The following is a 115,343-nucleotide window of genomic DNA, read 5'->3' as shown; positions in this document are numbered from 1 at the left end:
TGCGATCAGACTTTGCGATCGGGACAGGCCCGAAACCGTCCAGCCACCTTCGGCCAGGAGATTTTCGGCGAGGTTGCTGCCGGTGATCCCGGTTGCGCCGACGATAAGTGCGTGTTTGGTCATGACTTACCCATTCAGCAGCGTGATCTTGATGCTTTTCGTCGGATCCTGGCCAAACGAGAAGGCGTTGACGGCGTCGGTCAGAGCGAAATCATGCGTCTGGATTGGCGAAAGATCGATGCCCGTCCGCTCCAGGAAACGAATGGCGGCCGGCCAGACGCCGGGAGATCCGATACAGCCACGCACGGTCAGGTTCTTCATCTGTATCTGGCCGATGACGACAGGCACCTTGCGCCCGATGTTGATGCCCACCATCGACATTCGGCCCTCTTCGCGGGCATAGTCGAATGCCGCCGCCAAGGATGCGTCATGGCCGGAGGCCTCGATCACAAGATCGGCACCATGTCCCCCGGTCAGTTCGCGAATCTTCTCGGCAGCACCTCCGTCCGCTGGGTCAATGGCGACATCCGCTCCGAGCCGCTTCGCCACCTCGCGGCGAGATGCAAGCGGATCGACGACAATGACGCGAGCGCCCATTCCGATCGCTGCCGCAGCCGATACCAGCCCGATCGTACCGCCTCCCGAGACCACGACGGTTTCGCTGGCATTCGTACCGCCTGAGCGCAGCACCGCGTAGAATCCGCAGGTGAAGGGCTCGATCAGCGCAGCCTTCTTGTCGTCGACGGCATCGGGCAGCTTGTGAAGCCATTCCGGATTGACAGAGAAGAATTCGCGATCCGCACCGCTCATGGAGAAACCGAAGTGGTGCAGTCGCTCCGGGGTGCGCACCACGCATTCCCCGACGACGCGGTCGCCCTTCTTGAAGCCGGTGACATTGCGGCCAACCTCGACGATTTCACCGCTCCATTCGTGGCCGGGCGTCACCGGATAGGAGATCGGGATAATGTAGCGTCCGGCCAACAGCTCGTAGTCGGAATGGCAGATGCCTACAGCCTTGGTGTGAACCAGAACCTCGTTGGGCGACAGATCGGGCATGCCTACATCGACGATTGCGGGCTTTTCCGGGGCTTCGAAAACCAGAGCTTTCACGTCTTCCTCCTCAAACCTGTACCAGCGCGCCGCTCTGTGCAGACCGCACGATGGCTTCCAGCAGCGCAATATTGCTGATCATATCCTCGCCGGTAATGGGGTAGTCGGCCTCGCCGCGAATGGCGCGGGCAAAGGCTCTCAGATTGTCGCGAACCGGTTCGGCGGGCGCTACCTCTCGAACGGTTATCGGCTGGTTCTTCCAGCCCTCGGTCACGACCCAGCCGTCGGGCGCTTCGACATGCGCCTTGTCGCGCACTTCGATCCATCCATCCGTGCCGTAGACGGCGAAGCGGGAGACGAAGGGCGTGGCAAGGGTTGCCGAGACATAGGCCGTGCCTCCGCCGGCAAAGCGGATATGCGCACTCATCGTGTCGCCCTGCGGAATGCTGGAGGCAAGGTTCTCGCACACGACGCGGACATCCGTGGCGCGGCCCATGAGCTTCACAGCAAGGTCCGTCAGATGAATTCCGGTCGCCGTCATGCCCCCTGCCGGTGCCTGGTCGGCCTTCAGCCGCCAATTCGACGGGTCGAGGCTGAGAAATTTGTCATGACTGAAATTCGCTTCGATCTGCAGCAGCCGGCCCAGCTTCCCCGACTTGGCCGCTTCCAGGATTTCGGCGATCGGAGGCTCGAACCGACGCTCATGGCCCATTCCGAGCACAAGACCAGCCTCTCGGCATAGAGCGACGGACTCTTCCGCTCCGGCTCTGCTGAGGTCGAGCGGCTTTTCGCAGAAAACATGTTTCCCGGCCGCGACCACGCGCGCGATCTGGTCCCGGTGCAGCGTATGCGGCGTGGCAAGCACGACCGCTTCGATCGTCGGGTCGCTCAGGGCTTCCGCCATATCCGGCGAATATTGCAGACCCATCTGTCCGGCGAACACGGCCGCTTCAGGGCTCGGATCGACGCCACGCACGAAATGCATCTGTGCATCGCCGGCATTGACGAGGCTTGCCATCTTGCGGCCCCACCAGCCGAGACCGACCAGGGCGGCGATGACCGGCTTTTCCTCGATCATGGTCATCGATTGTCTACCCGTTTGTTGAAGGGGTGGATGTTGACGGTTTTCCAAACACCGGCCTTAGTGAAAGGATCGGCCTTGTTGAAGGCGACGATCTCTTCCTTGGTGTCGGCCTCGAAAACAAAGAGGGAGCCGATCATCGTTTCGTTGTCGTCCGCAAGAAGCGGGCCGGAGATCACGGTCTTGGTCTTGCCTGTCGAAAGATAGGCCTTGTGGGCGTCGTAATTGGCGAGCCGCTTTTCGACGGCACCCTCGTGGTCAACGCAGTGAACAGCGTAAAACATGGATAATTCCTTTCGAATTCAGGCGATGGAGTAGCCGCCATCGACCATCAGCAGTTGGCCGGTGATACCGCTCGCCGCGTCGGAGAGTAGAAATGCGACCGCGGAGGCGATCTCGTCGGGTTTGATCAAGCGGTTGATCGGAGTGTCATCCAGCCATTTCTGCATGACGGCGGGTTGAGCACGGCCGACTTCCGCCAGCATGACGGTGTCGGTGTAGCCAGGTCCGACGGCGTTGACGCGCACGCCGAATCTTGCCCACTCGGCCGCCAGGACCCGGCACATGTGAGCGACACCAGCTTTAGACACGTCGTAGCCGACATGGAGCTCCGGCCGAACCGCTTTGACCCCGGCAATCGACGCCGTCATCACGACGGCCCCTCGCCCGGCCTCGATCATGGGTCTTCCAAATGCCTGGACAGTCCAGAAGACGCCGTCGAGATTGACGGACATGACGGTGCGCCAGTCCGCTTCACTATGATCCAGCGCCGTGCGCTCGTACGACATGCCGGCATTGGCGAAGATGCCGTCTAAAGCACCGAAGCGCTCGGCCACCTTTGCCGCCGCTGCCTCGACTGAACTCTTGTCGGTGACATTAAAGGTAACGGCTTCCGCCGTGCCTCCCGCCGCACGAATGTCGTCGCAGGTCTTCTCCACCGAGACATCGCGATCTGCTGCAACGATCGTTGCTCCGAGCGAGGCCAGGTAACGGCAGGTGGCGCTGCCGTTACCACCGGCCGCGCCGGTGATCAGAAATTTTCGCCCGCTGAGATCCATCGGGTTGTTCATGATCAGGCTTTCATGTTCACGAGGATCTTCATGTGAGTGGCCTTGGGATCGAGCAGTGCTTCGAAGCCTTTTTCGACCACGTCTTCCGGCGCGATCTGCGCCGTGACGACCTTTTCGACCGGGAAGATGCCGGTGCCGATCATCGAGGCGATGCGGGGCCAGATCTGCACGGGATAGCACCACGTCGCCTCAACGGTGATATCCTTCAGCGCCCAAAGCATCGCGTCGACAGAAGCCGGCTTCACATGCAGGCCGACCTGCACAACGGTGCCGCGACGACGCACGGCCTTGGCGCAAAGGTTGAGCGACGCCTCGGCACCAACACATTCGAGTGCCACGTCGACGCCCACGCCCTCCTCTGTCTGATCGCGGAACAACTTGTCCGTATCCGTTTCGCGCGGATCGAAGACGACCGCTTCCGGGACCAACTGTTGCGCCAAAGCGCGACGGTTCGGATTGAGCTCGGACACGAAGATCTTTGTCGCACCGGCCGCCTTGGCCGCCAGCAGGACCAGCGCGCCGATCGGGCCGACGCCGGAAACGAGAACACTGCTGCCGCTGGTCACTCTGCCGCGGTCGACACCGTAGAGCGCGACGGCGGCCGGCTCGATCATGGCCGCCTGAACGTCCGAGACCGTGTCCGGCACCGGAATGGCGTTGTAGCCATTGATGACCGCTCGTTCGCCCATGCCCCCCCAATCCCAGGACAACCCCACTACCGCCATCTTTTCGCTGAGGTGGAACAGGCCGCGCCGGCCGTAATAATCGTCGCGCGGCGAGACGAGCGGCTGGATGGACACACGCGAACCTGGGGAAACGTGCGTCACATTCTTGCCCACCTCCAAGACCCTGGCAGAAAATTCATGGCCGAGGATCTGCGGCAGGGTGGCGCCAGAATAGACATTGGGCGTGGCGGGCGTCACGATCGGTCCCGCGATGTACTCATGCAAGTCGGTTCCGCAAATGCCGCAGACCAACGGCTCGATCAGCACCATATCGTCGCCGAGCGGGCCACTTGGCGCTGGCACATCTTCGACCCGGATGTCTTTCTTGGAGTAATATCGTACAGCCTTCATTGCCATGCCTTTCATAATTGCTGTGCTGCGTAGCCGCCGTCGCAGATCAAGTTGTCGCCCGTCACGAGACCGGCTTCGTCGGGGGCGAGGAAAAGAACGGGAGAGCAGGCGGGACCCTGTTGCTCAGCCCTGTCATGATGTCCTCCTCAGATCAGCACCATGCCGCCATCGACCATGACGGTCTGGCCGGTGACATAGTCCGATGCGTCGGATGCCAGGAACGTGGTGACGCCCGCGATGTCCTTCGGCAGTGAAACACGACCGAGCAGGATCGATTGCGAAAATTCGTTTATCGCCTGCTCCGGTTTTTCCGTCAGCCCATGTTCCATGAATTCGCGGTCGAGCTGTTCCCACAGCTCCGTCTTGACGACGCCCGGCCCGAAGCAGTTGACAGTGATCTTGTGCTCGGCGAGCGCACGGGCTGCGGCCTGAGTGATCGCGACAACGGCGAACTTGGAGGCGCAATAATGCGCAAACAGCGGATAGCCCTGTTTGCCGGCGACCGAAGCGGTATTGATGATCTTACCGCCCTGGCCTTGCGCGATCATCTGCTTTGCGGCTTCCTGCGTCCCGATCAGGACGCCGAGACCATTGATTTTCATGATCCGGTCAAAATCTTCTTCCGTGACCTCAAGAAACGGGCAAGTCTGGCTGATGCCGGCATTGTTGAACATGACGTCCAGCCGGCCGAAGTGCGAGACGGTCTCGTCGATCAGGGCCTTGACGCCTTTGCGGCTGGAAACGTCTACGGCGACCGCAATCGCGCTGCCGCCGCTACCAGAGATTTTCGAAGCCGTTTGTCGCGCCGCGTCGGCATTCAGGTCGGCGATGACGACATGCGCGCCTTTCTCGGCGAGATCCGCGGCAATGCCAGCGCCTATTCCGCGCGCTGCTCCAGTGACGATGACGACCTTATTGTTGACCAACCCACTCATAGCTGTACAACGCAGGGTGATAGATGCCCCAAAGATGCGATGACGCTTTTCGCCTTACTTCTCACCTCAAGCCCTCCTCCGATAGACTGATAAGAGCGCTGACAACAAAATACAGTTTGCGGAAACACATCGTTTCCGCAGCTTTTATATTTTGTTGACGGCTTTATTCCTCCCACAGGAACCGCCATGCGATCCGTAAGCAAAGCTAAAGGATGAACCTGTGCTTCGGCAAACCTTTAATTATCCAAAATGGATATTTTCAATGCAGCAATCTGACTGCTTCCGACGCTAAGATTTCTGACAGGAGGAAGCGGCGCTTGCGCCGAACGAATGAACCTTTTTTAGCTCATGCGCTCCTCCGTGAAATCGCGGCATAGGATATTTCTGGCCGGCGACTGCCGCCAGGGAAGGAAGGTTGTGCATGATTGAGACGTTGAGAGTGGGATGGGCCGGCATCGGAAAGATGGGCGCGCCGATGAGCAGGCGCGTCCTTGAAAACGGATATCCGCTGACCGTCTATGAGCCGCTTCCCGAGAACCGTGCCTCCGTCGTCGCCCAGGGCGCGAACGTGGCGCATGCACTTGAGGATCTCGTCGAGGCGTCTGACGTGGTGATGCTCACCATCCCGAACGATGCCGTTCTCCGCCAGCTGACATTGGCGCCATCCGCTCTCGTCGAGCTGCTGAAGCCGGGCCAAATTCTCGTGGAGATGAGCACCGTTTCTCCGGAGCTCTCCGCCGAGGTCGCCGAAGCTCTCGGCCGCAAGGGTGTGGCTTATTTGCGCGCGCCCGTTTCCGGAAGCACCATCACCGCATCGTCCGGCATGCTGTCTGTCATGGTTTCGGGGCCGGAGGATGCCTATCGCAAGATCGAGCCCATCCTGGCAAGTTTCTCGTCCAAGCGTTTCTATCTCGGAGAGGGCGAGGAGGCGCGGTACCTCAAGCTGGTGCTGAATGCCCTGGTGGGGGCAACGGCCGCTTTGCTTGGAGAAGCGCTGACGCTCGGGCTGAAGGGAAATCTGTCGGTTGAGACTATGCTCAACGTCATCTGCGAAAGCGCGGTCGCCTCGCCGCTCATTGCCTACAAACGCGATCTGTTGGTCAACCGTAATTTCGATCCAGCATTCTCTGTCTCGCAAATGATGAAAGATTTCGATCTCATCCTGGGGGCGGCAAAATCGGACCATGTCCCGATGTATCTTGCCTCGATGATCCGGCAGCAGTACGAGGCCGCATTCGCCGACGGGCTTGCGGAAAAGGACTTCTTCGTTCTCTTCGAACAATATGAACGGCTTGCGGGTATGGCGCGGGAAAAGACTGCCGCGCCTCAGACCTTAAAAGCAATTTAGGCGAGCTAGCGAAAGAAAAATTTGCCGGCTAGTGTGATTGGCCACAGCGCGACGGTTGGGAGGCCGACGTGAACGAATACGAAATGCTGCGCGTCATCGATTTCATCGAGAAAACGCGCCGCCCATTCAGGGAGGTTGTCGAGGCGGCCGATGACGATGCGATCTGGTTGATCGTCACCTTCCTGATCAAATCGCACATACAGAGCCAGACCGTCTCGATCTCGACGCTCGGACAGGAATCCGGCCTTCCCTACGCGACCTCGATGAGACTGATCAACCGTCTGATCGACAGCGGCTATATTCTCAAAGTCGCCAAGAGTTCGACAGGCAAGAGCTTCGCGCTGCAGCCGAGCGAGCAACTGCTTCGGTCGTTCGAGATCTATGCCCGCAAGACGAAATCGCTCCTCGCGCAGACATTGGGGCTGCGTGCCGGTGAGGAGGAAGACGAGTATTACTTCGGGGGCACGCCCCTCGGCTCGCAGATCATTCCACCGATGAGGCTTGTCCAGAAGCGTGCCGAATCGCAGATCGAGCTTCGCTTTCTGCTGAACGACGACAATTACTTCTCTGCGATGCGGAACATGTGGGCCGACTTTCGCAACAACCTCGCGTCTCGAAAGAATTTCGACCTTCTGCCGCTTCCCGATCTTTATCTGCGCGCGCGCGAAAACGGTGCCAAACCGCTTTCCGACTACGACGTCATTGCCATCAACATGCCCTGGCTCGGAGAATTTGCTGAAAGCGGTGTTATCAGGCCGATCGATCAATATATCCAAAAGACCGGTATCAATCCGCTGGATTTCCATCCGTCCATCTGGTCGTCTGCGACCTGGGAGGGACGGGACTATGGCGTTCCGGGCTACTGCACCGTAGAACTTCTGGCCGCGAGGAAGGATCTGTTTTCCGACACCGGCCTATCCTTTCCCAAGACCTTCGACGACGTCATCAATGCCGGCCGCAAGTTTCATGCGCCGGACGAAGGCATGTTCGGAGCGGTGTGGGACGGCGCGCGGGGCATGCCGATCGCGTCGAGCTTCCTGTTTTTCATGGGCGCCTGCGGGCAGCCGGCGATCTCTCTGCGCAAGACCCGCTCCGGCTTCACGCTCGACGGCGCCAATCTGGAAGAGCTGAGCTGCACGATCTTGTCCGACGCCGGGTTCTCGGCCCTCGACTATATGCGCAGACTGATGGAAATCTCGCCGCCGAAAATCCTGGAGTTGGCTTGGGATCAGACCCTCGCAATCTTTTTGAAGGGCAAAGCGAGCCTCGGCTATTTCTGGACCATGCGCGCGGCCCGCTTCGAATATGACGTCCAGTCCGTCGTGAAGCGTCGGGTTGAATATCTGCCACAGCCCTACGGTCCTGGCGGCACGCGTGCCTCGCCAATCGGCGGCTTTCTCTTCTGCATTCCGACCAATCTACCGGAAGAAAGGGTGGAACTTGCCGCGGACGCAATAGCGTGGATGGCTTCCCGGGAAGCGATGAAGGCGCATGTGAAGAACGGATTTCCCGTCGCACCGCGCTTTTCGGTCAGCGCTGACCCGGAAGCTGCCGCAAGCTCCCCGATCGTCCGCTTCGTGGACCAGCTGGCAAAAAAGAACCTGCTGCATACCTGGCAGCGCCCCAAGATCCCACAATACACGACGATCGAGAAGGTTCTTGGCGAAGAAATCCACGATGCACTGCTTGGCAACAAATCGCCCAGGCTTGCTCTTGAACATGCCGCCGCGCAGATCGAAGCCAGCCTCAAATCCGTTCAGAGGACTTGGCCCAGGCAGAACGTCATTTAGCATAGATAGCAAGAACGGCAGCTCGTTCGAACCGCCGCTTGCAAGCGTTTGGGCTCGGCTGCGCTGACCGATCACGCAGCCGAACAAACTTACTTGATGATGCCGAGCTTGCTCCGGTCCGTGGTTAGCGCGACCGCCACCAACGCCGTCAGGCCGAAGACGATGTTTTGCGCCGTCGGCTGGACACCGATGATAACGGTCACAATGCGCAGCCACGACGTAATCAGCCCTCCCACGACGGCCGGGAAGAGGCCGCCCACGCCACCGGAGATCGCCGTGCCGCCAAGGACCACGCCGACGATCGACAGCAGGAGCAAATTGCCGGCGAGTGTCGGCGAGCTGAACGCCGTGATCGAGATCAGGAAGAGGCCTGCGACCGCTGCGCAACCTGCCGAAATTGCAAAGACGATGGTCCGCACGGCGACGACGTTGACGGCGGACATGATGGCGGCTCTCTCACCCGTCCCAAGCGCATAGATATCGCGTCCAAGCCGAAGATAGCGAAGCAGGCTTGCCAGCACCGCGATAATGACAATGAGCGCTATGACGGTATTGGGGATATCGGCGGTGCTGTCGGAAAGATAGGTCACGAAGAGGTCGTTGTCGGGAATGGGCTCCGCCGTGGCGTTCGATAGCAGGAGCGCAAGGCCCGAAAGCATGCTGAGCGTGCCGAGCGTGACGATGAAGGACGGCAGTTGCAGCCATGAATGCAAAAAGCCCTGTGTCGCGCCGAACGTCATGGCGATGAGGATGACGACAATTGACGTCCACGGGCCGAAGATCGGATTGAGGACGACGACGAGAACTCCCGTCAGCGACGCGACGCCCGCGACAGAGAGGTCGATGCTACCGGCCAGAATGGGGAGCGTTCCGCCGATGACCAGCGCTATGATCGGCGCCGCATCCGACAGAAAGCTGACGAGCGAGTCCGCCTCGATCACCCCGGGAGCTATGATGGCGCTGATCGCCACGAGCGCGATTAGCACGAGCAAGGGACCAAGCCCTCGCAACATGGTCGATCGAGAGCCCCGAAAGGCGGCGATCAATGTGCTGTCCAGTGCGTTGCCCATGGTCGTTTCATCCCTTGTTCCAAATTCAGTTTGCAAGATGGAAGGCCGCTCGCGTCAGACCATGGCTGCGACGACTTCCTCTTCCTTGGGTATCGCGCCGCCCGTCAGGTCGAAATGCGCCGTGATCTCGCCGTCGCGCATCACGACGATCCGGTCGGAAAGCTCCAGCAACTCTGAGATCGTGTCGCCGACGAAGACGATCGACAGGCCCTTGTCGGCCTGTTCCCGGATCACGGCGAAGAGATCGTCTCGCGCGCCGGGATCGAGCCCGCGGCTTGGATGGTCAAGCAGCAGCAACTTGAGCTTCTTGGCCATGAGCCATTTCGCGAGCACGGTCTTCTGCTGATTGCCGCCGCTGAGGCTCGATATCGGCGCATAAGGCGTATGCATCTTCACCTTGAGCCGCTTCATCCATTCCAGCGCCACCGGGCGCTCCTTGCTGCGTTTCACGACGAAAGAGCGCCAGCCATAGTCAAGGCCGAATGTCAGGACAGCGTTCTCGAACAGAGACCGGCTCGGAAGCATTCCCTCGGAGCGGCGATCGGCCGGCAGATATCCGATGCCTTCGCGAACGGCCGTTCTTGGGCTGCTGGGCGCAACCGCCCTGCCCTCGATCGCAATCTTTCCCGTGTCGACGCGTTCGGCGCCAAAGACCGCCCGGCAGACCTCCTCGGCGCCGGAGCCGAGCACGCCGGCTATACCCAGGATTTCGCCGCGCCGAAGTTCGAAGTCGACATTGCGAAAATGCTGGCCGCTGCTCAGCCTCTCGATCTTGAGAACCGGCGCCGAAGCCTGCACCGCGGTCTTCCGGTCCGATCTGGCTCCCGCGACCCGCTGGTGGCCCACCATCAATTCGTAAAGTTCGTTGCGATCGACGGAACCACTGTCTCTTTCGGCCACCTTGCGGCCGTCGGTCATGACGACGATGCGGTCGCTGATTTCCAGGACCTCTTCCAGACGGTGCGATACGAAGACGATCGTCGCATTTCCGCGCAATCTGTTGATCTGCTTGAAAAGAAGCTTGATCTCGTCCGGCGTCAAAACCGATGTGGGCTCATCGAACAAGATGATCGGCGGCCTGTCGACAAGTTCTTCGATCGCGAGCACCTTGGCGAGTTCCACCTGCTGCCGCTCTGCAAAGCGCAGGTCCTCGACGAGCGCGCGGGTCGGCAGATCGACCGAGATCTTATGAAGTTGCTCCTGCGCGGCCTTGTTCAAGGCCCCCCACCGGTAGAGCCCGTTCTTCTTGGCCGGATGCGGCTTGTCGAGGAAGATGTTTTCCGCGACGGTCAGGTTGGGGATCAGCGACTGTTCCTGATGCACCATGCCGATGCCGTAACGACCGGCTGCCGCGGCGGAATCCAGCACGATCGGCTGACCATCGAGGACAATCTGGCCCTCATCCGGTGTTGCCAATCCCGCCAATATCTTCAGCAAAGTGGACTTGCCGGAACCGTTTTGACCGATCAGTCCGAGCACCTGGCCCGCGGGAATTTCGAGATCGATACCCTCGAGCGCGACGACGCTTCCGTAAGTCTTGCGGACACCTTTGAGAACGAGCGAGCCTGTCATTTTACGACCCTCAGTTTGCTGCGGCGATGCCAGCCGCCAACGGCGACCGCGATGACGATGACCGCGCCGCTGATGATATGGCGGGTGTAGGGACCGGCTCCGATCTGGATCAGGCCATTGTTCAGCACTTCGAGAAGCAAAGCACCAAGGGCAGATTGAACCGCGCCGCCGCGTCCGCCGGTAAGGACAGTGCCTCCAAGAACCGCGGCGCTGATCGCTGGAAACAGAAGCCCATTGCCGATATTCGCATTTCCGGTACTGAGCTGCGCTGACAGCAAGACGCCGCACATGCCCGCGAGCAGACCGCAAATGGAAAAGGCCGATATCTTGACCCATCGGATGCGCAGGCCGGAGGCGACGAGCAGGCCTTCATCGCCTCCGATCGCGTAGATCATGCGGCCCAGTCTCGTGAAATTCAGGACCAGTTGGCTGATGATGATCACGGCGAGCGCGATGTAGACGACCAGGCTCAGATCAAAGATGCGAACACGGGCCAGGTTGAGGATGAGCGGATCGTTGATCTGCGGGACGCGCTGGGGAAAGAGAACGGCCGCTATGCCCAGCCCGACGAACCAGGTTCCGAGTGTCACTATCAGGGAGGGCATTTGCAGCACCGCATTGAGGACGGCGTTGAAGAGACCGAAGGCGAGGCCGGTGGCCAGCGCGGCCAGTAACCCCACCATGCCGTAGTCGTTGCCGTTGACGCTGTTTGCGACCAGGAGGGCAACGATCATGCTCGTCGTCGCCATCGTGCCTTCCACCGAGAGGTCGATGGAACCCATGATGACGACAAAGCTTATGGCAGCGGCGAGAATTGCAGGAACCGCCGCTGCCTCGATCACGGATTTGAGGTTGTCGATCGTAAAGAAGCTACCGCTAACCAGCTGGAAACCTACGGACAGCACGACGAGCGCCACAATAGGTCCCGCAAACTGAGTCCATGACGACTTGCTTCGGATCTCGCCAATCAGCGTCAGCGAGCGAGCGCCGGTTTTGGAGTTCATACTGGTAGCGGCGTCCATCGACCCCTCCTTCCGATTACTTGTTCTCGTTTGCGCCTTCCGGAATCTGACCCGCCGAGTCCTTCCAGAAGTCTTTCTTGATTTCGTCGTAGGCGTATTTCGGCGCGTTCTTCTTGAGGTCGAGATACTTGTCGACGTTGTCCTTCGTCACGACATCCTGCTTGAGGTAGAAGTCGCGCTGCGCATGCGTCAGCTTTTCCGGATCGATATCGCCGACAGCCGCCGCATAGGCGAGCGACATGGAAACCGCGCCCTGCAGGACCGGATCATTCCAGACGGTCGCCAGCATGTCGCCGTTCTTGACCATTTCCAGGCCGATATTCGAACCATCAGAGCCGGTAACTAGAACCTTACCGTTCAGTCCCTTTTCCTTCAGGGCGGCGACGGCGCCGCGGCCCATCGCATCGTTGGAAGCGAAGATGCTCTGCAGTTGATCCCCGTAGCGCGCAAGCCAGGTGCGGGTAATATTCTGCGCCTTTGTTTCCTGCCAGTCACCGACCTGCGTGTCGACGAGTTCGAGACCGGGGCATTCCTTCAGGCCCTTCTTCAGGCCGGCGATACGCTGATAGGCCGGCGGGGTGGACGGGACGCCTTCGATTGCTGCGATCTTGCCCTTGCCGTTCAACGCCTTGCAAAGCGCCATGACCTGATAATAGCCCGACATCACGCCATCAAAGGACGTGTGGGCGACCCAATATTTAGAATCAGTGTCCCAGGGATGGATGTCCTCGGGGCGGTTCCAGATCGTGACGACATGGACCTTCGACTTGGCCGACCTGTTGACTACGGCTTTTACGAAGGCGTTCGATGACGGGTCGGTGGCAAGGGCGCACTGGTTGCAGCCGGCCGAATAGGTAGCGCCGAGCTGGGCCAGAAGCTGGTCACCCTGATAATTGCTGGTCAGCACGGCGGGATCCTTGCCGAGCGACTCGCCGATATCCTTCACGCCCTGCAGATATTCCGACCAGTATTCGGAAGCTGTCTCGTCGATGCCGACAATCAGCTTGCCGCCCTTCGCCTCGCCGGCGTTCGCATGCGCGGCCGGTAGCGCGATGCTCGCGCAGACAGCTGCGGACGTCACGAGCCGTCGTGCCATGGTGCCGAATTTCAGATGCGATTTCATGCCATTCTCCTCCTCAGGTTAAAATGATGTTTCGCCTGCCGCCCAGCCGCCGGGACTTATCGACGGTCGGCCACGGCTTGGTATGTCTCGATCAACAGGGTCGAATTTTCCGGCCGCGCTTCGATCCGGCCAGCCTCGATATCGTAAGCAACGTCCATAACGCGCTGGTTCACCGGCGCTTTCTGACCATGAGCGGCGAGGATGTCGACGACCCATCCGTTGACTTCCTGCACCTCAGCGCGGCGCCCCTTGCGCCAGTCCTGCAAGGACGTCGTCAATGTGTCGGCCTGCGAGAAGGTCTTCAGCACCTCCTCGAAGATCTGGTCGACGTAGCGCTCCGGATGGTTGGTCGTGACCGGCGGCATGCCGATGATCGGAACGATCTTGGCGCCATCCGCCAGAGCGGCCTGCATTGCCTCGTATCCCGCTGCTCGCATGACTTCGAGCATGCCGGGTGCACGCGCAGCGTCTGCCAGCGGCAAGTTGATAATCGCCGACGGAATGAGTTCGGCGGCATTGACGACGAGCTTCATCCATTTCGCGGAACGAATATCCTCCATGACTTCGACGGTGCCGGAATTCCGGAGCAGATCGGCGACGTCTTCAACTCGCTCCTGCGTCTTGGGATCCAACGCGCCGAGAGCGAACCACGAGGTGTCATGATCGTTTTGCCGGTTCGTGATGCCGGGAACGAACATGTTGGAGGCAATTTCGATAACGGCACCGATGGTCCGTTCGCGGCCGACGACGTCAGCGATGTCCTCATGCGTCATGCCGTTCTGAAGCCCCACGATCAGGCCGTCTGGAGCCAGGCAGGGCTCGATGAGCTGGCATGCCCATTTGGTGTCGTAGGCCTTGACCACGAGAAAGACGATATCGAAAGGCTCCTTGATTTCCGCGACTTGGCAGAGATGCAGAGCGGGGACCTTCGCATTGATGGTGCGGGTCGGCAGATTCACGGTGATCCCGTTTTCGCGGATGGCCATGACGTGGTCCGGCCACTGCTCGATGAAGGTGACGTCGAGCCCGGCCAATGCGAAATCGGCTCCAATGGACGCGCCCTGAGCGCCTGTTCCCAAAAATGCGATTCTCGGGCCGCGCGCCTTATCCCAACTCATTCAACTCTCCTTCTCCAGTGGCGTGCGGCTCGTGCACGCGTTGTTTCAGCAAATCATTCCGGTCGCCCAGGACCGTCTAACCCCGCCTGCAGGCGAGATTTATGATGCGAAAAGCGAGCTGTTCGACGCCTGTGCCGCCAGACTTCCTCGCTCGATCGAGCGGGCGATCTCGACGATCCGTTCGTTGATCGGAGCTGCCTGCTCCGCTCTTTTCAGCGTCTCGACGACGTATCCGTTGATATCCAGGACCTCCGCGCGCCGTCTCTTCCGCCAATCCTGGAGGACGGTCGTCAGCGTATCCGGCATCATGAATGTCTTGAGGACTTCGTCGAAAATCTCGTCTACATAGCGTTCCGGATCGTTGGTCGTCGTCGGGGCCATGCCGAGGATTGGAACAATGCTTGCGCCATCGGCCTGCGCCGCGCGCATCGCCTCATAACCTGCGGTTCGCATCACCGTCGCCATGCCGGGCATCTTGATCGCCTCCGCGAATGGGAGGTTCAGGATGGCCGACGGAACCAATTGCGCGGCATTGACAACCAGCTTCATCCACTTGGCGGAACCGATATCGTCCGAAACCTCGACGCGGCCACTCAGCCGCAGCAGCTCCGCGATTCTTTCCACCCGCGCCCGATTTGCCGGATCGAGAGCACCGAGCGCAAACCAGGACGTGTCGTGATCGTTCTGTCGGTTTGTCACGCCAGGCACGAACATATTCGACGCCATGTCGAAGACGGCGCCGACAGTGCGCTCGACGCCAACGACTGAAGCGATCGCATGCTGCGTCATTCCATTCTGCACACCGACGACGAGGCCGTCGGATGCCAGAACCGGCTCGACGAGCTGGCATGTCCAGCGGGTATCGTAAGCCTTGACCACCAGGAAGATGATATCGAAGCGCTCCCGCAGTTCTGCCACTTGGCAAAGGTGTTTTGCGCGAACGTTTGCATTAATTGAGCGCATGGGCAGGTGCACTGTGATACCGCGCTCATTCATCGCATCGACATGCTCCGGCCACTGCTCGATGAAGGTTACATCAAGGCCCGCCAGCGCAAAATCGGCACCAATCGACGCGCCCTGCGCGCCGGTACCGACAAATGCGATCTTTGGACTGCGCTCGAAATCCCAGGACATCGTGCGTTCTCTCCATTCCCCGGCACGCACTGTGCCGCTCCGTTGGTGGGCATGATTAGAAGCCACAAACGGATGAGTCAAGTGCAAACGTTTGCTCTCTTTTGCAGATTCCTTGGGCATGGAAAGATCAGGAATACCGATTTATATAGCTTTTATAGTGGTTTGTTATGAGCCTCTCTAAGACAACCGTTTGTCTAATATCTGCGAAAGTATCCTAGGCACACGAAAATTTAGAACGAGTGGCCTTGTCGGGACGCTGTTTCAGGCGGTCGCTTTTACTCACTATCAGCTAGCAAAGGGCGAAATTTCGAAGCACTTTAAGCCAAGGGTTGTCTCTTTAAAGGGGATTCTCCCAGTGAGATGATAATCGTCGAACCGCAATCGCTTTATCACCCATCTTGTGTGCAAAGGTTTGATCGCATATTTTCCCAATCAACCGAATCCGAAAGTTGATGTGGCCGGCCCCCGAATGATCGATATCCCGCAGCGTCATCAAGGCAAGCGCCCGCGCGTCACCATCGTTGACGTTGCGAACGGCGCCGGCGTGCATGTCTCGACGGCGTCGCGTGCGCTGAACCCGGGCACGAGCCATCGGATATCGAGCAAGGTCGTCCGAAAGATCGAGAAGGTGGCCGAGCAGCTCGGCTACAAGCGAAACACTCTCGCCTCTAGCCTTCGAACGCAGAAGACGGGAACCATCGGTCTCATCGTCCCTAATCTCAGCGACCCCTTGTTTTCTCCAATCATCGCTTCCGTGGAAGAACGCGTGGCGGAAGATGGCTACGTGACCTTCGTCGCTAACTCGGATTACAGTCCCGTTAAACTCCGATCGATCATCGAGCGGATGAGCAGTCAGTTCGTCGCCGGCCTGGTCGTTGCCAGCTTCGAGCTCAATGACCCCTCAGTCGAACTCTGCTTGGAACTGGGCATACCGACCGTTGCCGTTCTTCGGGATCCCAGGCACCCTCGGATGTCGTCGATTTCGATGGACGATGTTTCAGGCGTTCAAGCGCTGGTTGAGCACATTCTCGATCTGGGCCATAGGGATATCAGCTACGTCACCCCGCCGTTGGCGGCCTCTACCGCTCAGAACCGGCTGGCGGGTTTCAATGCGGCGACACGCCTTGCAAAGGCTGCCGGTTGCCGGTTCGATGTTGTCGAAGCGCGAGCCTATGATGTTGCTGAGGGCGAGCGGATCATGGCGCATATGTTGGCGTCAGGATTGACCAGCACCGCCGTCCTCGCCTTCAACGACCTGCTCGCCGTTGGATGCCTTGTTGCGCTGAAATCGGCTGGCATCTCTTGTCCGGAACAGATTTCGCTGACCGGCGTCAACGATCTGCCGTTCATGAATATGCTGTCGCCGCCGCTGACAACATTACACACTGCGGGTCGTGACCTCGGATTGGAGGGCGCCGACCTACTCATGAGCCTGATCAAGAATCTTTCGCAACCGATAAAGCGCGTCCTTCTCACGCCTCATCTGGTGCTGCGAGGCAGCACAGGCCCGGTGCGTAAGCGCGGATCGGATGCCGATCCTTCGCCTGTCGCTGTCCAATCGGGCGCGATTACCGGTTGAGCCGGACGGACATCATCGCGGCGAAATCATCGTCAGCAGGCGAATGTCCGGGTCAACTTTGAAAAACTCGTCCTTTCGCGCGATCAACTCCTGCAGATACGGCGTCTCCATATGCTCGTCCAGGGCCGCGCGGTTGGTCCAGTTTTCATAGAAGGCGAAGTTGGCCGGGTCCTCCTGGCTCTGGTGCAGATGATAGTCGACGCAGCCTTCCTCAGCGCGCGTCCGCTCGATGAGCGACATCAGAAATGCCTTTGTGTCCTCGATCTTGTCCGGACGCGCCACGAGATGAGCGATGACCGTAAGCTGATCCAACATTCTTTCCCTCCCCTACAGCGCCATGCGTTTATTTGAACGCACAAAGGCCGCTCTCGTCTTTTGAATCTGGAGCATCTTATCCGCTTGCAGGTGGCTCCACCTGAAAGCGGGATGCTCTGACCTTCCAATTTTCTGCGCCGATCGCCGTCTCGTTAGGTGAATCGGCAGCCACCATTGACGTCCAGCGTCGCGCCGATGAAATAGCTAGCATCGTCGGTAGACAGAAAATGAATTGCGGATGCTATCTCTGCTGTTTCAGCAGGACGGCCCATCGGGATCTTGGCCCACTCGATCTCACGCATTTCATCGGCGGAAATTCCGCGTTTTTCAGCCTCGACCGCCAGCGCATTGAAATGCATCGGCGTGTTGATATTGCCTGGCGCGACGCAATTCACCCGGATATCTGGCGCGAGCTCCGCGGCGACGCTTTGCGTCAGCGAAATCAGTGCGGCCTTCGATGTGCAATAGGGGCTGAAATAGGCATGACCTTCCCTGCCCCAGTAGCTGGCGACATTCACGATGGAAGCATTACCAGCCTTGCGCAGCTGCGGCACGCACGCGCTAATGAACTTCACGTTCGCCCGCAGATTGATGTTGTGCACCCGGTCCCATAGGGCCATGTCGATATTCTCGATGCTGACGGCCGGATGGTTGATCGCGGCCACCAGTCCCAGGAAGCGCAATGGAATGCCGGTTTCATTCGCTGTCTTTGCAACCCGATCGACCTCCTGATCGTTCGCCAGATCCATCTGGATGCCCAGGCAGGTGCGACCGAACTCGGCAGAAAAATCGTTCGCCAGAGCTGAAATGTCAGCCATCCTGTCGCACAGGATCATCGACCAGCCGCTCTCTGCGAAACGCCGCGCCGTTGCCCGGCCAACTTCCCCGGCAGCCCCTGTCAAAATGCAAAGCTTCGTATCCGTCATTATCTCGTCGCTCCTCCCAAACCTGTCGGAAAAAGGGTATGAATAATTTTCAGGATGAGAACCGCGCAATTATCCATTTTGGATTTTGTTCTTCAGAATCGGACGAACTGAGCGATGCAGATTGATCCGACATATGCCGGCAAATCGGAGAGGCGCCAGCTATTTCATGGGTCACTACTCGATGCAGTGGCCACAAAGGCAGCGTCGATCACTGCCAGGGACCAACCTTCATTTGCAATGATGGATCAGCGAGCGCCAGTAAGAAATCATGCGAAGCCTATATGGGCGGCGCTTCTCTACAAGGATCGGACCGAGATGGGACCAACCGCAGCGCATTCGGTTTAGGTACTCAACGATCCGTCTGCAGTGTTTAAGAACTGCTGGTCTGCATTGGTGGCTAGCGGAATCGCGTTCAAGCAAGGTGGAACAGCCAAAAAGTAGGACAATGGCCTACTCCAAATTTGTTCCTTGCACAAACTCTCAGCAGTGACATACTCACCTCATGAGCCACTTCCGATGACTGACCGCGGATGTACCGGCAGTATCGAAATGGAGCAAGGGAGGCCGGCGAGAACATCGTTCGGCCTTTCTTTGTTGAACTCGTGACTGGTTTGCCGTCCTCTTCGTCATTTCGAGGAACCGCAAGCGGTTCTGCCACCGACGTCATAGTCAGCTATGAGCAACATAGGCCGCAATGATCGCCGCGGCTTGCGCCGAGTCCAATGCCTCTGCCTGGGTTGTGGTGATAGCGTGCAATTGGTCACTGGACAGCACCGAAATATCGTAGGTTGACAGTCCCCGCAGGCCTCGGATGCTGATGGCCTCGATTTGGCTGCTCGACAGTGTCGCGATATCCTGCGACGACAGGGCGCCGATCTCGGCGGACGTCAGTGCCGCGATCTGCGTCGTCGTCAATGAACCGATCTGCGCCGTCGACAGCGCCGCAACCTGACTGGTGGTCAGAGCCGCCATCGAGGCAGACTTCAGTGAGGCGATCTGCTCGGTCGATAGTGCGGCCACGGCGACGGTGCTCAGAGCCGCAATCTGCTTCGCGCTCAAAGCGCCGATCTGTGTGGAACTCAAAACATGGATCTGACCGGTCGTGAGCGCACCGATCTGGCTGGGCGTCAGCGCCGCGATCTGCACCGTCTTCAAGGAAGCGATCGTGCCGGTGGAGAGCAATGCGACATTAGCAGTCGAGAGCTTCGACAGGGCGAGCGCGCTAATGGCACCGATTTGATCGCTCGACAACGTCGCGATATCCTGCGACGACAGGACGCCGACCTCTGCGGCCGTCAGAGCGGCGATCTGCGCAGTCGACAATACATCGATCTGCGCAGTCGACAGCGCTGCGATCTGCCCGGTGGTCAGTGCCGCGATCGAGACAGACTTCAGTGAGGCGATTTGCTCGGTCGAGAGTGAAGCCACAGCGACGGTGCTCAGAGCCCCAATCTGCTTCGCACTCAACGCGCCCATCTGCGCGGAACTCAAAGCGCCGATCTGACCGGTCGTGAGTGCAGCGATCTGGCTGGAGGTCAGCACCGCGATCTGCGCCGTCTTCAAAGCGGCGATCGTGCCGGTGGAGAGCAAGGCGACATTAGCAGTCGAAAGCTTCGACAGGGCGAGCGCGCTGATGGCTCCGATTTGGTCGCTCGACAGCGCCGCAATATCCTGCGACGACAGGGCGCCAACCTCTGCCGCCGTCAGAGCGGCGATCTGCGTCGTCGTCAATGAACCGATCTGCGCCGTCGATAGCGCCGCGATCTCACTGGTGGTCAGCCCAGCGATCGAGGCGGACTTCAGTGAGGCGATTTGCGCGGTCGTGAGCGCGGCCACGGCGGCGGTGCTCAGAGCCGCAACCTGCTTCGCGCTCAAAGCGCCGATCTGCGTCGAACTTAAGACGCCGATCTGGTTGGTCGTGAGTGCGGCGATCTGGCTGGACGTCAGTGCCGCGATCTGCGCGGTCTTCAAGGCGGCGATCGTGCCGGTGGAGAGCAATGCGACGTTATCCGTGGAGAGCTTCGATAAGGCCAGCGCGCTGATGGCTCCGATTTGGTCGCTCGACAGCGTCGCAATATCCTGCGACGACAGGGCACCAACCTCTGCGGCCGTCAGCGCCGCGATCTGCGCGCTCGACAATGAACCGATCTGCGCCGTCGTCAGCGCCGCAATCTGACCGGTGGTCAGCGCCGCGGTCGAGGCAGGCTTCAGCGCGGCGATTTGTTCACTCGAGAGCGCAGCCACGGCGACGGTGCTCAGAGCCGCAACCTGCTTCGCGCTCAAAGCGCCGATCTGTATGGAACTCAAAACGCCGATCTGGTTGGTCGTGAGTGCAGCGATCTGGTTGGACGTCAGTGCCGCGATCTGCGCGGTCTTCAAAGCGGCGATCGTGCCGGTGGAGAGCAAGGCGACATTAGCGGTTGAAAGCTTCGACAGGGCGACCGAGCTGATGGCTCCGATTTGGTCGCTCGACAGCGCCGCAATATCCTGCGACGACAGGGCGCCGACCTCTGCGGCAGAGAGAGCAGCGATCTGCGTCGTCGTCAACGCGCCGATCTGCGCTGTCGACAGCGCCGCAATCTGATTGGTGGTCAGCGCTTTCACTTCAACCGTAGAGAGCCCCCCAATCTGGACCGATGATAGAACGGCCAGTTGGTCTAGCCCCAAGCCCACGATCGCGCCCGCTGATATGGCGTTCATCTGCGTCGAGGTGAGAACAGCAACATCCTGCGTATCCAACGCGGCGATCTGGGCTGAGGTAAGCGCCTTGATTTGGCTTGTGCCCAGCGCCGCTACCTCGTCCGTGGTCAAAGAAGCGATCGTGGCGGTGGGAAGAGACCGGATCACATTTGCGGATAGAGAAGAAATGATTGAAGTCATAGACGAGCGTTCCAAATATTAGCTTGATCACGTCTTGCTTGTCCCGCCGGACTAGGTAGCCGCAAAGGCTTCCGATTATCCGGCTAACGACAGCGGCTGAGGCGCAGGAATAAATGCGATTGCGAACTAACTGACTGCTTTAGGTTTCATAGTCCCCGCGCTACTCGCGGGATATTTCCTATTGCAGCCGTAACAGAGGCACCTGATCCGAGGCTTGCGCGAGCTGACCCAAAAGTTTCGTCGCAAATTCGAGGCAGCCGCGAGCTCGGTCGATTGCCATGGCCCGGATTATCTCCCTGCGACGCGGATCGGTTCGACCCGCCCGGTCAACGACTTTGAATTCCGCACGCAGTTCAGTGCAGAAGGCTGGCGCGCCTCTGATTCCTTGCCTGGTCGCTGAATCGAATATGCCGAGCCGGAATTGAAGTGCTGTACGCCAATGCCCTCACCCTGGGAAGGCGACGACGCCCAAGAGCTCGACGCGTCAGGGATTTAAGAACTCGCGCCGCCATGTTGCAAAGCTTCGCTCATACACGATGACGATTCTCACGATGGGGTCGAAAAAATTTTCGATGACGTGCGCTTGCAGCCTGTGGAACGCCCAATCCGATGCAAAGGCCGCTCTTGCAGACGTGTTTCCGCAAGCTAACGCATGTTCCCGGTATGGCCTTCCGAATACCTACCGGGTTGTGGCCAAACCGTGAGCCCGTGCGGCTCGACGCCCACTCGAACCTTTGTCACGGCGCCGGTGGTAGTGTCGAACATGTAGACCTCGCCGTCGAAGCGACCGGATAGCCACAATTGTTTGCCGTCCGCGCTGACATTTCCCATATCAGGACTGCCACCGCCAGGTACTGGCCATTGTGCAACGACCGAACGGGTTGCGAAATCGATCACCGTTACGCTGCCTGGACCATGCGGACCTGCTCGCTTCATATTGTGCGAGCCGCGATTTGCGACAAAGAGCTGAGTTCCGTCGCGGCTGACGCTAAGTCCATGACTTCCCACGCCAGTTGGAATGAAACCGATCTCGGTAAAGCTGTTGCCGTCAATCATGAAGACGCCGTCATTCATCATGTCGGCCACGTAGAAAACCTTACCGTCCGGTGAAAGCCTAATGTCCTGCGGCATCCCTTTCTTGGACAAGGTGAGGTTGCCGACGACTTTTTTGGTCGACAAGTCCACTTTCACAAGGCCGCCTCCGGCAAACTCGCAAGTGAAGATCGCATAGGAATTGTCGGCGGCAAAATCCGCATGGTTGATGCCATGACAGGTAGGCGTTGAAATAACCGATTTGATCGCCATCGTCTGCGGGTCGCGCAGCTCGAGCCGTCTGTATGCCTCGTTGACAATGATCGCTGAACTGCCATCCGGCATGAAATACATGTTGTAGGGATCGTCTACCGGAATTGTCTTGCCGGGCTTTCCCGTCTTTGGGTCAATGGGTGTCAGGCTGCCCTTGTTTGAGAGACCGGCGTCGTTGGCAACCCAAAGCGTCTTCAGATCCCAAGAAGGCACGATGTGCTGAGGATGCCGTCCGACTGGGAATCTGTCGACTTCCTTCAGCGTTTGGCTGTCGATGACCGATACGCTGTTGGACGCATGGTTGGGCACATAGACTCGTGGCAGCGCATCCGTTGTCGCTGGCGACATGTGGTCTGACGTTGTTTCGCTGTAGATGTTGACGGCGCCCTGCGGCGTCGACTGCTCACTGCACGCCTCCGCGCATGGGTCGGCTGAAGCTGAGGCCGCTTGCAGCGCGACAATACACCAGACTAGAGCGGGAATTGCCTTGAAGCGTCCTCTCGTCATTGCGGCCGCCGCCGATTTGCGATGAACTCGCGGATTGCGTCAGTCGTCCCATTGACGATCAGATCCACACCCATTTGGCCAAACTCGGCGGATGATCGCGTTGGATCGCCACCGTAGACGCCATCAGCCGCACCAAGCTTCGGAGCAGCCAGGATGCGATCCATGCGTACCATTGACGGATCGATGGCGAGCATAAGCGATGTATCGGCCAACCCGGCGTGCGTCCCGATTTCATTACTCTTTGCACCAGAAGACAAAAGCTTCTCGACATAGGCGCCGTTGGTGATCTCGTAATATTCGAGCGCGGCGAACACTCTGGCTGGCGTATTGCCCCATTCTCGGTTCAGGCGATCGGCTACCAGACGCTCATCGGCTTGGTAGCCCCCGTGATCGCCGATCAAGACAATGGTCGTGAAGCCGTGCAGTTTGAAGCTGCGGGCCGCGGATTCGAGCAACTGTTCAAAAATTTTGTCGCTGATCGAGATCGTGCCCGGAAATTTCATATGCCCGGTCGGCGGATCGATCGAACCCTCGGGAACATACGATATCACCGGCGCAACCAGCGCATTGCCGAGCCGCTCGGCTATCTTCCCGGCGAGATACTTCACTCGCACATTGTGCTTGCCCAGCGCCATAGCCGGGCCGCTTTGTTCGACGCCCCCGATTGGCACAATGATCGTCGTTGTTCCAGATTTAATAAGATCACGCAGTTCCGTCCAGGTTTGGTCCTCAAGCAAGACCGACGCGGCCGAAGGATATGTCGAAAGAAACACAAACATAGACAAAACTGCGAGATAGATACCAACGAAGGTGAACTTGCGCCGACAGATCATCGTGCCTCACAAATCGTGCGTCGCGTTCAGCAGTCAATCTGAAGCTGCCCGTTATCACTTTATAGAAGTGTAAAGTAACGATTGCCTAAATATTCAGGCTTTGTATTCGGGATAGAGGACCGCACGAAGAGCCGAGTTGGCACAGGGTGTCGTCCCCAGCAAGAAAACAGGGCGATGAGGATTGCACCAACTGGTTGCGGGTGGTTCTGGACTTCCTCCGCGAGGGTTTGGCCTATTCCGTTAATGCCATCGAGCCGTCTCATGAACGCGCCCGACGAGATTCGCAGGTACGGAATTTGTCCGTCAACCTGGCAGGCTAAACTCCCTAAGCGAACGCAGTATCAGCATAAAGCCTTGCCGCATGGGCTGCCCGATCCAGCTCCTCACGAAAATCCGGGTGGGCCAACGCAATCAGTGCCCTTGCTCGCTCGGCCACGGATTTGCCCTTGAGGTTCGTCCATCCATATTCGGTGACGACGATATGCGTGTCGTTGCGTGATGTCGTCACTGGCCCAGTCAGCGCTGGAACGATGCGCGAGAGCGTGCCTTTCGCCGCCGTGGAATGACAGGCGATGATCGACCGCCCTCCCCGCGAAGCATAGGCGCCACGCACGAAATCGACCTGGCCGCCGGACGCGCTAAACTGCCTGCCGTTCATGAATTCCGAATTGCATGCCCCGTTCAGATCGATCTGCAGCGTTGCGTTGACCGACACGGCCCGGTCGTTCCGAGAAATGACGAAAGGATTGTTCACATAGTCGACCGGATAGGCTTCAATGTCCGGATTGTTGTGCAGGAAGTCGTAAAGCGATTGATCACCCAGTGCGAAGGTGAAGATCGATCGCCCGACGTGTGTTTGCTTGCGGCTATTGTCAACCACGCCTGCCTTGACAAGATTGGCAAGGCCCACCGTCATCATTTCCGTATGAATACCGAGGTGGCGGTGTTGCGAAAGCCGCGAGCACACTGCATCCGGCAAGGCGCCGATCCCCATTTGCAGGCAATCACCGTCTTCCACCAGGCCTGCGACGATCGCACCGATGGCATCGTCCACTTCATTGCTGGGAGCCGCCGGCAGCATCGGCAGGTCAACATCGTTTTCCACCAGCGCCGTCACGCTCGATACGGGGATCATGCAATCGCCCCGCACATAAGGCATCTTCGCATTGACTTCGAGGATCAGCCGAATTCCCGGCTTCCGCGATACCGTGAGCGCGTAGTCGGTACTGGCGCCGAGGCTGAAATTGCCATCCGCATCCATCGGCGCGACCGTTGCAATCAGCGTATCTACCCCGACGTGCTCGACCAGCGAGCGCGGCACTTGGCTGAAATGGCAGGGCACCAGGTCGACGGCAGGCAATGCCTCGGCCGATCGCCTCTTGTCGAGCGCACGCTCCACGCCTCCGTGAAAGTAACTTATCGGAATGATCCGATGGCAGAGGTCGAAATCGAAGACGCTGGTTCCCGCAACACCAGTACAAAGAAGATAGTGGAGCCGCACATTTTCGACGGCTCCCGCCCGGGCCCGCTCGGCCAATGCTGCAAGGATCGCGGGCGGCTGACCGGCAGCTATCGGCATCGCGACCTTCGCGCCCGAGGGGATCAGAGCGACGGCCTCCTTTGCGGATAGCAGCCGTTCGCGAAACAGCGTCTGATGGATGGTAGTCATTGGGCCCTCCTCCCAGTGCTATCTTCAGAATAAATCAGCATCCATTTCTGTGTTCACGTCCTCATCGGCATTTACGGCTGCTGCGGGCTTCCGTCTGCCACGGAACACACTCTATCAAAACCGCGCAATGCGTGTTTTTGCAAGGCTGGACGCGCAGGGATCCGGCCTTCGAATGAGAACTCGCGAGACCGTGCGGTCTCATGGTCGACTGAATGACCGAGGAGGCGAAAGAAAAGCTGGTCGCACCCACGTGGGCCTTCACTGCCAACTCACCCGCTCACGAACGCGATAACCGGCGGAAATCGGAGGGGACGCCGAAGGTATTATGCACATAACCGGTTGCGGTCTATACCTCCTGGCGAACTCATTCTGGGCGCCGACCATGCTCCAGCCATTCTTTATTCCGGCACCCAAACATCGCCCGTATCCGATCGCTTCGAACCATGTCTTCCGTAGCTTTTTTCACACTCTCCCGCAAAACCTCTTCTCTTTCTCGAACAGCGCAAGCGCGCGTCAAGCTCTTTCGAAAGAAGGCTTTCGCGAGAGGAAGCGAAATCGGATTGATAATCTGCGCGGCGCTGGTCGGGATCGCCTCGGGCTGCGTGGTGAGCGCAATGAGCTGGATATCGAAGGCGCTGCATAGCCTTCTTTTCGGTATATCGCATGACGAATGGCTGAGCGCCTCACCGATCGACAACGAGCTGCTGGTTCTAATGGCGCCGGTAGCCGGTGGCGCGATCATGGGCATCGTCTTCCTGATTCTCAGGAAGAGACGAAACCGGCCAATCGTAGATCCGATCGAAGCCAATGCATTGTATGGCGGCCGCATATCCCTGACCGACAGTATTATCGTTGCGGCCCAAAACCTGATCTCCAACGGCTTCGGGGCATCGGTCGGTTTGGAGGCCGGCTATACCCAGCTCTCCTCCGGCATCGCATCGAAGCTCGGCACGAAACTCACCTTCAGAAGAGAGGATCAGCGCATCCTGATCGGTTGTAGGGCCGCCGGCGCCATCGCAGCCGCGTTCAATGCCCCGTTGACAGGCTCCTTCTACGCCTTCGAGCTGATCATCGGCACCTACAGCACCGTTGCCCTTGCGCCGGCCGCAGTCGCCGCCATCCTGGCAACCCTTGTCGCCCGGGCGCTCTCCGGCAACACATTCCTGATCGAAGTTGGCAATATCGGAGCGATTGCACCCCGCGATTTTTTGCCGGCTGTCCTGCTTGGCGCCCTCTGCGCAATGCTGGGGATTGTCATCATGAAAGCTGTCACCTTTACCAAACAGGTTGCCCGGAAAAGCTCAATCCATCAGGCGTTGCGCCCAGCGCTGGGCGGCGGGATCGTCGGATTGCTGGCCATGGTCACACCGCAAGTGCTTTCGGCCGGCCACGGTGCCTTGCATCTGAATTTCGAAACGCAAAACACGCTGACGACACTCGCCATCATCTTTCTCCTGAAAGCGATTGCCTCAGCTGCGCCATCCAGGATACGTCCGATGTCGTGCAACAACACTAGGGTCGCTTCCTGCCTCAGGACAAGGCGGCTTGGCGGCAAAGATCCTGAACCAGGTTTGGGAGGCCGCATAGGTCAGCCCGATCGAGATCCTAGCGCCAACAGCTAAGCATAAGCGGAAATCATTCCCGCGTATGCTCAGCCTCAAACGGCGCTAGGCCGGAGAACCGCAATTACCTAACGCGGCTAACTTCCGTTAGCGTCTTACTTCGGGCGATGAATTCGCGGAGCAGGGGAAGGAAGAACGCTTTGCTGAAGCGGCCAACCGGTGGCTCAGGCTCTATATAAAAGGAGCGGCCAATAACGTCACTGTTGAATTCGTCCAAAATAATCCAGAGACGTCGATCGACATCGAGACCGGCGCGGCGCTTCTCAATAACCGGGATCTCTGCAGCAAAGCGTCCACTTTCCGGCTGTTTGGTTGTTATTGGAAAGAAGAGCACAAGATCACCGTCTGTCCTAGCGATCCGAACGCCGACGGCAACGGGCCGTTCCTTCCGACCTTCCGTTTCGCCGTTGTCTGCTTCCCGGCTCCAAAGATAACGGTAGCGCACGACCACCGCAGTCTGTATCTCTTCATAACCGCTCATCGATTGGCGTCGTCACTATCGGCATAGGCATCGACAGCCGCCTCGAATTGGGCGAAGAGTTGATCAGACATGGTATCAATCGTTTCAACGGTCCGCACATTGGACTGTCTCATAAGCCGCTCGTAATCTTCGATATTGAGCAGCACCAACCGGGGCTTATTCCGCTGGGTAATCGTCACGGGATGGCGCAAAGCTTCAGCAATTATGTCGCCAGACTTTCGCGAGAGATCGCTTGTTGTAAAAGAGCTGCCATGGTCTGCCATTTTCGGCCTTCCTCAAACCAGAATTTGACCTTCATATAGCATGCTAAAGCACCGCAATCCAGAAAATACAGCATTGCTGCAAATGCTGCATAAGAGCGTAACAAATGCTCTTGACGGGAACTGAGCCATCAGCCGAGCTCATGCTCGACATAAACCTTTGGGTAAACTCGCACGGCCAAACATCAGGACTCCGTTGGAGTCGTCCCGTCAGTCTATTCAGCCAGTGGAATGCTGGACTGGCTTCCCGACCGCGAATAAGCAATACCTGCCGCAACAGATGCCCGCTGCATCGCGAGCCGCAGTGAAAGGCCGCGATCCAGAGCCGACGCGAGAACGCCGAGGAAGCAATCGCCTGCAGCGGTCGTGTCTTTCACATCGACCGGCATCGCCGGGACGCGAATGTCCTCTCCATCGAGATGCGCCTCGGCACCATCACCGCCAAGCGTTCGCACAATCCCTGTCGAGAGCGTCTCGGACAGTTCCCTGGCGCTAGAGCCGCAGCCCAGCCAGCCGCCCAGCGCTTCTGCCTCGTCCTCATTGACCACGATTAGACCGCAGAGCGATAGAACCTCGGCGCGAAGCGGAAATGCGGGAGCCAGGTTTAGGATCGAGGTTTTCCCGAGCTCATGTGCGCGGCGGATGAGTTTTTCCACTTCTGCTGTATCGTTTTCCATCTGCATGACGACGATGGCGGCCAGGCTCAGCAGATCTTCATCGACGGCATCGGAGGAAGCAGAGAGATTCGCGCCGGCAGCCACTGCAATCATGTTGTGACCGGCAACGTCGATATAGATCGAAGCACAACCGGTCGGCTCCGAGAGACGCTCAACACGAGAAATATCGGCCGCGGTCGCGAGATTTTGCATGCCGATTTCGGCCAGCGCATCAGAGCCGACGGCACCGACCATTACGACTTCGGCGCCATCGCGGGCTGCGGCCAGCGCCTGGTTGGCGCCTTTACCGCCGGCTTCAATCCTGAAACCGTTCGCTAGCAGGGTCTGTCCCGGCTGCGGCATCTCCGCCATCTCGAAGACGAAATCGACATTGATCGAACCGAACGTGACGATCACGATATGCGCTCCTGTTAGGCGACCTGGAAGAAATGGCCTTCGCCGGCTTGGCCGTAGGACCGCTTCGGTGGCACGTAATCTGCCGCACGAAACGGGCTCTTGATCTCGTCGTTGGAGATCCGGCGTGCCTGGCGATGCGAGGGATCGGCGATCGGAACCGCTGCCATCAGCCGCTTCGTGTAATCGTGCTGTGGGTTTTCGAAGACGGCCTGCCGCGGACCGATCTCGACGATCTCGCCGAGATACATCACGGCTACACGGTGGCTGATCCGCTCCACCACCGCCATATCATGGCTGATGAAGAGATAACCAAGCCCGTATTTTTCCTGCAGGTCGAGCATCAGGTTGATGACCTGCGCCTTGACCGACACATCGAGCGCCGAGACGGATTCGTCGGCGATGATCAACTTCGGCTCCAGGGCGAGAGCGCGGGCAATGCAGACGCGCTGCCGCTGGCCGCCCGAGAATTCGTGCGGGAAGCGATCCGCCATCGAGGCGGACAATCCGACGCGCTCCAGCAGATCGCCAACACGCTCTTTCGCCTCGGCCACCGTTCCGCGACCATGGGTGACGATGGGCTCGGCGATCGCCGCACCGACGCGGATGCGCGGATTGAGGCTTTCGAACGGATCCTGGAAGATCATTTGCGCCTCGCGGCGGATTTCGGCGAGCGCCGACTTGCTGGCGTCCAGCACGTTCTTGCCGTCGATCGCGATCTCGCCGGACCGCGCATCCGTCAAGCGGATGATCGAACGGCCGGTCGTCGATTTGCCGCAGCCGGATTCGCCAACCAGCGATAACGTCTCGCCTTGCCTCAGTTCGAGCGAGACGTTCTCCACCGCATGAATGCGGCCGATCGTCTTGCGCAGGAAGCCCTTCTTGATGTCGAAGCGGGTGACGAGGCCATCGACCTTGAGAATGGGCGGCGCGTTGCGCTTGACTGTGTCTTCGGTCGGCTTGACCGGTTGGACCTCACCGGTCGCCATGTCGACCTGCGGGAAACGCAGCGGCCGGTCGAGACCGGTCATCGAACCGAGCCGCGGCACGGCGGATAGAAGCGCCCGCGTATACGGGTGCTTGGCGCCGGCGAAGATCTCACGTGTCGTGTCGGTTTCCACCTGTTCGCCGCGATACATGACGACGGTGCGATCGGAGATTTCCGCCACGACGCCCATGTCGTGGGTGATGAAGAGGACGGACGTCCCCTCTTCTTCCTGCAGGGTCTTGATGAGTTCCAGAATCTGCGCCTGGATCGTCACGTCGAGTGCCGTCGTCGGTTCGTCGGCGATCAGCAGCTTCGGATCACAGGCGAGGGCGATGGCGATGATGACGCGCTGGCGCATGCCGCCGGAAAAGTTCATCGGATATTCCGAAAGCCGCGATTTGGCAGAGGGAATGCGAACCTTTTCCAGAAGCCGGACCGCCTCGGCTTCCGCCTGGCTATGCGACATGCCGCGATGTTGAACAAGAACTTCCGTGATCTGATGACCAATTTTCAGCACCGGATTGAGGCTCGTCATCGGCTCCTGAAAGATCATGCCGATATGGTTGCCGCGGATGGACTGCATGGCGTCGAGCGGCAAGTCGAGAAGGTTCTTGCCCTCGAAGTCGATGCGACCGGTGACCCGTGAATTGGCGGGCGAAAGCAGGCGCATGATCGACATGGCCGCGACGCTCTTGCCCGAACCGCTTTCGCCGACGACGGCGACGGTTTCCTTCGGCCCGATGTCGAAAGAGACGTTACGCACGACGTTGCGCCACTCGCCGCCGACGCGGAACGAGGTGTTGAGGTTAGAGATCGATAGAATTGGGGAGGTCATGGCTTAACCTTCGCGGCGCGGATTGAGGATGTCGCGCAGCGCGTCTCCGATCAGGTTGATCGCGACGATGAGCAGCAACAGGACGAGGCCCGGGAAGAAGCTGATCCAGTAGTCGCCGGACAGCAGGTATTCGAAGCCGTTGGAGATCAGCAGTCCGAGCGACGGCTGGGTGACCGGTAGTCCGATGCCCAGGAAGGACAGCGTCGCTTCCAGCATGATCGCATAGGCTACGCGCATGGTGGCGACGACGATCAGCGGCGGCAGGCAGTTCGGCAGGATGTGGCGGAACAGGATGCTGTGGTCCGGCAGCGCCATCGAACGGGCAGCATCTACATAAGCGCGCTTGCGCTCCACCAGGGCGGAGCCACGGATGGTGCGGGCATAATAGGCCCACTGGGTGACGATCAGCGCAAGGATGATCTTGTCGATCCCCTGCCCAAGAATGGCGAGAAAGATCAGAGCGATCAGGATGGCCGGGAAGCTCAACTGGATGTCGACGATGCGCATCAGGAAGGAATCGAGCCGGGCGCCGGCATAGGCGCTGAGGAGACCGATCGATGCGCCGATGAGAAGCGCGATCGCCGCGCTCGACACGCCGACCAGAAGGCTGGTGCGCAAGCCGTAGAGCATGGCGCTCAAGAGATCACGACCTTGGTCGTCGGTGCCGAGCAGATAGACCATACCGTTCGCGCTCATGGATCCCGGGGCAAGGCGCCCGTCGAGAATGTCGAGCTGCGAAAGGTCATATGGGTTCTGAGGCGCCATCAGCGGCGCAAAGAGCGCCGCCAGCACGAAGAGCGTGACGAGGACGATCCCGATCAGCGCCAGCTTGTCGTGCAGGAGCGCCGAAACGGTTTGCCAGAGCGGCGAGCGGGAGGCGCGAGCCGGAGTGCCGGCCTGCGCGGCATGGACGGATGTCGCGGAGGTGGGTTGCTGGCTCATCAGGAATTCCCTTCCAGGCGAACGCGCGGGTCGACGATCGAGTAGAGAATGTCGACCAGGAGATTGATGACGCTGAACATCACCACGGTGATCATCAGGTAGGCGAGGATGACGGGGCGATCGAGAACGCCGATGGCGTCGATGATAAGCTTGCCCATGCCCGGCCAGGCGAAGATCGTCTCGGTTACGACTGCAAAGGCGATCAGCGAACCGAGTTCGAGGCCAATAACGGTGATCAGCGGGATCAGCGTGTTCTTCAGTACATGGACGACGACGATCCGCCGTTCTGGCAGGCCCTTGGCGCGCGCGAAACGGACGAAATCGAGCTGCATAGTTTCGAGAACGCCGGCCCGGGTCAGCCGGATGATAAGCGAGATCTTGAAAAGCGCCAGGTTGAAGGCCGGCAACAGCAGGTGCGATAGGCCGTCGAGCGTGAAGAGCGAGAGCGGCAGGCCGAAGACCGGCACTGTTTCGCCGCGGCCGGACGCTGGCAGCCAGCCAAGCTTGACGCTGAACAGCATGACCATGACGAGGCCGATCCAGAAAGTCGGCAAGCTGAAGCCGAGGATCGAAAACGTTATGACCGATTTGGAAACCAGGCTTTTCGGCTTGAGCCCTGCATAGACGCCGAGCGGAATGCCGATGACGAGGCCGAGCACCAGTGCAACGAAGGCGAGTTCCAGCGTCGCCGGCATGCGGTTGAGGATGAGCCTCAGGGCAGGCTGGTTGAAGACGAAGGAGTTGCCGAGGTCGCCCGACAAGGCGCGGGTCAGGAAGAGCCAGTATTGTTCCCAGACTGGTTTGTCGAGGCCGAAGGACTGGATGACCTGCAGCCGTTCGGCCGGCGTCGCCGTCGGGCTGAGGAGAACGTCGACCGGATTGCCGACGAGATAAAGGCCGGCGAAGACCAGCACCGACATGACGAGAAGCGTCAGGACGGTCTGGAGCAGCCGGCTGAAAAGATAACCGCTCATGCGTTTTGCCCTCCCCGGGTCCTGGGATCGACACCGGTATCGCCGTGGCGGGCGATGCGTTCGATCAGCAAATCGATGAACCCCTGCTCGTCGACGCCGGTCATGACCTTGGCGTTTTGAGCGCGGTCCATCTTTTGGTAGAAATCGGCATAGGTATAGCCCATCGTGAGCCCCGTGAGCTGCGTGCCAACCGTGGCCTTCCGGCCGGTGAAAAGTTCGGGACGGACCAGAAAGGCGACGGTGGTCGCATCATGGATCGGGCCACCCGGCCGGCCGAAACGGTTGACGTCGCTCCGGTCGAAGGTGGTAAACAGGTTGAACAGCGCCCGACCCGGCTTGCCGCCCTGATCGCGGAAGCGCGCGAAATGATCGGCGGTGAATAGCGCCTGGAAGGTCATATCGAGTGGCATGATTGTGAGCGGAACGCCGGACCGGAAGACGATTTCGGCAGCATGCGGGTCCGCGTAGACGTTGAATTCGGCCCAAGGCGTGCGGTGGCCGAGCGCGGTGAAGGCGCCGCTCATGGAGACGATCTCGCGAATGCCGCGCGCGACATCCGGATGCTGGATCAGCGCCAAAGCGATATTGGTCATCGGCCCTATGGCGCAGATGGTGATCGGCTCGGCGGCGGCCGCCGCCGCGCGTGCCGTGCGGACGAGAAAATGCACGGCATGTTCGCCAGCGGGAGAAAAGTCACTGCGGGCCACGAGGTCCTCGGCGAAGGCACCGATCCTGGCATATTTGCCGTAGACCTGATCGCGCACCAACGGCCCGGCGACGCCCCCATGCACAGGAACGTCGGTGCGTCCCGTCAGGCCGACGATCCTGCAAGCATTGGCGAGCGTATCGGCCAGTGGCACGTTGCCGGCGACGATCGTGAGCCCGAGAAGGTCGATTTCCGGCGAGGCTAGCGCCATGAGGATCGCCGCGGCATCGTCGACGCCGGGATCCGTATCAATGATGACACGGTGGCGGCTCATGCGATGGCCTTCTCGGCGTAGCGTGACAGCCGTTCGAGAAAGAAGTCGATGACGCCATCGGCATCGACCTTGGTCACGATTTCAGCGTTCGGTTCCTGCCCGCTCTTGCCGTACCAGTCGGCAACCGTCTGGCCCATGCAGAGCTCGCTCTCGTATTCGATGAAGATACGGGCGCGCTCGGTCCTAAACAAATGCGGAGCGAGGACGTAGGCCATCACCAGCGGATCATGCAGCGGGCCGCCGCGCGAACCGTAGCGACGCACGTCGTTGCGGTCCCAGAAGGCCATCAGCTCGGCCAGCGTTTCGGAAATGCGGCCGCTGATGGCGGCGAAACGAGCAACGTGCTCCGGCTTCAGGATGACCTGATGCGTCGCGTCGAGCGCCAGGGCGACGATCGGAATGCCGCTGGAGAAGACGACATGCGCCGCATGCGGATCGGCCAGCATGTTGAATTCGGCCGTCATGGTGCGATTGCCCGGTTCGCGATAGGCGCCGCCCATCATGACGATCCGCTCGATGCCTCCGGCGACCTCGGGTTTCATCCTGAGCGCAACGGCGAGATTGGTCATCGGGCCGAGACAGCAGAGCGTGACGTGCTTTCCGGTTTCGGCAGCCTTGATCAGCGTTTCGACCAGGAAGTCGACGGCGGAGGTCGGTTCTGCAGCCTTCACCGGATCCGGCAGCGTCGTGTTGCCGAGCCCGGTTTTGCCGTGGAACTGTCCGTAGATCGGCTCGCGCAGCATGGGACGGAAGCAGCCGGCGAAGACCGGGATGTCGACGCGCTGGCCGAGTTCGCACACCTGCAGCGCGTTGTGCACGGTGCGTTCGAGCGGCTGGTTGCCGCACACCGGTGTGATGCCGAGAATTTCGAGTTCTGGCGAGACGAAAGCCGTCAAAAGCGCGATCGTGTCATCGATCCCAGGATCGCAATCGACGATTACAGGAATAGTGGTCATGTCAAAAATGCCTTCGGGTTTTGATGCGCCTACAGGGCGCCTACGTCTCTGAGAACGGCCGCGATTTCCTCGCGTGCCGCTTCATCGAGCGGCATCTGCGGAGCGATTGGTGGGCCAACCGGGAAACCCTTTAGATCGAGCGCCGTCTTGATACAGGCGGCGATCGAATATCTCGCGAAGATCTCGTTCACCCGCCAAAGCGGACGCTGCAGTTCCATCGCCTTCGCCCAGTCGCCCGCCTTGGCCGCCTCGTAGAGCGCGATGCTTTGGTGCGGCGCAATGCAGGCGGGACCGGCCATCCAGCCGACCCCGCCGATCATCATCACGCAGACCGGAATATGCGCGGACGCCGCAAACACCTCCATCCGGTCGCGGGTCCGCTCGATGATGGAAAGAAGACGCCCCGTATTGGTCGAGGCATCCTTGATGTAACGGATGTTCTCGACCTGGCTTAGTCGTTCGATCACCGGAAGAGTGAGATCGGAACGCTGGAACTGCGGGTTGGTGTAGAGCACTACCGGCCGGCCCTTGGCCGCTTTGGCGATGGCGGTGAAATAGGCCTCGATGCCCGTGTCACTCACCGGAAAATAGGCTTCGAGAATGGCCAGAATGCCGTCAGCACCGGCCTCTACCATGTACTCCGTCTGGGCAACGGCGTCGCTTATCGCTGTCGACGCCACGCCGGCGACAACCGGAACCCGGCCACGATTGGCCAAGATGACGGTGTCGACGACGCGGCGTCTCTGCTCTTGGGAGAGATAAGCAAATTCGCCGGTGCTGCCGAGCGGTGCAAGACCATGCACGCCGGCATCGATGAGGTGGTCCACCAGGTCGGTCAGGACGCCTTCCATGACCGCGCCCGAAGGATCGATCGGAGAAACCAAATAGGGAAAGACGCCGCTATATGACATGACGAACCACCGCTTCTTCAATCAGTTGGACTTCACGTAGTAGGGAAGCGTATAGGCGTCCGAACGACCTTCATAGGACAGACCGTTCTTCACCGCCCAGGTATTGGCGAGATAGAAGACCGGAATGACACCGAGATCATTCATGGCGATTTCCGTCGCCTTCCTTAGCAGCTCTTCGCGCTTGGCATCGTCTAGCGTGGCGCGGGCTTCAGTCACCGCCTTGTCGAATTCCGGGTTGGAATAGCGCCCCCGATTGCCCTGCCCCGCCTTTTCACCAAAGGTTTCGAGGATCGGGCCGAGCACGCCGGACGCTTCGCCGGTTTCGACGGCCGCACCACCCATTATGAAGCTGAATTCGAGGTTGGAAGCACGGGTGAAGTAGACGCTGCCCGGCAGCGTCACGACGTCTGTCTTGATGCCGACGCGGCTGAAGAACTGGCCGATCGCCTGGGCGATCTTGGAATCGTTCGGATAACGGTCGTTCGATGCGTGGAAAGTCAGCGAGAAGCCGTCAGGATAACCGGCCTGCTTTAGCAATTCCTTGGCCTTGTTAGGACCATAGGGATCGACCTTGATCGCCGGATCGTAGCCGAAATAGCCTTCCGGCACGACCTGACCGGCCGGAACGCCCTGGCCGTCCATGATGCGGTCGACAAGTGCCTCGCGATTGATCGACAGCGATAGTGCGCGGCGTACATCGGCCTTGAGGAGCGGGTTCTTACCGTCCGGGCCTTTCGCGAAGGGCGAGTCCTCGCGGGCCTGGTCCATATGCAGGTACATGATACGGTTGCCTGCGACATTGACGACCTTGAGCTTGTCGGAAGACTGCAGCTTGCGGGTGTCGGCTGTCGGGATGTTCTCGATCATGTCGACATCGCCAGACAGCATGGCGGCGACGCGGGCACTGGCATTCTTGTAGACCTTGAAAGTCACCTTGTCCCAGGCGGCCTTGTTGCCCCAGTACGCGTCGTTGCGGGCGACGACGACGTTGTCGTCCGGCGTCCAGGAGACGAACTTGAACGGACCGGTGCCGATGACGCCCTTGCCGGAGTTCATCTCTTCGGTGGTCGTCTTTTCCATCTCGGCCGGCAGGATGGCGATACGGCTCAGGTTGTTGAGCAGCAGCGGCGTCGGCGCGTCGGTCTTGATCCGCACGGTCATGGGGTCGACCGCGGTAACCTCGGTGATTGCCTTCACATAGGCGGCAAACGAGCTCGGGCTGTTCTTCGAGGCAAGCGGCACACGCTTGATGCTGGCGACCACGTCTTCCGCGGTGAAGTCGCTGCCGTCATGGAACTTGACGTTCGGCCGCAACTTGAATTCCCAGGTCGTGTCGTCGATCGTCTTCCACGAAAGCGCCAGCGCCGGCTCGATCCGCTGCTTTTCGTCTTGGTTGACAAGGCCGTCGAAGATGTTGCGCGCCATGGCACTATTCGGGCCGACGACATAGAATTGCGGGTCCATGGACGTGGTCGAGGCGGACAGGCCGACCGTCAGGTCCTTGGCTATGGCTGCATGGGACATGCTGAAGACGGACGCCGCCAGAAGGGCTGCGAGTGTCGCGAATTTCATTAGGAATTCCTCCGGCGTTTCCGATATCCGCACTCTCCCTGCGAATTGGAAACGCAATTAACGCTTCCGCTAAGAAAAGAAAAATTGCATTTGGTGTTCAGTCCATGTGCAAATGTTATGGGATTGACGGCAATGCACCTCAAACCGCGACAGGTCGAGGCGTTCAGGAGCGTGATGATGACGGGTGGCATCACAGCCGCCGCGGACGCGATGAACATCACTCAACCGGCAGTCAGCCGGCTCATCCGAGACCTGGAGGAAATTACCAGGATCACGCTGTTCGAGCGGATTGGTGTCAGGCTGGTCCCGACGACCGAGGCGACGCAGCTTTTTCGTGAGGTGGAACGCCTCTATCTCGGTCTCGACCAAATCGCCCAAGCTGCCGACGACATCCGCCAGCACAAGAATATCGTATTGCGGCTCGCCAGCGTCACATCGCTGATGCGGCCCTATCTGCAGCAGGCGGTCATCGACGTCGTGGGGCAAAGGCTGGACATTCCGCTTGTAATCGATGTGGAGAACAGCCGGCATATCTGGGACATGGTGGACAAGAACCAATACGACCTCGGCTTCGTCTTCAGTTCTCCCCGCATGGCTGACAAGAACGCCGTGCTCCTGCACAGCTCGAAAGCAGTAGCGGCTATGCCAGCCGGCCATCGCCTGGCATCACGCAAGGTGGTCACACCGGCCGACCTGATCGATGAACGCGTGCTGCTGCCGGGACGCAATTCGCCGCTACGCCTAGCGCTCGACCGCGCCTTTTCGAGTGTTGATCACCCGCCGGCCAGCACGATGGAAACCTCTATGCTCAACTGCTGCCATTTCGCGGCAATAGGAATGGGCGTCGGGATTGTGGATCGTACGAGTCTGCGCTCGGCGACGGCTGACGTGGTCGCCATTCCCTTCGAGCCCGAAATTAAAGTCTCCTATTTCGCGATACGTCCCGCCGGCGCGCAGAAGATCCTGGTGCTCGACGACATCGTGGAGCGAATGAGAGATTTAATGCGTTAAGGTTCGTGCTCTTGATGGGATCAGAACCTAGGACCCCCGTCATTCGTCGTCTGACGCGGTTGAAAGGATCTGAGCTGGTGCCTGTCACGCCCTTCTAACGTAGACGCTCGTCGTCGCGTGGGTGCCGGAAATTTCCATCGACGCCCTCGCGGCTCGAGAAATCTAAAGAAGGCCAGGATCATCACGCCCGGCCTCGCCGGCAGGAAACCGCCCGTCATTGAAATTTCCCTCGTCCTTTGTCCTCGGACGGAGGACACCCCATCATATGGACTATTGGTCTGTCAACGTCGCACCGTAGCAACAGGCAAATCCCTTCGAAAAATTTGCACGCCGTCCTCTGTCCGAGGACCGAGGACTGGGTTGCCAAGTGCAGGAAAACACCAAGATCATCCATAAACGGCGGATATTGCCCCAGCAGTTGAAGCGTATCGAACCATCGACCGAGCTAAACCCAACGCTTGGGAGGAAACGAACTTGGGAGGCGGTCGCTTAGTGATCGCTCCGACGAAAACGGGCTGACTAACGAGTCATCCGCTCACGGCATGACATAACTCGCTTTTCTTTTTGGCCACTATCTTGTTGTTTTCACTCATATCAGATGGAGTAGGAAGGCCGGATTCTGACAAAACCAGGATAAAACGAACGGCCGGATTTGCATCATAAAAGCGATCGCCGTTTCGGGCCAAAGGGCATAAAGAGAATGTTCTGAGAGGACCGGTCGGGGGAAGGCAAATTCTGTCTATCTCTACTGCGCTCACCTCTGCGACCGCGCGGAAGAGCGCAGTACGATGCTGATCGAAGCCGCGTGCGTGCAAGCACCAGCCGACATTGATGCAATCACCTGCGAGTACTGCGGTAACCGTGTCGCAGCTCCCCTGTCCCTGGTGTAGAATTTCTACGCATTTTTAAGGCTCTTGGCGTCGATCTTGCTGATTGCGAGAGGTGTGGCCGATACCACACCTCCTCCGATGGTGATCAGTTTAGCTGATATTGAGCGAGCCAGTCGCCGGCGACCACGTCGAAGCTCTCGTGATTGGCCAGCCGACCATTCATCAGAACAAGGTCATGCGTCGTCAGGGCGGCAGAAACCGCATTGAGGGTCTTCGCAACGACGTCGCTCAGCTTCTGGGTGGCGATAACCGGAACGATATTCTGCGCGGGGAAGAGATTCTTGGTGTCTTCTAGCGCTATGAGGTCATTGGCGGCCATCGCCGGATCGGTCGAGAACAGGTTGGCGGCCTGGATCTGCCCGTTCACAAGTGCCGACAATGTTAGTGGCCCACCGACATCGAGTGCCTTGAACGACCGGAATTCGAGACCATAGATTTCCTTCAGGCCGATGACGCCTTCCTTGCGTGCTTTCCATTCCGGCGAACCACCGAGAACGAACTCGGATGCGACCGGCGCCAAATCGGCAATCGTCTTCAGCTTGTACTTTTCGGCGGTCGCACGCGTCACGGCGACACTGTCGGAATCTTGCGCCGTAGATGGTGTCAGTATGGAGATGCCCGTTGGCAGGGCAGCCTTCAGGGCCTTTGCGACGTCTTCAGGCGAGTGCGCAGCGGCGTTCTTGTCGAGGTAGCTCAGCGCTGCTCCGGCGTATTCCGGCAGAAGGTCGATCGACCCGTCGAGCAGGGCGGGGATGTAAACCTCACGGCTGCCGATGTTCAGCTTGGTATCGACGGCGATCCCCTTGGCGGCGAGCGCCTTGGCATAGATCGTTGCCAGAAGCTGGCTTTCGGGAAAATTAGCCGAGCCGACGATAATAGTGGTCGTATCGGTCCGGGCGGCAGGCACCGCCGCCAAAGGATCGCCCGCGGAAAAGGCCGAAATGGCCGAGAGGGTCATGAGCGCAAATGCGCCTACTGCAGTAGTTATTCTGAATGCCATGCCGGCTGTTCCTTTTTTCTGGTTGATTGACTTGTTTGAGTGGAAGACATCGCCGCCTCATCCGTGGGAGCGCGGCGGGCGGCGTGTTAGTCCGGGTGAGACCGTAATTCTGGAGATGACGCCGATCATCAGGTCCACCGTGAGCGCCAGAACACCGACGAGGATGGCGCCTGCCGCCATCTGGTAGTAGTCGTTCTGGGCCTGGCCATCGATGATCAGCCGTCCGAGACCGCCAAGCGACACATAGGCGGCGATGGTCGCTGTGGAGATGATTTGGAGCGTGGCGCTGCGAAGACCTGAGAAGATCAGGGGAAGCGCGCAGGGTAGCTCTACATCGAACAGGATCTGCAGCGGACGCTTGCCCATGCCGCGAGCCGCATCCACCACCGCGGGATCGACGGCAGCTATGCCTGCGTAACTGCCGGTCATGATTGGCGGTACAGCCAGAAGCACGAGCACGATGAGGCTCGGCACGATGAAGGCCATGTCGGACGCAAAGACTGGTCCGAACAGGATAACCAGGAGAACGATCAGGCCGAGGCTCGGAAGCGAACGCAAAGCATTGGCAACGCCGGCGATGAGGACAACGCCCCGGCCGGTATGCCCGACATAAAGCCCGACCGGCAAGCCGATCAGGCAGGCGAGCAGCAGAGCGATAGAACTATAGGCTAGATGCTGGAGAACGAGAACAGGGATACTGTCGGACCCGGTCCAGTGCGCGGGTTCTGTGAACCAGTTCATCATTTGCCCACCCTCCCCGGCTGCCAGGGTGTAAGGCAGTGCGCTATGAACAGCACCAGCCCATCCAGAAAGGCTGCGAGCGCCACGCAAAGCACGATACCCGCGACGATCGGCGTCAGGAATTGGAGCTGCAGTCCTTGGGTGAAGAGCAGACCCAGCTGTGGCGTGCCGACCAATGCCGCCACCGAGACGATGCTGACATTAGAGACGACCGCTACCCGCAAGCCGGCGGCGATGACCGGAACTGCCAGGGGCAACTCCACCTGCAGGAGGCGCGCAGGGCGTCTATAGCCCATGGCGCTCGCCGCCTGAAGAACGTCTGGAGAGACCGAGTCGAGCCCGTCGCTGACCGTCCGCACGAGAAGCGCCAGGGCATAGACCGTCAATGCGACGACGACGTTCAATGGATCGAGGATCCGGGTTCCGAGAACGAGCGGCAGAAGCACGAAGAGCGCCAGCGACGGAATGGTATAGAGAAGTCCGGCGGCGCCCAGGAGTGTGGAGCGGAAGAAACCGGCGCGCTGAGCGATCCAGCCGAGCGGCAGGGCGAGAGCAAGGCCGATCAGAACGGGAATGACGGAAAGGCCTAGATGCCAGACGAAAAGCTCGGCGATGCGTCCGGATTCATGATAAAGCCAATCAAACCTCATGGCTGCACTCCGACCTTGCCCACGCGCGCCCTTTCGATGGCGGCGACGACGTTCGAGAGCGTGGCGGTGCCGACGAATTCGCCGGAGCGGGCAACGACAACACCACGACCGGACGGTGAACTGAGCGCCGCATCAAGCACATGGCGCAGGCTGCTGCCTTCCGATGCCAGCGTGCCGCTGAGATTGAGATCCCCTTCGCGCAGCGGCTGCTTCAGACCATGCGCATCGGCCCAACCGAGAGGCCGCCGTTCGGCATCGAGCACCAGTATCCAGCGGCCCGTGGCGATCTGCCGGAGGGATTCCGGGGCTTTGCCAAGTACGACTGTCGGCTCTGTACTCAGCGGCACCGTCCCGTCGAATTCGGCAAAGCTGAGGAAACGATATCCGCGATCCCGGCCGATGAAATCAGCCACGAAGGCATCTGCGGGCCGCGCTAGGAGCTCCTGTGGCGTGGCAATCTGCGCGAGCGTGCCGCCCGTGCGCAATACGGCCACCTGGTCGCCAAGCTTTAGAGCCTCGTCGATATCGTGCGTTACCATGATGATCGTCTTGCCGATCTCGCGCTGGAGACGCAGGAATTCGTCCTGCAATTGGCCGCGCACCACCGGGTCGACGGCGCTGAAGGGTTCGTCCATCAGCATGAATTTGGGGTCGGACGCGAGTGCTCGGGCAACGCCGACACGCTGCTGCTGGCCGCCCGAAAGTTGCCAGGGATAGCGGTCTGCAAAAGCGCTGGTCAGCCCGACGCGCTCGAGGAGGTCATGCGCCGTGCGCAGCGCCTTTTGTTTCGGTGCGCCGTTGAGGTGCGCGGTTGTCGCAATGTTCTGTACGACGGTGCGGTGGGGAAAGAGGCCCGCATGCTGGATGACATAGCCTATCCGGCGTCGCAGCAAGGCGACGTCCATGCGATCGGTCGGCTCCCCATCGAGAAGAATGGTGCCGGACGATGGTGTGACGAGCCGATTGATCATTCGCAACGAGGTCGTCTTGCCGCAGCCGGAGGGACCGACGAAGACCGTAAGCTTTCCGGTCGGGGCCTCGAGCGACAAACTATCCACCGCCTTCGTCGCGCCGGCATAGTGTTTGCTCACCTTGTCAAAAACGATCATGTGTACGCACTTCCCCTTCTTATAGTCCCGATCCATTTAGAACCGGGTTGAGCCGCGTTTCAGCGAACGCTTGACCGCAGATTCTTCATGTTGAGGTCAGATATTTCTTTCGAAAACTCTGACTGACCCCGAGGCTGTTTCTCCCGGTGATTGCAAGGCGAGAAAACGAAGGATTAAGCCCTGAATGCCTTCTCGGTGAACAATGTCGTCAGGTGCAGCAATTCCGGACCGAGAACGCGATCGTCATCGACAGGGGGCACTATCGCGCGCACTTCCGCGACAAAATCAGCCAACGCGATCGGCGCTCGCCGGTCGGTCACGTGGAGTGCTTGTGACGCCACGACGGCGAGGCTCGCCAGGCAGGCATCGAGGCACCGTCCTGCCCGCTGTTCCTTGGCCCACGCCAAAAAGGCAGTCGCGGCGACATCGTCCTGACCAGCGCCGGCGGATTCCGTTCCAGGTATGAAGGTGCGTTGCGCTGCAAGTTTCGCCTGTTCGAGATATCCCGTCGTCGCCATCGGAACGTAGCCGAGGCTGCCATGGCCATCGCTGTCGCTCGGATGACGTCCGACCATCAGCATGTTGGGAAGGTGGGATACCGCGCCGCTCAAGAGCTTTGAGCCGTGGCGATCGCACAGTAAGCAGATGTCGGCCCAGATGGCAGCGAGATCATCCAGAGCAGGGGCCGCCATCGCGTTGTGATAGCCACCGGTGCTGATGCAACGCCCGAACGGATGATCTTCGTCGGGCGGAATGTAGACCGGATTGTCCGAAGCTGAGCCGAGCGAAACATTTGCTGCGCGCTCGGCGGCGGAAACGGCGCGATGCGCATGGCCCAGCACTCTGGGAACGATACGGTAACTCACCGGAGCCTGATAGTTGCGGCGACCGGTCCCGGCTCCCTTGAGCAGATCGCGCAGTGCGCGGAGTGCCGCCGCTTCATGTTCGTCACCCCAAAGCCCATCCAACGCTGCATCATAGTGCTCGATCGGGGCACGAAACGCTTCTATCGACAGCGCGAAAACCTGCTCCACCAGACGAAGACGTCGACGGGCAGCCAGTGCAGCATCCGCCAGCAGCGCCGCCGCACAGGGCGATCCGTTGATGAGCGACCCTCTTTCCTTGACTTCGAGGTCAAAGCGCGCCGTCAGTTCCGCGAACAGTGGATAGAGCGCCAGAATCTCCCCGGCGCCGCCTTGTCCCGATGATGCTACTGTTGGCAACGTGGGCCCATTGAGCATGTCGGCGACGGCAAGCGCTATTCGTGGCGTTGTCGCTGCATTGCCTTCGAGAAAATTGGCAAGACGAGCCAGCACCATGGCTCTGACGACACGTTCGGGATAGGGGTCGCCAAACGATGTCGCCGCCGCAAACGCTTTGATCCGGGCATGACGTTCTCGCTCTTCCTTCGAAAGGCGCGTGCTTGCCAGCTCTCCCATGGCCGTCGTCACGCCGTAGATCATCACCGTCGGATCTTCGTCGATCAGGTGCAGAAACGATGCCCGGCAACGAGCAATTTCAGCGATGGCTTCCTCGCTGATCTGCACGCTCTCTCCCTGCCAGGCGACACGCAGAATCGATGCAAGGTTGATGTCTGCCCTCTTTGTCAAAGTGACTGTCATGATTTTTCCTTAGGGAGATGCGGACGATTTAGCGTCGGTGAAGTGTTCAACGCGCTCACCGAGGGCGTCAAGCGTGGATAGCGGTCTTCGCCAATCGTTATGGCTCTGTTCGACGGTCACGATCTCAGTCGTTGCGGCTCCCTGCTTCCCCCGGGTGCCCGCAGCCCACGGACCGCTTCGCTATCCGCTATGGCAAACTTCGCCGAAAGTAATTTTGCGATTCTCGCCGAAGGGCCGATGCTTCCGGAAAAGGGAGTAGCGATGAGCGACTTTGATCTGGTTTTGACGGGCCGTGTTGTCGGCACCGACCGAGTTCGTGAGAATGGTTACGTCGCTGTCCGTGGCGGACTGATCGAACGCGTGGGTGAAGGATCGCCCCCTTCGGCGGTGCGGCGGGAAGACTTTGGAAGTGCCTTGATCTTGCCCGGTGCGATCGACGCCCAGGTGCATTCGCGCTCCCAGGCAGGTCAGGAGGATTTTATCTGGTCGACCCGCGCAGCGGCGGCCGGCGGCGTGACCACCATTGTCGACATGCCCTATGACGACGGTATGCTCATCTGTGATGCAGATCGTCTGCGACGCAAGGCCCGGGAAGCAGGTGAACAGGTGCGAGTCGATTTCGCTCTATATGGCACCGTACACCCTGAGCATGGCGCAACACATATCCCGGAGATGGTTGCGGCCGGTGCGTGCGGTTTCAAGTTCTCAACATTCGGCACGCATCCTGAGCGTTTTCCTCGAATTCCGCCCCAGACGCTTCATGCCTGCTTTGCTGAAATCGCACGCCATGGTTTGATTGCTGGTATCCACAATGAAGACGACGAGATGGTACGCGCCGCAATCGCTGAGGTTGCCCGCTTAGGAATTACAGACTATCGCGCCCAAGGGATGTCCAGGCCACCGGCCGCTGAGGCTTTCGCGACGGCGGGTGCCTACGAAATAGGAGCAGCGGCCGGGTGCGCGACGCATATCGTGCATTGCTCCATCGGACGCGGTTATGATCTCTGCCATGCCTATCGGGCACAGGGCTTTGATACGACCATCGAGGCCTGCATTCACTATCTTTTCCTTGATGAAGAGCATGATGTGCCGCGCCTTGGAGGTCGGGCGAAAGTGAATCCACCGATTCGTTCTCGTAAGGAGGTGGGGGCGCTTTGGCGACATCTCGCATGCGGAAACGTCACCGTCGTTTCTACCGATCATGTGAGCTGGTCGTCTGGCAGAAAAGACGATCCCATAATGCTGAACAACGCCTCGGGCGTTCCTAGCCTTGAGGTCCTCTACGCGCTTCTCCTCAAAGGTCTGTTCGAACGGGGCCTGAGCTTTTCATGGGCATCCCGCCTTCTGGCTGCCAATCCGGCGCGACTGTTTCGGATAGGACATCGAAAGGGTGCGCTCGAGGTTGGTCGTGATGCCGACATCGTGGTCATGGCCCATGATCCGCAGCGCTACGATCCGACCGCAAGCGGGAACAATGCCGTAACGTGGAGCCCCTACGCCGGCCTCGAATTGCCATTTCGGCCGATCGCCACATTCCAGCGCGGCAATGTCATCTTCGATGGCACCCAGGTGCTCGCGGAACCCGGTAAGGGTCGATTTGTTACGCCGGGGCTTGCTGCATGAGTGTTGCGCGCAAACCAACGATCGCAAGCGACCGTCTTTGGGCAGATCTGATGGCGCTCGGAGAAATCACAGAGCCGGGCGCTCCCTATACGCGCCGATCGTTCTCTCCGATGTTCGTCACGGGACGCGAATGGCTGCGGCAACGCTTCCATGAGGCGGGATTGGATACCCGGCTTGATGCCGGCGGCAATCTCATCGGGCGATTGACCGGTTCTGATCCTAAGTCCGGCACGATCATGATCGGTTCTCACAGCGACAGCGTGCCGTCCGGCGGACGGTTCGACGGCATCGCCGGCGTGATCGTGGGAATCGAATTGGTCCGTGCTCTCCGCGACGCCGGTTGCATTCTGAAGCACGCGATCGAGGTCGTCGATTTTCTTGCGGAAGAGCCGAGCGAATACGGCCTTTCCTGCGTGGGCAGCCGTGCCATGGCGGGGCGTCTTTCGGAGGAAATGCTTTGCTATCGCAACGCCCAGGGCGAATTGCTCGCCGCCGCGATAGACAGGATGGGTGGCGACGTTGCCAATCTCATGACCACCAAACGCAACGATGTCGTTTCATTCCTGGAGCTTCATATCGAGCAGGGCCGCGTCCTCGAGGAGGCGCGCGTCGACCTCGGAATCGTCTCGGCGATCGCAAGCGTTACGCGCGCTGAAATCCACTTCGAAGGTCGCGCCGATCACGCGGGCACGACGCCGATGCATCTCCGCAGCGATGCTGGCCTGGCCGCCGCCGCCACGCTCGCTTTTGTTGCCGCGGAAGCCGCGCGCTATGCGTTGATGGGCCACGGACACTTCGTCGCGACGACGGGCGTCTTGAACCTTTCGCCGAATGCGGCCAACGTGGTTCCGAGCAAGGCACACCTCATCATCGATATCCGCGCCGAAGACGCTATGCTCACGGACAGTTTTCTTTCGGTCCTTGAGAAGCAGACCGAGATGATCGCGCAAACCTCGCATGTCAAAAGAGCGGGCTGGAAGATCCTGTCCACGACAAAACCGGCGCAGTGCGATCCGGACTTGCGCCGGACCCTTAGGGATAGTGCGAAAAGTCTGGGCTATTCAACCCTGGACATGGCATCCGGCGCCGGCCATGACGCAGCCTTCATCGCAACGTTTGCGCCCAGCGCCATGATCTTCGTGCCATGCCGCGATGGACGAAGCCACACACCGGATGAGTGGGCGGAGCCTACGGCAATCGCTGCCGGAGCGTCCACGCTGCTGGAGACGATCATGCGGCTCGATGAAACGCTCAACATCCATTCGTCAACCGAGATCTCGATTTAAGGAACGCAAGAGTGACCGACCAAAGCATGCGCGGCTTTATCGCCGCACTGGAGAACAAAGGCGAGTTGCACCGCGTCGAACGAAGTGTCGATACTCGCTTCGAGATTGCCTCGGTCCTTTCTTTGCGGGAGCGCGGCCCTGCACAGTTATTTACCCGCGTGAATGACGCCACCATGTCCGTTGTCGGCAATCTTTACAACGACAGGGGCCGGTTTGCTTCTGCTCTTGGCGTGCCGAGGGGGAAACTGGATGCTCTATGCCTGTCCGCCCTGGAACGGCCCATTGTGCCGAAAATTGTCGAGGATGCACCGGTTCAGCAAATCGTGCATCGCCAACCGATGGACATCGGCGCCCTTCTCCCCGTACCGCACTGGTTCGAGCACGAAGCGGCACCTTACATTACGGCAGGCGTCATCGTCGCCAAGGATCCGGAAACCGGTCGACGCAATGTCTCCATCGCGCGGCTAAGGCTTGAAGGCGGCGGTCGACTGATGGCCGGTATTGCAAAGAACCATCATTTGGCGCGGATCGCCGATAAGGCGCATCAAAGGGGACATGACCTGGAAATCGCGGTTGCGATCGGCAATCACGCCGCGGTGCTGCTTGGCTCGCAGATGTACGTCGGCCTTGGCGATGACGAATTTGACATCGTCGGAGGATTGCTTGGCGAACCTGTAGAACTGGTGAAATGCAAGACGGTCGATCTCGAGGTTCCCGCGCATGCCGAGATCGTTCTTGAGGGACGGTTGCGGCCGGCCGAACTTATCGAAGAGGGAGCCGTGTCCGAATTTCCCGGCTTCTATGTTTATTACGGCCCCGGTATCGGTGTCGAGATCGACTGCGTCACGCACCGCACAGACGCCATCTATCAGGCGATCCTGCCTGGCTATGCAGCGGAACATTGCCTGCTGGGCGCCGTCGCCATCGGCGCAACGCTGACGCGTGACCTGCAGCGATCGATTCCCGCCGTGCGCCGTGTTCTGGTGACCGATGGCGGCATGGGACGGTTGCATGCGATCATTACCATGCATCGGCCGCGCCTCGGTGAAGGCAAGCGCGCAGTCATTCTGGCAATGGGCCTTGTCAATCTCCTGAAACTTGTGATCGTCGTCGACGACGACATTGATCCCGAAAATCCGCGTCAAGTGGAATGGTCGCTCGCAGCCCGCTTCCGCGGTCATGAGGATTTGCTTGTCCTGCCCGGCGTTCGGGCTGATCGTTGCGACCCCGTGCACGAGGACCTTGTCGTCACAAAAATCGGTATGATCGCCACGACACGGCCCGGCGACGGCGAGCCCGGAGGGCGTTCCGAATTCGTGATGCCGCCCAGTGATGTCTTCGAGCGCGTTCGGCAGAACCTGCATCTTTACTAATTTATCAAAGCGACCCGGGAATTCCCTTTGTCCAAAGAACGATTCATCGTCGCCATCACCGGAGCAACGGGTCATGCCTATGGTATTCGTTTGCTTCAGATGCTGCGCGAACTGGGTTTGGAAACTCATCTCGTCATGTCGCGGTCCGCGATCGTCGCTCTTGCCTATGAAAGCGATCTCAAGCTGAAGGATGTGCATGCCCTGGCCGATTACGTTCACGGCAATGACGATGTGGCCGCACCGATTTCCAGCGGATCGTTCCGCACGCGTGGAATGATCATTGCGCCTTGCACAACCAAAACCCTGGGCGAGATCGCTTCGGGGGCATGCGGTACGCTCGTTTCTCGCGCAGCCGACGTAATCCTCAAGGAAAGACGGCGTCTGGTTCTGATGCTACGCGAGACACCGCTGCACCTCGGTCACTTGAGGAACATGGTGACCGTTACGGAGATCGGAGCGATCGTCATGCCCCCCGTTCCCGCGTTCTATTGCAAACCGAAGACCATCGACGAGATGATCGACCACACCGTCGGCCGTGCGCTCGACCTGTTCGATATCGATACCGGCCGAGTCAAACGCTGGAAAGAGCCGCCTGTGGACATTGGTGGATAGCTACGGGTTTGCCTTATTGCTCGGGCCAATAGAGCGGTCGAGCAGAAGAAATTTCCTTGCCCATCCCCATCGCGGACAACTGACGCTTCAAGGCGTTGATCAAGGCGCGCTCCACATCGGTCAGGATTCGCTCCGGCGAGAACAGGATCGACAGACGGGACCGCACAACGGGGCCGGAAATGGGATTGAACTGGAGTATACCTGCTTCCAGGAAGGTTCGGACCGCCGATTGTGGCAAAATCGTCGCGATGCGCATTCGTTTCACCAGCGCCAGCAACGCCGTCAGCGAATTCACTTCCATCTGTGGCGCAAAATGCCCTCCCGCTTCCGATGCCGCCTTGTCCAGGATCTGTCGAAGACCGGAGGCATCGCCCGGGAGTGCGAGAGGAAGCTTCATGACGCTGCGTAGTCTGATCTCGCCCGGAGGAAGAATAGATTTTGCCGGGTTTGACACGACCCCAAAATAGTCCTCGATTCCCAGATCGACCTGCCAGGAGCGGGAAATCTGTGTCTCGACGAGCGCAAAACCAATCTCGCCGGCATCGACCCAGCGCCGCAGTACCTCTGTCGAACCTTCCATGATCTTCAGCTTCACGGTGGGATGGACGGTTGACCATTCGTCCAATGCACCGGCGAGAGCGCGGGCGAGAGGTCCTTCGTGATGGATCAGCGGTACGACGCCGATCGCCAATCGCTCCCGACGCGTCGTCGCATAGTGTGCGGCACTGGCAGCGATCCCGTCGCACGCCTTCGCGGCCGGTCCAACCAAGGCAACCAGCATATCGGTGCTGTCGTTCCGCTCAAGACCGGTTCGATGGCGAACAAACAGGTCACTCCCTGTTATCGCCTCCAGCTTGCGAAGCTGATTGGAGAGGGCAGGTTGCGCAACACTGAGGTATTTGGCTGCGGCAGTGACGCTTAGCCGTTCGGAAATTGCCAGAAAATAACGGATCTGCTTCATGGTGATCCGAGGCTCATACTGAACAACACTGCTGGGGAGCTGAAGAGCCTTCTGAAGCTCTCTGACATAGTCCAGCGCGACTGGCTCGCCAGCAGGAATTCTCGCAACAACCGGACTGACCAGCTCCACCGGAAGCTTTGCGTGGGAGAGATTGAGGCGGCCAATGCTTGCCATGACGAGGCTTTGTGGTGCAAGCAGATGAAACGGGGCTAATTCTCGAGACAATCGCGCGAATGTCCCGACATCTTCCTCGATGACGACCGGTTCCGGAAGGTCATGCATCGCGCAATAGGCACGCGCGTGCCGGAGCTGGGTCTCGCCCAAAGGCGGGAGAAGCAGCGGTGTTTTCCGCAGCTCTGCAAAACTGACCGAACCAGTCATGTCCGCATGACGGTTGCCGCCGCCACTGATCGAGATCCACTCGTCCCGGAAGAGCGGCACGCTGTCTGGCTCCTCGTTGTCTTGGGCGTAGTCCAGAACGATGCGGACAGCTTGTGCTACCTCCTCATCCGTGCCGTTACCGGACTGCTCGTTCGTGCTCCATTCGAGCGCATGGACATAGGGCGCCCGACCGAGCGTGAAGCGCGTGGTCGCGATGATGTTGGGAGAAACCTCTCGAACTGCGCGGGATGCGAGGCTTGCCGCGCGTGACAATCGACCAGCCATGAATTGCAGCGGTGAGTTGATCTCAAGCCGTTTGATGGGCCGGCGAGGCTCGGCCTGGAAAATCGTCTCGGCAGCCTCCACCACCTGTAGCAACGGCTCAACCGATTGATAGAGCCAGCGGGCTGCCTCGGTCGGGTAGTGCCCATGGGGACCCCGTTCGAACAATATCATCCCCAGTTCGCGTTCCAGTGCATCTATGTTTTCACTGATTGTGGACGCGGATATCCTTGAATGGGCTGCGGCTTCCGCATGATTTTTGAACTGGCAAGCGAGGATGAAATAGGAGAGCTGTGCTGTTTCCATTGCTACCGCCGTTGTCCACCCATCGTTGGTCAATGAGCGATTGCAAATCGAACGCGCTACCTGCTGCCATCCATTCCCAATGCGGATAACACTATCTAATCGCTGATACAGGGTGCCCAGTCACTTGCCAAGAACAAAGCACGGCGATGCCACGTTGCTTCACAGCTCCCGCGCTAACATGGTCGCAGAATCTGCCTTGGGCGGGATCGGCATGACGATCTCGACAAAAAGTGCGACTGTGGTCGCCTTGAAACGGATTTGAATTCCGGACCCGTCATTCTGTGGAACCGACGAGATTTTCGGCAAAGGCCAACTATGTCCGCCTTGATGGAAAAGTGACCGACGACCCCCGCTATTTACAATCGGTTTGCAGTTGAGGGGATACGAACCGGCGACCTGGTTTCAGTGTATCGAGGTTCAATGGCTTGGCGGCAACACGGGCTACAGGAGTCCCTTGATCTTGAGGTCGGCGGCGAAGGTGGCAAGTGGCATAACGAGAGTGAGCGGTTTCCCTTGCAGCGGTTCGGCGCCGTAGCTGGCGTACCAACGCGCGACGCGTTCGTTCTTGGCATCGATGATGAGCAGGATCCCGCCGCCCTCGCTGGCAAGACGCAGGCAACGAAGCGCTGCCGCAGCAAGGAGCTGGCCCCCTAAACTGCAAATTCCGAGGCAATCCGCCCCCTGATTCCGAAATGATGTCGCCCCCCAATTCCGAGAATTAGTCGCCCCCTTGTTCCGAGATGATGCCGCCCCCTACGGAGGGATGTGGCAAGGGTGTTCTGCCGGTGTGAAGTTCCTTCCGTCAATGATGACAAGGAAGGAACGGGATGCCTGCGGAGAGACTGGAGATGCGGCGTGTCCGCGAGATACTGAGATATCGGTCCGAGCAAGGGCTGGGCCACAAATCGATTGCGGTTCGGGTCGGAGCAGCAGCCTCGACGGTGCGCGAGACGCTGCGACGGGCGGCGGCTGCGGGGCTTTCGTGGCCGTTGGATGATGACGTGAGTGATGCCGTCCTGGAGGCGGCGCTCTACCGTGCGGCTGGGACGAAGACGGGTCATCGTCGCGCACCGGAGCCTGACTGGGTGCAAGTCCATCGCGAGCTCAAGCGCAAGCACGTGACGCTGCAAATTCTCTGGGACGAATACATAAGCCGTTATCCCGATGGTTACCGCTACAGCCGATATTGTGACCTCTATCGCGGCTGGGCGTTGAAGCTGCCGGTGACGATGCGGCAGGATCATATGGCGGGCGACAAATTGTTCGTCGACTACGCCGGCGACACGGTCACTGTTGTCGTTGATCGGCTGTCGGGCAAAACACGGCAGGCCCATTTATTTGTCGCTGTCCTGGGGGCATCCAGTCTTTCGTTCGCGCAGGCGCGCTGGACCGAGACGCTTCCGGACTGGGTCGAATGCCATGTTCAGGCGCTGGAGTTCTTCGGCGGTGCGCCGGCGTTGCTGGTTCCCGACAATGCCAAGGTGGCGATCATCAAGGCGTGCCACTTCGATCCCCAGGTCAACCGGACGTATTGCGCGATGGCAGCGCATTATGGCAGCGCCGTCCTGCCGACGAGGCCGAGACGCCCCCGCGACAAGGCGAAAGTCGAGGCTGCGGTTCGTATCGTCGAGCGTTGGCTGCTGGGCCGCCTCCGCCATCGCACCTTCTACAGTCTGGCCGAAGTCAATGCGGCGATTGCCGACTTGCTATATGATTTGAACGACAGGCGTGTCCTTCGCCGGGTTGGCGTCACGCGCCGCCAATTGTTCGAAGAGCTCGACCGGCCCGCTTTAAGGCCATTGCCCGTTGAACGCTATGTCTTTGCGGAATGGCGTATCCGGCGTGCTGGATTGGATTACCACGTCGAGATCGAGCGGCATTATTACTCCGTTCCCTATCGCTTTGCTCGCGAGCAAGTCGAGGCGCGCATCACCGCCAATACGATCGAGATATTCCACAAAGGCGAGCGAATAGCCGCTCATCGCCGCTCCAGCGGTAACGGCAAGCACACCACAATCCCCGATCACATGCCCTCGGCCCACCGCCGCTTTGCCGACTGGACGATCGAACGCATTCAACGCGAGGCCTCTTCCATCGGGCCGGAGGTTGCATTGCTGTGTGAGAAGATCCTCGCCGACAGGCCGCACCCGGAGCAGGGCTTTCGAGCCTGCATGGGAATTATCCGCCTGAACAAAAGCTTTGGCCGCGACAGAGTGAACGCTGCTTGCAGCCGTGCGCTTGAGATCGGGGCCCGGACCTACGGTTCGGTGCGCTCCATCCTCGACAATCATCTCGATCGAGCCGCCTCCACCAATGGACCACCTTCGCATGAGCCTATCCAACACGAAAACATCCGTGGACCTCGCTATTACCACTAAGGAGAACAAAGAATGCTTGCCCATCCAACACTCGACAAACTCAATTCCATGGGCCTGGCCGGCATGGCAAAGGCCTTCGGGGAGCTCGTCACCAACGGCGAAGCCGAACATCTCTCGCATGCCGAGTGGCTAGGACTGCTGCTCGAACGGGAGTGGAGTTCCCGCTACGATCGTAAGCTTGCCGCACGCCTCAGGTTTGCCAAGCTTCGCCACCAGGCCACCCCGGAAGATGTCGACTACCGCAGCGAGCGCGGCCTTGATCGCGCGCTCTTCATGAAGCTGCTCGGCGGCGACTGGATCAACGCTCATGACAATCTGGCCATTTGCGGACCCTCGGGTGTCGGAAAAAGCTGGTTAGCCTGCGCTCTCGGCCACAAGGCTTGCCGTGACGATCGTTCCGTTCTCTATCAGCGTGTCCCACGACTGTTTGCTCAGCTCGCACTTGCTCGCGGCGACGGCAGGTATGCTCGGCTGCAACGTACCCTGGGCCATGTTCAAGTCCTGATCCTCGACGACTGGGGTCTCGAACCGCTCAACGAACAGGCCCGGCACGACCTCCTCGAAATCCTGGAAGATCGCTACGGCCGCAGATCAACCATCATTACCAGCCAACTTCCGGTGTCGGCATGGCACGACGTCATAGGAAACCCGACTTATGCTGATGCCATCCTGGATCGCCTCGTTCACAACGCCCATCGCATCGAATTGAGCGGCGATAGCCTACGCCGAAACCTGCCCCGAAAAGCTTGACACCCCGCCTAAATGGACTGACAACAATCATCGCCTGCAGACCCCACTAAACAGGGGGCGAGATCATCCCGGAATCAAGGGGCGCAATCATCTCGGAACAAAGGGGCGGCTTCATCGGAATCGGCACCTAAACCTTTTCCCGCCACTGTTAAGTCGGATGCCAATCGCGCGAGCTTGAAGCCTGCGACTTCATGACGTGCAAGACCTCTCGTCCTCTTTGGAGGCACAGCCTCGTGCGAAACGGCCGAGGGTGCGACTGTGTAGAATCCGAGGATGCGATGGGGTTGGGCTTTGTCGATAGCACAGAAAGTCTTCGCTGCATTCTGCTCATGGCTCTGCCGAGCGAAGCGCCGAATGAACTCGTTCATTGCCGCATCGCCACAATCGAATGAGGCCCGATCGTGCGACTTAGCGATCGGCTCTTCATGCCAGATGGGGAGGGTCACAAAGTATCCGGCAGAGCAGAGATCGCGGCGCGTAGTTTTGCGTTCGGCTTGGGCGGGTGTTCAAGCAGATCAAGGATGCGGATGAAATCACGGTTCGACACGGTCTCGACTTCCGCGGCCTGGATGACGGCTTCGGCTTCAGGTACTATTTTATTGAGAATGAAATCGGCCATGTCCATGTTGGAAAGGGCGGCCGCGCGCGCGATCATAGCCTTCTGCGTTGGCGGTATGCGCAGTTGGTAGCGTTCGGTTTTATTGTCGGCGGTTCTCGGCATAATTATCTCCTTAACCCAAGTATAGCGTACACATAATATGTGTACAGGGAGTTTTGTAGGGTGATCGCCGCATCAATTACCCGAAAATTTGAAGCCCTTCCGCCTTTCCGTGCAACATCCGGCTTCCGGCAAACGGGTAATCGAGATGCAGTTCGTCGATCCGCCACATCAAGGCCAGATCGCCAGTCGACACTGGGCGCGACGAATAATAGACGCTGCCACGGCTGAAGCCGAGAAGCTTCGCCTGGCGCGTGCGACCGACAGTTTGTGCTTGCGGTGGATCATTTCTTTCCGCTCAGCAATCCGGCACAGTTTTTCGAGCCAGCTCTAAGCCGCCTGAGCTTTTCCTCATAATCGGACCAAAGGGACATGGCGACTGCCGGTATCGCTAAGTCCTAGTGCCGTCAGCGAAATCTCTGCCAATTGATGGTGGCATAGCCGGGTGGCGCTCCAGGTCGACAACGATGGTTCCCTAACTCGTCGCCCGCCGCCAACTCCAGTCATCGATACCAACCACTCGTATGTCGGGATTGAGCTGAGCACCCGTAGCATCCCGCTTCAACTGCCGCAGGATGGTGTCGTCGCTGACCGGCATGCCAAGTCGCTGCATCAGGCGCTCGCCAGGACGGCCGCCAGTGCTGTTGCCGAGCAAGCCGGCAATCTCTCCCCCCTTCTCGTCCGGCGCGCATAGGGAGCAGCGATCATCGGCAGCCGGCCAGTGAAAGTCCGTCGTGCGCATTCCTGATTTGCACATCGCCAGCGGCTCAGTTGGAGCTTAACTGTCACGGGCTTGTCCTGGGCTGGCAGATCCTGAAGGCTGCGGTTGGACCAGCCATGGCTATTTCGGCTTCGACGTCCACAATCGGGGCAATTACCGATCGTGGACCCGGCTGCGGAAACAACCCAACCGTCATCAGCAGTGAGCGCGACACCCAGTATCTTGACCCCTGGGTCGGGCGAACATTTCGAATTCGTTCGCATACGCATACCCGCCCATAGCGACACCGTCGCTAATAACGGATGAACCACACAAAACGAGGAAGAGCCGCTAAACATAAGAAAGAAGGTGCGTTCTGTAGGTAATTGACGTCAGTTACCTACAACTGCGCCAGTCGTTCCAGTTCATGGACTATATCGGCTTGACGATCAGGCACATCGGTCACGATGACGGCCGACCTGCCTGAGCTCTATAAAGGATGATCCGCGCCGACGGCACGATCTGGGTTAGCAAATCGAAATCACGGATATTGCCGGTAAGCACACTGGCGCCCAACTGACGCGCCTGCAGGAAAATGAGAGCATCGCTTGTGAACCGACGTTCGTGCCCCCTCCCCTTCGGCAAGTTGCTTAGTCGAAACATCAGGCCCGCAAGGACACCGGCCTCCCCCCATATGCCTGCGTCGGGTGCATGAAGTCGATGATCTGGAATGTCCTCTATTGTCTCAGCAATCGTTTCGAGAACGGCTTTCGTGGAGTCGTGCTTTGGGTCAAGCCGACCGAATGCGTGGGTCAGCTCCGACAAGCAAACAGCCGAATGGTGGCACAAGCGATAGGTAAGCAGCGTGTCGACTTCAGCCGGTGATCGCCCCTGCAAAACATCCAGGTACACGCTGGTATCCAGAAAAAGCGGCCCCCCGATCGCCGGCTCGCCAACGACCCATGGGAGATCGTCGTCGGCCCTGCGCTCCAGGGTTCCGGTATGCTTTTGCGGCTTCAGCGATCGCAGTGTTTCGGCAAGATCAAAGCCCAAGATCAATATCCGCTGGGATGCTGCCCTTGCGACTAACCAGACGAGCTCCAAAATCATCTTCGAGGGCTAGGCGCGATAGCGCCAGCTCCAATAGTTCCGTGTCCGAAGTGACATGGGCGCGCTTCTTTGCTGCCTCGATCAACTCTGAAGGAACTCGCCCAGAGAGACGAGTATTCTTTGCGGTGCCGAGGAGGCCGACGGCTTTTGCCTGATCGAGCACGAGCTTGTTACGGTTCAAAGCGACCTTTGCTTCGCTGTCCGCGCTAGTACGTGTTTGGGCACCCATCGAAATCTCCTGCGTTCAACAGAACATAGTTTGCGTTGAACGTAAGCGCAAGACCTAATGCGCGCAGGTCGCTCCATCCCATCAAATTAGCTGCGACGATCGCATTCTCACGTTACTGGATGAACCTGCCGCTGTTACAACATTCTATGCGGCCACTCTTAGCCTCTCTCCGGAACTCGAGCCTTCTCGTCACGCACGATCATCAAAGTCGCCAAAGAGCGAGCCTAAGAGTCAGAGGGCCTCTCGACCTGCCCCGCCATCAACCTCCAGTCACTTTTTGCAGGCCTCTACCAATCGCGGGGTTGAAGCCGGGTCCTTGCGTGCGAAAAAAATCTTACTCCTGGTCCTCGTAGCTATAGGTGGCACAGCTCTCGTCGTCGCTTCGCGGCGGCCTCGAACCGGTGAACACCGCGATCGCCGTGGAGCCGTCGCCGTCGCTCCACGTGGCGAGATAGGTGACCTTGCCTGCGCCGCAGAGACGGTTGCCGTTCTTCAATTCCGGATCAAGCGGCCGCGCGACGCGGTAAACCGATCCCGGCACGCGCTTGCCATCGACTACCAAATTGTCGGCGATCAAATCCGAAAAGGTAAGCTCCTTGCCGTTCTCGAAGGTGATCCCGTCATCATCCATATCGACGTCGCCGGTAATGCTCATGGCAGTGTTGCTGCTTGCTGAGTAATGGTCTGCCGCCATTGCGGATGAAAAGCAGGCAGCACCGGAGATTGCTGCGAGAAACACGGTGATAAGGGTCGTGCGCATCTTGCCCTTTCGAGGTCGGGGAAACGGTTCGATTGTACTCGGGGCGCCTGCTGAGGCCGGCGCCCCGATCCGTGATCAGTCGTTGATCGGCTTCAGGGACGAGATAATCCCACTGACCGCGTCATCATGCTTGGCCTCGTCTTCCGTCGAGCCCCAATAGGTGATGACTAGCATCTTGTGTTCGGACGGCTGCGCAAATGCGAGTTGCACATGCACCGGGCCGTCCTTATCGGTGCCGTCCCACTCGAGATGGCCGAGCTTCATGCCGTTTAGGGTCGTGTCAGGAAACTCATGCTTGCTCTTCGCATCGATATTCACGCCATTCTTGACGAGGAAATCGACAGCGTCGTCGACCGTCTTGTCCATGGTTGCATCGTTTGCGATATCGATCGAAAAATAGATGGCGGAATCTGGCGAGGTTGCATCAATTCCGGTTTCGGTTTCCTTCGGTCCCCAGCTGTGCGGGATAGACACCTCAGCTATCGGCTCTTCACTTGGAAACTGCAGCGTCTCGGCATGAGCAAACATCGGAAAGGAGATCGCGAGAGCCGCGACCAAAAGCGTATGTTTCATGACAGGTCCTGATTAGAAGATTAGTGACGTCGGCGTTGCGGGGCGCAACCGCCGAACGATGATGCCCCCATTATGCTGAAATATTCCTAATCCCTGTGCAGTCGATCGGACCATTTCTGGTGCTGCTCGCAGTAATATCGTCGGCGGTCGACATACTTCTGTGACAAGGAACGCCGGCTCCGCTCATTGCCGAGTAATTCCCCAGGGATGGATGAGAACGAAATCGCCGATCGTGGTAGAGATCAAAGTTGGGTTCGCTCGCATTGGATTCTAACCTCATTCCCATCGTCGGCGTGCCGGTGCGGCGTGTTCGGCGATGACGGCAGCACACGCATATCCTGTCCTTTCACGTCGCTGAGCATTGGAGCGACAAAGCTTGCCGCGCCCGGTTGGTCTTTTCGGACCTTGCCTTCATCTCTTTCATTTCCGCCGCTCTTTCTCGGCTTCCGAAAGCGTCATGGTTGAAAGAAAGATACCATCGGCTTCACCCTGGACATGGAACCAATTGCGAACCGCGTCAGAGGGCGGAGTCCGATCTGGGGCAAATTTGCTGATGATATTGGTATCAAGCAGATATGCAGTCAAAGATCTATGTCCCTCATTTTGGAAGGGTTTCGCTCCAGATCGACACCGCCTGGGAACGTCAGCAGAAAGTCCCCAAAATTGGCCCGTGGCTTCTTCAGTGCCTTCTTTGCTGCTTCAGCCGCCTCGACGCTGACAATCACTGCAGCAGGCTTTCCGTGCCGGGTAATCGTTACGAACTCTCCACTGGCGGCTTCATCTACCAGACCTGCAAATCCGGCCTTGGCCTCCGCTACGCTTATAGTCGACATGTGGCCTCCTAATCTGAAATGACCATATGTAGTCATAGCGGCAATTATGGCTGGGGAAATCAAGAGAAATCGTTTTCCTGGCGCTTGCCGAAGGCAAATGCCCTGGAGATCTGGTGCGTCGTCAGGTCAAATACCTGAACAATGTCGTCGAGGCCGATCACTGCAAACTTAAACAACTGATCCGACCGGTGAGAGGATTCAAAACGCTGAAAACGGCCTATGCGACAATCAATGGCTTCGAGGTCATGCGCGCCTTACGCAAGGGTCAGGCAGCCATTTTCAATCTCACCGGCGACATCCGTGGAGAAGCGCGCATCGTTGAACGCGCTTTCGGTATCGGGCCGAGCGCCTTGACAGAAGCCGTAGCACTGCTCGCTTCGAACCTCGAAAGTCAGGCCGCGTGACAGCAGAGGATACAGGACCTATCCAACCAGCCGAAATTTTTGCAACAGAGCCGGGATGTCCACATCCTGACCCCCGACCTGCCGGATGACGCCATCATCCGCGAGCTTTATCGACTGAAGAGTGCCTCTTTGCTGCGCGGTTTCCGCGGCTCGCCACCGCGTGACATGAGCGCCGCCGCCCGGATCATCGCCACGCTCGGCCGACTGCTACTTGCCGAACCGACGATCCGGGAAATCGACCTCAAGCCGGTCGTGATCTATCCCGACGGCGAAGGCGCGGTGGCATTGGATGCCCCGATGCTAGCCGCCCCGTACCCGCGGACGCTTGAGCTGCGAAACCCACATTATCGAGAGATGATCACGGCCAGTCGGCATAGCCCGACGACAGGACATGGCTTTCCGCGACTTCACTCCTGCGGGCGAAGTCGCGATAGGTTGCCGGTGAGAAGCCAGTCTTCTTCTTGAAGAAGTGACTGAAATAGGTGGGGTCGCGAAAACCGAGCCCATCGGAAATCTCCTGGACCGTTCGAGCCGAGCGCTCGAGCCGCAATTTCGCTTCCTGCACGAGCCGTTCATGCAGCAGCTGCACCGGCGAACGGCCGAGCGCACTGCGGCAGATCGAGTGCAGGCGATCGGTGGTCACGCCGAGTTCGCGGGCATAATCCGTCATCGGCCGGTGTTGCCGGAACCAGGTCTCCACCAATTGCCGGTATCTCTGCAGCACCGATGCGCTTCCGCCGCGGCCGCGCTGTTCGGCGGTCTCCACGCCACCAGCCCGCCAAAGCGCCATCAGGATCAGGCGCATATAGGCTGCAATCGCCATCCATGATGCCCGCGCGGGATCGCCGAGTTCGCGAACGAAGCCAGCCAAGAGCGGTTGTGCCTCACTAACAGCGACGGCGTCCGGCTCGGCCATGAACCAGGGTTGCTCGCTGAAAATTCTGAGCGCGTAGGATTCCGCCCGGTCACCGATCGCGTCGACCACGATCTGCGGCGAGACGCCGATGATGAAACCCGCGGCACCGGCCGCCATGTGCAGCTCGCAGCGCGACTGCGGCGGCAGATAAGCGATGGTCGGCCCAAGCAAAGCCCTTTGGTCTTCGCCCTCGAGAATGAGCGTCGCCGTGCCCACCTGCAGCAGGAACAGGTGATGGAACTGGGCATACAGGCCCTTTTGAAAGCGGATCGTGCGAGGCGTCAACGAGGGTTCGCGCCACTCTCCGCGCGCATGAAAATGGATGCCGCTATCGGAAACCAACGCATCCTCCTTCGCATGGCATGACGAGAACCTGACATGATTTGCCAAATAATTACAATATTAACCCAGAAAATCACATTCAATGCGTGCGGCAACAGCGTAATCTTCTCCCATGAGCCTTTGGGAGGAGGTCTCCGCACAAAAGATATGGTCATGCAAGGCTGCATCCCGGCCCCGTTTAACTGTGCGCGCTTTCTCTCATTCAGATCACTGCAGGCAGAGCCTGCCAACAGCGGACGAGCGCCATGTTCGTGGCAAAACTGCTAATCGATGATGAAGCGCTGGATGCGTCCGACGCCGCCACCTTCGAATCCCTCGATCCAGCAACCGGCGATGTCGCAACCATCGCGCCGGCCGCTTCGGTAGCGGACGCCTCCCGCGCGGCCTGCAGCGCGGCAGCAGCCTTTCCCTTGTGGTCGCAGACTGGACCCGGTGAACGACGGGCGCTCCTAAACAAGGCTGCCGATATTCTCGCCCGCCGTACAGCCGATTTTGTCGAGGCGATGGTCGGCGAAACCGGTGCGACCGCGCTCTGGGCCGGGATCAATTGCAATCTCGGCGTTGATATCTTGCGCGAGGCAGCCGCCATGACGACGCAGGTCGCCGGCGAGATCATTCCATCAGGCGAGCCGGGCAGCCTTGCCATGGCGGTGCGCCAGCCGGCCGGGGTATGCCTCGGGATCGCCCCATGGAATGCGCCGATCATCCTCGGCGTGCGCGCCATCGCCTTGCCGCTCGCCTGCGGCAACACCGTGATCCTGAAGGCCTCCGAACTCTGTCCCAGGACGCATTGCCTGATCGGTGAGATCATGCGTGAGGCAGGCTTTCCGCCCGGTGTCGTCAACGTCATCACCAATGCGCCCAAGGATGCGGCTGTGATCGTTGAAGCATTGATTGCGCATCCGGCCGTGCGCCGCATCAATTTCACCGGCTCGACCCGCGTCGGGCGCCTGATTGCGGAAGCGTCGGCGCGGCACCTCAAACGCTGCCTGCTGGAGCTTGGCGGCAAGGCGCCGTTCATCGTGCTTGCTGACGCCGACATCGATGAAGCCGTGCGCGCCGCAGCTTTCGGCGCCTTCATGAACCAGGGCCAGATCTGCATGTCGACCGAGCGCATCATCCTCATGGAGGAGATTGCCGACGAGTTCGTTGAGAAGTTCATGGCAAAGGCCCTGACGCTTCTTGCCGGCAATCCGCGTGATGGCAATACGCCGCTCGGAACGATGATCACCGCCGAGGCCGCCAGGCGCGTTCGTGCACTGGTGGAGGATGCGACTCAGAAGGGTGCGGTCGTGGTCTGCGGAGGGCAGGCGCGGGGCACGCTGATCGACGCGACTGTCATCGACCAGGTAACGCCGGCGATGCGGATTTACCGCGAGGAGAGCTTTGGGCCGCTCGCCGCGATAATCCGGGTCGACAGCATCGACGAGGCCGTGACGGTCGCTAACGACAATGAATATGGACTGTCATCGGCGGTGTTTAGCCGCGACATCAACCAGGCGCTTTCGGTTGCAAGGCGCATCGAGACCGGCATCTGCCACATCAACGAAGCCACAGTTGCCGACGAGCCGCAAATGCCGTTCGGCGGCGTCAAGTCGAGCGGCTACGGCCGCTTCGGCGGCAAGGCGGCCATCGATGAATTCACTGAACTGCGCTGGATCACGCTGGCGTCCGGCAAACGAGAATATCCGATCTGAGCCTTCCGAGGCGCCTGATCGGCAAAAGACTGGGACATGCGGAGTAAGAGGGCTCCGACAACAAGGGAGGATTATTTCATGACTGGTAGTTTCAACAGGCCGATATTGAACGCTGGATTGACACGGCGCGGGTTCATGGCCGGAGCGGCTGTCGGCACCGCCGCCATGGCGCTGGGCGGACGGGCGGCATTTGCCGCCGACGATACGCTGAAGGTCGGCTTCATCAGCCCGCGCACGGGGCCGCTTGGCGGCTTCGGCGAGACGGATGGTTACGTCCTTGAGCTTGCGCGCAAGACGCTGGCGGGCGGCCTGCAGGCCGGCGGCAAGACATGGAAGGTGGAGATCCTCGACCGCGACACGCAGTCCGATCCGTCGCGCGCCGGGCAATTGGCGAAGGACCTGATCAACAATCAGGCCGTCGACCTGATGCTCGTGGTCTCAACGCCCGAGACGATCAATCCGGTCGCCGATGCCTGCGAGGCGGCGGGCGTGCCTTGCCTGTCGACGGTCATGCCGTGGGAAGCCTGGTATTTCGGCCGTGGGGCCAAGCCCGGCGCGCCATCGCCGTTCAAGTGGACCTATCATTTCGGCTTCGGTGTCGGCGAATTCCTTAAGACCTATATTTCGCAGTGGAACCTGATCGAGACCAACAAGAAGGTCGGCGTCATGTATCCGAATGATGCCGATGGTAACGCAATCCGCTCCAATCTGGCGCCGGCGCTTGCCAAGGCCGGCTTCACCATCGTCGATCCCGGTGCCTACGAGACCGGCACGACCGATTTCTCCTCGCAGATCGCGCTTTTCCGGCAGGAGGGCGTGGAGATCTTCAACAGCTTCCCGATCCCGCCGGATTTCGCGGCCTTCTGGCGGCAGGCGGCGCAGCAGGGCCTCACCCAACAGATCAAGATCTGCCAGGTCGCCAAAACCGGCCTCTTCCCGTCCGATATCGAGGCGCTGGGCGACCTCGGAATGAACATCGCCAGCGCCGCCTATTGGCACAAGGCCTTCCCTTACAAATCGACGCTGACGGGTGTTTCCGGCAATGAACTGGCCGATGGTTATGAGGCCGCAAGCGGCAGGCAATGGACCCAGCAGCTCGGCGCGAGCCTGTCGCTTCTCGATGCCGGCTTCGACGCACTGAAGGCGGCCTCCGACGTCAAGAGCAAGGAGGCCGTCGCCAAGGCGATGAGCACGCTGAAGACCACAACGATCGCCGGCAAGGTGGATTTCACCAGTGGCCCCGTCGCCAACGTTTCTCCGGGGCCGATCATCGGCACCCAATGGGTCAAGGCACCGGCTGGTTCGAAATTCGCGCTCGACTATGTCGTGACCGAGCACGCCACCGATCCGAATGTGCCGGTCGGCACCAAACTCATCGCTTACAACGGGTAGCGGCATCGTGCAGGTTAGAGAACAACAGCGGCCGGGACAGGATTTCCTGTCGGCCAAGGGTATCCACAAGCGCTTCGGGGCGCTTGTGGTTCTGGAAAATCTCGACTTCTCGATGGGCGATGGCGATGCCGTCGGCATCGTCGGTCCGAACGGCGCCGGCAAGACGACCTTCCTGAGCGCTCTGGCCGGTGCATTTCCGCTGAACGCGGGAACCATCACCTTTGGCGGACAGAACGTCACGGCGCTGACGGCGGCCGACCGCTGCCGCTCCGGCCTCGTGAGAACGCACCAGATCCCCAAGCCCTTCAGCGGCATGACAACCTTCGAGAACGTCTTCGTCGCCGCCTCGCATGGCAAAACATCAAGCCGCGACGAGGCCTATGAGCGCGTCGCCGATTCCCTGCGGCTCTGCGGCATGCTCGGCGTTGCCAATCGCCGCGCCGATACGCTTGGCCTGCTCGACCGCAAACGTCTGGAGCTTGCCCGGGCCCTTGCAACCGGCCCCCGGCTGCTGCTGCTCGACGAAATCGGTGGCGGGTTGACCGATGGCGAGGCCAGCGAGCTGGTGGAGACCATTCTCGAATTGCGCCGCCGAGGCATCGCCATCGTCTGGATCGAACACATGGTCCATATCCTGCTGCAGGTCGTCGAACGGCTGATCTGCATGGATGCCGGTAAGATCATTGCCGACGGCAATCCGAAGGCTGTCATGAGCGATGCCGAGGTGGTGCGCGCCTATCTTGGAGGAGCGCCCGCATGAGCATTCTTTCCATTCGCAATCTGGATGTCCGTCACGGTCTGTTGCAGGCGGTACGTGATGTCAGTTTCGACCTTGCCAGGGGTGAGGTGCTGGCGCTCGTGGGAGCCAACGGCGCAGGCAAGACGACATTGCTGCGCTCCATTGCCGGCGCCCATTTTCCGGCCAGCGGCCAGATCCTACTCGACGGCGAGGATGTTACCGCCGTTTCCTCGCACAAACGCATCGCCCGGGGCATTGCCCTGGTGCCGGAGGGGCGGCGATTGTTTTCGCAGATGACAGTCGAGGAAAATCTGCTACTCGGCAAAAGCGCTGGCCGCAAGGGCGAATGGACGGTCGAGCGGGTCTTCGACGCCTTTCCGAACCTGAAGCCGCGCCGCCATGCCAAGACCGGCCATCTCTCCGGCGGCGAACAGCAGGCAACGGCGATCGGCCGGGCATTGATGAGCAACCCCGATATTCTGCTACTCGACGAAGTGTCGCTTGGCCTGTCACCACTGGTGGTCGACCGCGTGTATCAGCAGCTGCAAAGCCTGTTGTCGTCGGGCACGACGATCATCCTTGTCGAGCAGGATCTCGCACGCGCCATGGGCGTCGCGAGCCGCGTCATCTGCATGCTCGAGGGGCGCATCGTGCTCGATAGGCCGGCAAATGGCGTAACGCGCGAGGAGGTCACGCAGGCCTATTTTGGGCTCCACCGGCAAGCCGCTGAAAGGAGCGCGTCATGATCAACACCCTGATTCAGGGCATTTTGCTCGGCGGCTATTATGCCGTCATCGCCTGCGGACTGTCTTTCATGTTTTCGGTCATGCGCATAATCAATCTCGCGCATGGCAGCCTTGCCGTCGTTGCTGCCTATGGCCTTTGGCTGCTGGCCGCGAAACTCGGCATCCCGCCCTTCGCCGGCCTGTTGATCGTACTGCCCGTCATGGCCGTGTTCGGCTGGCTATTGCAGAGGTTGGTGCTGGAGCGCAGTGCGCGCGGCGGCACGCTGCTGCCGATCCTGACGACCTTCGGCCTGTCGATCGTCATCGACAATCTGCTGTTCGAGCAATTCGGTGCCGACACGCGCTCGCTTGCGCCGTTCATCGGCAACCTGTCCTATGCCTCCTGGCAATTGCCCGGCCATTTCTTCGTCGGCAAACTCGCCGCGCTGACGATGGTGACCGCGATCGTCATCCTCGGCGGCCTTCAGCTCTTTCTCAGCCGTTTCGCGCTCGGCCGTTCCATCCGCGCCACGGCGGAGGACCCGGATACGGCGGGGCTGGTCGGTATCGATGCCCGGAGGATCAACGCGGTTGCGACCGCGATCACCATGGTCACAGTCGGGATTGCCGGCGCGTTCCTGGCGATGCGGGCGACCTTCAATCCCTATTCGGGCGGCCCGCAATTGCTGTTTGCCTTCGAGGCGGCCGTGATTGGCGGCACGGGCTCGCTGTGGGGAACCCTGCTTGGCGGCATCGTTCTCGGTCTGGCGCAGTCGATCGGCGCCCAGATCCATCCGCAAGGCTTCCTGATCGGCGGCCATGTCGCCTTTTTGCTCGTCCTCTTCGTTCGGCTCCACCAGTTCGGCATACCCCGGCTCGGCAGGATCCGCGCTCTTCTTCGGAGCCCGACATGACCGTGATCGCACCCGGAATATCCGTCGAACGCTGGACGGCATCGTCCCGCTTGACATTGGCTGTCATGACAGTCGCAGCAATGTTGCTGGCTGCATCGCCCGCCTTTTTGGGAGCCGGCGCCATCGACCGGATGACGGCGCTCTTCATCTATGTGATCCTGGCCGCCATGTGGAATGCTCTGGCGGGCTTCGGCGGCCTTGTTTCCGTCGGCCAGCAGGTGTTCTTTGGTCTTGGCGCCTATTTCACCATTCGCCTGGCGGATGCGGGGCTCGATCCTTTCGTCTCCCTCTTCGTTGCTGCGATCATCACGGGCATTCTCTCCGTTCCGCTCTCATGGTTCATGCTGCGGCTGAAGGGCGGGGAGTTTGCGATCGGCATGTGGGTGATCGCCGAGCTTGCGCATCTGCTCGTCAATCTCGACCGGCTCATCCAGGGGGAAACGGGCACCTCGCTCATCGCGCTGAACGCCTATGAGAGCAGCACCCGACGGTTGGCGATCTATTGGCTGGCGCTTGCCGCCATGATTGCCTTGCTTGGCGCCCTCTTTGCGCTCATGCGCAGCCGCGCAGGCGCTGCGATGCAGGCGATCCGCGACAACGAGGATGCGGCAACCTCCGTCGGTGTGCGGGTCGCCGCGACCAAGCGACTGCTCTTCGTGCTTGCCGCCTTCGGCATCGCCGTTGCCGGCGGGCTCTGGCTGGCAACCGCAGTCACCTTCCAGCCGAAGACCTATTTCAGCGCGCAGTGGACCGCCTACATGATCTTCATGGTGCTTGTCGGCGGTATCGGCAAGTTCGAAGGAGCTATCCTTGGCGCCGTGCTATTCTTCGTCGTCGAGACCGTCTTCGGCGGAACGGGGGTCTGGTATCTGGTCGGCCTCGGTGCCGCAGCGCTGCTGTTTTCACTCTGTCTGCCGCAGGGACTTTGGGGGGGCGATCGATCGGCGGTTCGATCTGCAACTGTTGCCCGTCGGCTACCGGCTGACGTTTTCGGATCTCTTCAAGAACAAACAGTAGCGGCGGCGCCTATCGTCGCATTTCATGAGAAAGGTGAAATCATGCTTTTCGGCAAGACCATCCTCGTCACCGGGGTCGCTTCGGGCATCGGTGCGCGCACTGCGGAACTTGCGGGACAAATGGGCGCCGATGTCATCGGGGTCGACATTCGCGAGCCGCCGTCGGGCATCAGCTCTTTCATCAAGGGCGATATCTCAACTGCCGCTGGCGTCACAGACATCGTTCGCCAATTGCCCAACCGCATCGATGCTCTGGCCAATGTCGCAGGGCTTTCCGGAAGCACCGGCGTAGTGGCAACGCTTGCAGTCAATTTCTACGGTCTGCGCGCGCTTTCCGAGGCGGTCGCACCTCATCTGCGCGAGGGCGGGTCGATCGTCAATGTCGCGTCGATCGCCGGCTATGGCTGGCGTGCCAATCTGGAGCGGGCAAAGGCGCTGACTGCAGTCAGGGGTTTTCCCAATGTCGCCGGTCTCGTCAGCGAGCATGGGCTGAAGGACGAGGAGGGTTATCCGCTCTCGAAGGAACTTCTTTTGCTCTGGACTATGCGGGCCGCGCACCAACCCCTCTTCAGGGATCGAGGAGTACGCGTCAATGCCGTCAGCCCTGGTCCTGTGGAAACACCGATTCTCAAGCAGTTCCGCGCCGTGCTCGGCGATGAGCGTGTCGACAGCGACATCACTCGCGTCGGGCGGGCAGGAACATCAGCCGATATCGCGCCTGCAATCCTGTTCTTGTGCTCGGACGGGGCACGCTGGATCAGCGGCGCCAATCTTCCCGTCGATGGCGGCCTTGAAGCCTCCATCAATGCCGACGTGCTCGGCTTCTAGACATCATTCGCATCAGGAGACAAGAGATGAACATTTCCCTTCTCATCAATGGCGCCGACAGGCCGGCAGCCAGCGGCCGAACCTTTGACCGGCTGGACCCCTTCACCGAAAAACTGGCAAGCCGGGCGCCGGCCGCTGGCCTCGAGGATGTGGCGACGGCGATCAAAGCCGCATCCGACGCCTTTCCGGCCTGGTCAAGCACCGGTCCCGGCCAGCGCCGGGCGATCCTGGCAAAGGCGGCCGACATCATGGATGCCAAGGTCGGCGAGTTCACGACGCTGATGATGGAGGAGACGGGGGCGACCGCGCCCTGGGCCGGCTTCAACGTCATGCTTGCCGCCAATATCCTGCGCGAAGCCGCCGCCATGACGACACAAATCGGCGGCGAGATCATTCCGTCGGACAAGCCCGGTACGCTCGCGATGGGTATCCGCCAGGCGGCTGGCGTCTGCCTGGCGATCGCGCCGTGGAATGCGCCTGTCATCCTGGCGACACGCGCCATCGCAATGCCGATTGCCTGCGGCAATACCGTGATCCTGAAGGCCTCCGAGCAATGCCCCGGCACGCAGCGGCTGATCGCGACGGCCCTGACGGAAGCAGGCCTACCGGCCGGTGTCATCAATGTCATCACCAATGCGCCCGAGGACGCGCCTCAAATCGTCGAGGCATTGATCGCGCATCCGGCGGTGCGCCGCGTCAATTTCACCGGCTCGACCAAGGTCGGGAAGATCATCGCCGAGCTCAGCGGCAAGCATCTGAAACCGGCTCTGCTGGAGCTCGGCGGCAAGGCGCCGCTGGTGGTACTGGAAGATGCCGATGTCGATGGCGCCGTCAACGCGGCGATCTTCGGCGCCTTCATGAACCAGGGCCAGATCTGCATGTCGACCGAACGTATTATCGTCCACCAGGCGATCGCCGATGAGTTCGTCGCCAAGCTCGCAGCGCGTGCTGTAAAGCTTCCGGCGGGTGATCCCCGTGACCAAGTCGTGCTGGGCTCCCTCATCAGCCTCGACGCCGCCAAGAAGATGGAAGTATTGATCGCCGACGCTGTTACTAAGGGCGCGAAGCTGGTCGCCGGCGGCAAGCGGACGGGCACGGTCATCGAGGCGACCCTTCTCGATTACGTCACGCCCGAAATGCACGTCTATGCGGTGGAGTCCTTCGGACCCGTGAAACCGATCATCCGTGTTGCGGACGAGGACGAGGCTGTGCGTATCGCCAATGATACCGAATACGGGCTATCGTCAGCGGTCTTCAGCCGCGATGTTCAGCGGGCGCTCGCTGTCGCGGCCCGCATCGAGTCGGGGATTTGCCACATCAACGGTCCGACCCTGAACGACGAAGCGCAGATGCCATTCGGCGGCGTGAAGGGTAGCGGCTACGGCCGCTTCGGCGGCAAGGCAGCCATCGCCGAATTCACCGACCTGCGCTGGATCACAATCGAGGATTCGGCTCAGCACTATCCGTTCTAAGAAAACGGGTGGCAGGCGTCCGGACGGCGACCGGCATCAGTTGATGGAGTTGCCGGCCGCCTGTTTCGGCGCAGCAAGCCAATCAGAGTGGTAAAAATCGCGACAGATATTGCTGCACAAAGGCTGCACAAGGAATCTGTCCCTGAAGATCGGGTAAGCCTTATTCAGCCGGCACTATACCGGTGCCGCCTTTGCCTTGCGGATGATCGTGACGCCGCTTCACGCGAAAACCAGGGCATGGGGACGTTTAGTCGAGCGGAAGGAGGGGTCACAGGCGGTCCTCGGCCTAGCAGAATAGCTGCTGCTCCCGTGAGGCAGATGACTGCGCCCGTTTCGTCTCAGCAATCGGGATGATTTCCCCGACCACCCGGAGCCAACCTATGGATGCGACAAAGCAGACACCTCAGTAGGCCGCGTAGGCACGTCGTTGCGAATTGCCACTTAACGAAATTCTGCGACAACAACCACTTCCGGCTCAAAAGCATGCGAATTGGCAGAAGCGAGGACAGACACGCCACGGCGCCATCTACATTTGCAGTTGAGGGGATACGAACCGACGCCCGCGTTATTTACTTCGTCAGCGCAATCGATTTGTCATCGCTCCATAGCCCGATGGTGGTGACCAAACCGCTCATTTGCCCAGCCTCGCAGCCGCAACAGCGTGCGGCATCAGGAACGTTGCAATCTCCGCGACAACGTCCGTCAGATCGCCGGGTTCGTGTGCAACGCTTTCAACGAATGCGTGCCATTGCCGTTGCTTTTCCTCGTCCTTGGCAAAGGCGTCCGTTAGGGCGTCTGGTGCCTCAGTGGGGATCGGAGTTTCGCGCCGCTCGAAAGTCGCTGTGATTGCACGTGCCAATCTGTCATCATTGAAATCGAATGACCTGCTGAGAATCCAGATATCGTAGAAGTCCTTCATCCGGCTGTTTGCACGCCCCAGCATGACCATCGCCTGGAACTTCTCGGCAATGACCGTCTCCCGCGCATAGGCTCGGAGCCGGGGCATCGGAAAACCGAGCATAGAAGGATAATCTAGCACCTCCGCCCCAGGCTCGAGCGCATCGCCAAACCCGATGTCGATCGTCAGGGCGATCCGGGCGCCGCTGATCGAGGCGACCACCCGCAGCCTGAGCCCACCATATTCTAGTGCCTCGCGAATGCGATCCACGCGTAAAGTTTCTGCGTCGAACGTGACGCCATCATCAGCCTGTTGCGCCAGAATCTCCCGAAAGGTCTTCAGCATCGGGTCCGGCTCTGGACTGCCAAAGCCCAAAAGGTCGAGATCACGCGTGCCGCGGTGCGGATCGTCAAACCAACTCATCATCAGCATCGCACCCTTCAGCACAAAACGGCCCGCATGGGGTGACTGGCTGAGCCGGAATAGTAACCGCTCAAGCGCAAAACGCGTCAGAACCAAATCGAAGCTTTGCCCGCTTGCCTTGGCGAGTTGCAACAGGCGCGCGCGCACCGAGGCGCCGAGATTTTTGGTTTCTTTAGCCATTGGCGGTCAGTGCCTCGAGATACGGCCGGATCACCGTGCCAACACCACCGCGCTCGGCCTGATCAGCGATTTCGCCAGGAGTAGCCCTTCGTTGCCGCAGCGTCTCCTGCAGCCCCTCAATCGCTATGGATAGGCCAATCTTGTTGCGATAACGAAAGCAATCGGCAATCGTCTTGGCGATTCCAAAAATCTTCACCGGAACGCCTTCAACGACATGGATCTCGACGCTTTCGTTGAGAAGGCTTTCTGTGAAACGTACGATGCGCATAGCAGGGCCGTTCGGTTGTGGGGCCCAGTCGTTGCGGCCTATGGCAAGCCAGATTTGCCTCGGGAGTTGATCCGTCAAGCCGTGGAAAGCGAGGGCCGAAACAAGACAGACAACGGCTTTCGGGACGCGTTTGGCGATCTCTGCCAGACTGTGGTTGGCGTCGAGCTCCGCATCGGGGAGTTGATAAAGACCGCGGGCAAGCCGCACGACCTCGCCATCCCGTTCCATTCGGCTCATGGTGGCCGCCGTCACGCCTGCATTCCGCAGTTCCGCCAGACGTGCTATCCCGCGTTCAGCGAGCACAGTTCGGGCGATTTGGCGTTGAGTGATGGAAGCCGGCATTGATACAAAAACTCGGAGCATAGGATCTATTATCCGAGGATTTGTATCACAATCCTTAGCCTTGAGAAAGGCGTCGATTGGCAAAGCCGTGAGCAACAACGAACCGTTGCTCTTGAAAGGGATAGAACCTGCGGTCGCGTTACTGTCCTCACCTGAAATCCCGCGTCTTCACCCTGATCTCATCGAGATGCAGATAGGGATCGACGCGATATCGCGCGGCCGCGACCCCTTCGGCATCTCGCGCGGATCTGGCGTCGGAGATCATGATAAAACTCGTCCTCACGTCCATGCAACAGCGGGAAGACATGGTCCCGGTCCCCCACGCTCCCTAATTCTCCTAAAAGGTCGGTGAGACGATGAGCGACATCCCCTTCCCGCTGGATGCGACGGCATCTAAGTCATGTGGCGGGTCAATGATGCACGCACTTTGTCGGAACGCACGCCGCCAGGGCTCTATTGAACCTCATGCACATAGCGGTGGCTTCTAGTCGTCGCGCGATGCTTCGCGACGAGAACCGGAACGGCAGACTGATCGTAGGCAACTTCGTCAATCGTCAGTACGGCGCTGGGCAGGCTCAACTGCAGCAACCGGCTATCCTCCTCCGTTGCCATATCGGCCGCAATCTGCTCACGGACAGCAGAAATGCGAATGCCATAACGATCAAGAAGAAAAAGATAAAGAAGCGGAGGCACATCCTCTTTCTTATCAGGGAACTCCGGCAGCATCTGCGCTGGAAGCGCCATCACTTCATGCATAACCGGTTTACCCCCGACGCTGCGTAGCCGGTGGATCGAAATCACTTCTGCTGCTCCTTCTATCCGCAGCCCTGCGCGCTCGTCCTGGCTCGCGTTACGACGCTCCAACGAAAGAACGTCAGACGTCGAGTTTTGCAACGAGCCATCAAGCCCATGCAGACGAAAATACTGGAAAAAGAACCTCAGGCTGTGTTGGGGTGTGCGGCCGGTGACCACCGTGCCTGTCTTGCGTCGACGACTGAGCAAGCCTTCATTGGTCAGATCCTGCAGGGCTCGCCTGATTGTGCCCACTGCCACGCCAAACATTTGCGACAACGCGATCTCGCTCGGCAGCACAGTTCCAGCAGGCCATTTTCCCATCATGATCGCTTCAGTGATCTGACGTTTCACGACTTCGTAGAGGGGAACTGAGAGTTCGGAAGCACGTGGCACATCTGCTGAAAATTTAGGCATTTCGCGCAATTATTTGCCTCTTATTTGGAGTTGACTCGAAGCCTGAGCGGCAGCATCATTACTATATAGTTTATATAAATACGAGTGCAGATCCTCCATGTGTTTCTGCGCGATTTCCGGAATTCGAGCATAAGCGATCAAGTCTTGTCATCTTTCGAACAGCCATTTGCAAGCGCCTTGAAGACCATCGAAGAGAACGTCGACAACACGGTCGGCGATCTTGCGAGAATGATCGCTATCGACACGTCTTTTCCGCCTGGAAATGGCTACCCGGCTTTTGCGGAGCTGATGTCGAGCCTACTCGAACCCATGGGCTTCAATTGCCGGCAGGTGATCCTGCCGGAAGAGCTGTGGCGGGTTAAGAATGGTCCAGCCCAGGGGCCTCGAGTCAACCTCATCGCCGAGCGATCCGGTAGCAAGCCGGTTTGCGGGCTTTACTACCATGTCGACACAGTTCCCGCCGCCCCTGCTTGGCAACAGGATCCGTTGCGTCTCCGGCGCGATGGCGATCGCCTCTTCGGGCTTGGAGCCGCGGACATGAAAGGGACCATAGCGGCAACACTGCTTGCGCTGCGTGCCGCCGACGCCTGCTGTGTCGATCTGGCCTACGATCCGATGCTGCTCCTTTGCACCGATGAGGAAGGCGGCCTTTATCCTGGAATCCGCTACCTCGCCGAACAGGGTATGCTCAAGGGACATATCGTCAATTTCAATGGCTCGGCGGCGCCACGCATCTGGGCGGGCTGCTTCGGCGTCTTCAATCTTCAGATCACGGTTCGGGGTCACGCCGTTCACGCAGGCGAAGGCAACCGCACCGGCTCGGGCATCAATGCCATCGACGGGGCCCTTCCCCTCCTGAACGCCCTACACGCTTTGAAGCCGCAGGTGGCGGCCTTCACATCCGCCCTGCCGGCACCGCCACATGCGAGCGGACCGTTGCGGCCGCAGCTTTCCATTGCGGCCGTCAATGGCGGCATGTCCGGGGGACAGGTTCCCGCGGAGCTGAAAATCCTCGTCAGCCGGCGCTATGCGCCCGAGGAGAATTACGACGCGGCAAGGGCTGAGATCGAAGAGCTTGTCCGCACCGTCATGGCGAAATCGCCGGAGCTGCACGTCGAGATCGATCTCGTCGGTCACCTCATCCCGACCTCCGACCCGGATGGCCCGCATTGGCCTCGTTGGCAGAAGGCTCTCAGCCTCGGCTTCGGCTATCAGGATTCCGACTTCAGCAAATGGGGTGCCGCAAGCTGCTCGGACTTCGGCTACGTACAGCAGACGGGCGTCATGCAGGAAGTTCTGCTCGGCGGGCTTGGACGTCCGGAGAGCTGCATCCACAGTCCCGAGGAACATACGACGACCACGGATATCGTCGCGCTGGCGCAAAGCATCCTTGCCTATCTCGCCCGCGACTTTGCGACCGACCTCATTCCAGAACACGCACCATCAAAATAAGGGAACATTGCAATGCTGAAGCTCAATCGACGTCATTTCCTGGCGAGTACCGCCGCCATTCTGGCAACGCCTGCCATCGGCTTTGCCCAAGCCGCTACTCCCGGCAAGGGCGGCACCTTGCGCATTTCCGTCGATCAGGCCGCAAGCGTCATCCATCCGCTGCTGACGCGCGTCAACCCGGAATACATGGTCACCGAGCTGCTCTACAGCAATCTGACCCGACTGAAGGTCGATATGTCGGTCGAACCCGATCTGGCCGAAAGCTGGAGCGCCAACGATGCACTGACGGAATGGACCTTCAAGCTTCGCAGCGGTGTAAAGTTCCATGATGGATCGCCGTTGACCGCCAATGATGTCGCCCAAACCTTCAAGGCGATCCTCAATCCGACGAACGCCTCGCCGGCACTCAACAATGTCGGCCCGATCGCCGATGTGACTGCGGCCGATCCGCTGACCGCCGTCTTCAAGCTTTCGACCCCTTATGCCGACTTCCCCGTGGCGATGGCCTATACGGTCGCGCGCATCGTCCCGGCCTCCATCGCCACCGGCGACTTCAAGAAGCTGTCGACGACGGCCGTCGGCACCGGTCCGTTCAAGCTCGTCTCCTACGAACCGGACCGGCTGATCGTCGTCGAGCGCAACCCCGATTATTACGATCCGAAGCGCCCCTATCTCGACCGAGTCGAAATCCAGGTTTTCCCAGATACCTCGGCACAAACCTCGGCCCTGCTTGCCGGCGATATCGACGTCATTTCGACCGTACAGCCGACCGAATATCTGCGGATGAAGGATGCACAAGGGGTCAATCCGCTGCGTGTGCCTTCAGGCCAGTTCTGCAACATCAATTTCGGCTGCGACACCAAGCCCTTCAACGATGCGCGTGTCCGCCGCGCGCTGGCGCTCACCGTCGACCGGCAGGCGATGGTCGATTTCGTCACCGAGGGTTTCGGCACGCCGGGCAACGATACCGCCCTTAATTCCTCCTATCACTTCTATGCCGACCTGCCGCTGCGCCAGGCCAATATCGAGGAAGCCAGGAAGCTGCTTGCCGAGGCAGGCTACCCGAGTGGCTTCGAAGCGACGCTGATTGCATCGGACAAACCGAGCCAGCGCACCCAGCTCGCTGTCGCCTTGCGCGAGATGGCAAAGGAAGCCGGCATCAACATCAACGTCCAGACGATGCCGCATGCGACCTATCTGGAACAGGTGTGGAAGAAGGGCAGCTTCTATGTCGGCTTCTACAACATGCAGCCGACTGCCGACGCGATCTTCAAGCTGCTCTACACCTCCGATGCAGCCTGGAACGAAACGCGCTGGAACAACGCCGCCTTCGACAAGGTCGTCAACGAAGCCCGCGGCATCACCGACGAGGCCAAGCGCAAGGAGCTTTATGCCGAGGCGCAAAAGCTGATGAACGAGGAAGTCCCCTCCATCATCCCGGTGTTCTTCGATGTTCTCGCCGCCAAGCGGGATTGGGTAGCCGGCTTCGAGGTCCACCCTCGCGCTTCCGTCTTCCGTCTCGATTACGTCTCCTTGAGCGACAAGGCGCCGAAGCGGAGCTGATGGCGCCGATCGAGCTGAACGAGCGGCACGGCGCGATCTCGCGCCGACGACGCATCCCGTAGCAAGAAGGCCGGCGCGCGCGTCCGCGCGACCGGTCGCTCCAAAGCCAGGGAACGGCCCTTGTCACCGAATTATCTTCTGAAGCGGCTTTTGATGATCGTCTACACGCTCTTCATCGTGTCGCTCGTCGTCTTCGCGATCACCCAGGTCCTGCCGGCGGATGCCGCCGTCATGATGCTCGGGGAGAACGCCACCGATCAGGCGCTCGAGGCGCTGCGCCAGCAGATGGGGCTCAACGATCCCGTCTGGCTGCAATATCTGCACTGGCTGGGCGGTATCCTGCATGGCGATTTCGGCCAGTCGCTGCGCACCGGCCAACCTGTCGGCCCGGCCATGCTCCAGGCGCTCGGCCGTTCGCTTCTGCTCGCCGTCCTGTCCATCGCCTTGATGCTCGTGCTCGCCATTCCGCTCGGTGTGCTTGCAGCGATCCGCCGCGGCAAGCTCGCCGACATGATCGTCAGCCTTATCTCCTATGCTGGCGTATCGCTGCCGGAATTCGTGACGGCGACGCTTGCGGTGCTCTTTGTCGCCGATTGGGCGAAGTTGCTGCCGCCGACGGGCTATGTGCCGCTGACCGAGAATTTTCTCGACGGCCTTGCCCATCTGGCACTGCCGGTCTGCGTGGTGTCGATCATCCTCATCGCGCATGTCTCCCGCATGGTGCGTTCCGAACTCGTGGACGTGCTGCATACCGACTACATTCGCGCGGCGCGGCTCAAGGGTCTTTCCACGTCGAGAGTGCTGTTCGGTCACGCGCTGCGCAACGCCCTACTACCGACCATCACCGTCGTCGCGCTCGATGTCGGCTATCTCCTGGGCGGCATCATCGTCGTCGAAGAAATCTTCGCCCTCCCCGGCATCGGCCGGCAATTGATCGTCGCCATCCAGACGCGTGACCTGCCGGCGATCCAGGCCGGCGTGCTGCTCATGGCCGCAACCTATTCCATCGTCAATTTCGCCGCCGACATTCTCTACGCATGGCTCGACAAGAGGATCCAGTATGATTGAGCTTCTCAAACGGCTGCTGCGCACGCCGCAGGGCGCAGTCGGCCTTGTCCTGGTCGTCCTCGTCTTCATCGTCGTCGTCTTCGGTCCGTTTCTTGCCCCGCGCGATCCGGAAGCCATGTCGATACTAGCCCGTTACAAGGGGCCGAGCGCCAGCTTCCTTCTCGGCACGGATCAGTACGGCCGCGACATCCTGAGCCGCCTGCTGATCGGCGCGCGCTCGACCGTGACGATGGCAGTCCTCGCCACGCTTGCCGGCACCTTTGCCGGAGCCTTCATCGGCACGGTATCCGCCTTCCTCGGCGGACGCGCCGATGAGATCATCATGCGCACCATCGACGCGATCATGGCGATCCCGAACCTCTTGTTCGCGCTGCTTGTCATCAACCTGCTCGGCTCCAGCAGCATCAATGCGCTGGTCGCCGTTGCAGTCGCCTTCGCGCCGGGTATGGCGCGCATTACCCGCAGCGTCGCACTTGCCGTACGCAAGCAGGACTATGTGAGCGCGGCGATCGCCCGCGGCGAAAGCTCCCGATATATCATCCTGCGCGAGATGCTGCCGAATGTCGTGGCACCCATTGTCGTCGAAACGACGATCCGCGTTTCCTTCGCCGTCATGCTGTTCGCAACGCTGAGCTTCCTCGGGCTCGGCGCCCAGCCCCCCGCCACAGAATGGGGTCTGATGGTCTCGGAAGCGAGACAGTACATGCACCTCAGCGCCGGCATCCTGATCTGGCCAAGCCTCGCAATCGCCATTGTCGCCATCGGCTTCAATCTTCTCGGCGACGGCCTGCGCGACGCGCTGAACCCGCGCACCGGAGGCTGAGATGACGGAAACTGCAAACAATAGCGTCCTTCAGGTCCGAAACTATTCGCTCGACTATCTGACGGCGGGCGGCGCGTTTCATGCGCTGAAGAATATAGATCTCGAAGTCGGCGCCGGCGAAATTCTCGGCCTTGTCGGCGAGTCCGGCTCCGGCAAGACCTCGATGGCCTGGTCGATCATGCGCTACCTGCCGGCAAATGCCCGCGAGGTCGGCGGCGCAATCCGGCTTCGCGGCGAGGATCTGACGGCAAAATCGCCGAGCGAGGTCAATCGCATGCGCGGCAAGCGGATCAGCATGGTGCTCCAGGACCCCGGCACCTCGCTCAACCCCACGCTTTCGCTCGGCACCCAGCTCACGGAAACGCTGAAGCGCCATCGCGGTTTGACCAGCAAACAGGCATGGAGCGAAGGGGAAGTCATGCTGGATCGCGTCGGCCTCAAGAGCCCGGCGGAGATGATGAAGCGCATGCCGCACGAGGCATCGGGCGGCGAGAAGCAGCGCGTGGTCATCGCCACCGCTTTCGCCTGCAATCCGGAATGCATCATCTTCGACGAGCCGACCACGGCGCTCGACGTCATCACGTCCCGTCAGATCCTCGACCTCTTCCTGGATTTGCAGGCTGAAACCGGCGTCGCCTCGCTTTATATCTCGCATGACCTCGCCTTGCTGTCGCGTACGGCAAAGCGGGTCGCCGTCATCCGGCGCGGCGAAATCGTCGAACAGGGAGCGGTCGGCGATATCTTCAATGCACCGCGGCACGACTATACGCGCCAGCTGATCGCCGCCGTGCCCCGGCCAAACGACCGCCTGACGCAGAAGCGTCCGTCCTATCACGACCAGCCGTTGATGAAGGTCGAGAATGTCAGCGTACATTACGGCCGCAAGCCGTTCCTCTCGGCGCTGACCGGCCGGTCCTTCGAACGCTTCGCCGGCAATCGCGCCGTCAGTCTCAGCGTTCAGCCGGGAGAAATCCTCGGCATCGTCGGCGAATCCGGCTCGGGCAAATCGACGCTTGCCAAGGCGATGACTGGGCTTAATCCCTTCGAGGGCCAAATGACGTTCGCCGGGCGGACGATTACGGGCCTTGCCGACATGGACAGGGCCTATCGCAAGAACGTCCAGATGATCTTCCAGCATCCGGACGCTTCGCTCAATCCGCGTCAGAAGATCCGCGAAATACTGGCGCGGCCGCTGAAACTCTACGGCGAGGGTGACGGCAGCGCCATGGCGCAACGGATCGGCGACCTGCTCGAGCAGGTGCGCCTGCCGCGCACCCATGCCGATCGCTACCCGCATCAGCTCTCCGGCGGCGAAAAGCAGCGCGTCGCCATCGCCCGCGCCTTTGCATCCAAACCAAAGCTGGTGATCTGCGACGAGATCACCTCCGCACTCGACGTCTCGGTACAGGCCTCCATCATTGAGCTGCTATTGGAACTGCACCGGAAGCATTCAACCGCCTTCCTCTTCATCACCCACGACCTCAACCTCATTCGCCAGATCGCCCACCGCATTGCGGTGATGTATCGCGGCGATCTCCTCGAAGTCGTGCAGGCGGAAGACATCACCAGCCCCGAGCGGGCCGACTATACGCGCCGGCTGCTTGCCGCAGTCCCGACGCCGGCCGGCGTCGCCCCCACAGAATCAGACTTCTAAGGAGCATCCAAATGGACCCGAAATCGCTCATCGGAACAATCGATGAGACGAGCTGCCTCGACTTCCTGTCGATGATGGTTCGCCAGAAGAGCCATTCCCAGACAGAAGGCGAGCGCGAGCTTGCACGCATCATGGCACGCCAGATGGAGGCGATCGGGCTTCAGTCCGAGCTGCAACCCTTCGACAATGGCGAGCGCTTCAATGCGATCGGACGGCTGAAGGGAACCGGCGGCGGCAAGAGCCTGCTCTTCAACGGCCATCTCGACACCAACCCGGTCACTGAGGGCTGGACCGTCGATCCCTGGGGCGGCCTCGTCGACGACAAGTTCATCTACGGCATCGGCGTATCGAACATGAAGGCGGGGGATGCCGCCTATTTCTGCGCCGTCAAGACCTTGCTGGACGCAGGCGTCAAGCTCAAGGGCGACGTGATCCTGACCTATGTCGTCGGTGAGCTTCAGGGCGGCGTGGGCACGCTTGCCGCCATTCGCAACGGCGTCAAGGCCGACTATTTCATCAACAGCGAGCCGAGCGATCTTGCGGCCGTGACGATGCATGCCGCGGCGCTGAGCTTCGTGATCGAGCTGACCGGCGATACGCGGCACCTGTCCAAACGCGAACAATCGGTCGACGCCATCGCTGCGGCCTGCGATCTCATCCCTCGCATCAATGCCATGACCTTCAGTGACGCCAAGAGCGAGGTACACAGGTCGATCAATCGCGGCCATGTCGGTGTCGTTCACGGTGCGCTCGGTCGCGATCTCGAAGAATGGCGCCCGCCGCAGGTCGCCGATTTCGTCCGTATCCGGGGCTCGGCCCGCTATGCACCCGGCCAGACGCAGGAAGGCGTCCTTGCCGACCTCGCCGCGGAATTGACGCGGCTCGAAAAGCGCTTTCCCGGGCTGAAGGCCAAGCTGGTGCCCGAGATGATCGAAGGCCGCCCGCTGATGCCGCCTTTCGAAGTCTCGCCGACGTCGCGCATCGTAACCTCGATCAACGCCGCCTACGAGGCCGTCCGCGGCGAGAAGCAGCCGACAGGCGCCATTACGCCCACGCGCTTTTACGGGACGGATGCCGGCCATCTCTACCATGAACTCGGCATGGAAGGCATCGTCTGCGGACCAGGTGGCCGGTACAACACGATGCCGGACGAACGCGTCGACATCGTCGACTATCTCGACATGATCCGGGTCTACATGTTGACCATTCTCGACATTTGCGAGGTTGCCTGACGCCTCATGTTTCCTCGTGACGAATATGATTGGCGCATCGCCAAAGCACACGCCGCCATGGACGCAGCTGCTGTCGATCTGCTCCTGATCGACAGCGGCGAGCTTCTCGCCTGGCTTACCGGCTATACGGTCTCGGAGACCATGTATCGTGCCGCTTTTCTACCGCGACACGGCACGCCATGGTTCGTTCTGCGAGAGCTCGACGAAGCGCCATGCAGGGAAAAGACCTGGATTTCCGAGATCGTCAGTTTTGCCGACACTGCCGATCCGCACGAGGCCATCGCCGAGAGCATTCAAGCTCGAGGTTTCGCCAATGTCCGTATCGGTGCCGATTTCGCCTCGTATAGCTTTAGCGCCGATACGGCGGCGAAGCTGCGGGCGCACTTGCCCCAGGCACAACTCGTCGCACTTCCCGGCCTCAGCGATAGTCTGCGATGGATCAAATCGATGCGCGAGATCGCCGTTCTCACGCAGGCGGCCGGTATCGCCGACAGGGCCATGCAGGCAATTGTACATAGCACACGCGCTGGCTCTTCGACCCGGGTGGCGGCTGCAACTGCGGCGGCGACCTTCCTGCTTGAAGGCGCCGACAGTGGCGAGACTGGCCCGATCGTGAAAGCCAGCGGCAATCATGAGTTTCTGCATGGCTCCTTCAGGAGCGAAATACTGCAGGACGGCGATATCCTTCATGTGGAACTCATTCCACGCGTGGGTGGCTATGGTGCACGACTGATGCGGCCGATAGTCATCGGGGAGCCGACAGACGAACTTCGAGATATTGCCGCGCGTATCGTTGCTCTGCAGGACGAGCAAATCGACGCCATGAGAGCCGGAGTTACGGCTGTTGAGGTCGATGCCATAGTCCGTCAGGGGCTCTTGTCGAGCGGACTAAGACCGCGCTACGACAACGTAACAGCCTATACGCTTGGCCTATACACTCGCACACCACGCCCCAGCGATTTCTCCAGGGTTTTTCTGCCAAACGCGGATTGGCGTCTGGAGCAAGGTATGGTGTTCCATGTGTATGCGACGGCCGCCAGGCTCGGCTTCAGCGAAACAGTAGTGGTCACGCCGAAGGGAGGCAAACGGCTAACCGCGACTGGGCGACGCCTTCTCAGTCGCGAATAGGCGTCGCGATCAAAGAGCCGATGGTGTCGTCAACTCCCCGTCGCCTCCGTGGCGGCATTACTGCCTCTTGAAGTCTGAACGAACGTTTCACGGCCCTTTTGGTCGCCTAAGCTGTTTGGAAAAGGTGCCTAGACTCAAGACAGTCACGACAGGTTAAGCGGGTGCGAAGAACGCCTATGGATGTTAGCGTTATTGAATCGCGCGATCTTTCCGTTGATGCAAGCTCCACAGCTCGCATCGCGGATTACGCATGCAACATCGCCAATCGCCGTGAAAGACAAAAGACATTGGATCCCCTCCAACAATGTTGCTCTCAGGCTGCCTTCTGGGCAGCCTTGGCGGTCCTGTAGGCGATCAGGTCTTCGATCGTGATCAGATGCAAGCCGTGGCGTTTCGCAAACACTTCAAGGTCCGGCAGACGGGCCATTGTGCCGTCGTCGTTCGCGACCTCGCAGATAACGCCCGAGGCGGAAACACCGGCTAGCCTCGCAAGATCGACAGCCGCCTCGGTGTGCCCAGGACGCGAGAGAACACCGTCTGGATGCGCCCGCAGCGGGAAGATATGGCCGGGTCGAGCAAAATCCTCAGGCCGGGAACCCTTCCGCATCAGCGCACGAACCGTTGCCGCACGATCGGCGGCGGAAATGCCAGTCGTCGTCTCGGGAATATAGTCGACCGAGACGGTGAAGGCGGTCTTCAGCATCTCGGTATTGTTAGGCACCATCAGCGGAATCTGCAGTTCATCCAGCCGTTCGCCCTCCATTGCCACGCAAATGAGACCGCGGGCGTAATTCATCATGAAGGCGATAGCCTGCGGGGTGATTGCTTCCGATGCGATGACAAGGTCGCCCTCGTTTTCCCTGTCGCGATCGTCGACGACGACCGCGATCTCGCCACGCGCAATTGCGGCGATCGCATCTTCTATTTTGGAAATTGCCATCTTCTCTGCCTTTCAAGGGTTAGCCGCGATGTGCGGCATTCATGGCCTGTCAAAAGCCACCATTTTCCCTTGGGCGAACAAGCATGCGAAACCCCGCTTGCCGAGCGGCGTCCTCTGCGTTGCTCTCTTTCATCCGGACTATGACCGTCGGCTCCGGCATCTCACCGGATCTGCTGACCCTTCGCTTTCACAAAGGCGCTCGCGGGCTCCGAGTTGCCTCGATACCGCCGGTGGGGAATTGCACCCCGCCCTGAGAACATTACTTTGATAGATGATGAAGGCCTCGTTCTGCAAGAGGCTGGCGCTCAATCTCTCTTAGAGAATTGGCTCGCAGGGGTGAAAGCACCGTTCTCTATTGTCGAATAAAGCTATGACATGATCAGGCCGCCATCGACATTGATGGTCTGTCCGGTGATATAGGCCGCGTCGTCGCTTGCAAGAAAAGTGACAAGACCGGCTACATCTTCGCCCGATCCCGCGCGCTTCATCGGGATGCCCTCGACCCATTCCTTCATAAGTTCGCCGGGACCGTAATTGCCGAGCAGCTTGCCCCATGCCTGGTCGTTATAGGCCCACATATCGGTTTCGATGATGCCGGGGCAGAAAGCGTTGACGGTGATGCCGTCGGTCGCGACTTCCTTGGCAAGGCTCTGGGTGATACCGACCACACCCATCTTCGAGGCGGCATAGTGTGGCGTGTAGATGAAGCCGTCGCGCGCCTGGCCGGAGGCGGTGTTGATGATGCGGCCGCCGCGACCATGCTCGCGCATGCGGGCGATCGCTTCCTGAGCGCAGAGGAACACGCCCTTGGTGTTGACTGCCATGACTTTGTCCCACTCACCCTCGGTCATGTCCTCGATGCGGGCAATGGTGATGACGCCGGCGTTCTGAATGGAGACGTCAACAGCGCCGAATGCCTGTTCGGCAGCGTCATAGAGAGCCTTGACACTCGCCTTGTCGGTGACGTCGCCGACGAAGGAGATTGCCTTCCCGCCATCGGCCTCGATCTGTTCGGCCACGCCATGCACGCTCTCTTCATTGGCCGAAACGACGAGATTGGCGCCCTCGCGCGCAAAACGTTTGGCGATTGCTGCACCGATGCCGCGGCTTGCGCCGGTAATGACGACGGTCTTGTTTTCAAAACGTTGCATTCTCTTTTCCTTTCAAGAGTGCCGGCGTGGGCACGCCGATCTGCGCCGTCAACACTTGCCTCATCACTCCGACTTCAAATGGCCGCAGAAATAATCCCAGCAAATTCCGATGCCTTCAGCGAAGCGCCACCGACCAGCGCTCCGTCCACATTCCGAAGCCCGAAAATTGCTTCGGCATTGGATACCTTGACCGAGCCGCCGTAGAGGATCTTGACGGATTGGCCGTCATTGCCCAGCCGCTCCTTGAGCATCTGCCGGATCGCGGCATGGACCTCCTCGATCTGTTCATTGGTCGGCACCAACCCGGTTCCGATCGCCCAGACCGGTTCATAGGCGATGACGAGATTTGCGCTCGTCGCTCCCTCGGGGACGGATTCTCTGAGCTGCCCGCCGACGACTTCAATCGCCCTGCCCTCGTCTCGCTCATGTCGCGTTTCACCGACACAAACGATCGCGACCAAGCCCGCCCGATGCGCTGCGACGGCCTTTGCAAGGATGATTCCATCGTCTTCACCGTGGGACACGCGGCGCTCGGAATGGCCGAGGATGACATAACGCGCGCCGATATTGGCGAGCATTTCGGCAGAAACGTCGCCCGTGTGGGCACCCGACTGCCGCGCATGGCAATCCTGAGCGCCGATCGCGAGGTTCGAATCCCTGGCCCGCTCTACCGCGCGGTCGATCAGCGTGAAGGGCGGGCAGACGACGATATCGCACGTCGCACTGCCCGTCAGTCCCTTCAGCGCCTCGATCTCGGCTTGGGAGGAGACGAGACCGTTCATTTTCCAATTGCCTGCGATCAGCTTGCGCATGACATCACCAGCAGCAGAAGCCGCCGTCGACGAGCAGATCGACGCCTGTCACGAAGCTTGCGGCATTCGACAGCAGGAAGACCGCAGGACCTACCATCTCGTCGACATTGGCCATGCGCTGCATCGGAGTCTGTTCCTCGAATAGTTTGGTCTGATGTACCATTTCCGGCCGGGTGTTCATCGGTGTTGCGGTATAGCCTGGCGAAATCGTGTTGACGCGGATGCCGCGACCGACCCACTCCATGGCGAGCGACTTGGACATATGGATCACGCCGGCCTTGGAGGCGTTATAATGCGCCTGGCTTAGACCGCGGTTGACGATGACGCCGGACATGGACGCGATGTTGACGATCGACCCACGGCCGTTCTTCAGCATCGCGCGCGCTTCGGCTTGGCAAGACAGGAAGACGCCCTTCAGATTGATGTCCATCAGCGTCTGGTACTGGTCCTCTTCCATCTCCTCGGCGGTATTGGCGTTCGCGATACCGGCCGCATTGACCGCAAGCGAGAGAGCGCCGAGATCGGCTTCGGTGCGGGCGACGGCATCCGCCAAAGATGTCTTGCTGGTCACGTCGGCAGCGATCTCGATCGAACGACGGCCGGCAGCCCGGATGTGTCTGGCTGTCGTAGCAAGACCGTCATCGGTGCGACGATCGAGAAGTGCGACATCGGCGCCGCACTGGGCAAGACCGATTGCGATCCTTTGCCCGATGCCGCTTCCTGCGCCGGTGACAATGGCAACCTCGCGACTGAGGTCAAATAGTTTCGGTGCATTTAGAGAGATGTCGGACACCGCTCTTCCTTTCTGTCTTTGCCTAGATTGTCGCCAGTTCCATGACCGAGACGTCGTTTGCCTGGTCACGCTTTAGAATGCCTGCCTGCTTGCCCTGCGCCAGCACGAGAATGCGGTTCGATACGCCGAGAACCTCCTCGAGATCGGAGCTCACGACGATGACCGCGACACCCTGCTTGGCGAGGTTGACGATGATGTCGTAGATACTCGCGCGGGCGCCCACATCGATGCCGCGTGTCGGCTCGTCCAGCACCACGACCTTGGGGTCACGCATCAGCCATTTGGCGATGACGACCTTTTGCTGGTTACCGCCGGAGAGATCGGAGGCGAATTGTTCCGCGCGCCCCTTGACGCCGAACTTCGCTACCGCCGTTTCGGCGATGACACGCTTCACGCCTGCTGTAATCCAGCGCCCGCCGAGCTTGTCGAGATTGGCGTAGATAATATTCTCACTGATCCTGTGCGCGACGACGAGGCCCTGTTCTTTCCGGTCTTCAGGCACCATCACGATGCCTCTGGCAATCGCATCCGCCGGGCTGCGCAGCTTCAGCACCTGACCCTCCAGCCTGATTGAGCCAGCGCTGATCGGATCGGCACCCGAAATGGCGCGGACAAGTTCGGTGCGACCTGCGCCAACGAGGCCGGCAATGCCGAGAATCTCGCCCGCATGAACCTTAAAACTCACATCCCGGAAGGATTCATCCGGCGACGTCAGGCCGGACACTTCGAGCACAGGCCGACTTGTCGGCTCGGGAAGTGTCGGAAACATGCGATCGAGCGATCGGCCGACCATGCTTTCGACAATCGTGCGCACCGGTGTCGAGCTGTCGGCAAACTCATGCACGCGCTCTCCGTCGCGCAGCACGACGATACGGTCGGTGATTTGCTTGATCTCTTCCATGCGATGGGAAATGTAGATGATGCCGACGCCCTCGGAGCGCAATTTGCGCACCTGCTCGAACAGGGCTTCCGTCTCCGCCCCGCCGAGGGCTGCGGTCGGCTCGTCGAGGATCAGCAGCTTGGCATTGAGCGCCAGCGCCTTGGCGATCTCGATGAGTTGCTGGTTGGCCGTCGAAAGCCCGGCAACCTTTCGGGTGGCGGGAATGTGGAGGTTCAGCCTCGCGAGCTGTTCCTGGGCGCGGCGAACCATTTGGGTGCGGTCGACCACACCGTTCTTCATCGGCCATCGTCCGATGAAGACATTTTCAGCAATCGAAAGATGCGGCAGGAGCTGCAGTTCCTGATGGATAAGGACGACGCCCTTGTCGATTGCCTCGCGAGGAGCGGCCGGGGCATAAGGCTGCCCCAGCCATGTCATCGTGCCCTCGGAAGGTGTGCGGGATCCAGCGATGATGCCAGACAGCGTCGACTTGCCGGCGCCGTTCTCGCCTAGAAGTGCCACCACTTCGCCGGGATAGATGTCCAGGTCCACATTCTTCAGAACCTGGAGCGGTCCATAGCGCTTGGATATGCCCCTCAGGGAAAGAACCGGTTCGGTCATAGCACACCTCCTGGAGATTTCGACTGATTAAGGATGGTTGGCGATGAAGCCTGCCACGTTTTCCTTGGTCGTCAGAGTCGCATCGAGAAGCTGGACCGACGGAACCTTATCGCCGGCGACGAGCTTGATCGCGTTGGCGACAGCGTCGCGGCCCATCTTCTGTGTCTGCTGCGTTGCCGTCACGTCGAAGACACCCTTGCTGAGGGCTTCGAGGGCCGCGGTATCACCATCGAAACCGCCGACGACGATCTTCTGCGAGGGGTTTGCGACCTTGATCGCCTGGGCAGCGCCAAGCGCAAGAGCGTCTGCCTGACCGAAGACGATCGAGACATCCGGATTGGCCTGCAGCATGTTCTGCATGATCTGGAAGCCTTCGTCCTGGAACCAGTTGTTGGAATACTGCTCGGCGACGACCTTGACGTTCGGATAGGCCTTCAGTGATTCCTGGCAACCCTTGGTGCGGTCGAGCTCAGGCGTGGTGCCCTTCTGGCCATGGATGATGACCATCTTGCCCTTGCCGCCGGCTTCCTTGAGGATGTAGTCACAAACGGCCTTGGCGGAGGCGACGGAATCCGTTGCCAGGAAGGTATCGCCGGGAGCGCCGTCGGCATTGCGGTCGACGTTGACGACCGGAATGCCGGCCTGCTTAGCAAGCTTGACCGGAACGGTGGCTGCAGCAGCGCCGGCCGGGATGTAGATCAGGGCATCGATGTTCTGGGTCAGAAGGTCCTGGATCTGGTTGACCTGGGTCGGGCCGTCACCCTTGGCGTCGACTGTGACGACCTGGATACCCCGCTTCTTGGCTTCGTCTTCGACAGACTGTTTGATCTGGTTGAAGAAGTTTGCTTGCAGATTGGCGACGGCAAGACCGAGTTTCTTGACTTCGGCCGCGTGAACGGATCCGAGGCTGAGGCCAAGCAGGGCGGCAGACGCGAGCAGAATGCGCGCAAATTTCATGTCAGTTCCTCCGTTGTTAGTGAACCCTTGGGTATCCTCCCCCTCGGGCAATAGATCCGCTCCAAACCTTTCGGAGAGGAATTCCTAGCGGCCCGCATTGTCTGCGGGCCGAATGATCAGGCAGCCCGCCGCTTGCGGATTGTCTCCGCACCAACAGCCAGAACAATCACGACACCGATGATGACCTGCTGCAGGAAGGGTGAGACGTTGAGCAGGTTAAGGCCGTTGCGCAGGACGCCGATGATCAGGACGCCAATCAGCGTTCCGCCAATGCCACCAGCACCTCCCGACAGCGAGGTGCCGCCGATGACAACGGCCGCGATTGTGTCGAGTTCATAGCCGAAGCCGCTGGACGGCTGGGCGGAGTCGAGACGGGCGGCAAGAACGATGCCAGCAAGGCCGGCCAGAACCGCGCTGACAACATAGACAAGGATTGTGACGAGCTGGACGTTGATGCCGGCAAGGCGCGCGACCTCGGGATTGCCGCCGACCGCGTAGAGCATGCGGCCTTCCGAGCGGAAGTGTAGGAAAACCCAAGCAGCAGCCGCGACGGCAAGCATTAGAAAGACCGTTGCGGTCAGGATGCCGAAATGGCGGTCGATCGCCAGCATCATGAACCAGTCGGGGAAGCCGACGATCTGCTGACCGTCAGTGATCATGTTCGCCACGCCACGCGCGGCCGACATCATCGCGAGAGTGGCGATAAAGGCCGGAACCCTGAACCAGGTGACCATGATGCCGACAATGAGACCGCTGATCATCGAGGCTGCGAGAGCAACAGCTATGCCGACGCCAAGCGGCAGACCTGCGACATTCGCGGTCCACCCCATCACCATCATCGCAAGCGCCAGAACCGAGCCGACCGAGAGGTCGATACCGCCGATCAGGATCACGAAAGTCATTCCGACCGCCATAATACCGAGCACGGTGATCTGATCGAGAATGTTCAGTCCGTTGCGAACCGAGAGAAATGCATCGGTGCTGAAGGTCAGGAAAAGACAGAGCAAAAGAAGGCCGAATAGTGGGCCGGTCGCTCCGGTGAGTTTGCTGACCCATGCGCCAGACGGGCGGCTCTGTTCATTCACGTCGATCGCCACCATCGTTCCTCCCTGAAGATTAAGGCCGGCGGCCAATATTCCATCAAGCAAGAATAAATATTCATGCCTGCCGAAAAATTCATTAACAACTTGCTTGGATGGTGTCAATCGACTTTTCTGACGAAAGATCGGGCATAACGATCAAGGGGGGACTTGACTAAGTCGCCGTCTGTGCAAAAATATCTATATGTGAATATTTATTCAGAGGAAACGATGGAGCCTTCCGAACTTGAACGTGTTGCTCGCCAGATACGCCTGCGCGACCTCCAGGCCGTCTATGAGGCGGGTGCCGGCCACATTGGTGGCGAGATGTCGGTGATCGATCTTCTCACTGCGCTATACTTCCGCGTTCTGCGTGTCTGGCCCGACCAGCCAAAACATCCCGATCGCGACAGGTTCGTGCTTTCGAAGGGCCACACGGCCTGCGCGCTTTATGTCGCGCTTGCCAAGCGCGGCTTCATTCCGGAAGAGGAAATCTCGACCTTCCTGAAACCTCACTCCCGCCTGAACGGCCATCCGAACTGCAATAAGGTGCCGGGCGTCGAGACAAATACCGGCCCACTTGGACACGGGCTGCCCGTGGCTGTCGGCATGGCTAAGGCCGCAAAACTCTCGGGCGCAAGATATCACACCTATGTCATCACCGGTGACGGCGAGATGCAGGAAGGCTCCAACTGGGAAGCCATCATGGCGGCATACCAGTTCCGCCTGGATAATCTCACGCTGATTATCGACCACAACAGGTTCCAGCAGGGCGCTTCACTGTCGGACACCAACGATCTTGCCCCTCTTCGCCCGAAGCTTGAGGCCTTCGGCTGGGAAGTCAGCGAAATCAACGGCAATGACATGCACGCCATCGTACCGGCCCTCGAACATCGCGGCGACCGTCCGCACTGCATTGTGGCGCACACGAACAAGGGCCATGGCATTTCGTTCATGCAGGATCGGGTCGACTGGCACCACAAGGTTCCGAGCAAGGAACAGTATGAAACCGCATTGGCAGAACTGTCGGAGGCACTCTAATGAACGCGCCCGTAACCCCACCGAAGCTGTATGACTGCCGTGATGCCTTCGCCGCGACGCTCGAGCGCTTGGCGTCCGATAACGAAAGCATCGTCGCCGTTTGCAACGACTCCGTCGGCTCGTCTAAGCTCGGCGGTTTCAAGTCGAAATTTCCCGACCGCCTCGTCAACGTTGGCATCGCCGAACAGAACATGGTCGGCGTCGGAGCCGGTCTCGCCAATGGCGGACGTCTGCCGTATATCTGTGGTGCTTCGCCGTTCCTGACCGGCCGGTCGCTCGAGCAGATCAAGGCCGACATTTCCTACTCGAACGCCAATGTCAAGCTCGTCGGTATTTCCTCGGGCATGGCCTACGGCGAACTCGGCCCAACCCATCATTCGATCGAGGATTTTGCCTGGACACGTGTCCTGCCCAACCTGCCGGTGATTGCGCCTTGTGACCGCATCGAGACGGCGGCTGCCGTCGAATGGGCCGCAAGCTACAATGGCCCCTGCTTCCTGCGCCTGTCGCGCGTCGGCGTACCCGACCTTCTGCCGGAAGGCCACAAATTCGAGCTTGGCAAGGCGAACCTGCTGCGTGGTGGTACCGACGTGACGCTGATTGCCAACGGCACTTTGACCCATCGCGTGTTGAAGGCTGCTGACGTCCTGGCCGAGCGCGGTATTTCGGCGCGCGTCTTGAACATGGCAACCGTTCGTCCGATCGACGAGAATGCCATTATCGCTGCGGCGAAGGAAACGGGCGCAATCGTGACGGCTGAAGAACATTCCATCTTCGGCGGCCTCGGATCGGCTGTCGCCGAAGTCGTCGTTGACAACGCGCCTGTGCCGATGAAGCGCCTTGGCGTGCCCGGCGTCTATGCGCCCACCGGCTCCGCCGAATTCCTCCTCGACGAGTTCGGCATGGCGCCGACCGCAATCGCCGATGCCGCTGTTGCGCTTATCAAGCGCAAATAATCTGGTAGCAGGTCTTTGAGCTGGGGCGCGCATCCGCCCCGGCCATTCGTTCGAGGAGAAGATGATGCGGGCTATTCTGGCGATCGACCAGGGCACCACCAATTCGAAGGCAGTTCTTGTTTCCGAAACCGGCGAGGTCATCGCTAGGGGCTCGGCAGCGGTCGGCATTTCCTATCCACAGCCTGGCTGGGTCGAACAGGATCCCCGCCGGATTTTTGCCTCCGTCTGCGAGGCGATCGAGACCTGCCTGAAAAATGCTTCCGGCGCGAGCGTCGAGGCCATCGCGGTCTCCAACCAGCGCGAATCCGTTACCATGTGGGACGGCGAAACCGGTGAAGCGCTCGGTCCTGTACTCAGCTGGCAATGCCGCCGCACCGCGCCTGACTGTGAGCGCCTGATAGCCGAAGGGCATCTGGACCGCGTGCAGGCGCTGACCGGCTTGCCCCTCGACCCGATGTTTCCCGGCTCAAAATTCCGCTGGCTGCTCGATCGTGTTCCGGCGGGACGCCGGGTGCGTCTCGGGACGATCGACAGCTGGCTCATTCAATGCCTGACGGGTGGCCGCCGCCATGTCTGCGACGCTTCCAATGCAGCCCGAAGCCAATTGTTCGACCTGCAGGGTCAGGTCTGGAGCGAAGAACTCGGCGAAATCTTCGGCGTCGATATCAACCAGCTTCCCGAAGTGCTCGATAGTTCCGCCGATTTCGGCGCGACGCGAGGACTTCCCGGCATTGCCGATGGCACGCCGATCCGCTCCGCAATCGGCGACAGCCATGCAGCCCTTTTCGGCCATGGCGCCTTCCAGCCGGGCGATGGAAAGGTAACGTTCGGGACCGGATCATCGGTCATGACGACACTGCCGCGCTTTATTGCGCCGCGCAACGGCATTACCACGACGGTCGCGTGGCGCATCGCAGGCGCGCCGACCTTTGCCTTTGAGGGCAATATCCTCGTTTCCGCCGCAAGCCTTCCCTGGATGGCGGGTATCCTGGGTCTTGCGGACGTGGCGGCACTCGTCGATCTCGCAGCAACCGCCGAGCCGGGCGGACCGGGTTTCTTGCCGGCCTTCGTTGGCCTCGGCGCACCCTACTGGAACTCCGACGCCCGCGCGCTATTTTCACAAATCAACTTCGCGACGACCCGCGCGCAAATGGCCCGCTCGGTAACGGATTCGATCGCCTTCCAGGTTCATGACGTGATCGCCGCGATGCGCGCCCAGAGCGGCGGCCAACTCGGCGCCCTCTACGTTGATGGCGGCCCGAGCCAGAACCGCTTTCTGATGCAGTGCGTTTCCAACCTCATCGGGCATGCCGTCATCCAGTGCGAGGCTCCCGAGGCTTCCGCCCTCGGAGCTGCCTATCTCGCGGGGCTTTCGCTCGGACTGTGGAAAGATCTCGAAACGATCGAGGCGCTCCCGAGAAGCTCTCGGGTGATCAACCCCGAAGAGATCGATCGGAGCAGTCTTCTGAAGACGTGGAATGATGCGCTGGCCCGCTCGACGTGGCGACCGACACCGGCTAAATGTGAATAAAAATTCAAGCCGGAATTGCTCATGTCCCGTCTCAACGAACTCCGCCTGATTTCAAGAGTGGCGCAGATGTATCACATCGAAGGGCGACGGCAGGCGGAGATCGCCGAGCACCTGCGCCTTTCCCAGGCAACAGTGTCACGGATGCTGAAGCGAGCCGAAGCGGAAGACATCGTCCGCACGAGCGTCATTCCTCCTGTCGGGACCTATAGCGAACTTGAAGGCGGACTGCGCGACAAATTCCAGCTGCCAGAAGCCATCGTTGTGGAATGCACCGAGGACCGGGACGCCGCCATCATGGCCCGCATCGGCGAAGCGGCAGCCCATTTGCTCGAGGTCACGCTTTCACCCGGCGAGATCATCGGTGTGTCAAGCTGGAGCCAGACGATCTTCAAGATGGTCGAAAACATCCATCCGCAAAAAAGCGCCCAGGCAAAATATGTCGTTCAGACGCTTGGAGGCATGGGTGACCCGTCCGTACAGACGCACGCCACGCAGCTCACGACACGACTTGCGCGACTGACCGGTGCAGAGCCGAAGCTCTTGCCTGTGCAGGGCGTCACCAGCTCGCGTGAAGCCAAGCTCCTGATGCAGGCCGATCCCTTTGTTCGCGAGACCATGGATCTCTTCGGCAGCATTTCGCTTGCCATCGTCGGCATTGGTGGGGTTGAACCATCCGAACTGCTGGCACGATCTGGAAACATCTTTTCGTCCCGTGAGTTGGCCGATCTGGCAGACGCTGGTGCGGTTGGGGATATCTCTCTCCGGTTCTTCGACAAGAATGGCGGTTTGGTCAAAACTCCCCTCGACGATCGGGTCATCGGCCTCCCCATTGAGGACTTGAATCGGGTTGATCGCGTCATTGCTCTGGCGGGTGGCGCAAAGAAGACAGCCGCTATTGCCGGAGCTCTCCGGATAGGTGTCATTGACATGCTCGTCACCGACAAGTTCACAGCTGAGCGATTAATCAACTACTAGACTGATACAACGGCGATAGATTAGACGTCTTAGCTGAGAAGTATAAATTGCAGGAGGCGGCTGCGATCCAGGAGCGCACATTGCGCGAGAAGGAAGCGCTCGCCGAACAGCAGGCCAAGATCACGACGTCCGCGCTCACCATCGAGATCAGGGAGAACGAGGGTAAGGCGCAACTCGCCCGCACCCGCCAGCAGGCAGAGGCAGAGAAGGTGCGCCTCGCGGGCCTCGGCGAGGCTGACTGGATCAAGGCCGTCGCGCTTGCCGATGCCGAACGCGTCAAGGCGACCGGTTTTGCAGATGCTGAAAAGGTGCGCGCCGTCGGTCTGGCGGAAGCCGAGGTTACCGAGAAGAAGGTCGCGGCCTTCGGTGGGCCGGACTATCAGCTCAACTCGCAGGTTCTCATGCGCTTCGGCGAGGCGATCGAAAACGGCAGGCTGCCGCTCGTGCCGCAGATCCAGATCGGCGCTTCCGGCGGCGAGAAGGGTGCCACCAATGGTCTCGTGGAAATGATGCTGTCGATGCTGGTCGCCGACCGGCTCGGACGGCGGGGTCCGCCGTTTGCGGTGCCGGCGCCCGTCGAGCAGAATTGATTGTGGATGGGCCGGTTATGCCGGCCCATTTTGCATCCTGCCTCGCGGACCGACTGCCAGCGGCTCCCTTTATCAGCGTCGGACAAGGAACGGCGACGATCGCTAGTTTGCGCTCTACCCGCCTGTGACAGAACCGCACAGGACAGCCCAAAGGCTAAAAGATATATTGTCGATATATGTTTTAAACCATAAATCGGTGGCCGCTATTATCAAAATCACGGAGATCCGAGAAATGGCCAGAGAATTGAGCGCGGCAACCAAGGCAATCGTGCAGGCGACCGTGCCCGCACTTGCGGCCCACGGCACAGAGATCACTGCCGCCATGTACGTCCAGCTTTTCAAGGACGAAGAGGTTCGTAACCTCTTCAACCAGTCCCACCAAGGCGAAGGCGGCGGGCAAACGAAGGCGTTGGCGCAGGCGATCCTTGCCTATGCGCAAAATATCGACAACCTCGGAGTGCTCGGGCCGGCGGTTGAGCGGATCGCGCAAAAGCATGTGGGCCTTCAGATCCATCCGCATCATTATCCGCACGTCGCCAACGCGCTGCTCGCCGCCATCAAGCAGGTTCTTGGCGAGGCCGCAACTGACGAAGTGCTTGCTGCTTGGGGCGAGGCCTACTGGTTCCTGGCAGATATCCTGATCGGCAGGGAAAAGCAGGTCTACGAAGAGCTAGTTTCTGCTGAAGGCGGATGGTCCGGCTGGCGCCGCTTCCGCGTTGCAGACAAGCGTCGGGAGAGCGATATCATCACCTCCTTCGTCCTAAAGCCGGAAGATAACGGGCCGGTCATCCGCCATCGCCCAGGCCAGTATCTGACTTTCCGGATCGCGGTGCCCGGAAAGGGTGAGTACCGGCGCAACTACAGCATTTCCTCTGCTCCAAACGGCGAGACATACAGAATTTCCGTCAAGCGCGAGCCCTCGGGCCTGATTTCGAATTATCTGCATAATGAAGTGACCGTGGGTGATGTACTCGAGGTTGCACCGCCGGCGGGTGACTTCTTCCTCAAGGAAGATACGTCGCGGCCGGTGGTCTTGCTGAGCGGCGGCGTCGGCCTGACGCCGATGGTAAGCATGCTGGAAGACATAGTGGCAAAAGAGAGCGTTGCGAATGTTTATTACGTTCACGGCGCGGAGGACGGCAAGGTCCATGCAATGGGCGAGCATGTTCGCAAGCTCACCTTCGGTCGAGACGGCATGAGGTCTGCGATCTTCTATCGCACGCCGCACTCCGACGATCGGAAGGGCGTTCACTACGACCAGGAAGGCTTTGTTACCCTCGAATGGCTTGCCGAGAACACGCCGCTGAAGGAAGCCGATATCTATCTCTGCGGACCAAAGCCGTTTCTCGCGACCTTCGTCAATGGCCTGGCCAAGGCGGGTGTCTCCAAAGACAGGATCCACTACGAGTTCTTCGGCCCAGCCGACGAACTGGCAGCTTAAGACGAGCGTCAGGCGGCTGGAGTTCGCTCCGCCGCCTGATGCTATTATGCTACGAGGGATTCGGGAGGAAGTTCATGCGGCTAACAGTTCATTCCGACTATGCGTTGCGGCTGATGATGTATCTCAGTCTCCGCAAGGACGACAGCTTGTCCACGATCGACGGCGTGGCAGCGGCCTACGGTATTTCCAAGGCCCATCTGATGAAGATCACCCACGAACTCGGAAAAAAAGGCATGGTTGAAACAGTGCGGGGGCGTCAGGGCGGAATGCGCCTGGCCCGTGAGGCGTCGGCAATCACGGTCGGGGAAATTGTTCGGGCCTGCGAGCCGGACTTCGCTCTGGTTCCATGTATGGAGGCAGAAGCCGGCAATGCCTGCGTGGTCATGCCCGCCTGCGTGCTTAAGCGCGCGCTCGCAACGGCAGCGGCAGCCTTTCTTGACGTTTTGGACGGCTACACGCTGAAGGACCTCATCGGGCCGACTGCGGCGCTGCGACAGCTTCTGAGCATCGACGCCGCGGGTTCCCCAGAGCGATTTGCCAAGTCAAAGCGAAGGAGCTCATTGACCGCATCCACGATGAACAAAACGAGCTGAATGCCGTTCATTTGTGATGCGAGAACAACTCGGGCCTGGCTTCGCCACCTAAATTCCGCGCGCCTGTCTGCCAAATTCATTTGCCTAAGCGTTGGAATAGCGGAAAATTCAGGTGAAGCTGCCTGGCGGGTAACAGAGCATCACAAGGACGATAGCGGTAGCTGCCCTTTGAGGGAGGAGAAAATGGCCGGTAACCATTCAAATCCGAGCGGACCCGATCTGGCCCTCGGCATCGCGCTCACCGATCTTCCTGATGGCGGCAAGCTTGTCGGCCATCGCGACGGCGAGCCCGTGCTTCTGGTACGGCGCGGAGCAGAGATTTTCGCGGTTGGCGCCACCTGTTCGCACTATGGCGGGCCACTGGTCGACGGCCTCGTCGCCGACGACAGCGTCCGCTGTCCCTGGCATCACGCCTGCTTCGACCTGCGCACCGGAGCGGCCCTGCGCGCGCCTGCGCTATCACCGCTCGCTTGCTGGTCGGTCGAGCAGCGCGACGGAAGGATTTTCGTTGGCGAGAAGCGCAAAAAACCGTCGCCGGCCCCGCGCGACAGCAATGCCGGGCCCCCTCCGGAAGGGATCGTCATCATCGGCGGTGGCGCTGCCGGGTTTGCCGCAGCCGAGAGATTGCGTCGTGAACAATATCAGGGCGACATTGTCATGATCAGTGACGACGAGGCACCGCCCGTCGACCGCCCCAACCTTTCGAAGGACTATCTCGCAGGCAAGGCTCCCGAAGACTGGATCCCGCTTCGCAGTGAAGGTTTTTATGCCAAGAACGGCATCGACCTGCGCCTCGGAACCAAGGTTACCGGCATCGACGTCGGTGCCAGCGAGGTCGTGCTCGCCGATGGGACACGGGTCGGCTTCGACAAATTGCTGCTCGCGACCGGTGCCGAGCCGGTGCACCTGACCATACCCGGCGCCAGCCAGCCTCATGTCCACACGCTGCGCTCGCTTGCCGACAGCCGCAGGATTATCGCGCAGGCCGGTGCGGCGCGGTCCGCTGTCGTGCTCGGCGCCAGCTTCATCGGCCTCGAGGTTGCCGCATCACTTCGAACCCGCGGCGTCGAAGTGCATGTTGTGGCGCCCGAGGAACGGCCGATGGAACGGGTGCTTGGGTCCCAAATGGGCGATTTCATTCGTGCCCTGCATGAGGAAAATGGCGTTATCTTCCACCTAGGGGACACCGCGGCGAGCATCGGCGCGGGCGACGTCCTGCTGAGCAGCGGCAGTACCCTGGCCGCTGACATGGTCGTTGCCGGCATCGGCGTGCGGCCGCGGCTCGATCTCGCCGAAGCAGCCGGTCTCGCCACCGATCGTGGCGTCCTGGTCGATGCCTATCTCGAGACCAGCGTGCCTGGAATATATGCGGCCGGCGATATCGCGCGGTGGCCCGACCCTCACAGCGGTGAGAACATCAGGGTGGAGCACTGGGTGGTGGCGCAGAGGCAGGGTGCTGCTGCGGCGCTCAACATGCTCGGACACCGGCAGAAGTTCACGGATGTGCCGTTCTTCTGGAGCCAGCATTACGACATTCCGATCAACTATGTTGGCCATGCCGAAGGATGGGACACAATCGAGGTCGAGGGCGACATTGCTGCGAAGGACTGCCTCCTGCGCTTCAAGCGTGGCGGACAGGTTCTGGCGGTTGTCACGATCTTCCGCGATACCGAAAGCCTGCAGGCAGAACTGGCGATGGAGCAGAGCAAGGCCTGAGGTATGATGGGCTCATGCAGCATGACTGTCGCCCGTGAGAAGCCGAAACGGATTAAGACGTTATTCCGGCTTGTTCTGCTGCCGGAAGGTTCGCGTCTTCGTCTATTTCATGGCGGCAAACCAACTTTCCAGCGCGTTACACACCATCACAGAGGCAGCGAGCGGCGGGGAGTGCTCTTCAGAACATGAAGGACCTTTCGCTCAGCTAAATCGGTGGGCTTGATCCGCTGGATTCATCAATCAGGCAACCCGGTAGCCGGTGCCAGATCCGGGCGAACATGATCGAATTCTGCTCGGATCCGATATACTAGGCATATCCGCTAAGACGAATATATTCGCATTTCCTAATAAATTTGTGATTGCATTTCCTTGTCAAGTGCCGCATTAATATTTGGAAGGGGCGCCTCTCTACTGTCACGATGTATAAACCCACAAGTAAATTGTGGTGGGTATTCCTTTGTGCATATGGAGGGGGTTATGCTTGGGGACGAAATTCTAAAGAAGGCCGCCGATCATCTTGGAGAAAAATATGTTCTGGGAGCACATGCTCCGTTGGCGAATGCTTCTTGGCATGGACCATGGGACTGCGCCGAGTATTGTTCCTGGCTAGCCTATCAAACCTACGGAATTATCTTCGGCTGCGGGTCGAACGACTTGCAGGATGCGGATCCTTACTCTGGTTATTGGGCCAATGAAGCTCAATCGAGCAGTCGGCAAGTTCCGGTATCGGTCGCGACTGGTACTCCCGGCGCTTTTCTGATCAGGAAGCCGGTGAACTCTCCGGTAAAGCGCATCGGTCATGTCGCGATAGCAATCGGTGATGGTCGAGTTTACGAGGCGGCGGGCGCGCAATACGGGGTTCGTATAGGCCCCACCGCTGGACGACGCTGGGATTTGGGCGTTCTTCTCCCCGGCGTGGACTATTCGCAAGGCCCGGCCAACAACACCAATGGTGGGGACGGCGCTGCGACGATATTGATACTGAGGCAGCAACAGGAGCCAATCTTCGACGACCACGTCGTAGAACTACAGATTGCCTTGAAAAACAAAGGGGTCGATCCCGGAAAAGTGGACGGTCTTTTCGGCCCCGCAACTGAGGCGGCCGTGTACTCTTTCCAAGCCACAGCAGGCCTGGTTGCAGATGGCGAAATCGGCCCTCAAACCGGCGCGGCATTGGGCCTCCCGTACTGGCCTGAAGAGACACCTTCACTTGACGGCAATGAAAATGGTGGTTCAGCCGGCAACAACCACACGAGCACGCCGATGGCTCTTCAGACAGACGACTTTGGCGCGATAGTGATGGACTCGACAAGTTACAGCAATATCAAGAACGAATATCAGCGTCTCTTCGCGACCTGCGTCGTCCAAGACAAAAGAGATGAAATTAGCGAACTGACAAGGCGGATTGCCAACAACCGTTCTCGGTACGAATCCTTCATCACCACGCTGAAGGGCAAACCTGCCGAAAACATGCCTTGGTTCTTTGTCGCCCTGCTGCATGCCATGGAGGCATCGGGGGACGTCGGCGTTTTCAAGACACATCTTCACAACGGCGACCCGCTGACTGCGCCCACCTTCCACGTACCGAAAGGACGCCCGGCGCCGGACCGCTCGAACTTCAGCTGGGAAGAAAGCGCCCAGGACGCTCTTACCTACGAGGGTTACACAGACCAATCGGATTGGAGCTTAAGCCGAATCCTGTACCTATTTGAAAAATTCAATGGCATGGGCCCTCGGCGCAAGAGACACGCGACCGCCTATCTCTGGAGCTATTCCAATTACTACAAGAGAGGAAAGTACATCGGCGACGGCGTCTGGAGCAACGACGCCGTTTCGAAGCAACCTGGCGCTGCGGTCATCTTGAAGCAGCTCGCAAACGATGGAGTGGTGACCCTCTAGCAATGAGGGGAGAGCGAAAAGAGCGAGCTACCAATGCGCCATGACAATTGTCGAAATCGGTATTTCCGGACGGGATTCTGCGCTCTCCTTGGGCTCGGGCTCCTCTGGCCCAGGCTCGCGGCCGGGGCGGACGGAACAGCGACAAATCAGCCAGTTTGGCCGCTTGTGGGCGCTCTGGTCGTTTGCGGCGGCGGGATTGCGTTTGCGCATTATAGCTTGCGTCAGCGAAACGGCCAGGCCGCATCGCAACTTAAAGAGGGCGAGAGAAGGATCAACGATGCATCCTATCAGATTGGCGCCATCACCTGCCTCTTCGGTCTTTTCGGTGTAGTGGTAGCGTTTCTCGCAGCTTACAATGCACCGTCCTCGTCAACTGCCGGCTTCACGCAATTCTTCGGCCTCTATTTGCTTGTGGCTGCCGCGGCCGCGGCCGCAGGGAGCGTCGCGGGCTTCATCTTCGGCATTCCCCGAACACTTGACCCCGCAGCAAGAGCGGCGGTCGCGGGCGCTGCCGCGGATGGCGGCGTAGCCGACAAGACAAATGCCATGTTGGCTGCCAACACCAATCTGGAACGCATATCAGATTGGCTTACCACGCTCTTGATCGGGGCGACCCTCGTGCAAATTGGGGCGATTATCCATTGGATAAGGGGATTTGCGGAATATCTTTGGACGAAGGATGGCCAAATCTATGGGCCGGTGGTCCTGCTGCTTGTCTATTTCTTTGCGCTGGCATTTTTGGGCATATACCTGATAACCCGGCTCTACCTCACCGCCGCCTTGACCCAAACGCTTGGCATGCTCGCCGGCGGCAGCGGCCTGACGAATGCTCAATCGCTTCACGCTATACTGACGAACTCGGTGCAGGAGAAGGATCCGAAGGAACTTCAGTTCCTGGTATCGGCGATTGATCGCTGGCAATTGACCGACGGTGAGCGAGAGGACACAGGGCTGAACGCGCTCATCGCAAGGATCCTTTATAACTATTCGATGAGTGGCAATCCGGACAACGCCACTCTCCGCATGGAGCAACTGAGGGGCGCATTATCGCGTGCCATACGTGAACCTGGCGCTCGCGAAAGTCTGAAATCGTTCTTCGCCGCCGAGAAGGCTGCAAGGGGAGATCAGACGCTTCCCGGCGATCTGCTCAATATGTTCTTTAAATCCTAGCGTTGGCTCCCGCCGATGGCGGAGCGTGATCACTGGACCAAAGTCTGCACATAAAAATCCTGGCTGAGAGGCTATGCCGATGGCAACGAAACGCATCATCCTGCTACTTGACGGCACCTGGAACGACGAGGATATCGGGCCGTATGACACCAATATCGTGCGCCTCCAAACAATCATTGCGGAGGCTGTCGGCTCGCCGGCATCGAGCCCCCCCTCCCCAAGAGGGCCAGCCAGTTCAACCGATGCCAAGTTGGTCAAGGGCTTTACCAGTGATGGACAAGAAAACATCGTCTACTATGAGCGAGGCGTTGGCACCAGCGCGCATGATCGGTTTCGTGGCGGCGCTTTTGGCGATGGTCTAGCTCTTAAGGTCCGCCGCGCATACAAATTTCTGTCCTTCCACTTCACCCCCGGCGACAGCGTTTTCATTTTTGGGTTTTCACGCGGCGCGTATACCGCCCGCTCGCTGGTTGGGTATCTCGGCGCTGCCGGCCTATTGAAACGCGAGCACTGCACGGACAAACTGGAGCCGCTCGCCTGGGGTTATTATCGCACCGACCCAAACGACCGCTTGCCGGGAACTTGGTGTGAACTCAAACAATACACCCATGATCAGGAAAAATTCAGCGTTGATTGTATTGGCGTGTTCGACACTGTTGGTGCGCTGGGTGTTCCCTTAGATCCATTCTTCCTGGCAAATCGTGATCGTTTTGCCTTTCACAATGTCGATCTGTCCTCGATCACGAAGGTCAACCTGCACGCTGTTGCGATCGACGAACACCGCAAACCCTTCGAAGCAACGGTTTGGCGCAAACCAAGATTCAAGAGTTATGAAAGCTTCACGGAGCAAGTGTGGTTCTCCGGCGCTCATGGCGATATTGGCGGCGGCTATATTCCGGAGGAGTTGCGCGCCGCCGACTACCCGCAAGCACTTGATGACATTTCGCTGGACTGGATGCTCCGGCGGCTCAAATACCACTTTAAGGATTTCCCTTGCGAAGTTGGCGGGCTTAAATCCGTGACCAAAGATTGGTCGCTTGCTCGCCAGCATGAACCGCGCAAATCCTACTACAAGATCTATCCGGAGGCGCTTCGCGCAATTTCGAACTATCCGCTTGGATCGTTGCCGCGGCGACAAGTTGAGGTATCGCGTGATAGGCACGCTGAGCCAATTGGCGAAATGGTGCATATTTCTGCCATCGAGCGTCTCGGCCAGACCATCCAGATCGATACTCAAAAATGGATATATTCCCCCCGCAACCTCACTGCAGTTCTGCCACAGATCATCGGAACCTATGCCGCACAAACAGAGGGAACGAGCGTTGCGCACGATATCCGGATCGTAGACTGGAGCGGAGATCCACTCGCTCCGCGAACCTCCAAAGATTGCGAAATCGCCTTGACTGCCCTCAAAGCCGCCAAGGAACGACTGAAATTTCCTGTGTAGGTAACCGGGGCAAAAGATCTCAGCGGCTGAACGATTTAAATTGCAAACTCTGAGATGTATTTTAATCTAATGTACTCGTCGCTGGCGCCGCTATCTAATTCGCAGGCGGCAACATGGGTTGCAAACCGGGGGAACGGCCAATGGAGAAGGTTGCTGCGGACAACGGGGCGCTGGACGAGGTCATGGTCAAGGCCGCAATTTATCCACCCATCGGCATTGCGCGTGTCGGAAACAGCTTGACCGAGTGGTACATAGGGCCTGAGGTGCCAGATCCTCTGCCACTTCCCCCAGGTTCGTATCGTGACGGCACCGGCGCATTAAAACGCGAAGCGGCGCGTTTCCGTGTCTATGGTCTGAACGCTGCGGGAACGATCGTTCGGGAATTGACCAACGCAGAAGCCGATATTGAATGGACCGTGCAATTGGCCAATACAAAGGCTGCCTGGTACGGCTTTCAACTTGCACTAGATATTCCTGAAGCGTCAGCGCCGGGCTCGACACCGACCACCCTGCGCAATCCCTTAATCGCCGATCGTAAAGCGCTGGCAATCACCCCTGCACCACGTTCCATTTCCGGAGGAAGCCAGCCCGAACAGCGGTTCGACGATGGCGCCTTCATGGGTATTCCGGTCTATCTCGGATCGGTCCTAACGGACGAGGCCGGGCGGTTGCTGGTTCTGGGCGGGCATGGCGTGTCCGCCTCCTATACCGACGCCATCGCAGTGACTTTTGCCAACAACGACACATGGTATGACGACGTTGCCGATGGGCCTGTTACGGCTGAGGTGAACTTGGCCGGGAAGGCGCTGCCGGTGGAGCCGGCTTGGGTGGTGGTTGCGCCTCCCAATTATGGCCCCTGCCGCAAGTCCGTTCGCACGATGTGGGATCTGATGCGCGATCTTGCGGTACAGAATCACTGGCTGACCAAGCCCAAGCGCCCGTCCTTTACCAACGATATCCTGCCGATCTTCGAGCGATTGGCTGGTCTGCAATGGGTAAACGAGGGATTCGCCGCCGGTTTCGGCTGGAAAGGCCTGTTCGATCTTACCTCTGCCACCGTAGCCCGACTGGCAGCGCCCGATCCGGCGAACACTGAATGGCGCAAGGTTATCGCCAACCAATTCCGAACGGGCAGTCTGGAGCGGAACGACACGGTCGACAGCTGGTCGCCAGTGCCCTGGCCCTGGCTCTATGGCGACGCCATGAATGTGCCGTCGGCCCTATCCCCGCGCCAGAACAGTAGCCTGACAAACCTGCAATTGTCTCAATTGCAACAATGGGCCGCCGGTGACTTCGATGCCGATTATGACCCTGCCCGACCGATCCCGCGCCGGATCGAGGACGTACCGGTGGCTGCACAAGGCGACTGCTTGACCAAAGCAGCACTGGATTTCTGCCTGGCCGATGCCTTCCACCCCGGTTGTGAGATGACTTGGCCCGTGCGGGAACTCACCATGTATCGGGCGCCGTTCCGCTTCGCTCATGCCCCAGCCGGTTGGGTAGAACCCGACTATGGGATGACGCTGACCTATGCCACGGCGTCGGCACCCAACGGTTGCCTGGGACCGCAGATACCTGGCGGCATCAGTCGATGGATGGCCGTGCCTTGGCAGTGCGACACCGCTAGCTGCCGATCTGGCTATGAAAAGGCCTACGATCCCTACGTGCCGACCTTCTGGCCCGCGCGGGTTCCCAATCAGGTGCTCACCCGTCAGGATTACGATATCGTCATGGACGTTGAGCGGCCCTTGGCGGAGCGGCAAGCGGCTTTCGCCCGCCGCGCCGACTGGGACGCCCCCCTGGATCTCAAGGCCTCCTATGTCACCCAGATCAACAACATGATTGCACACTTCGATCATCTGGGCGTGGTGGAAAGCCGGCTCGGTCCTTCCGGTGGCGACTTCCCCGCGGTCATGGAGGTGCAGGATCGCCATGAGCCTATCGGTGGCGCCATGCTGCTGAAGAGGACAGCCATCGACGACGCTGCCATCACCGACTTGTCCACCATTGACAAAGTGCGCCGCCTGCCTCGGTCGTTGCATCGCTGAGCGGTCGATACCGCCGTGACGATGGATTTGACGGCCGAGGTGGTGGTGATTGGAGCCGGACCAGCCGGAGCGGCCACGGCCCTGCTGCTCGCCCCGTTTCACCGAACGCTTCTGGTCGACCGAGCCGAGGCGGGTGACAGGCTGCCATCCACAGCCCGCATCGGGGAATCTCTTCCGGCCGCCGCTCGGCGGGTGCTCCAGGACATGGGATTGTGGCAGGACTTCCAGAGCCAAGGCCATGTCCCCTGCTACGGGACGCGTAGTATTTGGGGCGAACCGCAAACGATATGGGCTGACAGCATCCGCGATCCGGACGGACCGGGATGGCATCTGGATCGCGCTCGCTTCGACGCTTGGCTGCGCCGGAGCGCCAGCGAACGGGGCGCGGCTTTGGTGGCACCGGCCCAGGCAACGGAGTTGATTTCGACCGCCGATGGATGGCAACTGACGCTGCTCCGGCATGGCCGTCCTCTGACCGTCAGCTCCCGATTCCTGGTCGATGCCGGCGGGCGCACTGCGCCCTTGGCAAGAATGCTGGGGCACCGTCACCGGGCGGGCGACCGCCTGGCCTGTCATTGGTGCCACGGCGTGTCATCGGGAGATGTCGGCGTGACCGTCACCATCACCGAGCAAGACGGCTGGTGGTACACCGCACCCCTGCCGAACGGTCGAAGAGTACTGGCATTCCACACCGATTCGGATTTGCCCGTCGCAAGGGAGTTGGCTGGAGCTGAAAACCTGCTGGCCCGCGCTCGCAGGCAAGCCGATCTGGCCTCCCTTTTGTCAACGGTGGGATTCCAGTCTGTCGGCAACACCGGATACTGCGCGGCGCATAGCAGTTGGATGGAAGCCGCCGCCGGCCCCGGCTGGCTGGCGGTGGGTGACGCTGCCTTGGCGTGCGACCCGCTGTCTTCGCAAGGCCTGCTCAACGCGCTCTATTCAGGGCTCATGGCCGCTCGCGCCTTGAGAACAGGCTTAGCCGGCGACACGGATGCTTTTGCAGACTACGCACAAACCATGGCCAGGGTCGTCGATGCCTACCGTGCTCACTTGGCCGCCTGGTACGCATTGGAATCGCGATGGCCTGATCAACCCTTCTGGAGCAGGCGGAGTGTCCCGGCGCGACCCAGCGTCTCCGGATCCGGGACGCAGACGCACACGGACTAGGATCTGCCGACCAGAGAGACGGGCACTGCGGCTGGTGTTAGGCGGCCTGAAGCGCCAGTTCCAAGTCGGCGATCAAGTCGTCCGGATGCTCGATGCCAATCGAAAGGCGGATCGTCGATTCCAGAACGCCAATGCGTTGGCGGACATCGGCGGGGACGCCGGAATGTGTCATCGTGGCCGGATGGCTCGCGAGCGATTCCGTCCCTCCAAGGCTGACCGCAAGCTTGAAGATTTGCAGCGCGTTGAGGAATTTGAAGGAGGCGGGCTGACCGCCGCGAATGTCGAAGGAGAAAGTGGAACCGGCGCCGGTGCATTGCGCGACGAAGGTCCGGCCGGCAGGTGATTCCGGATCGTTATAGGGCAGGTAGTGGACCTTCTCGACCTTCGGGTGATTACGCAGAAAATCGGCGACGGCATGGCCGTTGCTGTTTGCCCGCTCCATCCTGATTTGTAGCGTCTCCAGCGACCGACCGAGCATCCAGCAGGAATGCGGGTCAAGCTGGGTGCCGATCGCGCCACGTAGGGCCTTGACCTGTTTTACCAACGACTTGCGGCCGAGAACGGCGCCGGCGATCAGATCGGAATGGCCGCCGACATATTTTGTCAGCGAATAGAGCGAGATATCGGCCCCGTGCTCGATCGGCCGCTGGAAAACCGGTCCGAGCAGCGTGTTGTCGCAGACGATGATTGGCACATGACCCTGTTTTGCGCCGATTGCATCGGCCGCGCGTCGGATCATCGCGATATCGACCAGACTGTTTGTTGGATTGGCAGGCGTCTCGATCAGGATGACGGAGACACGGCCCTTGGCCATTGCTTCTTCCGACGCCTTCTGCACCGAGCCTTCATTCACTCCATCGGCAAACCCGACAGCGGCGACACCCAGGTTGAGGAAGGTCTTGGCCAGCAATGTTTCCGTTCCCCCATAGAGCGGCTGCGAATGCAGGATCGCATCTCCCGGCCGGACGAAGGTAAGCAAGGTCGTGGCAATTGCCGACATGCCGGAAGAAAACACCACGCCGCTTTCTGTCCGTTCGTAGACGGCGAGCCTGTCTTCGACAATCTCGCTATTTGGATGGTTGAAGCGCGAATAGACGAGCCCTGCTCCCTTCCCCGCAGGCGGCTCGCGGCGGCCGGAAACATAATCGAAGAAGTCACGGCCGTCCTCGGCCGTATTGAACACGAAGGTGGACGTGAGAAATACCGGCGGCTTGACTGCCCCTTCGGAGAGTTCGGGATCATAGCCGTAATTCAGCATCTGTGTTTCGGGATGCAGTTCGTGATTGCCGATGTGGGTTTTGGAAGGATGCGGAGCGGTCATGATTGTCTCCAATATCGGGGCTGCTGTCGATACGACAAAATACATCAAAACCATGTCGGCGGCTTGATTTGCGGTGAATTGGGCGATGATAAGATGTTGGGCGGCTTCAGCCTGCGTCCTTTTGCGGTCGATCCGGAAACCCCTGAGCCCCCTTGTTGCCCGAAGCTGTCGACCTAATCGGCTGTGATTTTCCGAATTGACAGATATAAACGCGCTATCTTGCGAAAGAATCGAGCACTTTCTTTCAACGTTCCTTCATTAATAACCACTATTCAATGGAAAGCTCGAATAAGCGCGTGCTAGATTGTCAGTCATGGGTCCACTCAGGCGAGAAGCGATGGCAGTGCGACATAGTGAGCGTGACGTTCCCGAAGGGATTACAATCGAAACCGCTCGGAAGGCCACGCTGCGCAAGTTGATGAAACTCGCTATCGACCAGAGGCATTTGCGGCCCGCCTTCCAACCGATTGTTGATATTCGCACGGGCTGTATCGTCAGCTCTGAAATCCCCGCATGCTGGGGTAACTCTCAGGTCGGTGAAATCTGCCCCATGACTTTCATTCCGCGCCTCGAACAGTATGGACCAATTAACGTTCTCTCGGATGCTCTGCGCAATGCCTTTAACAAGGTGGTGACGGCGTCCCGCAACTAATGTTTCCGGGATGAAGGTCATCCAAAAAATAGATATTATAAAGAATAGAGGTGAATAAATGGGGAATCCAGCAGATGAAACGGTCACTAGTGCCCTTCAACTCGGTTGCGATGGCGTTCGTCCACCGGGGTCTGCGCTTTATTCCCTACTAGGCCGTCTACGCTCCGCTTTGAGGAGCCCTCTCCACGCTCGAACCGTTTGGCAATTGCGTCAGCAGATCGAGCATCAAACCAGCCTCATCCGCCAGCTTGAGACCGATCTCGTCCGAGCCGAGATTTTCGAGCGAGCCTCTGCGGCAGCGCGTATGGGCGTTTGGCAATGCGAATTGCCCAGCGAACAATTGACCTGGAGCAATGGGAGCTATGACCTATTCGGCTTTCAGCGAGGCAGCGAGGTCGCGCGTAGCGAAGTTCTGAAGAGCTATTCGGAAGAATCACTCTATCGCCTGCAAAGAGTCCGCAGCAATGCCATCGAGACGGGTTCCGGCTTCGCTCTCGAAGCCGAAATCCGGCCCCCTGGGGTCGAGAAGCGATGGATTAGAATATCAGCAGCGGTCGAGCGCCGAAATGGCGAGCCGATCCGGCTCTTCGGTATTAAGCAGGACATTACCGAGGAACGGAAAGCGCTCGACGGAATGCGGTATCTCGCTGAACACGATGCGATGACCGGCCTTGCCAATCGCACTCAGTTTCAAAACCGACTTGCGGAAGTCTGTGAGCTCGGGGGACCGGGGGGCGCACTGATGCTCATCGACCTCGATGGCTTCAAGAGGGTCAACGATACTCTTGGGCATGCCGTTGGAGACGAATGCCTGATCGAATTCGCCCGCCGGCTCTCGGTGGTGTGCCAATCCGCCGAGCTAATTGCCCGTATTGGCGGCGACGAGTTCGCCGCGCTCTTCGGCCCGGCTACCGACCTGCAAAGGATCGAAAGTATCGCCCAACGTCTGAGCACCGCGGCACAAGAGCCCATGAATTGCTCTGGACGCGTTTTTCGGGTCGGCGCCTCCATTGGATTTGCCTTCACAGAGGAGGAGACGCCCACTGCCTTATTCGCAAGAGCTGACCATGCGCTGTACGCTGCTAAAGCGGCTATTGGAGCAACCGTTTTTCGAGGATCTTCACACCAGCCACCTGATTGATTCTCAGCCATTCGCGGCCGCCATCGGGACCTGCACGAGCACAGGAAGAGGAATGGCCACGGCAACCAGTTGCATGAAGCAACGAAACGACGAATCCGAGGGGCTGGTCCCCTCTTAATCGAGCCAGTATACGGCGGGCAATTTCGCGGCCGAACTTTGCCGCCCACTCAGATGCTGTCTGGAACGAAACTTCGATGCTAGGCTCGACAAGCTGGTCCTCGACGTGACGCAGGCTGATGCCGTCGGTTGTAGGTCTAGGTGACGATGGCGCAGTCTTGGTAGGAAAAGCTGCTAAAGACCGCCCGATCACCCACCCAGAGGCTTCTATTCGATTGCCTGCCATCAAGAAGAAGTCAGGCTGACGTGAATAAGCGAATTAAAAACGGTTGGCTGGAAAACAGATGGCTAGATCAGCTGTAGTGAGCGTCATTGCCGCACTGGCTTTCTGGGCAGGGATAGCCGCCGCTCACGCGGCAAATCAAATGGCAACAGGATCGAGATATCCTTCGCCTTGTTGGGACTCGAGCCGACGGTGCGTTGTTTCTTTCAGTTTCAAAAATGAATTCAATAAGTTATAAACATGCGTAATTTGCGCTGAACCAGAAGCTTTGACAAGCTGCGGTCAACGATTCAGCGCGCTGTGGAGGTCATGCAACCCGACCATTAGCATCATGGGATCGGACGGAGAAGACAGGAAGCCAACCGCTTCATAGAAGGCCCGTGCGTCATCGGAAATCGCATGCACCATGACGCCGCGAATTCCGAGGATTTCGGCCGCGTTGAGCAGACGGAGGCCTGCGTCGCGCACCAATGCCCTGCCAATACCGCGCCCCTGAAAGGACTGATCAATGGCGAGGCGGCCAAGCACGGCGACCGGAATCGGATCGGGCATATTGCGCCGAAAACGTCCGGGTGCTTCCGGCTGCTTCACCGCCCCGGACGCAAGCGCGTAATACGCGATGACGCGGTCTCCCTCGCACACAACGAAGGTGCGCGACGCGCCGCCCGCCTGATTGGCCCGGGCACGGCGGCGCAGCCAGTCGTCCAGTTCAAGCACGCCGGAACTGAATTCGGCGAGTTCGTGATGATCGGCCAACGGCGCCGGTGCGCTGGGCGTCACACGTCATCCCACGGCGCTTTGGTCGACATAGTGCGCTTCAAACGCTCATTGGGCTGCGGGGGTGCGTCGAGGCGGGCAAGGTATTCGGCGTAGATTTCGGGGCTGACCGTGAATATGGTACGGTCGAGCAGCACCTCCTCAGCGCGGCGCTCAGAAGCTTCAAGCATGAAATCCGTGCGTGTCTTACCAAGCAACTCAGCGGCGCGGTCGATCAGATTGCGGGTCGCAGGCTTGATGCGCATATTCAGCGGCACGCTGGCGTCCGGGCTTTTGTTCGTGTGCGAGGTGGGCATGAGAGACTCCTGTCTGCACACAGTGCATAGCGTAACGACACCATCTTTACAAGCTTCATGATGATATTGTTTAGGCGTGTGCCTAAGTGCGTAAACCTGGAGCGATGTGGTCTCGGGGCGAGCCTATGTTAACGACGACGCCAAATTGTGTGCCGGAACGTCGGCGCTGCGGTGGCTCTCGCGGTCAATCATCCACACACAAAAAGCGCCCACGGATTGTCCCGCGTCAACCTGCACCATGGCGTGAGCCGCCTACATACCGGTCATAGGCACACGCTCGGGATCATCTTCCATGACTCGAGACGAAATGACGACATCAGGCGCAATCAACTGACGATCTCCCAGGGTGATGAGTCAGTTTAACCTGACAACCGAGAACAAGCGAAGTGCTCCGTCGCTTTGGCACTAAAGTGTAGAAGGGAGGGCCGGATGATCCTGGAAATTGCGGCGAGGCGCGCCGACTTCCACGCGCTGCGTCAGGAGGGCTATTTTCTGTTGCCGCCCGCCTGGGATGTCGGCAGCGCCAAGCGCTTAGAAACGATGGGCTTCGCGGCATTGGCGACCGGTTGGCGATCTTCATGCCCTTGTCATAGAGCCGCGCGCCCGGTCCGTATAGAGACTGGCGAGGAAGAAGTGCGGCGCATGGACAACCAAGCGAGAAGCGACCATTGCAGCACGAGATTGAGCGGGCTGACGAAGCTGTGCCCTTGGCCCAGCACGTTGCAGAAATCCGTTCCCGCGCGCTCGCCAAGGCAAAGCTCCCGCCGGCGGCGCCCTTGATGAAAGAGGAACTTGACGCACTCTGGGGCCAAGGTCACATCGTCTTGCTCGGCCGCCTTTCGAGACCAAAGTAGCGCCTGATCATAGTCCTTTGGCACAGCCTTGCCTTCGAGATACAGAAGACCCAGCACACGCTGTCCTTCGACATTACCCCCGGGAGCGGAAGATTGTGCATATTTCAATGCAGCGGCGTAATCTTCCTTGTCGTAAGCATCCCGGGCGGGGCCGGCATATGCCGGAATTGAGGCGCACAGATAGACTGCAAGGCCGGCCGTCGAGACGGTTTGCCGGATCCAACGATCAGCATGTCTCGGTTGAATTTTCGGCGCGAGGCGATCCAAAATGGGTATCGCAGCCAATCCGCTCCTGCAACTTCGCTCCATTGTGTCCCCGGACTAAACTTCAGTCAGCTTGGATACTACCTGCGCGGCATTCTTCGGACTGCAGTCTTTCGATGCAAAGACCGGCGGAGAGCAGAAAAGCCCCCCGAAATCTCGAAGTGCTGAATGTTATAGCTCCTCAATTCCAGGGTACGGAACGTTATCGCCGCCCAAATCGGTCGTGGTTGAGGCGGCCCACTCGGATAGCTGCCCCGAATGCTGCTTCACCAACACCATTCCTCCCGGCGGCATCTGCCATTTATTTTTCGGGATTTAGCATGACATAGGCTTCGCCACCGTTGCGGTCATGCTGGAAGATGAAACGTTTGCCCTTGATCGTGGCGACAAAGGGCTGATTGGGTTTGTCATCTTGCGGAACCTTGTCGGCAAACTCTGCGACCGTGCGGAGGAATTGCTGGTGCAGGGTCGGATCGGAGCGATTGGGGCTTGTAATGGCGCATTCCTTGCCGGGCTTGATCTGCACGGACATCGAGTTGTCCTTGGTCATGCCGCTTTGCTCGCCTCCAAGATCATAGAAGTCCTTGACGCCGTAGCGTTTGGCGCCACTGATGCCGGCGTCAAAAGACGGAGCCGTCTGCAGGCAGAGTTCCCTGAAGGCCTTTATAGCAACATCAGTCTTGCCGGCCGCGACAGGCGCCGCCGAATTCGATACTGGCTGAGACGTAGACGTTGTGCAGCCAGCGAGCGCCATTGTCAGCACCACGCCGATCGACGCGAATTTGCCATTGTGATTGATTGCATATCGATACATCAGAAAATCTCTGCTTTTTGGGCTGTTATTTAAGTGGCACAGGAGCCAAAACTCCGGGGTAAGGTGCAAATTTGGTGTAGGTTATTTTCGGATAGAGATCCGGCAGGTTCTTCTTGATTGCCTCCCGGAAGTTCGCGGGTGCTTCCGCTCCGATCAACACGGCGATTCCACGACCGTTTGGCCTCAGATCTGATTGTAGAACTTGAATATTCAGGAAGCCGGCGTCTACGATCTGCCCCTCGCCAATCACGATATGGTTCGAGCCTGCCAGCGGCCGAAGCATTGGTGCCGGTGCGGGGCTAAACAGAGTTCCGCCTTCGTTGCCGCCCATCCAGACTCGGCTCCGTCCCATGTTGCAGCTTGCATATGTCGCGACGTAGCTGCCGGGAGCAATTGCCCGGAATGAGGTGCGAATATCGCCCTTGTCGACCTCCTTCGTGATCGCGGGCAAGTTCAACGTAAGGACATGGAGATACATCTTGCCAAAATCCTTCAGGTTACCGGTCGCGACCTGCCCAACGGTTACCGATTGGCTCTCATCGATTTTGCCATTGACGATTTTGTTCAAGACGACTTGGCCGCTGCCGCAATAGCTGCTTGATTCCGAGACGCGCACGACGATCGCAGCGCCATCTTTCTTCACCATGGAAGGCGCATTGTTAGCGACTTCCTTGGCGCCCTCGCCGAGATGGGTATCGGAGTACGTCGTGCATGCGCCTAACGCGCCTGCGAGCATGATGGCGGCGCCTATTTTTGCCTGCCTTGGCCCCTGATCATATCGCTTCGTTCTCCACCCTTTCGATGATGCTTTCCGCCACGTCCGGAAAAACAAGGCCGTTGCTGCCATCGATCGGTGTGCAAGGGCTGCATGAAAAAAGGACGAAGTGGGTACGAACGCGACGCCCACACCCAAGGAGATCTTGGAGGCCGGACGTTTGGAGGCGGCTATGCCGTTTCGATGGCTTGGATTCCCAGCACAACTATTTTGCGAACTTTGAAGATGAAGTTGCATTTGCGAGACTGCGACAGTTTTGATTATGGACGCTCCGAAATGGCACGAACTGACAGATGTTTCTAGTAATAAGCGAAATTTTTCAGGCGGTTACGTCCATAAGGCCTAACAAAGAACTAACAGCGAAGATGTGTTCTTATGCATCTCGCTGCATCCACGGGGACAAGGACCCCCTCAAAAGCTGAGCCATGGTATTGTAGACATGCCAGCCGCATCCCGGCGGCATTTGTCTCGAGGCGAAAATCTGGATCCACAGGCTAAAGAAGGCTGCGAAACGTCGAATTGAAGACAGGCTGACGGCCTGACATTTGTCAGCCGCACCGGACTGGGATTGAGGCCGAGGGACAGCCATTCCGCAGCCCGCTGCAACCATTCCTTAGCCATCGAACAACTTGCAACTTGACCCCAGCGGTCCGCCTTCGGCAAATATTTAGATGCCGACAATTTGTTGACTGCCTTCGATTTTTGAATACGGAACCATTTTATGCAACCGAAGATAGTTTATTCCCGTTTTCCACGATCATGGGATCTGAGCGCCAATTTCTTAGCTGCCTTCATTATTTTTCTCGGGACGGGAATCGGTCTTTTCGCCGGCTGGCTCGATTTGCCGGTAGCCGTTTTCGTGTTCGTCTTAACCGGCTGGATCGTCTCGCTATGCCTACATGAGGGCGCGCATGCCTTCGCGGCATATTGGGGAGGAGATCGGAGCGTTGCTGCAAAAGGATATCTCAGCCTCGAGCCGCTGACTTACACGCAGCCATTCTTGAGTTTCGTCCTCCCCCTGCTCTACCTGATATTAGGCGGGATCGGTCTTCCGGGCGGCGCCGTGTCCATTGATCATAGTGTACTTAAGAGTAAGCGCTGGCAGGCTTTCGTGTCTGCCGCTGGACCACTGGCAAACTTGGTTTTCCTAATAATCCTCACGATCCCCTTTCTCCTCGGATTGCCTGACGACGGTTCGCGCTTCTGGCAGGCAGTCGCCCTTCTGGGCGCTTTGCAGGCTTCTGCGGTCGTGTTGAATCTTCTTCCCGTTCCGGGCCTGGACGGCTTTGGCATCCTTCGGCCATACCTTCCGCGCGACATGCAAATGCAGGCCAATCAAATAGCCCCGATGCTGAGCGTCCTGCTGCTGATGATGTTCATTTCCCATTCGGCAAATAAAGCTCTCTGGAGCGCGGTTTACGAGCTTACCGATTTCTTTGCGGTCGATCGGTTCCTCATCTTTGAGGGCTGGAAATCCTTCCGCTTTTGGATGTGAAGCCTTTGCGTGGGGATGAAATAGACGGCGACGGACCTGACGCCCGCAGGGGGGGAGAATTAATCCGCACGCTCGGTCATGCCAGCGGCGAGCTGCTGGGCATCGTCCTCTTCCTGGAAAATCGCGATGATGCCGACGAATCCACGACCATCATAGGGCGTTCAGATCGTCAGCGATTTCCTGTGGGGTGCGCGGATCGAGGACCGGCCGAGCGGCGACCTTCCTGCCGAAGGCGAGCATTTCGGTGGCCGTCATCCGGCGCTTCGCCGGCAGCTCGTCGGATACGCCAAGCGCCTTGGCTTCGCGTTCCAACGCTGCGCGGATCAAGTCTTCGGGCTTGCGGCCGAGGCGGGCCGCGACCCTGCGGGCGAGCTGTTCGGTATCGTAGGTGAGCTGCAACATGGTAACCGCCAATTCTACCAATTGATGGGTGGACGCGAAGTGAATGCCCCAGATGTCCAGCTTGGAAGCGGGTCCTACTCTCAAGTCGGCTTCGTTTGGAACGATTCACCCATTAGTTGATGACCGCTTTTTAGCGCGTTCCCGCTGTCGGCCCCAAGCCGTCATACTCTGTCAACTAACTTCAGAAGGCCGTCTGGGAATATGATCTCGGTGGTTTGTTGTAGTTCTTCAGCAGACCACCAATGGTGATCCGCCATAACGTCTCGCTCATTTTCAGTCCAACCCCGGTCTGAAATGCCATTTCGAATCGTTCGGACCCCGAAGAACCGCTCTTCGGCCCATACGACTTCCCCATTCGTCAGTTGAAGTTCAAAGGATCGACGGCCAACTTCGCCTGTCAATTGTTCCTCTGATAAGCCCGTTTCCTCCTCTAACTCGCGCAAAGCCGCTTCCTCGAACGTCTCGCCTTCTTCCACGGCACCGCCCGGCGTCGCCCAATAGGTGCGACCGTCTAATGGTCCAGATGTATGGACAAACTTGAAAAGAAGAACGCATCCGAATTGATCCATAACCAGAATTCGGGCGGAGGGGCGTTTCCGCATAAATCTGCCTATCCTGTTTGCGGTCGTCAATCGCGGCGCACAATAATGGGTGCGGGTGCGAGAACCGCAAATGGCGCATTCCGGAAGAAAACATACTTCCGCAATAGCCTCGTTGCAGACATTGATTGCCTCCTCAAGGTTGCTGAAATGAACACTTGGCGTCAATCCCCACAAATCAGGATCAAGGCCCTCGGTCTGCACTGGCGCGACGGCCGTGTACTCGCGG

104 protein-coding genes, 8 pseudogenes and 1 riboswitch (2 of these 113 running past the window's edge) are annotated in these 115,343 nt (G+C 59.5%); of the genes and pseudogenes, 48 read left to right on the top strand and 64 right to left on the bottom strand.

What is annotated here, in order from left to right:
* The 7 genes from CCGE525_RS27635 to CCGE525_RS27605 form a co-directional block, all read right to left on the bottom strand.
* Positions 1-123: the 5' end (the start) of an SDR family oxidoreductase gene (locus CCGE525_RS27635; protein ID WP_120707449.1), read on the bottom strand. The gene continues 936 nt to the left of window position 1, outside the view; the window shows 123 of its 1,059 coding nt (coding positions 1-123); its start codon is at positions 121-123; its stop codon lies off the left edge, out of view.
* Between the two features lie 3 nt (positions 124-126).
* A complete protein-coding gene (locus CCGE525_RS27630; RefSeq protein WP_120707448.1) occupies positions 127-1,110 on the bottom strand; it encodes a zinc-dependent alcohol dehydrogenase in 984 nt (327 codons plus the stop codon).
* 10 nt (positions 1,111-1,120) lie between these two features.
* Positions 1,121-2,134 (bottom strand): Gfo/Idh/MocA family protein, encoded by a 1,014-nt coding sequence (locus CCGE525_RS27625; RefSeq protein ID WP_120707447.1) that lies wholly within the window; start codon positions 2,132-2,134, stop codon positions 1,121-1,123.
* Positions 2,131-2,415 carry a YciI family protein gene (locus CCGE525_RS27620; protein WP_120707446.1) on the bottom strand — a complete coding sequence of 95 codons (285 nt, stop codon included), beginning with the start codon at positions 2,413-2,415 and terminating at the stop codon, positions 2,131-2,133. The genes CCGE525_RS27625 and CCGE525_RS27620 overlap by 4 nt, the downstream gene beginning before the upstream one ends.
* A gap of 18 nt (positions 2,416-2,433) precedes the next feature.
* On the bottom strand, positions 2,434-3,201 hold the full coding sequence (locus CCGE525_RS27615) for an SDR family NAD(P)-dependent oxidoreductase (protein ID WP_120707445.1): 768 nt from the start codon (positions 3,199-3,201) through the stop codon (positions 2,434-2,436).
* A gap of 2 nt (positions 3,202-3,203) precedes the next feature.
* The gene (locus CCGE525_RS27610; RefSeq protein WP_120707444.1) at positions 3,204-4,277 is read right to left on the bottom strand and encodes a zinc-binding dehydrogenase; all 1,074 of its coding nucleotides are present in this window, start codon (positions 4,275-4,277) and stop codon (positions 3,204-3,206) included.
* A gap of 146 nt (positions 4,278-4,423) precedes the next feature.
* Positions 4,424-5,212, bottom strand: a complete 789-nt coding sequence (locus CCGE525_RS27605) for a glucose 1-dehydrogenase (RefSeq protein WP_120707443.1) — start codon at positions 5,210-5,212, stop codon at positions 4,424-4,426.
* A gap of 421 nt (positions 5,213-5,633) precedes the next feature.
* Between CCGE525_RS27605 and CCGE525_RS27600 the strand changes: the two genes are divergently transcribed.
* Together CCGE525_RS27600 and CCGE525_RS27595 are read left to right on the top strand one after the other, a co-directional pair.
* A complete protein-coding gene (locus tag CCGE525_RS27600; protein ID WP_120707442.1) occupies positions 5,634-6,560 on the top strand; it encodes an NAD(P)-dependent oxidoreductase in 927 nt (308 codons plus the stop codon).
* A 68-nt stretch (positions 6,561-6,628) separates the two neighbouring features.
* Entirely contained in the window at positions 6,629-8,350 is a 1,722-nt protein-coding gene (locus tag CCGE525_RS27595) for an extracellular solute-binding protein (RefSeq protein ID WP_120707441.1), read from the top strand.
* 89 nt (positions 8,351-8,439) lie between these two features.
* On the opposite strand, the gene CCGE525_RS27590 is transcribed toward CCGE525_RS27595, so the two are convergent.
* The 6 genes from CCGE525_RS27590 to CCGE525_RS27565 all read right to left on the bottom strand — a co-directional run bounded on the left by CCGE525_RS27590 (position 8,440) and on the right by CCGE525_RS27565 (position 15,389).
* Positions 8,440-9,420, bottom strand: coding sequence for an ABC transporter permease (locus tag CCGE525_RS27590; RefSeq protein WP_120707440.1), 981 nt, complete (start codon positions 9,418-9,420; stop codon positions 8,440-8,442).
* A gap of 54 nt (positions 9,421-9,474) precedes the next feature.
* Complete coding sequence (locus CCGE525_RS27585; protein WP_120707439.1) at positions 9,475-10,992, bottom strand: sugar ABC transporter ATP-binding protein; 1,518 nt, start codon at positions 10,990-10,992, stop codon at positions 9,475-9,477.
* The gene (locus CCGE525_RS27580; RefSeq protein ID WP_120707438.1) at positions 10,989-12,014 is read right to left on the bottom strand and encodes an ABC transporter permease; all 1,026 of its coding nucleotides are present in this window, start codon (positions 12,012-12,014) and stop codon (positions 10,989-10,991) included. The genes CCGE525_RS27585 and CCGE525_RS27580 overlap by 4 nt, the downstream gene beginning before the upstream one ends.
* A gap of 16 nt (positions 12,015-12,030) precedes the next feature.
* Positions 12,031-13,137, bottom strand: coding sequence for a sugar ABC transporter substrate-binding protein (locus CCGE525_RS27575; protein WP_245472322.1), 1,107 nt, complete (start codon positions 13,135-13,137; stop codon positions 12,031-12,033).
* Positions 13,138-13,193: 56 nt separating this feature from the next.
* Complete coding sequence (locus CCGE525_RS27570; protein WP_120707437.1) at positions 13,194-14,255, bottom strand: ketopantoate reductase family protein; 1,062 nt, start codon at positions 14,253-14,255, stop codon at positions 13,194-13,196.
* A gap of 99 nt (positions 14,256-14,354) precedes the next feature.
* Positions 14,355-15,389 carry a ketopantoate reductase family protein gene (locus tag CCGE525_RS27565; protein ID WP_120707436.1) on the bottom strand — a complete coding sequence of 345 codons (1,035 nt, stop codon included), beginning with the start codon at positions 15,387-15,389 and terminating at the stop codon, positions 14,355-14,357.
* A 454-nt stretch (positions 15,390-15,843) separates the two neighbouring features.
* Here CCGE525_RS27565 and CCGE525_RS27560 point away from each other — a divergent pair, with 454 nt between their 5' ends.
* Positions 15,844-16,968 carry a LacI family DNA-binding transcriptional regulator gene (locus CCGE525_RS27560; protein ID WP_162950331.1) on the top strand — a complete coding sequence of 375 codons (1,125 nt, stop codon included), beginning with the start codon at positions 15,844-15,846 and terminating at the stop codon, positions 16,966-16,968.
* A gap of 12 nt (positions 16,969-16,980) precedes the next feature.
* Here CCGE525_RS27560 and CCGE525_RS27555 read toward each other — a convergent pair whose 3' ends face one another.
* From CCGE525_RS27555 to CCGE525_RS27545, 3 genes are all read right to left on the bottom strand, one after another.
* Positions 16,981-17,283 (bottom strand): putative quinol monooxygenase, encoded by a 303-nt coding sequence (locus CCGE525_RS27555; RefSeq protein WP_245472321.1) that lies wholly within the window; start codon positions 17,281-17,283, stop codon positions 16,981-16,983.
* A gap of 152 nt (positions 17,284-17,435) precedes the next feature.
* Positions 17,436-18,209: an SDR family NAD(P)-dependent oxidoreductase gene (locus CCGE525_RS27550; protein ID WP_120707434.1), complete on the bottom strand. Its 774-nt coding sequence runs from the start codon at positions 18,207-18,209 to the stop codon at positions 17,436-17,438.
* Between the two features lie 669 nt (positions 18,210-18,878).
* Positions 18,879-21,020 (bottom strand): beta strand repeat-containing protein, encoded by a 2,142-nt coding sequence (locus tag CCGE525_RS27545; protein WP_162950330.1) that lies wholly within the window; start codon positions 21,018-21,020, stop codon positions 18,879-18,881.
* A 283-nt stretch (positions 21,021-21,303) separates the two neighbouring features.
* Between CCGE525_RS27545 and CCGE525_RS38515 the strand changes: the two genes are divergently transcribed.
* On the top strand, positions 21,304-21,489 hold the full coding sequence (locus CCGE525_RS38515; protein WP_162950257.1) for a hypothetical protein: 186 nt from the start codon (positions 21,304-21,306) through the stop codon (positions 21,487-21,489).
* A 245-nt stretch (positions 21,490-21,734) separates the two neighbouring features.
* Here CCGE525_RS38515 and CCGE525_RS27540 read toward each other — a convergent pair whose 3' ends face one another.
* The 3 genes from CCGE525_RS27540 to CCGE525_RS27525 all read right to left on the bottom strand — a co-directional run bounded on the left by CCGE525_RS27540 (position 21,735) and on the right by CCGE525_RS27525 (position 25,403).
* Positions 21,735-22,901 carry a YncE family protein gene (locus CCGE525_RS27540; RefSeq protein ID WP_120707432.1) on the bottom strand — a complete coding sequence of 389 codons (1,167 nt, stop codon included), beginning with the start codon at positions 22,899-22,901 and terminating at the stop codon, positions 21,735-21,737.
* On the bottom strand, positions 22,898-23,680 hold the full coding sequence (locus tag CCGE525_RS27535; protein ID WP_245472320.1) for a creatininase family protein: 783 nt from the start codon (positions 23,678-23,680) through the stop codon (positions 22,898-22,900). Before CCGE525_RS27535 ends, CCGE525_RS27540 begins: the two co-directional genes overlap by 4 nt.
* Positions 23,681-24,059: 379 nt before the next feature.
* Entirely contained in the window at positions 24,060-25,403 is a 1,344-nt protein-coding gene (locus tag CCGE525_RS27525) for an acetyl-CoA hydrolase/transferase family protein (RefSeq protein ID WP_120707430.1), read from the bottom strand.
* Positions 25,404-25,785: 382 nt separating this feature from the next.
* On the opposite strand from CCGE525_RS27525, the gene CCGE525_RS39925 reads away from it, so the two are divergent.
* Together CCGE525_RS39925 and CCGE525_RS27520 are read left to right on the top strand one after the other, a co-directional pair.
* Positions 25,786-26,046 (top strand): hypothetical protein, encoded by a 261-nt coding sequence (locus CCGE525_RS39925; protein WP_425375931.1) that lies wholly within the window; start codon positions 25,786-25,788, stop codon positions 26,044-26,046.
* Positions 25,928-26,878 (top strand): annotated as a pseudogene (locus tag CCGE525_RS27520) (chloride channel protein); the annotation flags it as partial. The gene CCGE525_RS39925 and the pseudogene CCGE525_RS27520, both read left to right, overlap by 119 nt.
* A 211-nt stretch (positions 26,879-27,089) precedes the next feature.
* Here the strand turns inward: CCGE525_RS27520 and CCGE525_RS27515 are convergent.
* The 10 genes from CCGE525_RS27515 to CCGE525_RS27470 form a co-directional block, all read right to left on the bottom strand.
* Complete coding sequence (locus CCGE525_RS27515) at positions 27,090-27,506, bottom strand: hypothetical protein (protein ID WP_120707428.1); 417 nt, start codon at positions 27,504-27,506, stop codon at positions 27,090-27,092.
* Entirely contained in the window at positions 27,503-27,769 is a 267-nt protein-coding gene (locus CCGE525_RS27510) for a type II toxin-antitoxin system prevent-host-death family antitoxin (protein WP_120707427.1), read from the bottom strand. Before CCGE525_RS27510 ends, CCGE525_RS27515 begins: the two co-directional genes overlap by 4 nt.
* Before the next feature lie 212 nt (positions 27,770-27,981).
* A complete protein-coding gene (locus CCGE525_RS27505) occupies positions 27,982-28,839 on the bottom strand; it encodes a ribokinase (RefSeq protein WP_120707426.1) in 858 nt (285 codons plus the stop codon).
* Positions 28,840-28,853: 14 nt separating this feature from the next.
* Entirely contained in the window at positions 28,854-30,659 is a 1,806-nt protein-coding gene (locus CCGE525_RS27500; RefSeq protein WP_120707425.1) for an ABC transporter ATP-binding protein, read from the bottom strand.
* A 3-nt stretch (positions 30,660-30,662) separates the two neighbouring features.
* Entirely contained in the window at positions 30,663-31,601 is a 939-nt protein-coding gene (locus tag CCGE525_RS27495) for an ABC transporter permease (protein ID WP_120707424.1), read from the bottom strand.
* The gene (locus CCGE525_RS27490; protein ID WP_120707423.1) at positions 31,601-32,575 is read right to left on the bottom strand and encodes an ABC transporter permease; all 975 of its coding nucleotides are present in this window, start codon (positions 32,573-32,575) and stop codon (positions 31,601-31,603) included. The genes CCGE525_RS27495 and CCGE525_RS27490 overlap by 1 nt, the downstream gene beginning before the upstream one ends.
* Positions 32,572-33,555 (bottom strand): nucleoside hydrolase, encoded by a 984-nt coding sequence (locus CCGE525_RS27485; protein ID WP_120707422.1) that lies wholly within the window; start codon positions 33,553-33,555, stop codon positions 32,572-32,574. The genes CCGE525_RS27490 and CCGE525_RS27485 overlap by 4 nt, the downstream gene beginning before the upstream one ends.
* Complete coding sequence (locus CCGE525_RS27480; protein WP_120707421.1) at positions 33,552-34,511, bottom strand: nucleoside hydrolase; 960 nt, start codon at positions 34,509-34,511, stop codon at positions 33,552-33,554. Before CCGE525_RS27480 ends, CCGE525_RS27485 begins: the two co-directional genes overlap by 4 nt.
* 29 nt (positions 34,512-34,540) lie before the next feature.
* Positions 34,541-35,422: a dihydrodipicolinate synthase family protein gene (locus CCGE525_RS27475; protein ID WP_120708654.1), complete on the bottom strand. Its 882-nt coding sequence runs from the start codon at positions 35,420-35,422 to the stop codon at positions 34,541-34,543.
* A gap of 21 nt (positions 35,423-35,443) precedes the next feature.
* A complete protein-coding gene (locus CCGE525_RS27470; protein ID WP_120707420.1) occupies positions 35,444-36,994 on the bottom strand; it encodes an ABC transporter substrate-binding protein in 1,551 nt (516 codons plus the stop codon).
* A gap of 132 nt (positions 36,995-37,126) precedes the next feature.
* Between CCGE525_RS27470 and CCGE525_RS27465 the strand changes: the two genes are divergently transcribed.
* Positions 37,127-38,005 (top strand): LysR family transcriptional regulator, encoded by an 879-nt coding sequence (locus tag CCGE525_RS27465; protein ID WP_120708653.1) that lies wholly within the window; start codon positions 37,127-37,129, stop codon positions 38,003-38,005.
* Positions 38,006-38,980: 975 nt separating this feature from the next.
* Here the strand turns inward: CCGE525_RS27465 and CCGE525_RS27460 are convergent.
* The 5 genes from CCGE525_RS27460 to CCGE525_RS27440 all read right to left on the bottom strand — a co-directional run bounded on the left by CCGE525_RS27460 (position 38,981) and on the right by CCGE525_RS27440 (position 44,017).
* Positions 38,981-39,895 carry an ABC transporter substrate-binding protein gene (locus CCGE525_RS27460; RefSeq protein ID WP_120707419.1) on the bottom strand — a complete coding sequence of 305 codons (915 nt, stop codon included), beginning with the start codon at positions 39,893-39,895 and terminating at the stop codon, positions 38,981-38,983.
* A 57-nt stretch (positions 39,896-39,952) separates the two neighbouring features.
* Positions 39,953-40,639 carry an ABC transporter permease gene (locus tag CCGE525_RS27455; protein WP_120707418.1) on the bottom strand — a complete coding sequence of 229 codons (687 nt, stop codon included), beginning with the start codon at positions 40,637-40,639 and terminating at the stop codon, positions 39,953-39,955.
* Positions 40,636-41,286, bottom strand: coding sequence for an ABC transporter permease (locus CCGE525_RS27450; RefSeq protein ID WP_120707417.1), 651 nt, complete (start codon positions 41,284-41,286; stop codon positions 40,636-40,638). The genes CCGE525_RS27455 and CCGE525_RS27450 overlap by 4 nt, the downstream gene beginning before the upstream one ends.
* The gene (locus tag CCGE525_RS27445) at positions 41,283-42,395 is read right to left on the bottom strand and encodes an ABC transporter ATP-binding protein (protein WP_120707416.1); all 1,113 of its coding nucleotides are present in this window, start codon (positions 42,393-42,395) and stop codon (positions 41,283-41,285) included. The genes CCGE525_RS27450 and CCGE525_RS27445 overlap by 4 nt, the downstream gene beginning before the upstream one ends.
* Positions 42,396-42,568: 173 nt before the next feature.
* Entirely contained in the window at positions 42,569-44,017 is a 1,449-nt protein-coding gene (locus CCGE525_RS27440) for an aromatic amino acid lyase (protein ID WP_120707415.1), read from the bottom strand.
* Between the two features lie 261 nt (positions 44,018-44,278).
* Here CCGE525_RS27440 and CCGE525_RS27435 point away from each other — a divergent pair, with 261 nt between their 5' ends.
* Genes CCGE525_RS27435 through CCGE525_RS27420 form a run of 4 tightly spaced genes read left to right on the top strand, consistent with a single transcriptional unit; the run spans position 44,279 to position 48,911 of the window.
* A complete protein-coding gene (locus CCGE525_RS27435) occupies positions 44,279-45,640 on the top strand; it encodes a dihydroorotase (RefSeq protein WP_120708652.1) in 1,362 nt (453 codons plus the stop codon).
* Positions 45,637-46,926 carry a Zn-dependent hydrolase gene (locus tag CCGE525_RS27430; protein ID WP_120707414.1) on the top strand — a complete coding sequence of 430 codons (1,290 nt, stop codon included), beginning with the start codon at positions 45,637-45,639 and terminating at the stop codon, positions 46,924-46,926. The genes CCGE525_RS27435 and CCGE525_RS27430 overlap by 4 nt, the downstream gene beginning before the upstream one ends.
* A gap of 11 nt (positions 46,927-46,937) precedes the next feature.
* Positions 46,938-48,299, top strand: coding sequence for a UbiD family decarboxylase (locus CCGE525_RS27425; protein WP_120707413.1), 1,362 nt, complete (start codon positions 46,938-46,940; stop codon positions 48,297-48,299).
* 3 nt (positions 48,300-48,302) lie between these two features.
* Entirely contained in the window at positions 48,303-48,911 is a 609-nt protein-coding gene (locus CCGE525_RS27420; protein ID WP_245472326.1) for a UbiX family flavin prenyltransferase, read from the top strand.
* A gap of 13 nt (positions 48,912-48,924) precedes the next feature.
* On the opposite strand, the gene CCGE525_RS27415 is transcribed toward CCGE525_RS27420, so the two are convergent.
* Both CCGE525_RS27415 and CCGE525_RS39190 read right to left on the bottom strand, forming a co-directional pair.
* Positions 48,925-50,841, bottom strand: a complete 1,917-nt coding sequence (locus CCGE525_RS27415; RefSeq protein WP_120707411.1) for a LysR family transcriptional regulator — start codon at positions 50,839-50,841, stop codon at positions 48,925-48,927.
* Between the two features lie 441 nt (positions 50,842-51,282).
* Positions 51,283-51,495, bottom strand: a pseudogene (locus tag CCGE525_RS39190) (GNAT family N-acetyltransferase); the annotation flags it as partial.
* A 194-nt stretch (positions 51,496-51,689) separates the two neighbouring features.
* Between CCGE525_RS39190 and istA the strand changes: the two are divergent.
* Both istA and istB read left to right on the top strand, forming a co-directional pair.
* The gene (gene istA / locus CCGE525_RS27405) at positions 51,690-53,219 is read left to right on the top strand and encodes an IS21 family transposase (protein ID WP_120703235.1); all 1,530 of its coding nucleotides are present in this window, start codon (positions 51,690-51,692) and stop codon (positions 53,217-53,219) included.
* Between the two features lie 12 nt (positions 53,220-53,231).
* On the top strand, positions 53,232-53,969 hold the full coding sequence (gene istB / locus CCGE525_RS27400) for an IS21-like element helper ATPase IstB (protein WP_120702904.1): 738 nt from the start codon (positions 53,232-53,234) through the stop codon (positions 53,967-53,969).
* A 98-nt stretch (positions 53,970-54,067) separates the two neighbouring features.
* On the opposite strand, the pseudogene CCGE525_RS39185 reads toward istB, so the two are convergent.
* The 9 genes and pseudogenes from CCGE525_RS39185 to CCGE525_RS27355 form a co-directional block, all read right to left on the bottom strand.
* Positions 54,068-54,415, bottom strand: a pseudogene (locus CCGE525_RS39185) (GNAT family N-acetyltransferase); the annotation flags it as partial.
* Positions 54,412-54,690 (bottom strand): type II toxin-antitoxin system TacA family antitoxin, encoded by a 279-nt coding sequence (locus tag CCGE525_RS27390; protein ID WP_120707410.1) that lies wholly within the window; start codon positions 54,688-54,690, stop codon positions 54,412-54,414. The gene CCGE525_RS27390 and the pseudogene CCGE525_RS39185, both read right to left, overlap by 4 nt.
* A 94-nt stretch (positions 54,691-54,784) precedes the next feature.
* Positions 54,785-54,993, bottom strand: a pseudogene (locus CCGE525_RS27385) (IS3 family transposase); the annotation flags it as partial.
* Between the two features lie 172 nt (positions 54,994-55,165).
* Positions 55,166-55,671, bottom strand: a pseudogene (locus CCGE525_RS27380) (transposase family protein); the annotation flags it as partial.
* A 178-nt stretch (positions 55,672-55,849) separates the two neighbouring features.
* Positions 55,850-56,440 (bottom strand): type II toxin-antitoxin system VapC family toxin, encoded by a 591-nt coding sequence (locus CCGE525_RS27375; protein ID WP_120707409.1) that lies wholly within the window; start codon positions 56,438-56,440, stop codon positions 55,850-55,852.
* Positions 56,430-56,726, bottom strand: a complete 297-nt coding sequence (locus CCGE525_RS27370; RefSeq protein WP_120707408.1) for a hypothetical protein — start codon at positions 56,724-56,726, stop codon at positions 56,430-56,432. The genes CCGE525_RS27375 and CCGE525_RS27370 overlap by 11 nt, the downstream gene beginning before the upstream one ends.
* A 334-nt stretch (positions 56,727-57,060) precedes the next feature.
* Positions 57,061-57,486, bottom strand: a complete 426-nt coding sequence (locus tag CCGE525_RS27365) for a hypothetical protein (protein WP_245472319.1) — start codon at positions 57,484-57,486, stop codon at positions 57,061-57,063.
* A 75-nt stretch (positions 57,487-57,561) separates the two neighbouring features.
* The gene (locus tag CCGE525_RS27360) at positions 57,562-58,059 is read right to left on the bottom strand and encodes a histidine kinase (RefSeq protein ID WP_120707407.1); all 498 of its coding nucleotides are present in this window, start codon (positions 58,057-58,059) and stop codon (positions 57,562-57,564) included.
* Positions 58,060-58,640: 581 nt separating this feature from the next.
* Positions 58,641-58,892, bottom strand: a complete 252-nt coding sequence (locus tag CCGE525_RS27355) for a type II toxin-antitoxin system Phd/YefM family antitoxin (protein ID WP_120707406.1) — start codon at positions 58,890-58,892, stop codon at positions 58,641-58,643.
* A gap of 89 nt (positions 58,893-58,981) precedes the next feature.
* Here CCGE525_RS27355 and CCGE525_RS27350 point away from each other — a divergent pair.
* Both CCGE525_RS27350 and CCGE525_RS27345 read left to right on the top strand, forming a co-directional pair.
* A pseudogene (locus tag CCGE525_RS27350) lies at positions 58,982-59,296 on the top strand (DDE-type integrase/transposase/recombinase); the annotation flags it as partial.
* 39 nt (positions 59,297-59,335) lie between these two features.
* The gene (locus CCGE525_RS27345) at positions 59,336-59,761 is read left to right on the top strand and encodes an acetate--CoA ligase family protein (RefSeq protein ID WP_245472318.1); all 426 of its coding nucleotides are present in this window, start codon (positions 59,336-59,338) and stop codon (positions 59,759-59,761) included.
* Here CCGE525_RS27345 and CCGE525_RS27340 read toward each other — a convergent pair.
* Positions 59,655-60,554 carry a helix-turn-helix transcriptional regulator gene (locus CCGE525_RS27340; RefSeq protein ID WP_120707405.1) on the bottom strand — a complete coding sequence of 300 codons (900 nt, stop codon included), beginning with the start codon at positions 60,552-60,554 and terminating at the stop codon, positions 59,655-59,657. The genes CCGE525_RS27345 and CCGE525_RS27340 overlap by 107 nt on opposite strands.
* 245 nt (positions 60,555-60,799) lie before the next feature.
* Here CCGE525_RS27340 and CCGE525_RS27335 point away from each other — a divergent pair, with 245 nt between their 5' ends.
* From CCGE525_RS27335 to CCGE525_RS27300, 8 genes and pseudogenes are all read left to right on the top strand, one after another.
* A complete protein-coding gene (locus CCGE525_RS27335) occupies positions 60,800-62,251 on the top strand; it encodes an aldehyde dehydrogenase (RefSeq protein ID WP_120707404.1) in 1,452 nt (483 codons plus the stop codon).
* A 78-nt stretch (positions 62,252-62,329) separates the two neighbouring features.
* Positions 62,330-63,643 carry an ABC transporter substrate-binding protein gene (locus CCGE525_RS27330; protein WP_120707403.1) on the top strand — a complete coding sequence of 438 codons (1,314 nt, stop codon included), beginning with the start codon at positions 62,330-62,332 and terminating at the stop codon, positions 63,641-63,643.
* 7 nt (positions 63,644-63,650) lie between these two features.
* Positions 63,651-64,403 carry an ABC transporter ATP-binding protein gene (locus CCGE525_RS27325; RefSeq protein WP_120707402.1) on the top strand — a complete coding sequence of 251 codons (753 nt, stop codon included), beginning with the start codon at positions 63,651-63,653 and terminating at the stop codon, positions 64,401-64,403.
* Positions 64,400-65,128 (top strand): ABC transporter ATP-binding protein, encoded by a 729-nt coding sequence (locus tag CCGE525_RS27320; RefSeq protein ID WP_120707401.1) that lies wholly within the window; start codon positions 64,400-64,402, stop codon positions 65,126-65,128. The genes CCGE525_RS27325 and CCGE525_RS27320 overlap by 4 nt, the downstream gene beginning before the upstream one ends.
* The gene (locus tag CCGE525_RS27315) at positions 65,125-66,021 is read left to right on the top strand and encodes a branched-chain amino acid ABC transporter permease (RefSeq protein WP_120707400.1); all 897 of its coding nucleotides are present in this window, start codon (positions 65,125-65,127) and stop codon (positions 66,019-66,021) included. The genes CCGE525_RS27320 and CCGE525_RS27315 overlap by 4 nt, the downstream gene beginning before the upstream one ends.
* Positions 66,018-67,038 (top strand): annotated as a pseudogene (locus CCGE525_RS27310) (branched-chain amino acid ABC transporter permease). The gene CCGE525_RS27315 and the pseudogene CCGE525_RS27310 overlap by 4 nt, the downstream one beginning before the upstream one ends.
* Before the next feature lie 41 nt (positions 67,039-67,079).
* Positions 67,080-67,865: a coniferyl-alcohol dehydrogenase gene (locus tag CCGE525_RS27305; protein WP_120707399.1), complete on the top strand. Its 786-nt coding sequence runs from the start codon at positions 67,080-67,082 to the stop codon at positions 67,863-67,865.
* A 26-nt stretch (positions 67,866-67,891) separates the two neighbouring features.
* Complete coding sequence (locus CCGE525_RS27300; RefSeq protein ID WP_120707398.1) at positions 67,892-69,337, top strand: aldehyde dehydrogenase; 1,446 nt, start codon at positions 67,892-67,894, stop codon at positions 69,335-69,337.
* Between the two features lie 631 nt (positions 69,338-69,968).
* Here the strand turns inward: CCGE525_RS27300 and CCGE525_RS27295 are convergent.
* From CCGE525_RS27295 to CCGE525_RS27280, 3 genes are all read right to left on the bottom strand, one after another.
* Positions 69,969-70,838 carry a nucleotidyl transferase AbiEii/AbiGii toxin family protein gene (locus CCGE525_RS27295; RefSeq protein WP_120707397.1) on the bottom strand — a complete coding sequence of 290 codons (870 nt, stop codon included), beginning with the start codon at positions 70,836-70,838 and terminating at the stop codon, positions 69,969-69,971.
* Positions 70,831-71,448: a type IV toxin-antitoxin system AbiEi family antitoxin domain-containing protein gene (locus CCGE525_RS27290; RefSeq protein ID WP_120707396.1), complete on the bottom strand. Its 618-nt coding sequence runs from the start codon at positions 71,446-71,448 to the stop codon at positions 70,831-70,833. The genes CCGE525_RS27295 and CCGE525_RS27290 overlap by 8 nt, the downstream gene beginning before the upstream one ends.
* Positions 71,449-71,901: 453 nt before the next feature.
* A complete protein-coding gene (locus CCGE525_RS27280; protein ID WP_120707395.1) occupies positions 71,902-72,657 on the bottom strand; it encodes a GntR family transcriptional regulator in 756 nt (251 codons plus the stop codon).
* A gap of 228 nt (positions 72,658-72,885) precedes the next feature.
* Here CCGE525_RS27280 and CCGE525_RS27275 point away from each other — a divergent pair, with 228 nt between their 5' ends.
* From CCGE525_RS27275 to CCGE525_RS27245, 7 genes are all read left to right on the top strand, one after another.
* Positions 72,886-74,109: a M20 family metallopeptidase gene (locus tag CCGE525_RS27275; RefSeq protein ID WP_120708650.1), complete on the top strand. Its 1,224-nt coding sequence runs from the start codon at positions 72,886-72,888 to the stop codon at positions 74,107-74,109.
* 12 nt (positions 74,110-74,121) lie between these two features.
* Complete coding sequence (locus CCGE525_RS27270; RefSeq protein ID WP_120707394.1) at positions 74,122-75,672, top strand: ABC transporter substrate-binding protein; 1,551 nt, start codon at positions 74,122-74,124, stop codon at positions 75,670-75,672.
* Between the two features lie 120 nt (positions 75,673-75,792).
* On the top strand, positions 75,793-76,740 hold the full coding sequence (locus tag CCGE525_RS27265) for an ABC transporter permease (RefSeq protein ID WP_120707393.1): 948 nt from the start codon (positions 75,793-75,795) through the stop codon (positions 76,738-76,740).
* Positions 76,733-77,563, top strand: coding sequence for an ABC transporter permease (locus tag CCGE525_RS27260; protein ID WP_120707392.1), 831 nt, complete (start codon positions 76,733-76,735; stop codon positions 77,561-77,563). Before CCGE525_RS27265 ends, CCGE525_RS27260 begins: the two co-directional genes overlap by 8 nt.
* Before the next feature lies 1 nt (position 77,564).
* Complete coding sequence (locus CCGE525_RS27255) at positions 77,565-79,217, top strand: dipeptide ABC transporter ATP-binding protein (RefSeq protein ID WP_120707391.1); 1,653 nt, start codon at positions 77,565-77,567, stop codon at positions 79,215-79,217.
* An 11-nt stretch (positions 79,218-79,228) separates the two neighbouring features.
* A complete protein-coding gene (locus CCGE525_RS27250) occupies positions 79,229-80,449 on the top strand; it encodes a M20 family metallopeptidase (RefSeq protein ID WP_120707390.1) in 1,221 nt (406 codons plus the stop codon).
* A gap of 6 nt (positions 80,450-80,455) precedes the next feature.
* Positions 80,456-81,577, top strand: a complete 1,122-nt coding sequence (locus tag CCGE525_RS27245) for a M24 family metallopeptidase (protein WP_120707389.1) — start codon at positions 80,456-80,458, stop codon at positions 81,575-81,577.
* Positions 81,578-81,890: 313 nt separating this feature from the next.
* Here the strand turns inward: CCGE525_RS27245 and ribB are convergent, their stop codons facing one another.
* The 7 genes from ribB to CCGE525_RS27210 all read right to left on the bottom strand — a co-directional run bounded on the left by ribB (position 81,891) and on the right by CCGE525_RS27210 (position 88,831).
* On the bottom strand, positions 81,891-82,517 hold the full coding sequence (gene ribB, locus CCGE525_RS27240) for a 3,4-dihydroxy-2-butanone-4-phosphate synthase (protein ID WP_120707388.1): 627 nt from the start codon (positions 82,515-82,517) through the stop codon (positions 81,891-81,893).
* 117 nt (positions 82,518-82,634) lie between these two features.
* A riboswitch (FMN riboswitch) is annotated at positions 82,635-82,779 on the bottom strand.
* A gap of 106 nt (positions 82,780-82,885) precedes the next feature.
* On the bottom strand, positions 82,886-83,668 hold the full coding sequence (locus tag CCGE525_RS27235; RefSeq protein WP_120707387.1) for a glucose 1-dehydrogenase: 783 nt from the start codon (positions 83,666-83,668) through the stop codon (positions 82,886-82,888).
* Positions 83,669-83,742: 74 nt separating this feature from the next.
* Positions 83,743-84,480, bottom strand: a complete 738-nt coding sequence (gene tpiA, locus CCGE525_RS27230) for a triose-phosphate isomerase (protein WP_120707386.1) — start codon at positions 84,478-84,480, stop codon at positions 83,743-83,745.
* Positions 84,481-84,484: 4 nt separating this feature from the next.
* Positions 84,485-85,273 carry an SDR family oxidoreductase gene (locus CCGE525_RS27225; RefSeq protein ID WP_120707385.1) on the bottom strand — a complete coding sequence of 263 codons (789 nt, stop codon included), beginning with the start codon at positions 85,271-85,273 and terminating at the stop codon, positions 84,485-84,487.
* Positions 85,274-85,295: 22 nt separating this feature from the next.
* Positions 85,296-86,774 carry a sugar ABC transporter ATP-binding protein gene (locus tag CCGE525_RS27220; protein WP_120707384.1) on the bottom strand — a complete coding sequence of 493 codons (1,479 nt, stop codon included), beginning with the start codon at positions 86,772-86,774 and terminating at the stop codon, positions 85,296-85,298.
* A gap of 27 nt (positions 86,775-86,801) precedes the next feature.
* Positions 86,802-87,731, bottom strand: coding sequence for a sugar ABC transporter substrate-binding protein (locus CCGE525_RS27215; protein WP_120707383.1), 930 nt, complete (start codon positions 87,729-87,731; stop codon positions 86,802-86,804).
* Between the two features lie 116 nt (positions 87,732-87,847).
* Positions 87,848-88,831, bottom strand: a complete 984-nt coding sequence (locus CCGE525_RS27210) for an ABC transporter permease (protein ID WP_120707382.1) — start codon at positions 88,829-88,831, stop codon at positions 87,848-87,850.
* A gap of 210 nt (positions 88,832-89,041) precedes the next feature.
* Here CCGE525_RS27210 and CCGE525_RS27205 point away from each other — a divergent pair, with 210 nt between their 5' ends.
* From CCGE525_RS27205 to CCGE525_RS27145, 13 genes and pseudogenes are all read left to right on the top strand, one after another.
* Entirely contained in the window at positions 89,042-89,851 is an 810-nt protein-coding gene (locus CCGE525_RS27205) for a transketolase (RefSeq protein WP_120707381.1), read from the top strand.
* Positions 89,851-90,807, top strand: coding sequence for a transketolase family protein (locus CCGE525_RS27200; protein WP_120707380.1), 957 nt, complete (start codon positions 89,851-89,853; stop codon positions 90,805-90,807). Before CCGE525_RS27205 ends, CCGE525_RS27200 begins: the two co-directional genes overlap by 1 nt.
* Before the next feature lie 64 nt (positions 90,808-90,871).
* Complete coding sequence (locus tag CCGE525_RS27195) at positions 90,872-92,338, top strand: FGGY family carbohydrate kinase (RefSeq protein ID WP_120707379.1); 1,467 nt, start codon at positions 90,872-90,874, stop codon at positions 92,336-92,338.
* A gap of 21 nt (positions 92,339-92,359) precedes the next feature.
* Positions 92,360-93,313, top strand: coding sequence for a sugar-binding transcriptional regulator (locus CCGE525_RS27190; protein WP_120707378.1), 954 nt, complete (start codon positions 92,360-92,362; stop codon positions 93,311-93,313).
* 35 nt (positions 93,314-93,348) lie between these two features.
* A pseudogene (locus tag CCGE525_RS27185) lies at positions 93,349-93,903 on the top strand (flotillin family protein); the annotation flags it as partial.
* A gap of 232 nt (positions 93,904-94,135) precedes the next feature.
* Positions 94,136-95,344: an NO-inducible flavohemoprotein gene (gene hmpA / locus CCGE525_RS27180; RefSeq protein ID WP_120707377.1), complete on the top strand. Its 1,209-nt coding sequence runs from the start codon at positions 94,136-94,138 to the stop codon at positions 95,342-95,344.
* Between the two features lie 38 nt (positions 95,345-95,382).
* Complete coding sequence (locus tag CCGE525_RS27175; protein ID WP_342637457.1) at positions 95,383-95,937, top strand: RrF2 family transcriptional regulator; 555 nt, start codon at positions 95,383-95,385, stop codon at positions 95,935-95,937.
* Positions 95,938-96,120: 183 nt separating this feature from the next.
* Positions 96,121-97,653: an FAD-dependent oxidoreductase gene (locus CCGE525_RS27170; RefSeq protein WP_120707375.1), complete on the top strand. Its 1,533-nt coding sequence runs from the start codon at positions 96,121-96,123 to the stop codon at positions 97,651-97,653.
* 477 nt (positions 97,654-98,130) lie between these two features.
* Positions 98,131-99,552 carry a peptidoglycan-binding protein gene (locus CCGE525_RS27165; RefSeq protein WP_162950329.1) on the top strand — a complete coding sequence of 474 codons (1,422 nt, stop codon included), beginning with the start codon at positions 98,131-98,133 and terminating at the stop codon, positions 99,550-99,552.
* A 216-nt stretch (positions 99,553-99,768) separates the two neighbouring features.
* On the top strand, positions 99,769-100,722 hold the full coding sequence (locus CCGE525_RS27160) for a hypothetical protein (RefSeq protein ID WP_162950328.1): 954 nt from the start codon (positions 99,769-99,771) through the stop codon (positions 100,720-100,722).
* Between the two features lie 79 nt (positions 100,723-100,801).
* Entirely contained in the window at positions 100,802-102,169 is a 1,368-nt protein-coding gene (locus CCGE525_RS27155; RefSeq protein WP_162950327.1) for a DUF2235 domain-containing protein, read from the top strand.
* A 140-nt stretch (positions 102,170-102,309) separates the two neighbouring features.
* Entirely contained in the window at positions 102,310-104,217 is a 1,908-nt protein-coding gene (locus CCGE525_RS27150) for a LodA/GoxA family CTQ-dependent oxidase (RefSeq protein ID WP_120707371.1), read from the top strand.
* 21 nt (positions 104,218-104,238) lie between these two features.
* Entirely contained in the window at positions 104,239-105,384 is a 1,146-nt protein-coding gene (locus tag CCGE525_RS27145; RefSeq protein WP_120707370.1) for a tryptophan 7-halogenase, read from the top strand.
* Positions 105,385-105,421: 37 nt separating this feature from the next.
* Here the strand turns inward: CCGE525_RS27145 and CCGE525_RS27140 are convergent, their stop codons facing one another.
* The gene (locus CCGE525_RS27140; protein ID WP_120707369.1) at positions 105,422-106,705 is read right to left on the bottom strand and encodes a cystathionine gamma-synthase family protein; all 1,284 of its coding nucleotides are present in this window, start codon (positions 106,703-106,705) and stop codon (positions 105,422-105,424) included.
* A 337-nt stretch (positions 106,706-107,042) separates the two neighbouring features.
* Between CCGE525_RS27140 and CCGE525_RS27135 the strand changes: the two genes are divergently transcribed.
* The gene (locus CCGE525_RS27135; RefSeq protein WP_162950325.1) at positions 107,043-107,357 is read left to right on the top strand and encodes an EAL domain-containing protein; all 315 of its coding nucleotides are present in this window, start codon (positions 107,043-107,045) and stop codon (positions 107,355-107,357) included.
* Between the two features lie 205 nt (positions 107,358-107,562).
* Entirely contained in the window at positions 107,563-108,498 is a 936-nt protein-coding gene (locus CCGE525_RS27130) for a sensor domain-containing diguanylate cyclase (RefSeq protein WP_245472317.1), read from the top strand.
* Between the two features lie 622 nt (positions 108,499-109,120).
* Here the strand turns inward: CCGE525_RS27130 and CCGE525_RS27120 are convergent.
* Together CCGE525_RS27120 and CCGE525_RS27115 are read right to left on the bottom strand one after the other, a co-directional pair.
* Positions 109,121-109,618: a GNAT family N-acetyltransferase gene (locus tag CCGE525_RS27120; protein WP_120707366.1), complete on the bottom strand. Its 498-nt coding sequence runs from the start codon at positions 109,616-109,618 to the stop codon at positions 109,121-109,123.
* Positions 109,615-109,911: a type II toxin-antitoxin system TacA family antitoxin gene (locus tag CCGE525_RS27115; protein ID WP_120707365.1), complete on the bottom strand. Its 297-nt coding sequence runs from the start codon at positions 109,909-109,911 to the stop codon at positions 109,615-109,617. Before CCGE525_RS27115 ends, CCGE525_RS27120 begins: the two co-directional genes overlap by 4 nt.
* Positions 109,912-110,058: 147 nt before the next feature.
* Here CCGE525_RS27115 and CCGE525_RS27110 point away from each other — a divergent pair, with 147 nt between their 5' ends.
* Entirely contained in the window at positions 110,059-110,274 is a 216-nt protein-coding gene (locus CCGE525_RS27110; protein WP_281024683.1) for a 2OG-Fe(II) oxygenase, read from the top strand.
* Positions 110,275-110,498: 224 nt separating this feature from the next.
* On the opposite strand, the gene CCGE525_RS38510 is transcribed toward CCGE525_RS27110, so the two are convergent.
* The 3 genes from CCGE525_RS38510 to CCGE525_RS27095 form a co-directional block, all read right to left on the bottom strand.
* Positions 110,499-111,050, bottom strand: a complete 552-nt coding sequence (locus tag CCGE525_RS38510) for a tetratricopeptide repeat protein (protein WP_162950324.1) — start codon at positions 111,048-111,050, stop codon at positions 110,499-110,501.
* Between the two features lie 280 nt (positions 111,051-111,330).
* Positions 111,331-111,843: a hypothetical protein gene (locus tag CCGE525_RS27100; RefSeq protein ID WP_245472315.1), complete on the bottom strand. Its 513-nt coding sequence runs from the start codon at positions 111,841-111,843 to the stop codon at positions 111,331-111,333.
* Between the two features lie 25 nt (positions 111,844-111,868).
* Entirely contained in the window at positions 111,869-112,855 is a 987-nt protein-coding gene (locus CCGE525_RS27095; protein WP_162950323.1) for a hypothetical protein, read from the bottom strand.
* Between the two features lie 484 nt (positions 112,856-113,339).
* Here CCGE525_RS27095 and CCGE525_RS27090 point away from each other — a divergent pair, with 484 nt between their 5' ends.
* Positions 113,340-114,113: a site-2 protease family protein gene (locus CCGE525_RS27090; RefSeq protein WP_120707361.1), complete on the top strand. Its 774-nt coding sequence runs from the start codon at positions 113,340-113,342 to the stop codon at positions 114,111-114,113.
* A gap of 150 nt (positions 114,114-114,263) precedes the next feature.
* Here CCGE525_RS27090 and CCGE525_RS27085 read toward each other — a convergent pair whose 3' ends face one another.
* The gene (locus tag CCGE525_RS27085; protein WP_245472314.1) at positions 114,264-114,599 is read right to left on the bottom strand and encodes a type II toxin-antitoxin system VapB family antitoxin; all 336 of its coding nucleotides are present in this window, start codon (positions 114,597-114,599) and stop codon (positions 114,264-114,266) included.
* A gap of 77 nt (positions 114,600-114,676) precedes the next feature.
* On the bottom strand, positions 114,677-115,084 hold the full coding sequence (locus CCGE525_RS27080; RefSeq protein ID WP_245472371.1) for an NUDIX hydrolase: 408 nt from the start codon (positions 115,082-115,084) through the stop codon (positions 114,677-114,679).
* On the opposite strand from CCGE525_RS27080, the gene CCGE525_RS27075 reads away from it, so the two are divergent.
* A protein-coding gene (locus CCGE525_RS27075; protein ID WP_162950256.1) for an NUDIX hydrolase crosses the window boundary here: on the top strand, positions 115,043-115,343 show its 5' portion. The gene runs 221 nt beyond the window's last position; only the first 301 of its 522 coding nucleotides appear in the window; the start codon lies at positions 115,043-115,045; its stop codon lies off the right edge, out of view. The genes CCGE525_RS27080 and CCGE525_RS27075 overlap by 42 nt on opposite strands.

The sequence above is a fragment of the Rhizobium jaguaris genome, assembly GCF_003627755.1.
GTDB classification, from domain to species: Bacteria; Pseudomonadota; Alphaproteobacteria; order Rhizobiales; family Rhizobiaceae; genus Rhizobium; species Rhizobium jaguaris.
This window is presented reverse-complemented; position numbering and strand designations above follow the sequence as displayed.

Coding starts and splice junctions, on each gene's coding strand:
- CCGE525_RS27625 (WP_120707447.1), bottom strand. CDS start 2,134: ATGACCATGATCGAGGAAAAGCCGGTCATCGCCGCCCTGGTCGGTCTC.
- CCGE525_RS27620 (WP_120707446.1), bottom strand. CDS start 2,415: ATGTTTTACGCTGTTCACTGCGTTGACCACGAGGGTGCCGTCGAAAAG.
- CCGE525_RS27615 (WP_120707445.1), bottom strand. CDS start 3,201: ATGAACAACCCGATGGATCTCAGCGGGCGAAAATTTCTGATCACCGGC.
- CCGE525_RS27610 (WP_120707444.1), bottom strand. CDS start 4,277: ATGAAGGCTGTACGATATTACTCCAAGAAAGACATCCGGGTCGAAGAT.
- CCGE525_RS27605 (WP_120707443.1), bottom strand. CDS start 5,212: ATGAGTGGGTTGGTCAACAATAAGGTCGTCATCGTCACTGGAGCAGCG.
- CCGE525_RS27600 (WP_120707442.1), top strand. CDS start 5,634: ATGATTGAGACGTTGAGAGTGGGATGGGCCGGCATCGGAAAGATGGGC.
- CCGE525_RS27590 (WP_120707440.1), bottom strand. CDS start 9,420: ATGGGCAACGCACTGGACAGCACATTGATCGCCGCCTTTCGGGGCTCT.
- CCGE525_RS27585 (WP_120707439.1), bottom strand. CDS start 10,992: ATGACAGGCTCGCTCGTTCTCAAAGGTGTCCGCAAGACTTACGGAAGC.
- CCGE525_RS27580 (WP_120707438.1), bottom strand. CDS start 12,014: ATGGACGCCGCTACCAGTATGAACTCCAAAACCGGCGCTCGCTCGCTG.
- CCGE525_RS27575 (WP_245472322.1), bottom strand. CDS start 13,137: ATGAAATCGCATCTGAAATTCGGCACCATGGCACGACGGCTCGTGACG.
- CCGE525_RS27570 (WP_120707437.1), bottom strand. CDS start 14,255: ATGAGTTGGGATAAGGCGCGCGGCCCGAGAATCGCATTTTTGGGAACA.
- CCGE525_RS27565 (WP_120707436.1), bottom strand. CDS start 15,389: ATGTCCTGGGATTTCGAGCGCAGTCCAAAGATCGCATTTGTCGGTACC.
- CCGE525_RS27555 (WP_245472321.1), bottom strand. CDS start 17,283: ATGTTGGATCAGCTTACGGTCATCGCTCATCTCGTGGCGCGTCCGGAC.
- CCGE525_RS27550 (WP_120707434.1), bottom strand. CDS start 18,209: ATGACGGATACGAAGCTTTGCATTTTGACAGGGGCTGCCGGGGAAGTT.
- CCGE525_RS27540 (WP_120707432.1), bottom strand. CDS start 22,901: ATGACGAGAGGACGCTTCAAGGCAATTCCCGCTCTAGTCTGGTGTATT.
- CCGE525_RS27535 (WP_245472320.1), bottom strand. CDS start 23,680: ATGTTTGTGTTTCTTTCGACATATCCTTCGGCCGCGTCGGTCTTGCTT.
- CCGE525_RS27525 (WP_120707430.1), bottom strand. CDS start 25,403: ATGACTACCATCCATCAGACGCTGTTTCGCGAACGGCTGCTATCCGCA.
- CCGE525_RS39925 (WP_425375931.1), top strand. CDS start 25,786: ATGCTCCAGCCATTCTTTATTCCGGCACCCAAACATCGCCCGTATCCG.
- CCGE525_RS27515 (WP_120707428.1), bottom strand. CDS start 27,506: ATGAGCGGTTATGAAGAGATACAGACTGCGGTGGTCGTGCGCTACCGT.
- CCGE525_RS27510 (WP_120707427.1), bottom strand. CDS start 27,769: ATGGCAGACCATGGCAGCTCTTTTACAACAAGCGATCTCTCGCGAAAG.
- CCGE525_RS27500 (WP_120707425.1), bottom strand. CDS start 30,659: ATGACCTCCCCAATTCTATCGATCTCTAACCTCAACACCTCGTTCCGC.
- CCGE525_RS27495 (WP_120707424.1), bottom strand. CDS start 31,601: ATGAGCCAGCAACCCACCTCCGCGACATCCGTCCATGCCGCGCAGGCC.
- CCGE525_RS27490 (WP_120707423.1), bottom strand. CDS start 32,575: ATGAGCGGTTATCTTTTCAGCCGGCTGCTCCAGACCGTCCTGACGCTT.
- CCGE525_RS27485 (WP_120707422.1), bottom strand. CDS start 33,555: ATGAGCCGCCACCGTGTCATCATTGATACGGATCCCGGCGTCGACGAT.
- CCGE525_RS27480 (WP_120707421.1), bottom strand. CDS start 34,511: ATGACCACTATTCCTGTAATCGTCGATTGCGATCCTGGGATCGATGAC.
- CCGE525_RS27475 (WP_120708654.1), bottom strand. CDS start 35,422: ATGTCATATAGCGGCGTCTTTCCCTATTTGGTTTCTCCGATCGATCCT.
- CCGE525_RS27470 (WP_120707420.1), bottom strand. CDS start 36,994: ATGAAATTCGCGACACTCGCAGCCCTTCTGGCGGCGTCCGTCTTCAGC.
- CCGE525_RS27465 (WP_120708653.1), top strand. CDS start 37,127: ATGCACCTCAAACCGCGACAGGTCGAGGCGTTCAGGAGCGTGATGATG.
- CCGE525_RS27460 (WP_120707419.1), bottom strand. CDS start 39,895: ATGGCATTCAGAATAACTACTGCAGTAGGCGCATTTGCGCTCATGACC.
- CCGE525_RS27455 (WP_120707418.1), bottom strand. CDS start 40,639: ATGATGAACTGGTTCACAGAACCCGCGCACTGGACCGGGTCCGACAGT.
- CCGE525_RS27450 (WP_120707417.1), bottom strand. CDS start 41,286: ATGAGGTTTGATTGGCTTTATCATGAATCCGGACGCATCGCCGAGCTT.
- CCGE525_RS27445 (WP_120707416.1), bottom strand. CDS start 42,395: ATGATCGTTTTTGACAAGGTGAGCAAACACTATGCCGGCGCGACGAAG.
- CCGE525_RS27440 (WP_120707415.1), bottom strand. CDS start 44,017: ATGACAGTCACTTTGACAAAGAGGGCAGACATCAACCTTGCATCGATT.
- CCGE525_RS27435 (WP_120708652.1), top strand. CDS start 44,279: ATGAGCGACTTTGATCTGGTTTTGACGGGCCGTGTTGTCGGCACCGAC.
- CCGE525_RS27430 (WP_120707414.1), top strand. CDS start 45,637: ATGAGTGTTGCGCGCAAACCAACGATCGCAAGCGACCGTCTTTGGGCA.
- CCGE525_RS27415 (WP_120707411.1), bottom strand. CDS start 50,841: ATGGAAACAGCACAGCTCTCCTATTTCATCCTCGCTTGCCAGTTCAAA.
- istA (WP_120703235.1), top strand. CDS start 51,690: ATGCGGCGTGTCCGCGAGATACTGAGATATCGGTCCGAGCAAGGGCTG.
- istB (WP_120702904.1), top strand. CDS start 53,232: ATGCTTGCCCATCCAACACTCGACAAACTCAATTCCATGGGCCTGGCC.
- CCGE525_RS27390 (WP_120707410.1), bottom strand. CDS start 54,690: ATGCCGAGAACCGCCGACAATAAAACCGAACGCTACCAACTGCGCATA.
- CCGE525_RS27370 (WP_120707408.1), bottom strand. CDS start 56,726: ATGGGTGCCCAAACACGTACTAGCGCGGACAGCGAAGCAAAGGTCGCT.
- CCGE525_RS27365 (WP_245472319.1), bottom strand. CDS start 57,486: ATGCGCACGACCCTTATCACCGTGTTTCTCGCAGCAATCTCCGGTGCT.
- CCGE525_RS27360 (WP_120707407.1), bottom strand. CDS start 58,059: ATGAAACATACGCTTTTGGTCGCGGCTCTCGCGATCTCCTTTCCGATG.
- CCGE525_RS27355 (WP_120707406.1), bottom strand. CDS start 58,892: ATGTCGACTATAAGCGTAGCGGAGGCCAAGGCCGGATTTGCAGGTCTG.
- CCGE525_RS27335 (WP_120707404.1), top strand. CDS start 60,800: ATGTTCGTGGCAAAACTGCTAATCGATGATGAAGCGCTGGATGCGTCC.
- CCGE525_RS27330 (WP_120707403.1), top strand. CDS start 62,330: ATGACTGGTAGTTTCAACAGGCCGATATTGAACGCTGGATTGACACGG.
- CCGE525_RS27320 (WP_120707401.1), top strand. CDS start 64,400: ATGAGCATTCTTTCCATTCGCAATCTGGATGTCCGTCACGGTCTGTTG.
- CCGE525_RS27315 (WP_120707400.1), top strand. CDS start 65,125: ATGATCAACACCCTGATTCAGGGCATTTTGCTCGGCGGCTATTATGCC.
- CCGE525_RS27305 (WP_120707399.1), top strand. CDS start 67,080: ATGCTTTTCGGCAAGACCATCCTCGTCACCGGGGTCGCTTCGGGCATC.
- CCGE525_RS27300 (WP_120707398.1), top strand. CDS start 67,892: ATGAACATTTCCCTTCTCATCAATGGCGCCGACAGGCCGGCAGCCAGC.
- CCGE525_RS27295 (WP_120707397.1), bottom strand. CDS start 70,838: ATGGCTAAAGAAACCAAAAATCTCGGCGCCTCGGTGCGCGCGCGCCTG.
- CCGE525_RS27290 (WP_120707396.1), bottom strand. CDS start 71,448: ATGCCGGCTTCCATCACTCAACGCCAAATCGCCCGAACTGTGCTCGCT.
- CCGE525_RS27280 (WP_120707395.1), bottom strand. CDS start 72,657: ATGCCTAAATTTTCAGCAGATGTGCCACGTGCTTCCGAACTCTCAGTT.
- CCGE525_RS27275 (WP_120708650.1), top strand. CDS start 72,886: ATGATCGCTATCGACACGTCTTTTCCGCCTGGAAATGGCTACCCGGCT.
- CCGE525_RS27270 (WP_120707394.1), top strand. CDS start 74,122: ATGCTGAAGCTCAATCGACGTCATTTCCTGGCGAGTACCGCCGCCATT.
- CCGE525_RS27260 (WP_120707392.1), top strand. CDS start 76,733: ATGATTGAGCTTCTCAAACGGCTGCTGCGCACGCCGCAGGGCGCAGTC.
- CCGE525_RS27255 (WP_120707391.1), top strand. CDS start 77,565: ATGACGGAAACTGCAAACAATAGCGTCCTTCAGGTCCGAAACTATTCG.
- CCGE525_RS27250 (WP_120707390.1), top strand. CDS start 79,229: ATGGACCCGAAATCGCTCATCGGAACAATCGATGAGACGAGCTGCCTC.
- CCGE525_RS27245 (WP_120707389.1), top strand. CDS start 80,456: ATGTTTCCTCGTGACGAATATGATTGGCGCATCGCCAAAGCACACGCC.
- ribB (WP_120707388.1), bottom strand. CDS start 82,517: ATGGCAATTTCCAAAATAGAAGATGCGATCGCCGCAATTGCGCGTGGC.
- CCGE525_RS27235 (WP_120707387.1), bottom strand. CDS start 83,668: ATGCAACGTTTTGAAAACAAGACCGTCGTCATTACCGGCGCAAGCCGC.
- tpiA (WP_120707386.1), bottom strand. CDS start 84,480: ATGCGCAAGCTGATCGCAGGCAATTGGAAAATGAACGGTCTCGTCTCC.
- CCGE525_RS27220 (WP_120707384.1), bottom strand. CDS start 86,774: ATGACCGAACCGGTTCTTTCCCTGAGGGGCATATCCAAGCGCTATGGA.
- CCGE525_RS27215 (WP_120707383.1), bottom strand. CDS start 87,731: ATGAAATTTGCGCGCATTCTGCTCGCGTCTGCCGCCCTGCTTGGCCTC.
- CCGE525_RS27210 (WP_120707382.1), bottom strand. CDS start 88,831: ATGGTGGCGATCGACGTGAATGAACAGAGCCGCCCGTCTGGCGCATGG.
- CCGE525_RS27205 (WP_120707381.1), top strand. CDS start 89,042: ATGGAGCCTTCCGAACTTGAACGTGTTGCTCGCCAGATACGCCTGCGC.
- CCGE525_RS27200 (WP_120707380.1), top strand. CDS start 89,851: ATGAACGCGCCCGTAACCCCACCGAAGCTGTATGACTGCCGTGATGCC.
- CCGE525_RS27195 (WP_120707379.1), top strand. CDS start 90,872: ATGCGGGCTATTCTGGCGATCGACCAGGGCACCACCAATTCGAAGGCA.
- CCGE525_RS27190 (WP_120707378.1), top strand. CDS start 92,360: ATGTCCCGTCTCAACGAACTCCGCCTGATTTCAAGAGTGGCGCAGATG.
- hmpA (WP_120707377.1), top strand. CDS start 94,136: ATGGCCAGAGAATTGAGCGCGGCAACCAAGGCAATCGTGCAGGCGACC.
- CCGE525_RS27175 (WP_342637457.1), top strand. CDS start 95,383: ATGCTATTATGCTACGAGGGATTCGGGAGGAAGTTCATGCGGCTAACA.
- CCGE525_RS27170 (WP_120707375.1), top strand. CDS start 96,121: ATGGCCGGTAACCATTCAAATCCGAGCGGACCCGATCTGGCCCTCGGC.
- CCGE525_RS27165 (WP_162950329.1), top strand. CDS start 98,131: ATGCTTGGGGACGAAATTCTAAAGAAGGCCGCCGATCATCTTGGAGAA.
- CCGE525_RS27155 (WP_162950327.1), top strand. CDS start 100,802: ATGGCAACGAAACGCATCATCCTGCTACTTGACGGCACCTGGAACGAC.
- CCGE525_RS27150 (WP_120707371.1), top strand. CDS start 102,310: ATGGAGAAGGTTGCTGCGGACAACGGGGCGCTGGACGAGGTCATGGTC.
- CCGE525_RS27145 (WP_120707370.1), top strand. CDS start 104,239: ATGGATTTGACGGCCGAGGTGGTGGTGATTGGAGCCGGACCAGCCGGA.
- CCGE525_RS27140 (WP_120707369.1), bottom strand. CDS start 106,705: ATGACCGCTCCGCATCCTTCCAAAACCCACATCGGCAATCACGAACTG.
- CCGE525_RS27135 (WP_162950325.1), top strand. CDS start 107,043: ATGGCAGTGCGACATAGTGAGCGTGACGTTCCCGAAGGGATTACAATC.
- CCGE525_RS27115 (WP_120707365.1), bottom strand. CDS start 109,911: ATGCCCACCTCGCACACGAACAAAAGCCCGGACGCCAGCGTGCCGCTG.
- CCGE525_RS27100 (WP_245472315.1), bottom strand. CDS start 111,843: ATGTATCGATATGCAATCAATCACAATGGCAAATTCGCGTCGATCGGC.
- CCGE525_RS27095 (WP_162950323.1), bottom strand. CDS start 112,855: ATGCAACTTCATCTTCAAAGTTCGCAAAATAGTTGTGCTGGGAATCCA.
- CCGE525_RS27090 (WP_120707361.1), top strand. CDS start 113,340: ATGCAACCGAAGATAGTTTATTCCCGTTTTCCACGATCATGGGATCTG.
- CCGE525_RS27080 (WP_245472371.1), bottom strand. CDS start 115,084: ATGGATCAATTCGGATGCGTTCTTCTTTTCAAGTTTGTCCATACATCT.